Origin of the sequence: Lysinibacillus sp. CNPSo 3705 (genome assembly GCF_028674935.1) — a bacterium.
Lineage (GTDB): Bacteria > Bacillota > Bacilli > Bacillales_A > Planococcaceae > Lysinibacillus.
On sequence record NZ_JAQZSD010000007.1, the window covers coordinates 1 to 101085 of the forward strand.

At 37.3% G+C, this 101085-nt stretch carries 105 protein-coding genes, 1 pseudogene and 2 riboswitches; of the genes and pseudogenes, 29 read left to right on the forward strand and 77 right to left on the reverse strand.

The genetic code is table 11. The features are described from left to right. A partial coding sequence (locus PVA17_RS04070; protein WP_274066974.1) for an IclR family transcriptional regulator occupies positions 1 to 1021 on the forward strand: 1021 nt, incomplete at its 5' end. Between the two features lie 366 nt (positions 1022 to 1387). Here PVA17_RS04070 and PVA17_RS04075 read toward each other — a convergent pair. From PVA17_RS04075 to PVA17_RS04090, 4 genes are read right to left on the reverse strand one after another with little or no spacing between them, the layout of a single operon-like run. Continuing rightward, a complete protein-coding gene (locus PVA17_RS04075) occupies positions 1388 to 1951 on the reverse strand; it encodes a 5' nucleotidase, NT5C type (protein ID WP_248718348.1) in 564 nt (187 codons plus the stop codon). Between the two features lie 16 nt (positions 1952 to 1967). Further along, positions 1968 to 3053 carry an FAD-dependent monooxygenase gene (locus tag PVA17_RS04080; protein ID WP_274066975.1) on the reverse strand — a complete coding sequence of 362 codons (1086 nt, stop codon included), beginning with the start codon at positions 3051 to 3053 and terminating at the stop codon, positions 1968 to 1970. Continuing rightward, positions 3050 to 4159 (reverse strand): bifunctional diaminohydroxyphosphoribosylaminopyrimidine deaminase/5-amino-6-(5-phosphoribosylamino)uracil reductase RibD, encoded by a 1110-nt coding sequence (gene ribD / locus PVA17_RS04085; protein ID WP_274066976.1) that lies wholly within the window; start codon positions 4157 to 4159, stop codon positions 3050 to 3052. Before ribD ends, PVA17_RS04080 begins: the two co-directional genes overlap by 4 nt. Positions 4160 to 4173: 14 nt before the next feature. After that, positions 4174 to 4905 carry a GTP cyclohydrolase II gene (locus PVA17_RS04090; RefSeq protein WP_132363079.1) on the reverse strand — a complete coding sequence of 244 codons (732 nt, stop codon included), beginning with the start codon at positions 4903 to 4905 and terminating at the stop codon, positions 4174 to 4176. Between the two features lie 259 nt (positions 4906 to 5164). Here PVA17_RS04090 and PVA17_RS04095 point away from each other — a divergent pair, with 259 nt between their 5' ends. The 4 genes from PVA17_RS04095 to PVA17_RS04110 all read left to right on the forward strand — a co-directional run bounded on the left by PVA17_RS04095 (position 5165) and on the right by PVA17_RS04110 (position 9113). Beyond that, on the forward strand, positions 5165 to 5800 hold the full coding sequence (locus tag PVA17_RS04095) for a GntR family transcriptional regulator (RefSeq protein WP_132363081.1): 636 nt from the start codon (positions 5165 to 5167) through the stop codon (positions 5798 to 5800). Between the two features lie 281 nt (positions 5801 to 6081). Then, positions 6082 to 7281, forward strand: a complete 1200-nt coding sequence (locus PVA17_RS04100) for a quaternary amine ABC transporter ATP-binding protein (RefSeq protein ID WP_132363083.1) — start codon at positions 6082 to 6084, stop codon at positions 7279 to 7281. Further along, positions 7274 to 8128 carry an ABC transporter permease gene (locus PVA17_RS04105; protein WP_132363085.1) on the forward strand — a complete coding sequence of 285 codons (855 nt, stop codon included), beginning with the start codon at positions 7274 to 7276 and terminating at the stop codon, positions 8126 to 8128. The genes PVA17_RS04100 and PVA17_RS04105 overlap by 8 nt, the downstream gene beginning before the upstream one ends. 109 nt (positions 8129 to 8237) lie before the next feature. Further along, on the forward strand, positions 8238 to 9113 hold the full coding sequence (locus tag PVA17_RS04110) for a glycine betaine ABC transporter substrate-binding protein (RefSeq protein ID WP_132363087.1): 876 nt from the start codon (positions 8238 to 8240) through the stop codon (positions 9111 to 9113). Positions 9114 to 9313: 200 nt separating this feature from the next. Here the strand turns inward: PVA17_RS04110 and PVA17_RS04115 are convergent, their stop codons facing one another. The 3 genes from PVA17_RS04115 to PVA17_RS04125 form a co-directional block, all read right to left on the reverse strand. Beyond that, positions 9314 to 9628, reverse strand: coding sequence for a DMT family transporter (locus tag PVA17_RS04115; protein ID WP_132363089.1), 315 nt, complete (start codon positions 9626 to 9628; stop codon positions 9314 to 9316). After that, positions 9628 to 9969, reverse strand: a complete 342-nt coding sequence (locus PVA17_RS04120) for a DMT family transporter (protein ID WP_132363091.1) — start codon at positions 9967 to 9969, stop codon at positions 9628 to 9630. Before PVA17_RS04120 ends, PVA17_RS04115 begins: the two co-directional genes overlap by 1 nt. Positions 9970 to 10131: 162 nt before the next feature. Further along, positions 10132 to 10227: riboswitch (guanidine-I (ykkC/yxkD leader) on the reverse strand. Positions 10228 to 10258: 31 nt separating this feature from the next. Beyond that, positions 10259 to 11404: a PstS family phosphate ABC transporter substrate-binding protein gene (locus PVA17_RS04125; protein ID WP_274067026.1), complete on the reverse strand. Its 1146-nt coding sequence runs from the start codon at positions 11402 to 11404 to the stop codon at positions 10259 to 10261. A 134-nt stretch (positions 11405 to 11538) separates the two neighbouring features. On the opposite strand from PVA17_RS04125, the gene PVA17_RS04130 reads away from it, so the two are divergent. After that, on the forward strand, positions 11539 to 12012 hold the full coding sequence (locus PVA17_RS04130) for a YbaK/EbsC family protein (protein WP_132363093.1): 474 nt from the start codon (positions 11539 to 11541) through the stop codon (positions 12010 to 12012). A 50-nt stretch (positions 12013 to 12062) separates the two neighbouring features. Here PVA17_RS04130 and PVA17_RS04135 read toward each other — a convergent pair whose 3' ends face one another. The 3 genes from PVA17_RS04135 to PVA17_RS04145 all read right to left on the reverse strand — a co-directional run bounded on the left by PVA17_RS04135 (position 12063) and on the right by PVA17_RS04145 (position 15237). After that, complete coding sequence (locus PVA17_RS04135; RefSeq protein WP_274066977.1) at positions 12063 to 13322, reverse strand: glutathionylspermidine synthase family protein; 1260 nt, start codon at positions 13320 to 13322, stop codon at positions 12063 to 12065. 14 nt (positions 13323 to 13336) lie between these two features. Continuing rightward, on the reverse strand, positions 13337 to 14044 hold the full coding sequence (locus PVA17_RS04140; protein ID WP_274066978.1) for a hypothetical protein: 708 nt from the start codon (positions 14042 to 14044) through the stop codon (positions 13337 to 13339). A gap of 146 nt (positions 14045 to 14190) precedes the next feature. Continuing rightward, entirely contained in the window at positions 14191 to 15237 is a 1047-nt protein-coding gene (locus tag PVA17_RS04145; protein WP_274066979.1) for a DUF418 domain-containing protein, read from the reverse strand. 218 nt (positions 15238 to 15455) lie between these two features. On the opposite strand from PVA17_RS04145, the gene PVA17_RS04150 reads away from it, so the two are divergent. Further along, positions 15456 to 15719, forward strand: a complete 264-nt coding sequence (locus PVA17_RS04150; RefSeq protein WP_132363267.1) for a Parvovirus coat protein VP1-like protein — start codon at positions 15456 to 15458, stop codon at positions 15717 to 15719. A 209-nt stretch (positions 15720 to 15928) separates the two neighbouring features. Here PVA17_RS04150 and PVA17_RS04155 read toward each other — a convergent pair whose 3' ends face one another. After that, positions 15929 to 18283 (reverse strand): M13-type metalloendopeptidase, encoded by a 2355-nt coding sequence (locus PVA17_RS04155; RefSeq protein WP_274066980.1) that lies wholly within the window; start codon positions 18281 to 18283, stop codon positions 15929 to 15931. Between the two features lie 271 nt (positions 18284 to 18554). Next, on the reverse strand, positions 18555 to 19325 hold the full coding sequence (locus tag PVA17_RS04160; RefSeq protein ID WP_274066981.1) for a GNAT family N-acetyltransferase: 771 nt from the start codon (positions 19323 to 19325) through the stop codon (positions 18555 to 18557). Between the two features lie 175 nt (positions 19326 to 19500). Between PVA17_RS04160 and PVA17_RS04165 the strand changes: the two genes are divergently transcribed. After that, positions 19501 to 20025 (forward strand): GNAT family N-acetyltransferase, encoded by a 525-nt coding sequence (locus PVA17_RS04165; RefSeq protein WP_274066982.1) that lies wholly within the window; start codon positions 19501 to 19503, stop codon positions 20023 to 20025. A gap of 73 nt (positions 20026 to 20098) precedes the next feature. Here the strand turns inward: PVA17_RS04165 and PVA17_RS04170 are convergent, their stop codons facing one another. Together PVA17_RS04170 and PVA17_RS04175 are read right to left on the reverse strand one after the other, a co-directional pair. After that, complete coding sequence (locus PVA17_RS04170) at positions 20099 to 20722, reverse strand: HAD family hydrolase (protein ID WP_337993593.1); 624 nt, start codon at positions 20720 to 20722, stop codon at positions 20099 to 20101. Positions 20723 to 20848: 126 nt separating this feature from the next. Beyond that, complete coding sequence (locus PVA17_RS04175) at positions 20849 to 21712, reverse strand: AraC family transcriptional regulator (protein WP_274066983.1); 864 nt, start codon at positions 21710 to 21712, stop codon at positions 20849 to 20851. Positions 21713 to 22419: 707 nt separating this feature from the next. Here PVA17_RS04175 and PVA17_RS04180 point away from each other — a divergent pair. Then, positions 22420 to 22749 carry an NUDIX hydrolase gene (locus PVA17_RS04180; protein ID WP_483308002.1) on the forward strand — a complete coding sequence of 110 codons (330 nt, stop codon included), beginning with the start codon at positions 22420 to 22422 and terminating at the stop codon, positions 22747 to 22749. Between the two features lie 131 nt (positions 22750 to 22880). On the opposite strand, the gene PVA17_RS04185 is transcribed toward PVA17_RS04180, so the two are convergent. Together PVA17_RS04185 and PVA17_RS04190 are read right to left on the reverse strand one after the other, a co-directional pair. Beyond that, on the reverse strand, positions 22881 to 23093 hold the full coding sequence (locus PVA17_RS04185) for a hypothetical protein (RefSeq protein ID WP_132363111.1): 213 nt from the start codon (positions 23091 to 23093) through the stop codon (positions 22881 to 22883). Between the two features lie 21 nt (positions 23094 to 23114). Further along, positions 23115 to 23291: a sporulation protein Cse60 gene (locus tag PVA17_RS04190; RefSeq protein WP_132363113.1), complete on the reverse strand. Its 177-nt coding sequence runs from the start codon at positions 23289 to 23291 to the stop codon at positions 23115 to 23117. Positions 23292 to 24140: 849 nt separating this feature from the next. Here PVA17_RS04190 and PVA17_RS04195 point away from each other — a divergent pair. After that, entirely contained in the window at positions 24141 to 25232 is a 1092-nt protein-coding gene (locus tag PVA17_RS04195; RefSeq protein WP_132363115.1) for a TolB-like translocation protein, read from the forward strand. A 108-nt stretch (positions 25233 to 25340) separates the two neighbouring features. Here PVA17_RS04195 and glnA read toward each other — a convergent pair whose 3' ends face one another. From glnA to PVA17_RS04275, 16 genes are all read right to left on the reverse strand, one after another. Next, positions 25341 to 26675 (reverse strand): type I glutamate--ammonia ligase, encoded by a 1335-nt coding sequence (glnA, locus tag PVA17_RS04200; protein WP_274066985.1) that lies wholly within the window; start codon positions 26673 to 26675, stop codon positions 25341 to 25343. 299 nt (positions 26676 to 26974) lie between these two features. Further along, complete coding sequence (locus PVA17_RS04205) at positions 26975 to 28321, reverse strand: sodium-dependent transporter (protein ID WP_274066986.1); 1347 nt, start codon at positions 28319 to 28321, stop codon at positions 26975 to 26977. A gap of 491 nt (positions 28322 to 28812) precedes the next feature. Beyond that, positions 28813 to 30336, reverse strand: a complete 1524-nt coding sequence (locus PVA17_RS04210; RefSeq protein WP_274066987.1) for an SH3 domain-containing protein — start codon at positions 30334 to 30336, stop codon at positions 28813 to 28815. Between the two features lie 951 nt (positions 30337 to 31287). Beyond that, the gene (locus tag PVA17_RS04215; RefSeq protein WP_132363123.1) at positions 31288 to 31872 is read right to left on the reverse strand and encodes an ECF transporter S component; all 585 of its coding nucleotides are present in this window, start codon (positions 31870 to 31872) and stop codon (positions 31288 to 31290) included. A 221-nt stretch (positions 31873 to 32093) separates the two neighbouring features. Beyond that, a riboswitch (FMN riboswitch) is annotated at positions 32094 to 32290 on the reverse strand. A gap of 271 nt (positions 32291 to 32561) precedes the next feature. Continuing rightward, a complete protein-coding gene (locus tag PVA17_RS04220; protein WP_274066988.1) occupies positions 32562 to 33866 on the reverse strand; it encodes an RNA polymerase subunit sigma in 1305 nt (434 codons plus the stop codon). Then, complete coding sequence (gene sigX / locus PVA17_RS04225) at positions 33863 to 34396, reverse strand: RNA polymerase sigma factor SigX (RefSeq protein ID WP_132363127.1); 534 nt, start codon at positions 34394 to 34396, stop codon at positions 33863 to 33865. The genes PVA17_RS04220 and sigX overlap by 4 nt, the downstream gene beginning before the upstream one ends. Positions 34397 to 34473: 77 nt before the next feature. After that, positions 34474 to 36255: an ATP-binding protein gene (locus tag PVA17_RS04230; protein WP_132363129.1), complete on the reverse strand. Its 1782-nt coding sequence runs from the start codon at positions 36253 to 36255 to the stop codon at positions 34474 to 34476. Further along, positions 36248 to 36964 (reverse strand): response regulator transcription factor, encoded by a 717-nt coding sequence (locus tag PVA17_RS04235; RefSeq protein ID WP_049668637.1) that lies wholly within the window; start codon positions 36962 to 36964, stop codon positions 36248 to 36250. The genes PVA17_RS04230 and PVA17_RS04235 overlap by 8 nt, the downstream gene beginning before the upstream one ends. A gap of 454 nt (positions 36965 to 37418) precedes the next feature. Beyond that, on the reverse strand, positions 37419 to 38606 hold the full coding sequence (gene ccsB, locus PVA17_RS04240; RefSeq protein ID WP_132363131.1) for a c-type cytochrome biogenesis protein CcsB: 1188 nt from the start codon (positions 38604 to 38606) through the stop codon (positions 37419 to 37421). Continuing rightward, complete coding sequence (resB, locus tag PVA17_RS04245) at positions 38603 to 40267, reverse strand: cytochrome c biogenesis protein ResB (protein ID WP_132363133.1); 1665 nt, start codon at positions 40265 to 40267, stop codon at positions 38603 to 38605. Before resB ends, ccsB begins: the two co-directional genes overlap by 4 nt. Positions 40268 to 40280: 13 nt before the next feature. Continuing rightward, complete coding sequence (resA, locus tag PVA17_RS04250; protein WP_274066989.1) at positions 40281 to 40814, reverse strand: thiol-disulfide oxidoreductase ResA; 534 nt, start codon at positions 40812 to 40814, stop codon at positions 40281 to 40283. A 326-nt stretch (positions 40815 to 41140) separates the two neighbouring features. Then, positions 41141 to 41872, reverse strand: a complete 732-nt coding sequence (locus PVA17_RS04255; RefSeq protein ID WP_132363137.1) for a pseudouridine synthase — start codon at positions 41870 to 41872, stop codon at positions 41141 to 41143. A 500-nt stretch (positions 41873 to 42372) separates the two neighbouring features. After that, positions 42373 to 42960: an Asp23/Gls24 family envelope stress response protein gene (locus PVA17_RS04260; protein WP_274066990.1), complete on the reverse strand. Its 588-nt coding sequence runs from the start codon at positions 42958 to 42960 to the stop codon at positions 42373 to 42375. A gap of 338 nt (positions 42961 to 43298) precedes the next feature. Continuing rightward, on the reverse strand, positions 43299 to 44369 hold the full coding sequence (locus PVA17_RS04265; RefSeq protein ID WP_274066991.1) for a D-alanyl-D-alanine carboxypeptidase family protein: 1071 nt from the start codon (positions 44367 to 44369) through the stop codon (positions 43299 to 43301). Between the two features lie 333 nt (positions 44370 to 44702). Further along, positions 44703 to 45296: an SMC-Scp complex subunit ScpB gene (gene scpB, locus PVA17_RS04270; RefSeq protein ID WP_132363269.1), complete on the reverse strand. Its 594-nt coding sequence runs from the start codon at positions 45294 to 45296 to the stop codon at positions 44703 to 44705. Then, positions 45268 to 46047: a segregation/condensation protein A gene (locus tag PVA17_RS04275; protein WP_274066992.1), complete on the reverse strand. Its 780-nt coding sequence runs from the start codon at positions 46045 to 46047 to the stop codon at positions 45268 to 45270. Before PVA17_RS04275 ends, scpB begins: the two co-directional genes overlap by 29 nt. Positions 46048 to 46102: 55 nt before the next feature. Here PVA17_RS04275 and PVA17_RS04280 point away from each other — a divergent pair, with 55 nt between their 5' ends. After that, complete coding sequence (locus PVA17_RS04280) at positions 46103 to 46609, forward strand: DUF309 domain-containing protein (protein WP_248718322.1); 507 nt, start codon at positions 46103 to 46105, stop codon at positions 46607 to 46609. Here PVA17_RS04280 and PVA17_RS04285 read toward each other — a convergent pair. The 12 genes from PVA17_RS04285 to PVA17_RS04340 form a co-directional block, all read right to left on the reverse strand. Next, positions 46603 to 46977, reverse strand: a complete 375-nt coding sequence (locus PVA17_RS04285; protein ID WP_132363147.1) for a GNAT family N-acetyltransferase — start codon at positions 46975 to 46977, stop codon at positions 46603 to 46605. The two genes, PVA17_RS04280 and PVA17_RS04285, sit on opposite strands and share 7 nt — an antisense overlap. Before the next feature lie 199 nt (positions 46978 to 47176). Further along, positions 47177 to 48496 carry a diaminopimelate decarboxylase gene (gene lysA, locus PVA17_RS04290; RefSeq protein ID WP_132363149.1) on the reverse strand — a complete coding sequence of 440 codons (1320 nt, stop codon included), beginning with the start codon at positions 48494 to 48496 and terminating at the stop codon, positions 47177 to 47179. Between the two features lie 245 nt (positions 48497 to 48741). Then, entirely contained in the window at positions 48742 to 50190 is a 1449-nt protein-coding gene (locus PVA17_RS04295) for a spore germination protein (protein ID WP_274066993.1), read from the reverse strand. A 15-nt stretch (positions 50191 to 50205) separates the two neighbouring features. Then, positions 50206 to 50997, reverse strand: coding sequence for an RNA polymerase sporulation sigma factor SigF (gene sigF, locus PVA17_RS04300; protein WP_053483127.1), 792 nt, complete (start codon positions 50995 to 50997; stop codon positions 50206 to 50208). 10 nt (positions 50998 to 51007) lie between these two features. Continuing rightward, the gene (gene spoIIAB / locus PVA17_RS04305; protein ID WP_132363153.1) at positions 51008 to 51448 is read right to left on the reverse strand and encodes an anti-sigma F factor; all 441 of its coding nucleotides are present in this window, start codon (positions 51446 to 51448) and stop codon (positions 51008 to 51010) included. Continuing rightward, positions 51441 to 51794, reverse strand: a complete 354-nt coding sequence (spoIIAA, locus tag PVA17_RS04310) for an anti-sigma F factor antagonist (RefSeq protein ID WP_132363155.1) — start codon at positions 51792 to 51794, stop codon at positions 51441 to 51443. Before spoIIAA ends, spoIIAB begins: the two co-directional genes overlap by 8 nt. Positions 51795 to 53213: 1419 nt before the next feature. Further along, positions 53214 to 54464: a thymidine phosphorylase gene (locus PVA17_RS04315; RefSeq protein WP_132363157.1), complete on the reverse strand. Its 1251-nt coding sequence runs from the start codon at positions 54462 to 54464 to the stop codon at positions 53214 to 53216. 14 nt (positions 54465 to 54478) lie between these two features. Further along, a complete protein-coding gene (gene deoB, locus PVA17_RS04320; RefSeq protein ID WP_274066994.1) occupies positions 54479 to 55660 on the reverse strand; it encodes a phosphopentomutase in 1182 nt (393 codons plus the stop codon). Between the two features lie 84 nt (positions 55661 to 55744). Further along, positions 55745 to 56647, reverse strand: coding sequence for a site-specific tyrosine recombinase XerD (gene xerD / locus PVA17_RS04325; protein WP_248718317.1), 903 nt, complete (start codon positions 56645 to 56647; stop codon positions 55745 to 55747). Between the two features lie 263 nt (positions 56648 to 56910). Beyond that, complete coding sequence (gene fur, locus PVA17_RS04330) at positions 56911 to 57375, reverse strand: ferric iron uptake transcriptional regulator (RefSeq protein WP_132363163.1); 465 nt, start codon at positions 57373 to 57375, stop codon at positions 56911 to 56913. Positions 57376 to 57626: 251 nt separating this feature from the next. Then, entirely contained in the window at positions 57627 to 58139 is a 513-nt protein-coding gene (locus tag PVA17_RS04335) for a hypothetical protein (RefSeq protein ID WP_132363165.1), read from the reverse strand. Positions 58140 to 58211: 72 nt separating this feature from the next. Beyond that, positions 58212 to 58748 (reverse strand): NUDIX domain-containing protein, encoded by a 537-nt coding sequence (locus PVA17_RS04340; protein ID WP_132363167.1) that lies wholly within the window; start codon positions 58746 to 58748, stop codon positions 58212 to 58214. 75 nt (positions 58749 to 58823) lie between these two features. Between PVA17_RS04340 and PVA17_RS04345 the strand changes: the two genes are divergently transcribed. Then, positions 58824 to 59723 carry an aldo/keto reductase gene (locus tag PVA17_RS04345; RefSeq protein WP_274066995.1) on the forward strand — a complete coding sequence of 300 codons (900 nt, stop codon included), beginning with the start codon at positions 58824 to 58826 and terminating at the stop codon, positions 59721 to 59723. After that, positions 59720 to 60190, forward strand: coding sequence for a VanZ family protein (locus PVA17_RS04350; RefSeq protein WP_274066996.1), 471 nt, complete (start codon positions 59720 to 59722; stop codon positions 60188 to 60190). Before PVA17_RS04345 ends, PVA17_RS04350 begins: the two co-directional genes overlap by 4 nt. A 328-nt stretch (positions 60191 to 60518) precedes the next feature. Here the strand turns inward: PVA17_RS04350 and PVA17_RS04355 are convergent, their stop codons facing one another. The 4 genes from PVA17_RS04355 to PVA17_RS04370 all read right to left on the reverse strand — a co-directional run bounded on the left by PVA17_RS04355 (position 60519) and on the right by PVA17_RS04370 (position 63062). Next, positions 60519 to 60749, reverse strand: a complete 231-nt coding sequence (locus PVA17_RS04355; RefSeq protein WP_483308000.1) for a hypothetical protein — start codon at positions 60747 to 60749, stop codon at positions 60519 to 60521. Between the two features lie 158 nt (positions 60750 to 60907). Then, a complete protein-coding gene (arr, locus tag PVA17_RS04360; protein WP_132363175.1) occupies positions 60908 to 61324 on the reverse strand; it encodes an NAD(+)--rifampin ADP-ribosyltransferase in 417 nt (138 codons plus the stop codon). 263 nt (positions 61325 to 61587) lie between these two features. Beyond that, positions 61588 to 61854 (reverse strand): YqkE family protein, encoded by a 267-nt coding sequence (locus PVA17_RS04365; protein WP_132363177.1) that lies wholly within the window; start codon positions 61852 to 61854, stop codon positions 61588 to 61590. Between the two features lie 23 nt (positions 61855 to 61877). Continuing rightward, complete coding sequence (locus tag PVA17_RS04370; RefSeq protein WP_337993594.1) at positions 61878 to 63062, reverse strand: acetyl-CoA C-acetyltransferase; 1185 nt, start codon at positions 63060 to 63062, stop codon at positions 61878 to 61880. A 256-nt stretch (positions 63063 to 63318) separates the two neighbouring features. Between PVA17_RS04370 and PVA17_RS04375 the strand changes: the two genes are divergently transcribed. After that, complete coding sequence (locus PVA17_RS04375) at positions 63319 to 64290, forward strand: alpha/beta hydrolase (protein WP_274066999.1); 972 nt, start codon at positions 63319 to 63321, stop codon at positions 64288 to 64290. 482 nt (positions 64291 to 64772) lie between these two features. Here the strand turns inward: PVA17_RS04375 and PVA17_RS04380 are convergent, their stop codons facing one another. From PVA17_RS04380 to sirA, 3 genes are all read right to left on the reverse strand, one after another. Next, positions 64773 to 65243 carry an S-ribosylhomocysteine lyase gene (locus tag PVA17_RS04380; protein WP_483308001.1) on the reverse strand — a complete coding sequence of 157 codons (471 nt, stop codon included), beginning with the start codon at positions 65241 to 65243 and terminating at the stop codon, positions 64773 to 64775. Positions 65244 to 65433: 190 nt separating this feature from the next. Beyond that, positions 65434 to 65652, reverse strand: a complete 219-nt coding sequence (locus tag PVA17_RS04385) for a YneF family protein (protein WP_132363185.1) — start codon at positions 65650 to 65652, stop codon at positions 65434 to 65436. Between the two features lie 102 nt (positions 65653 to 65754). Continuing rightward, a complete protein-coding gene (gene sirA, locus PVA17_RS04390) occupies positions 65755 to 66180 on the reverse strand; it encodes a sporulation inhibitor of replication protein SirA (protein WP_049668606.1) in 426 nt (141 codons plus the stop codon). Between the two features lie 275 nt (positions 66181 to 66455). Between sirA and PVA17_RS04395 the strand changes: the two genes are divergently transcribed. The 5 genes from PVA17_RS04395 to PVA17_RS04415 all read left to right on the forward strand — a co-directional run bounded on the left by PVA17_RS04395 (position 66456) and on the right by PVA17_RS04415 (position 70374). Continuing rightward, positions 66456 to 66809, forward strand: coding sequence for a lmo0954 family membrane protein (locus PVA17_RS04395; protein WP_274067001.1), 354 nt, complete (start codon positions 66456 to 66458; stop codon positions 66807 to 66809). A gap of 15 nt (positions 66810 to 66824) precedes the next feature. Then, positions 66825 to 67463 carry a PspA/IM30 family protein gene (locus tag PVA17_RS04400; RefSeq protein ID WP_132363189.1) on the forward strand — a complete coding sequence of 213 codons (639 nt, stop codon included), beginning with the start codon at positions 66825 to 66827 and terminating at the stop codon, positions 67461 to 67463. 586 nt (positions 67464 to 68049) lie between these two features. Then, positions 68050 to 68733 (forward strand): cell wall-active antibiotics response protein LiaF, encoded by a 684-nt coding sequence (gene liaF / locus PVA17_RS04405; RefSeq protein WP_274067002.1) that lies wholly within the window; start codon positions 68050 to 68052, stop codon positions 68731 to 68733. After that, positions 68730 to 69767 carry a sensor histidine kinase gene (locus tag PVA17_RS04410; RefSeq protein WP_274067003.1) on the forward strand — a complete coding sequence of 346 codons (1038 nt, stop codon included), beginning with the start codon at positions 68730 to 68732 and terminating at the stop codon, positions 69765 to 69767. Before liaF ends, PVA17_RS04410 begins: the two co-directional genes overlap by 4 nt. After that, the gene (locus tag PVA17_RS04415) at positions 69742 to 70374 is read left to right on the forward strand and encodes a response regulator (RefSeq protein ID WP_274067004.1); all 633 of its coding nucleotides are present in this window, start codon (positions 69742 to 69744) and stop codon (positions 70372 to 70374) included. The genes PVA17_RS04410 and PVA17_RS04415 overlap by 26 nt, the downstream gene beginning before the upstream one ends. A 455-nt stretch (positions 70375 to 70829) precedes the next feature. Here the strand turns inward: PVA17_RS04415 and PVA17_RS04420 are convergent, their stop codons facing one another. The 3 genes from PVA17_RS04420 to PVA17_RS04435 all read right to left on the reverse strand — a co-directional run bounded on the left by PVA17_RS04420 (position 70830) and on the right by PVA17_RS04435 (position 72491). Beyond that, positions 70830 to 71489 carry an HAD family hydrolase gene (locus tag PVA17_RS04420; protein WP_274067005.1) on the reverse strand — a complete coding sequence of 220 codons (660 nt, stop codon included), beginning with the start codon at positions 71487 to 71489 and terminating at the stop codon, positions 70830 to 70832. 20 nt (positions 71490 to 71509) lie between these two features. After that, complete coding sequence (locus PVA17_RS04425) at positions 71510 to 72049, reverse strand: serine hydrolase (RefSeq protein ID WP_337993595.1); 540 nt, start codon at positions 72047 to 72049, stop codon at positions 71510 to 71512. Positions 72050 to 72140: 91 nt separating this feature from the next. Then, on the reverse strand, positions 72141 to 72491 hold the full coding sequence (locus tag PVA17_RS04435) for a serine hydrolase (RefSeq protein ID WP_274067007.1): 351 nt from the start codon (positions 72489 to 72491) through the stop codon (positions 72141 to 72143). A 138-nt stretch (positions 72492 to 72629) separates the two neighbouring features. Between PVA17_RS04435 and PVA17_RS04440 the strand changes: the two genes are divergently transcribed. Beyond that, a complete protein-coding gene (locus tag PVA17_RS04440) occupies positions 72630 to 72977 on the forward strand; it encodes a hypothetical protein (protein ID WP_132363203.1) in 348 nt (115 codons plus the stop codon). Between the two features lie 29 nt (positions 72978 to 73006). On the opposite strand, the gene tkt is transcribed toward PVA17_RS04440, so the two are convergent. The 3 genes from tkt to PVA17_RS04455 all read right to left on the reverse strand — a co-directional run bounded on the left by tkt (position 73007) and on the right by PVA17_RS04455 (position 76353). Then, entirely contained in the window at positions 73007 to 75001 is a 1995-nt protein-coding gene (gene tkt / locus PVA17_RS04445) for a transketolase (RefSeq protein ID WP_132363205.1), read from the reverse strand. 316 nt (positions 75002 to 75317) lie between these two features. Next, positions 75318 to 75551: a DUF896 domain-containing protein gene (locus tag PVA17_RS04450; RefSeq protein WP_132363207.1), complete on the reverse strand. Its 234-nt coding sequence runs from the start codon at positions 75549 to 75551 to the stop codon at positions 75318 to 75320. A 184-nt stretch (positions 75552 to 75735) separates the two neighbouring features. After that, positions 75736 to 76353: a CPBP family intramembrane glutamic endopeptidase gene (locus PVA17_RS04455; protein ID WP_132363209.1), complete on the reverse strand. Its 618-nt coding sequence runs from the start codon at positions 76351 to 76353 to the stop codon at positions 75736 to 75738. 276 nt (positions 76354 to 76629) lie between these two features. On the opposite strand from PVA17_RS04455, the gene PVA17_RS04460 reads away from it, so the two are divergent. Genes PVA17_RS04460 through PVA17_RS04480 form a run of 5 tightly spaced genes read left to right on the forward strand, consistent with a single transcriptional unit; the run spans position 76630 to position 78600 of the window. Continuing rightward, entirely contained in the window at positions 76630 to 77061 is a 432-nt protein-coding gene (locus tag PVA17_RS04460; RefSeq protein ID WP_274067008.1) for a LytTR family DNA-binding domain-containing protein, read from the forward strand. A 5-nt stretch (positions 77062 to 77066) separates the two neighbouring features. Then, positions 77067 to 77492 carry a DUF3021 domain-containing protein gene (locus tag PVA17_RS04465; protein ID WP_248718298.1) on the forward strand — a complete coding sequence of 142 codons (426 nt, stop codon included), beginning with the start codon at positions 77067 to 77069 and terminating at the stop codon, positions 77490 to 77492. 34 nt (positions 77493 to 77526) lie between these two features. Beyond that, positions 77527 to 78039, forward strand: a complete 513-nt coding sequence (locus PVA17_RS04470; RefSeq protein ID WP_132363211.1) for a GNAT family N-acetyltransferase — start codon at positions 77527 to 77529, stop codon at positions 78037 to 78039. A gap of 41 nt (positions 78040 to 78080) precedes the next feature. Beyond that, a complete protein-coding gene (locus tag PVA17_RS04475) occupies positions 78081 to 78446 on the forward strand; it encodes a DJ-1/PfpI family protein (RefSeq protein WP_274067009.1) in 366 nt (121 codons plus the stop codon). Further along, positions 78439 to 78600 carry a type 1 glutamine amidotransferase family protein gene (locus PVA17_RS04480; protein ID WP_274067010.1) on the forward strand — a complete coding sequence of 54 codons (162 nt, stop codon included), beginning with the start codon at positions 78439 to 78441 and terminating at the stop codon, positions 78598 to 78600. The genes PVA17_RS04475 and PVA17_RS04480 overlap by 8 nt, the downstream gene beginning before the upstream one ends. A 145-nt stretch (positions 78601 to 78745) precedes the next feature. Here the strand turns inward: PVA17_RS04480 and PVA17_RS04485 are convergent, their stop codons facing one another. Then, complete coding sequence (locus PVA17_RS04485) at positions 78746 to 79423, reverse strand: YneB family resolvase-like protein (protein ID WP_274067011.1); 678 nt, start codon at positions 79421 to 79423, stop codon at positions 78746 to 78748. Continuing rightward, positions 79420 to 79731 carry a cell division suppressor protein YneA gene (yneA, locus tag PVA17_RS04490; protein ID WP_142507342.1) on the reverse strand — a complete coding sequence of 104 codons (312 nt, stop codon included), beginning with the start codon at positions 79729 to 79731 and terminating at the stop codon, positions 79420 to 79422. The genes PVA17_RS04485 and yneA overlap by 4 nt, the downstream gene beginning before the upstream one ends. Positions 79732 to 79893: 162 nt before the next feature. Between yneA and lexA the strand changes: the two genes are divergently transcribed. Beyond that, positions 79894 to 80511 (forward strand): transcriptional repressor LexA, encoded by a 618-nt coding sequence (lexA, locus tag PVA17_RS04495; protein WP_132363219.1) that lies wholly within the window; start codon positions 79894 to 79896, stop codon positions 80509 to 80511. Positions 80512 to 80687: 176 nt separating this feature from the next. Here lexA and PVA17_RS04500 read toward each other — a convergent pair whose 3' ends face one another. The 10 genes from PVA17_RS04500 to PVA17_RS04545 form a co-directional block, all read right to left on the reverse strand. After that, positions 80688 to 81410, reverse strand: a complete 723-nt coding sequence (locus PVA17_RS04500; protein ID WP_274067012.1) for a gamma-glutamyl-gamma-aminobutyrate hydrolase family protein — start codon at positions 81408 to 81410, stop codon at positions 80688 to 80690. Positions 81411 to 81473: 63 nt separating this feature from the next. Beyond that, on the reverse strand, positions 81474 to 82226 hold the full coding sequence (locus PVA17_RS04505) for a prepilin peptidase (RefSeq protein ID WP_274067013.1): 753 nt from the start codon (positions 82224 to 82226) through the stop codon (positions 81474 to 81476). Positions 82227 to 82284: 58 nt separating this feature from the next. Continuing rightward, positions 82285 to 83010 (reverse strand): potassium transporter, encoded by a 726-nt coding sequence (locus PVA17_RS04510; protein WP_274067014.1) that lies wholly within the window; start codon positions 83008 to 83010, stop codon positions 82285 to 82287. Further along, a complete protein-coding gene (locus PVA17_RS04515) occupies positions 83007 to 83600 on the reverse strand; it encodes a PilN domain-containing protein (RefSeq protein WP_132363227.1) in 594 nt (197 codons plus the stop codon). The genes PVA17_RS04510 and PVA17_RS04515 overlap by 4 nt, the downstream gene beginning before the upstream one ends. Further along, on the reverse strand, positions 83601 to 84572 hold the full coding sequence (gene pilM / locus PVA17_RS04520; RefSeq protein ID WP_132363229.1) for a type IV pilus biogenesis protein PilM: 972 nt from the start codon (positions 84570 to 84572) through the stop codon (positions 83601 to 83603). Positions 84573 to 84672: 100 nt separating this feature from the next. Further along, entirely contained in the window at positions 84673 to 85116 is a 444-nt protein-coding gene (locus tag PVA17_RS04525) for a prepilin-type N-terminal cleavage/methylation domain-containing protein (RefSeq protein WP_274067015.1), read from the reverse strand. A 105-nt stretch (positions 85117 to 85221) separates the two neighbouring features. After that, positions 85222 to 86427: a type II secretion system F family protein gene (locus PVA17_RS04530; protein ID WP_274067016.1), complete on the reverse strand. Its 1206-nt coding sequence runs from the start codon at positions 86425 to 86427 to the stop codon at positions 85222 to 85224. Further along, entirely contained in the window at positions 86424 to 87473 is a 1050-nt protein-coding gene (locus PVA17_RS04535; protein ID WP_274067017.1) for a type IV pilus twitching motility protein PilT, read from the reverse strand. The genes PVA17_RS04530 and PVA17_RS04535 overlap by 4 nt, the downstream gene beginning before the upstream one ends. Before the next feature lie 13 nt (positions 87474 to 87486). After that, on the reverse strand, positions 87487 to 89157 hold the full coding sequence (locus tag PVA17_RS04540) for a GspE/PulE family protein (protein WP_274067018.1): 1671 nt from the start codon (positions 89155 to 89157) through the stop codon (positions 87487 to 87489). Between the two features lie 18 nt (positions 89158 to 89175). Then, complete coding sequence (locus PVA17_RS04545) at positions 89176 to 90549, reverse strand: VanW family protein (RefSeq protein WP_274067019.1); 1374 nt, start codon at positions 90547 to 90549, stop codon at positions 89176 to 89178. 310 nt (positions 90550 to 90859) lie between these two features. Between PVA17_RS04545 and PVA17_RS04550 the strand changes: the two genes are divergently transcribed. Genes PVA17_RS04550 through PVA17_RS04560 form a run of 3 tightly spaced genes read left to right on the forward strand, consistent with a single transcriptional unit; the run spans position 90860 to position 93546 of the window. Then, entirely contained in the window at positions 90860 to 91312 is a 453-nt protein-coding gene (locus tag PVA17_RS04550) for a type IV pilus modification PilV family protein (protein WP_274067020.1), read from the forward strand. Further along, positions 91305 to 91874 carry a PulJ/GspJ family protein gene (locus tag PVA17_RS04555; protein ID WP_274067021.1) on the forward strand — a complete coding sequence of 190 codons (570 nt, stop codon included), beginning with the start codon at positions 91305 to 91307 and terminating at the stop codon, positions 91872 to 91874. Before PVA17_RS04550 ends, PVA17_RS04555 begins: the two co-directional genes overlap by 8 nt. A gap of 22 nt (positions 91875 to 91896) precedes the next feature. Further along, the gene (locus PVA17_RS04560) at positions 91897 to 93546 is read left to right on the forward strand and encodes a hypothetical protein (RefSeq protein WP_274067022.1); all 1650 of its coding nucleotides are present in this window, start codon (positions 91897 to 91899) and stop codon (positions 93544 to 93546) included. Positions 93547 to 93668: 122 nt separating this feature from the next. On the opposite strand, the gene PVA17_RS04565 is transcribed toward PVA17_RS04560, so the two are convergent. From PVA17_RS04565 to PVA17_RS04600, 8 genes and pseudogenes are all read right to left on the reverse strand, one after another. Continuing rightward, positions 93669 to 95204: a DUF7305 domain-containing protein gene (locus PVA17_RS04565; protein WP_274067023.1), complete on the reverse strand. Its 1536-nt coding sequence runs from the start codon at positions 95202 to 95204 to the stop codon at positions 93669 to 93671. Further along, positions 95205 to 95651 (reverse strand): type II secretion system protein, encoded by a 447-nt coding sequence (locus PVA17_RS04570; RefSeq protein ID WP_132363249.1) that lies wholly within the window; start codon positions 95649 to 95651, stop codon positions 95205 to 95207. Between the two features lie 17 nt (positions 95652 to 95668). Continuing rightward, the gene (locus tag PVA17_RS04575) at positions 95669 to 96118 is read right to left on the reverse strand and encodes a type IV pilus modification PilV family protein (RefSeq protein ID WP_132363251.1); all 450 of its coding nucleotides are present in this window, start codon (positions 96116 to 96118) and stop codon (positions 95669 to 95671) included. Positions 96119 to 96444: 326 nt separating this feature from the next. Then, positions 96445 to 98550 carry a DUF2339 domain-containing protein gene (locus tag PVA17_RS04580; protein WP_274067024.1) on the reverse strand — a complete coding sequence of 702 codons (2106 nt, stop codon included), beginning with the start codon at positions 98548 to 98550 and terminating at the stop codon, positions 96445 to 96447. 93 nt (positions 98551 to 98643) lie between these two features. Beyond that, positions 98644 to 98895, reverse strand: coding sequence for a phage holin (locus PVA17_RS04585; RefSeq protein ID WP_132363255.1), 252 nt, complete (start codon positions 98893 to 98895; stop codon positions 98644 to 98646). Positions 98896 to 99344: 449 nt separating this feature from the next. Continuing rightward, positions 99345 to 99980 carry a queuosine precursor transporter gene (locus tag PVA17_RS04590; protein ID WP_274067029.1) on the reverse strand — a complete coding sequence of 212 codons (636 nt, stop codon included), beginning with the start codon at positions 99978 to 99980 and terminating at the stop codon, positions 99345 to 99347. Further along, positions 99980 to 100480 carry a preQ(1) synthase gene (queF, locus tag PVA17_RS04595; RefSeq protein WP_274067025.1) on the reverse strand — a complete coding sequence of 167 codons (501 nt, stop codon included), beginning with the start codon at positions 100478 to 100480 and terminating at the stop codon, positions 99980 to 99982. Before queF ends, PVA17_RS04590 begins: the two co-directional genes overlap by 1 nt. Positions 100481 to 100918: 438 nt before the next feature. Further along, positions 100919 to 101085: pseudogene (locus tag PVA17_RS04600) on the reverse strand (IS5/IS1182 family transposase); the annotation flags it as partial.

The window sequence follows — 101085 nt, forward strand, 5'->3', positions numbered from 1 at the left end:
GTCGCTACGTTGCACTCACGCTTTCGCGCAAAAAACATCTGTTGGCCCGAGACCCTGCAGCGAAGCGAAGCGGCTCATCGGACGCCCCCAGGAAAGCGCCCAGTCGAAACGGAAATCAACCCCACGTTATGGTGATGGGCCAGTTTTATCTTCATTAATAAATGTTTTTATGGGCAAAAGCATAGCTGCATGTATATCTGAAGATAAATCCTCCGGCGGATGTCGAAGAAAATTTTATTACGTAGGTGACGGGATGAATCAGGAGATTTTCGAAAAAAACTATACAATGTCATCACTGCACAAAGCTATTAAAGTGTTAAAAGCTTTCTCAAAAGATGAACCAAGCCTTTCCCTAACTGAGCTAAGTAAAAAAACAGGGATCAGCATTTCGAGTTTACAGCGCTTCGTTTCTACCTTTGTGTACGAAGGCTTTCTTCACAAAGATGAACGTACAAAGCGCTATCAATTAGGTCATTCACTTCTGTATTTAGGCAATTTAGTAAAAGAAGAATCAAGTCTTATTATTGTCGCAGAACCCATTTTAAAAAAGCTAAACGAAGAAATCGGCGAAAGTGTTTCCATGAATATTATTGATGGATTGGAAAGACGATGTATTTTAAACTTTGATTCAACATATCCGCTTTCAACGAAAATGTTTGTAGGTGACACCTCTCCCCTTTATGCAGGTGCATCATCTAAAATATTGCTCGCATTTATGCCGAATGTTGAAGAATATATAGAGAATATAAGTCTTGAATGTATCACTGATAATACTATACTTTCAAAAGAGCAGCTGTTCACGGAATTAAAGCAGATCCGTTTACAACGGTTTGCGAAAAGTAATAGCGAACGTGTGCGCGGGGCATGCTCTGTATCTGCACCGATTTTAAATGCTTCCAACCAAATCATTGCATCCGTGTCACTTGTTATACCAGAAGTACGCTATAGTGACTATGATGAAAATTTATTAATTGACACTATTCAAAGCATTGCATTAGAAATCGAAAAACAATTGTATTGATCGAAACAAAGAATAAACCCGAATAGGTTCACTTTTTAAGTGTCCTCTATTCGGGTTTAGTGCTTTATTTGACTTTTCACAAAAATCGCGGACGACATTTGTAAAAATATGCCTTAAATATAAGTAGTGGAGACTGGGCGACCCCCGGTGAATAGCCATAGAGGAACGCAGGCTAAAAACATCACATCTGTGATAACGCCTTCGACCAACATCGGCCCGAGACCTTGCAGCGGAGCAAGTGTTTTCTGTGCGAAAGCGTAGCGACAGCAACAAGTGTTTTCTGTGCGAAAGCGCAGTGTAACGTAGCGGCATCAACATCTAAGCGCCCAGTCAGAACGGAAGTCATCCCTACATTATGGTGAAGAACTAATTATTTACTAATCTTAAGAAATCATCCCAATAATTTAAGCGTGGTAGTTCAACATGCTTGTTATAGGATTGATTTTTTAAAATTACTTTTGTCTTCACATCTTGCAGTGTTTCTAATACAGCTGGTTTATCATCTACATAAACATCTAAAGCTAGCTCTTTGATGATCGCCACTTTCTCAGTATCTTGCATTCCGCAGAAAAAATGACCTTCTGTCATTGGAAATCCTTGTGCTTCCATCCATGCTTGTGTTTGCTCACAATATTGCTTAGGACGGGAAGTAATATAATAAATGTCATGCCCCTGCTGTGCCAAAGCTTGAAGCGTTTCTAGTGCCCCCTCAAAAGAAGGACAATCCGTAAAATAAATTTCCTCTAATGAGCTATTCCACATCGCCGCTCCTTCAGCATCTGTTAATCCAAAAGGTTCGTGAATTTCAACTCTTTGCAAAGCTTGAAATACTTCTAGCGCAACATTTTTATCAAGTTTTTTATTATAGAGCTTAAAGGCATGTGCTCGTAAATCTATGAGTGTGTCATCTATATCAAAGCCAAATTTCATGTTGTTTTTCTTCCCTTCAAGAAGCCTTATTGATGAAGTTAGTTGCGAATGTTTGCTCTTTTTCAATTTGCATCGCTAATACTTCTTCAATGGCTCGCTCGCGCATTTGTTGAAAATCGTGTACGTTAAAATGAACAAGCGTATTTTTATTTAATAATGACGCAAGACAATCTGCATCCTTGAGTGCACTATTGAGCCCGAATGCTCCAGTTGGTGTCATCGTGTGAACAGCATCGCCTAATAGTGCAAGCCCCTCTGTCCCCCAGCAGTCACAATGACTACTGAATACATCAAGCAAGACAAAATCTTGCCAAGATCTAATATGTTCGTTTACAGTATCAGATAGTTCTGGGAATTGTTCTAAAAGCTGTTGGATAAATGGAGTAAATGCTTTTTTTCTGAGCTGAGGAAAACTCCCTTGTTCAATATTCCAGCCAATTTGAATGAACCCACCTACCTGCGTAAATAAGGATAGCTGTTTCCCACCTATTAATGCCATTTTAATCGATGGTTCCCATCCATGAGGGGCAGGAATTTTCGCCCACAATAAATCAAAGCCATGCTTATGCTTTTGAATCTCAATGTGCGCTTGCTTGCGAATAGTAGAGTAACGGCCGTCAGCACCGATAATTAACTGACTACTAATTTCAATCTTTTCCCCATTTCTTGATGCAACGACACCCGTATATCTGCCCAAAGAATCAACTAAGAGCTTCATTACCTTCGTATTCAAGAAACAAGAAAAATGAGGAAAATGCTGTGTTTCTTGTAAAATTCCCTTTAATAGATTTGCTTGCGGTACATGAATTCCTAAATGTCCAACAGCTTCAACAGGGAAAATAGTTTTGATTGCTCTACCGTCTGCGTAATATTCAAGTTTTTCCATACGTAATAAACCGAGCGCTTCGACTGCTTCAAAAAGCTGATGACTTTTTAAAACAGCCTCACCCTCCTCATTTAAATGCTCGCCGCGAAATGCCTGCCCAAGTGCTGCGTTTTGTTCCAGTAGAATTACGGAAAGACCTTTTTTCGCTAGTAAGTGCGAAAGAAGTGCTCCACCTGGCCCAGCCCCTACGATACAAACATCTGCTTGATAATTCACTTTCCTTCACCTATCTTTGGATAAGCAATAATACGTAGATCTTGCCCGACCTGCTCAAACGAAGCAAATTCTACATCCCATGCTTCATCCATAGTAGATGGATTTGAACCGGCAATCGGTGTTAATGATAAGCGACCACCGAGAATTTTTGGCGCTATATAAATCACATATTTATTAATAGCACCTTGCTGTAAAAAGGAAGAGTTGATCGTACTTCCACCCTCTACTAAAATATCCGTAATGCCATATTGATATAGTTTTTCAAGCATATCGTCAACAACAAGTCCCTCAGAGTCATGTCGAACTGGCAATACAGTTACGCCTTTGTCCTCAAATACTGTTATTTTTTCTTGGTCGACATTCTCACTACATACAATAATTGTTTTCGCTTCTTCTACATTCAAAACATTGGCATGAGCTGGTGTACGAAGGGAGCTATCCATAATAATGCGTACTGGATTTTTTCCGTAAGCTTCTTTTAATCTTGTTGTTAAGGATGGATTGTCAGCTAAAACAGTCCCAACACCAACTAAAATACCATCCACCTCATGTCGAATACGGTGAACATCCTCACGCGCTGCCTCACCAGTTACCCACTTGGAATGTCCTGTATGAGCAGCTATTTTTCCATCTAAAGTCATCGCATATTTTGAAATAATAAATGGTCGTTTTGTTAGCATATTGTGAATAAAACGTTCATTTAAACGGCGAGCTTGATCTTCTAAAACCCCCACCTCTACCTCAATACCCGCATCTCGTAACAGCTGAATACCACGTCCAGCAACAGCAGGATTTGGATCTTGCATAGCTACAACCACTCGACTAACTGCGGATTCCTTCACTAAATTTGCACAAGGAGGTGTTTTTCCGTAATGCGAGCATGGCTCAAGTGTTACATAAAGTGTCGCACCTTTAGCATGTTCTCCAGCCATACGGAATGCATGCACCTCTGCATGTGGTTCCCCTGCTTTTCTGTGTAAACCTGTTCCAACAATTACACCGTCTTTGACGATTACAGCTCCTACTAGTGGATTAGGGTTTGTATTTCCTTTTGCACTAGCGGCTAAATCAAGTGCTAACTGCATATATTTTTCATCTATTGTCATCTTCGTTCCTCCACTCACTTCTCTTCGCGCAAATGTCCAGATTTCTCTACTTTCGTGTCTAAATAAAAACGATTTGTCTCCGTTAATCCTCCCCATAATGGGACATGTCCTTCTGCTGCTAAACCATGTGCCTGTAATGCGGCAAGCTTCTTCGGATTATTGGTAATGAGTGTAACTGGTTTCGAACGAAGTGCAGCTAACACAGTAATGGCATCTTCGTAAGAACGAGTATCATCTGGGAAGCCAAGAGCATGGTTTGCTTCAACCGTATCTAACCCCTCTTCTTGTAATAAATAAGCAAGCGATTTCGAGAACAATCCGATGCCACGACCTTCATGATCAGCTAAGTAGAAAATAGCCCCACAACCATGCTCCACAATCATTTTCATCGATTCATGTAATTGATAACCACAGTCACAGCGTTGGCTTCCAAAAATATCACCTGTATGACAAATGCTATGCATGCGAATTAAAGCATCTTCAGCATGTGTAAAATCTCCATAAACAAGCACTGATGACTGTTGTAAAAAAGCTAAATTTGCAGATGCTAACCCATCAATAATTTCCTCTTTCGACTGATTAGCTCCCACTTTTAACCAGTTATACCATTGAAATGTCGCTGAAAATTCACCCTGTTTTACCGGTAATTTTACTGGACCAACTAGGCAAATACTTTCAGTTTCTGATTGCTTTACGATCGTCATTTTGTCTTTCACTATATCTAAAACTCTAGTAGTAATTGTCATATTTTCTCCAACCTTCTAATGTTAACAGCTAGCAAAACAAACTAACTGAGCACTTGTATTTTTATATAGCTTACATAACGTAACTTAGTTTATAATAATAACTAATAGCTGTCAAACTCCAGCTCTTACTCTATTAAAAACAAAAAACTGCTATATTACGTTTTTATCATATACTACTAGCTTATGGAGATGCTATTTTTTCTGTGCAGGCTAGTCTATAATAAGCTGAGGGAACTGTAATGACGAAAGGAAGTTAAGAATGCAATTAGAAAAAAATGTGCAAGTGAAGCAGCCAAAATATCAACAAATAGCTGTCGACCTAGCCTCAAAAATCGTGGAAAGAAAGTATCGAATTGGCGATAAAATTTACGCAAGATCATCCCTAGCTAGTCAATACAATGTCTCTGCGGAAACTGCTAGAAGAGCAATTGCTGTTTTGCAAGACTTGGAAATTGTGGAGGCCACCAAAGGTAGTGGAGTTATCATCATCTCATATGAAAAGGCTGCACAGTTTGTTCGCCAATTCCATGATGTTCAATCAGTCCATGAGCTACAACATGAGCTTATGTCTAGCATTCAGAAGCAGCACCAAGAATTAATAAATCTACAGGAAAAGACCAAACAACTGATTAGTCGAACTGAACATTTCCGTTCCGTCAATCCGTTTATTCCTTACCAATTAGAGATGACAGCTGAAAGCCCTTGTATCCACCAAACAGTACAGGAATTAAATTTTTGGCAAAATACATCTAGCACAATTGTCGGAATTCGTCGTAAAAATGAATTATTATTATCACCTGGCCCATATGTATCCTTAGAAGAAGAAGATATTATTTACTTTATCGGGAATGATGAAAGTTTCGCTCGAGTTCAGAGCTTTTTATACCCAAATTAAAATCCGCTTAAACGCTGATATAGCAGCGTTTAAGCGGATTTTTTCTATTTTGTCGATTTGACAGAAGTAACAACTTTTTGTTAGGGTTAAGTTGTTACTTGTTTATATTTGGGTATCATTATCCTCAAATAGTATTTATCTTTATTTAGTGAGTGTCTAAACGCCTACTAAAATAGAGGGACTCAGCCTAAAATGCCTCATCTAGTGGCAATTCATATGTGCGTAATGAAGTAACAACTATTACGCCAAGGCGAAATTGATCTACGAAAGGAGTGGTTCTAGTGGAAAAAATAAAAGTGGAACATGTTTCTAAAGTTTTCGGGAAACATATTCCCCAAGCCTTAGAACTCGTCAAGCAACAAAAAAGCAAGACTGATATCTTAAAAGAAACAGGTGCAACAGTCGGTGTATACGATGCAAGTTTTACCGTAAATGAAGGTGAAATCTTCGTTATCATGGGATTATCAGGGAGTGGAAAGTCGACACTGATTCGACTTTTAAACCGTCTCATAGAACCTACAAGTGGAAATATTTACATCGATGGAGAAAATATTTCTAAAATGGGCAAAGAGAGTTTACGTAAAGTAAGAAGAAACAAAATGAGTATGGTCTTTCAAAACTTCGGTTTATTCCCCCATCGTACACTTCTTCAAAACACAGAATACGGCCTTGAAATCAGAGGCATCTCAAAGGAAGAACGGCAAGCAAAGGCAGAGCAAGCTCTCGACAATGCAGGCTTACTTGCTTATAAGGACCAATATCCTAGTCAATTATCAGGCGGTATGCAGCAGCGTGTTGGATTAGCACGGGCACTTGCAAATGACCCTGAAATATTACTAATGGATGAGGCTTTTTCTGCACTCGATCCATTAATTCGAAAAGAAATGCAAGATGAGCTACTCGATTTACAAAGCACATTGAAAAAAACTATTTTATTTATCACCCACGATTTGAATGAAGCATTACGTATTGGTGATCGTATCGCCATTATGAAAGATGGCTCAATCATCCAAATTGGTACTGGGGAAGAAATTTTAACAAATCCTGCAAATGATTATGTTAAAACATTCGTAGAAGACGTCGATCGTTCTAAAGTATTAACTGCCGAAAATGCCATGGTTCGACCTGTATCTGTCAATGTAGATGTAGATGGACCGACCGTAGCACTTAAAAGAATGCGTGAAGAAACGGTTAGTTTATTAATGGCCGTTGACAAAAATCGACATTTAAAAGGCTATATTACTGCTGACGACGCACGGGCTGCAGCTAAAAGACAAGAACAAACGGTACATTCGATTGTTCAATCAGATATGTTAACCGTTCCACCAGATATGCTTTTACAAGATATATTAGGTTTGATTCATAATAGTCCTACTCCTATTGCGGTTGTAAAAGATGAGCGCTTGCTTGGTGTTCTTATCCGGGGCGTTGTCATCGAAGCACTTTCAACTAGCGATGAGGAGGCAATTGCAAATGAATAATTTATTAGACAATATTCCAGCAATACCAGTGGGACCATGGGTAGAATCAGTTATGGACTGGTTGACGAGTAATTTTTCAATGTTTTTTAACTTGATTCAAAAAAATGGAAAACTACTCATGAATCAGGTCACTGATTTATTAGTGAGCATTCCCCCGATTATTCTTATTTTACTTATTGTCATTTTTGCCTTTTTCGTTACCGGTAAAAAATTTGGGCTCGCAACGTTTTCATTAATTGGTTTGTTATTTATTTACAATCAAGGCTTATGGACGCATCTTATGGAAACAACCACGCTCGTGCTCTTTTCAAGTATTATCTCAATCATATTAGGTATACCTCTTGGCATTCTTATGTCTAAGTCAACTGTAGCAGAAAATGTGATTAAGCCGATACTCGATTTCATGCAAACAATGCCTGGCTTCGTATACTTGATTCCTGCCGTTGCCTTCTTTGGTATCGGGATAGTCCCTGGTGTGTTTGCATCCGTTATTTTTGCCTTACCACCAACTGTACGTATGACGAACCTAGGAATTCGCCAAGTACCAAAAGAATTAGTAGAAGCTGCTGATTCATATGGAAGTACCTCAAAGCAAAAACTATTTAAAGTAGAAATTCCTCTTGCCAAATCAACGATAATGGCAGGGATTAACCAAACAGTTATGCTATCACTGTCAATGGTTGTAACTGCCTCAATGATTGGCGCACCTGGTCTAGGACGTGAAGTATTAACTGCGCTACAACGTACACAGGTTGGTAATGGCTTTGTTGCAGGTTTAGGTCTTGTCATTTTCGCCATTGTTATAGACCGCCTAACGCAAAGTTTTAATAAGAAGAAAGCCGTATAGCAAAAGAGGCAATTTATTGACGAAAATCTTAGTTCTTCATTTTCACCTCTGAGATTTACGATTTGTAGTAGTTTGCTACAAAACTATTAATATAGGAAAGGAAGATTTGATGAAACTAAAAACATTAACTAAATTAGGAATGGCTTTAGGGCTTGGCTTTTTGCTAGCCGCATGTAATGCTGATGATTCAAGTAAGAGTAGTGGTAACGCAAAGGACGTCAATCTAGCCTACGTTGAATGGGATACTGAAATTGCTTCAACGAATGTAGTTGGTCAGGTACTAGAGGATTTAGGCTACAATGTAACATTAACACCACTTGATAATGCAATTATGTGGGAGGCTGTTTCAAAAGGTGAAGCAGATGGGATGGTCGCTGCATGGTTACCAAATACTCATGCCCCACAGTACGAAAAATATAAGAATGACCTTGATGAGCTAGGTGAAAACCTTACTGGTGCCAAAATAGGTCTAGTAGTACCAAGCTATATGGATGTTAACTCGATTGAAGATTTAAAAAATCAAGCAGATCAAACAATTACGGGTATTGAACCTGGTGCTGGGATTACAGCTGCTACTGAAAAGGCCTTAGATGAATATGATAACCTAGCAGGTTGGCAGCTATTAACTTCTTCATCTGGAGCTATGACCACTTCTCTTGCTAAAGCAATTAAAAATAAAGAAGACATTATCGTGACAGGCTGGTCTCCTCACTGGAAATTCGCTAAATATGATCTGAAATATTTAGATGATCCAAAAGGCGTTTATGGTGGCGAAGAAACGATTAACACATTCGCTCGTAAAGGTTTAAAAGAAGATCAACCAGATGTCTATTCTGTACTAGATAACTTCCACTGGACATCAGAAGACTTAGAGAGCGTTATGCTAGAAATTATGGATGGCAAAGACCCAAAACAAGCTGCTAAAGATTGGGTGAAAGCAAATGCAGACAAAGTTGCTGAATGGACGAAGGATGTAAAAAAATAATTTTCAAAAAGTGACGGACAACCGGCGTGGTTGTCTGTCTTTTTTCTAGGCTCTTCCCGTCTTATTTGAAATTCAGTTCTATCTTGCTAACATTGCCGCAATGGTTTTTTATAAGAAATAATTAACGTTCTTTTGCGATCATAAACAAAAAGTCACCCCGCAACGATTAAACTGTGTAAGATGACTATTTATGTTATTAGTTAGGATAATAACTTCAAAAATATCGCAGCTCCTAAAACAAGAGTAATGCAAACAATACGTCTCCAATCCTTAGATTCATTGAAAAACACCATACCGAGTAATGCACCACCCGCCGCTCCAATGCCAGTCCAAATGGCATATGCTGTACCCATCGGCAATGTTTCCATGGCATATGCAAGGCCAGCAAAGCTCAAGGTAAATACAAAAATCAATAACACTAAGTTTTTTATACTTTTTGTATCATTATATTTACTAATCATATAAACACCCATCATCTCACATAGCCCCGCTACTACTAATGCAACCCATGCCATTATTCATTCACCACTTTCTCTTTAGGCTCCCCGGTCACTAGCTTTAAACCAACGACCCCTGCAAGTAAAACGACAATACATAAAATTTTGGCTAATTTCCATGGCTCTCCGAACAGTAAGCTATCAGCACACACAGTACCCGCTGTCCCCAAGCCTACGAATACTGCATAAACAGTGCCAACTGGTAAGCTTTCCCCAGCCTTAATTAGTAAATAAAAGCTAATAAAAATTGCAATCGTGGTACCAATCCATTCGAGTGCATTCTCTGCATGCTTTAAGCCAATAACCCAGCCGACTTCAAAAAAAGCAGCAATTACGACACTAAACCATTGTTTGTTCATTGTAAATTCCTCCATTTTATTGTTAAACACAAATGGATACTATTATTGGGCAGTTCTTTAAAAACGGTATTCTGACCTACCCGAGCAATTCGGCGATCAAATTACAACGTCCCTTCACAGTAGCCAAATAAAAAAAGCCTAAGGAACACTGCTGTAAACAGTATCTCCCAGGCTTTTATCCTTCCGTGTCACAAAATCAATTTGTGGTTTTCTCTCGGACCAGACTAGCTTTGCTACGGAACCCTAGAAAACTAACATATTTGATTGTGCTACTAGTATAGCAAACTATTCAATCATTTTCTACTCGTACATAACCGACTTTTTCAACTAGTGCTTGCCCCTCATCTGATACAATCCAGTCGATAAACTTCTTTACATTAGGATTAGCTGTTCCTGCTGTTACAGCATAAAATTCAGATACGAGTGGGTATGTGCCTTTACGAATATTTTCCTTTGTGGGCGCAATCCCATCAATGGACAATAATTTAATTTCGTGGTTATTTACCATTTCTGTTGAGTAAAATCTAAACGTGTAGCCAATGGCATTTTTATAATTACGATATTGTGATACCTCATGAATAATACCACCCATACCTGTTGCAACATTTTCAGCAGGTGCTTCCATGATTGGTGTATCTCCCATCATTCTTTCAAGTGCTGTTTGGCTTCCGCTATCTGCTGGGCGCTGAAAAGCACGAATCGCAGCATTTTCACCACCGACTTCATGCCAATTCATAATTTCCCCAGCGTAAATTTGTTTTAACTGCTCCAATGATAAATTTTCTACGCTGTTCTTATGATTGACGAAAAAGACAAATGCCTCTCGTCCAATGGGGGTCATGTCAAATTTAAGACCTTCCATCTCAGCTTGCCTCTTTTGTGATTCAGATGGCGCCGCTACAAAAATCAGATCAACATCTCCTGAAATCAAATTTTCATAAGCTTCAGGTGTACGACTCACCATTACTCTACTATTATCATATGCATAATAACCCTTTGGATAGGTCGCTTCTACAAAGGCAGCATACAGTGGATACATCGCCGTCGCCCCATCTAAGCGAGGTAGTGCGTCAACTAATTGCAATGAAGCCTTTGTATCTGACTTTACTACTTTATTTTGTTCTATAAATGGTTGATAGACAGACACATCAATTTCTGCATCAACGGTTGGAATACTCATTTTGTAGTAATGTTGAATGGGCTTAATCGAGGCAATTAACAACGAAATGCCCATTAGCCCCGCTAACCATATTTTCCGTTTTGTCGTTGTCAACCAATCAAAAATTAAACAAATAAATAGGACAAATAAACATATCGGAACGGTTAAGAGTAGTCCACTAAAATGTAGCCCACCACTAATAATTAAATACAGCGCAACTACTCCTGTGAAAAATAATAACCCTATTAGGACAAAAAGAGACTGTAGCACTTTCATAATCAACGGCTCCACCTCCCAAAGAGTAATTTTAAACCATATTTATATAATAGGTTATTTCTGAAAAATAACACAACTATATATTCTGAAAATTATGTTAAAATAAATTGAAGTATTGTAAGGAGGTATTACATATGGCAATTGAAAAAGTACGTGAACATTTAGCACAATGGAATGTGCAGCACAAAATACAGGAGCTAAACGAAAGCTCGGCGACCGTTGAACTAGCAGCACAGGCACTCGGCTGCGAGCCTGAACGCATTGCGAAATCCTTATCGTTTCTCGTGAACGATGGCGCAATACTAATTGTTGCAGCAGGCGATGCCAAAGTCGATAATGCAAAATTTAAAGCTGCCTTTGGTACAAAAGCAAAGATGCTTGGGAAAGATGAAGTTCTTGAAAAGATCGGGCACGATGTAGGTGGTGTTTGTCCTTTCGGTGTGAATGAGGGCGTTGCTATTTATTTAGATGAATCACTCAAACGCTTCACAACGGTATTCCCTGCATGTGGTAGTAGCAACTCCGCCATTGAGCTTACAATTTCTGAATTAGAAACCTATACACCATATCAAGAATGGATTAACGTCTGCAAAGGCTGGAATGAGTAACAGGGCAGAAAAAACGGCGAAACTTTATTAAAAGTCTCGCCGCTTTTTAGTTAAATTTCTTTCTTATACCCAACAGCTAACCAGTGAGAATCCCATTCTGTAATTTGATTACCTACTCTACAAGATAAGCCACATGCACGATTATCAGCGATAAATGAGCCGATTAACCATTTCTTTGTTTGTAATCCATCCTTTAGGTTTATCGTTATAGAGGGCATTTCCACATACTGCTGATAAATAAACAAATTATCATCATAATGGGTATACGCAGAAGCATTTGTTTTCGTACCATCCCCTGCATAGATTTCTACAGTATTCCCTTCCCGAGAATAGACAGGTTTCTTTACAAACGGTAAGTTCTCCTGTACAAATAGTTCTGCCGAAAGGTACGTTGGCAACATATATTTCTGAATAGCAGCTCGTTCTTCTGCATTAAAAAGAAGCGGATCATTTTTGCGTTCCCAAATTAACCATAATAAAATTTTCGATTGTAGTACATATGCAGCGGGTGCATTGATAATAGCAAGCTGTCCATCTTTTACGAGTTCCAGTAAATGTAGACCAATACGATCACCATCGCAAGACATATCATCTATTAAAAACTCTACTGGGTGTGCAGGACGATATAAAATATCAATTTTCTCCATGGCAGGTGTATAAAGGCCTCGAGCTATATTAGCAGTGTTACTAGAAAAAATGATTAGCTCTTGAATAGGAACATACTCCACATCAAAAGGTATACATTTCTTTAAAAACTGTACCTGACAATATTCCTCATAATCTTCCGCGGCCGTTTTCCCTGTAATGACGATTTTAGGTTTTTTCACATCATTTAAATAATGCATAGCCGCAAAGAGTGCACCAGACAAGGTTTTATGTAATGCTGAAACATCATTCGGACTATCAACTCCTAAATGCTGACAAAGCGCTTCATTGATCTCAAAGGTTTCTTGGACAAGAAATGGCGTTTCACCATTTAATTCAAGACATTTTATTTGTCCGTCCTCTGTACAAATAAAATCGAAGCGAGCCAGTATCGATTGTTGCTGTAAATAATCTAATTGAATATATGGTAGCATTTCAGAACGAATGCCTAGTGCTAAAAGTTGTTCATCCGATAAATGCTTAAATTGTTTCCCAACCTTTAAAAATATTTTCCAAAGTATGGTAGATGCATAGTTAATTTCATCGATTTTCTCTTTGGGTAAATCTAGTACATCGTACAAGGCATACTCAAGATCCTCAAAGTCAGGAAAGAAATTAGGAAATTGAGAATAAAATGCTTGGCGTTGTTGAAAATATTTGTCCATATTGATTGCTCCTTTTAAGAAGATGAAGAGCCGCCTCGAGAGGTACCACCTGAGCCAAAGCCTGATTTCCCTGTGCTAGATGATGAGTGATTTGAATAAGAATTAGAACTATTCGTCGATGAACTTGAACTATTTGAGTATGAACGCTTGCCACTCGAATAAGACTTGGAACCGCTTGTATTTGAATTTGAGCTATTTGTTGTTGAGCTATTTGTTGTTGAGTTATTTGAGCTACTAGATGTTGTACCAGACGGATTTTGAGAGCCATTCGTCGTAATTCCATTAGAATTCGCATTTTTACTTTCGCTCGTATTGCTATAATTCGTTCGTGGTACTGCTGAACCACCACCTTTATCCTCTCTGTCTGTCCCATTTCTTAAATTGCGACTTTTATAAATAGCACTTCCTATCATAGCTCCGGCAGTTGCATACATAAGTCCATTGAAGAAATGATGTGCATAATGCGGCGAATTTTCATCTAAACATTCGAACGAACCATCATCACTTTCTTTCCATTTCTTACATGAATTTGCCATGTCACTGTCATAAACACTTTGTAAACCATTCCCTGCTGTTGAAGGATTAGTTTCTTCCGTTGTATTATCTGTAGTGGCAGTAGACTCTTTGACGGTCTGAGTTTCTGTATTCCCGCACGCGGCTAATTGCATAGCCATAAATGACGCTGTTGTGACTGTTATGTATTTTTTCATTTGTTTTGCCATATCCTATTTCTCCTTTATGTCGATACCTATTTTACGGATGGCTACTGCTTTAGGTTTCATTTTTACAAATTCATACATTATCATAGCACTAAAAACTCCCTGGCGGATTAGAATCATTTACCGCAAGGGAGTTTCGCATAAATCGTTTACTTTTTCGCCACTTTTTTCCTACCATATGTCATAAAGCGCCATACCTTCTCAAATGGCCCCATTTTAAAGAATTTGAACCAGATGACACTGAAGATAATTTGAATGACAAAAATTAAGATTGCAATGATTACTACATCAGAAGGTGAAACAACTTCAAGCCCCATTAATGACATAATAGCTAAACCAATAAAGCTTTGAGCTAAATAGTTTGTAAATGCCATCTGACCTACTCGCCCAATTGGCTTAAGAAACTTCGCGATGCTTTTATTCTCCAACATAATAAATAGGCAAGTTAAATAAAAATACGTTGTCGGAATTACCCCTAAACCAATAATCAATTGTAGATTTGGATCTTCCCCTTGAGCAGCAAACCAAATCCAAAGAGAGATGCCAACAAAGAGTGGGAATGTCACAAATTGTAGCCACTTTATTTGTTTTGAGTATTCACTAATATGACTAATCCAATCAGCTTTCGCTGCTAAAAAACCAGTTAAAAACATAATAAAAATAGTAACGGCATCATTTCCTAATATCCCAAAAACAGTTGATAAGGCTCCTTGATTTGGCATAAATAGTTGTCCAAGAATGCTAAGGACATGAACGGTAACGATAGCAAATAGCCATTTACTAATTGTTGAAACCTTTGCATTATAGAAAGGAATGAGTAAAAAACCTATTACTGCATAGATAGCGAGGATTGAACCCCAAAAAATAAACATATGGACAATACCAATTAATAATAAAGCTAGTAAACGTCTGGCAAAACGCCATCTTGGCTTATCGCCACGCGCTTCTGCACGTGAAGTGAAAATGTAAAAACCTACACCAAAGAGGAATGAAAAAATGGAAAAGAATTTCTTTTCAATAAAAATATCAATGAGCGTATCAATAATGCCGTTAATTCCACTATAGTCAGGCATCGGTCCTCCCTCTACTAGCATCTGGTAGGCCGCTACATTTATAAACAGAATGCCAAATAACGCTAGCCCTCGAATAATATCTAAGGAAACGATTCTTTCTTTTTGAGTAATGGATGAATTCATGCTTAAAACTCCTTATCTTTCATACTTTACGAACTATGACTATCATAACCTCTCATCCTTACAGTAGTTTTTTGAAAAGCTTACAGGAACCTTACATTTATAGATTTATCTCATCAGTTAATGCTTTTTTCACTTACATTAGTTTTTAATCCCCTCCTACAAGCAAAAATTTCATATTTTATAGTAATCATTATTTTTTTTATAAAGGAGAATAGATGATGTACAGACACCGCACATTTGGTTTTTGCTACCCGGGTTATAAATACTGTGGACCAGGGTGTTCAGGACCAGGTAGACCTATCAATGCCGTAGATTCATGCTGCAAATTACATGACGAATGTTATGCTCGTTATGGTAGATCAAGATATTGCGATGAAATGTTCCAAAATTGCTTACGACCACAAATGAACGCCAATACTAAAATGGCTAGAGATGCTAAATTATTTTACAATATCTTCGAAGCGCGTAATCGGTTCTTTTAAACAATATAGAATGCTCATAGCTGAAACTATTTTCACACATTATATGGATTGAAATAAAAAGGAGGATAGAAGAGCTAAATAAAATCGCTCTTTCTATCCTCATTTTTATAAACATATTGACTACAACAACTAATTTGTACGTTAATTCAACTCACCAGGTTATACAGGGATGTAAAAACTATTGGAATTAGTTCTATCTACTCTAATTTTTACCAGATAGAAACTCGTTCCTCTGGAGCTACATACATGCCATCTCCAGGCTTAATTCCATAGGTATCATAGAATTGCTGGAAGTTCACAATCGTGCGGTTTACCCGAACTTTAGCGGCTGAATGTACATCGTTTTTGCTCAGATATGCTGCAAATTCTTTTGTGGTTGTGGATCTCCATATTTCTGCATTGCTTTCGAAATATGCTTTATAATCCGGATTACTCATTTTGGATACAGCTTGCAGTGAAGCCGCCATTCCACCTAAATCAGCGACATTCTCACTTAGTGTAAGCTGACCATCATTTAACACACCCGGAATAATCTCAATGTCATTATAGAACTTAATCAGTTCCTGGTTTTTCTCTTCGAATTTCTTAAAGTCCTCTTCTGTCCACCAGTTATTTGCATTGCCATTTTCGTCATATGCAGATCCGTTGTTATCAAATGCATGGCTGATTTCATGGCCAATGACCATGCCAATGGCACCATAGTTTGCTTCAGGTTTAGCGTTAATATCATAGAAAGGCGCTTGGAGAATACCGGCTGGGAACGTAATTTCGTTATTAAAAGTATTGTAGAAAGCATTTACGGTATATACGCTTGTTAACCATTCCGTTCTATCCACCGGTTTTCCTAGCTTGGCTTTCGTGTTATCACTGTATGCTTTATTTACTGTGATGGTATTAGAGAACAGCGAACCGCCTTCGTCATATGTCTTGATAGCTACTTTATCTAATGTCGTATCCCACTTATCTGGGTACCCGATTTTAACAATCATCGTATGCAGCTTTTTAATGGCTTTATCTTTAGTTGTTTCTGACATCCAATCAAGAGATTTGATTCTTTCCTCATACGTAGTAATTAACTTCTCTACCATTTGCTCAACATCTTTTTTAGCTTCTGGTGAAAAATGTTTCTCGGTAAACATTTGCTCCAAATATCCACCCATTGTGTCAGTTGTCATAGCTACTGCGATTTCCTGATCTGTTTTTTCTCCTGTAACGCCGTATAACGTTGCGGAAAACTCAATAGCAGCATCTCTGAATTCAGTTGACAACAAATTGCCCGTTTCCTTAAGCAGTTGCAATTTGGAGTAAGCTTTAAGCACGTTAAGATTAGTTTCAGTCAAGAGTTCTGCGCCTTTTTGCGCCAGCTTCACATCGAATACGATCACTTTATCAGCACGGTCGACCTTCATCGATTTCATGACTAGTTTCATATCTACTGTTTTGAACATGTCATCGAATTGTTCGATTGTATACGGATTATAGTATTTATTGACGTCGCCTTGTTCATAGGGTTCAAGTGATACGGAAGCTAAGCTTTTCTCCATTTCGTAAATTTTCTCGGCGTGGTCTTTGGCTGCAGACTCTTCCTCACCAGATGACACGAGAAGCTTGGTCATATATTGAAGATAGGCTTTTTTCACTTTCTCGTCTTCCGTTTCAAAGTTGCTCTTATCCAGACCAGTAGCTAATCCGGTATAATATAAAGCATTTTCACTGCTGTTCTTTGCATCGTTCATGATTGCAAAGCTGAATAATGAGCCTAGACCTAATTCTTTTTCCAGGGTAAGATCTACTTGAATGAGTTCATCAAGCGTGTTAGCCCCGTCAATTGCCTTTACATATTTTTGAATGGGCTCAATCCCTTGTTTGTTTCTATTTTTTGTATCCAACGCCGTCGAATAAAAGTCGGCAATTTTCTGTTCTTTTGTACCTTCTTCGAATTGATTGCCAACGAGCCCATTTATTATTTTTTCTATTTTATCGGTATTTTGCTTTTGTAGCTCAGGAAATCCACCACCCATGATTTCGCCTGTCGGAATTGTCGATTTATTTAACCATTCCTTATTGATTACTTCATAAAAATCGTCATTTAAATGGGAGCCTTTAAGCGTCCACACTCTGGCAATAATTTTTTTGAACTCATTGATCGTAATATTGTCATTTGCACCTAATGTGCCGTCAGGTTTGCCCGTCAGTACGCCTGCTTTTGCCAGTTTATCGATATCTTTCTTAGCCCAAGCGGGTACATCGGTGAACTCGACACCAAATGTTCCGCTGCGCAGATCATTGCCGACAGGTTCTGGCAATTCGCCGAATGCCTTACTCAACATGACTAAAGCTTCAACCTTCTTAACAGGCTCATTCGATTTTAAATCTTCGTTTTTAGAGCCTTGCATAATGTCTGCTTTATTAATTCCTGGTTGATAAGCGTCTGCTGCCATCAACAAGGTTTTAACGATTTCTCCTCTTGTCGCTGGTGGCGACGTTTCATCGGCAAACGCCGATACGCTAACAGATAGGACCATTATTATGGCCATGAGTAAGGATAAAGCCTTCTTTTTCATCTTCGTGCTCCTCTAGAGTAGATTTGTATAAAAAAAGATAAATGGGTTTAATTTAGAATTTCTACCATTTGTATATCATTATAGTTGATTTATTTTAGTTTGAAAATATGTTAAGAAGCTTTTTCATTTTCACACTTAAACAAACTGCTTTAGTTGAGGAAGATAACCATACTAGAAGTAACAATCAATACATATAATGAATTCACTATTTAAAATAGCTTTAGCCTTGGCTTTTATAAAATATTTTTTCACTGTAAGCATTTTTTATGTATTAAGACTTTATATAAATTACATATTTTTGCGGATTACTAAAGCCAAGCTTAGTTCCTAAATGATAAGAAGCTTGGTTATGACTATCGCAATCCCAACAAGGCTGTATATCATTGAAAATACAATAATCAATAAATTTCTCTGCAATGACGCTTGCTAATCCATTACCTCTATAATTCGAATCAGTAACTATATCAATCTCTGCAAATTGCTGGGATTTAAAAATAGAGACCGCTTCACTAATAATCTTATCCCCATGCTGCAGACAAAAACCAAAGCCGTTTTCAAGAAAATTATTAGTAGAATCCCAGTATTCCTCATAATATTGATTGTCGAATTCTAAACAATACTCAATTTGAGGTTGCTTGATTTTCATAAATTCGTAGTCAGGCAGCTCTCGTTTTTCTCTATCATTATAAGCATTTCTAGCAAAGGTAAACGTGTATCTTTCTAGCTTTTTCACATGACCATTTAAACGTTGTTCAATTTTCGTGTTCCAATCGTCTGCGTAAGAAAATAATGTGAAACGTTTACTTTGTTCAATAGATTTTTCTAGTAAACATTCAAGTTTATTGACGATTTGCTCGCTGGACGAATCGCCATAAACACAGCATATTCCTGATTTGGTTTGAAATAGTAGTGAACGGAAGCTATCATTGTCGGTATAGACAGAGCCTTCTATTACCTGATCTAGTATGCTATAGACAAACGTTGGTGCATTTTTTATTGTTTCTTTAATAATCGAATAATTCTCGGCTGTAACCTTGATCATTATCATTTCCCCTATTCTTTTGATAGATCTACATACATTATATCGTTTAAGGAAATTATTGGGGTAAATATTATTGTTATTGTATAATGGGTACATAAAATTTGAAGGGACTGAATTATGCGCAGATAGCAATATTTTTCATCCAGACTTCATTAATAACTTGGAGGTAAAAGTATTGATAGAACAAATTTTCACAAAAAGATTATATTTAAGAAAAATGAAAATGGCTGATGCTCATCGTTTATTTAAAATTTGGTCAGACCCGGAAGTTACAAAATTTATGAATATCACTAATTTTACGCATGAAGAACAAGCGAATGACATGATTAAGCTTTTTGATAAATTAGCTGAAGAGCGCAAAGCTATTCGCTTTACCATTATCGAGAAGGAATCAAATGAGATAATCGGCTCTTGTGGTTTCAATGCATTTGACGAAGCTAACGCCTCAGCAGAAATCGGCTATGATCTTGCTAAAGCTTATTGGGGTAAAGGCTATGCGCCAGAAAGCATTTCGGCTTTAATTGATTATGCTTTCACCACTCTAAACATAAATAGAATTGAAGCAAAAATTGAGCCTGGTAATATAAATTCTATAAAGGTAGTAGAGAAATTGAATTTTACTTTTGAAGGAACATTTCAGGAAAAAGAAGATTCAAATGAATCTTTTTATGACATTAATGTTTATTCTTTATTAAAATAAATTTCTATTATTTGTACTTCTTAGCCAAAACAGAGTATAGAGACCGTCAGAAAAGACAGACTCTATACTCTATTTAAAATATATTTAATAAATCTATTGGCTTTTCGATAATATAATCATACACCTCTGGCTTACCAAAACCATATGAAGCAAAAACAAAAGGAATCCCTGCAAGCTTTGCCGAAAGCATATCTCCCTGTGTATCTCCCACATATACAGCTTTTTTTATGTGGTTTCTTTCCATAACTAATTGAATATTTTCTCCTTTTGACAAGCCTGTACGTCCCGGATTTTCAAAGTCAAGAAAATATTTCTCTAGCTTATGAAAGGCATAAAATGTTTCTATGTAGCCTTCTTGACAATTGCTTACAATGAATAAGCGAAATTTTTTTGAAAGAGCTAGTAAAGTTTCTTCTAACTGCGGATATAAAATACCACCTTTGCGTAGTAAATCATCTTGCTCTCGCTGGCAGCATGCTAATATAAGCTCCATCTGCTTTTCTTCATCAAGATAATCAAATAATACAGCGGCTATTTCTTTAATTTGTAACCCCATCATTTTAGATAAATCTTCTTCGGTTATCTTTCCTTTACCGTAAGGAGACTCCTGAACTACTTGCGTCCACGATTGCGCTACTGTTTTGCTTGAATCCCACAGTGTCCCGTCTAAATCGAAAATAATGCTATCTATGTCCATATCCATCCTCCTTCATCAAAATATAGTTGTTTAAAAAGCGAAAGTTTCTCTTAAGGTGATTAAAGTGAACATCCTCACAACAAAAAAGGATTTGGCAACTACTTGTTTACCAAATCCATTTTATCATTATTGAATCGGAATCCAAATTTCAGAGTATGCATCAGGGCTATATGCATCTTCATCAGGGTAAACTTCAAGTTCAGCCGTACCTGCTGGTTTATATGGATTGGATGGGAACCACTCTGAATAAATTTGTTTCCAAGTATTTTGCATCGCATCTGGCATAGGACCATGCACCTCAAAGACAACCCACTTCGATGCAGGTATCTCCAACGCTAACAGATTTTCTCCCACTTCCCCTACATGATCCGTAGCAATCCAGTAATCAATGAAACCCTTTTGTCCTTGTTCTGTATTTGGTACACAAACACCTAGCGTCCCTTTGATGCTTCCGTTATTTAATTGGATAAGTTGATGATCGAAGTTTTTTGAATTCATCTCATTCCAAAAGTGAGGAATGCCTTGCAAGTTCTCACCATTTTGACAATTATACGTTCTTTTTACTCCGACCACTTGAAACTTTTCTTTTTCTACGATTTTATACTTCATTGGTTCTACTCCCTTCAGGCTTACCTGGATGACCAGGCGATTGTATGATTGTAGCTGTCCTTGCTTCTTTCTTGCTTCACTAGGCGTTAGGTTATGCTGCTTCCGAAATGCCTTTGTGAAAGCTTCAGGAGAGTCGTAGCCATATTTGTAGGCGAGATCGATTACTTTTTGCTCTGTATTTATTAACTCCTGTGCAGCTAATGTTAGCCTTCTACGTCTTATATAATCTGCAATAGACATATCGGTTAAAATTGAGAAAGTCCGTTGAAAATGAAAGACCGAAGAATTTACCTCTCGTGCAATTTGCTCTATTGTAATGTCATCTAATAAATGCTCTTCGATATAATTTATTGCTTTTTGAATCGACTCAATCCAACTCAATTGCTCTCACTCCTTGGTTATAGCTTAAAACATCAAAATTAGTTATTCCTGTCTTTTTATGCTAACTTTGGACAGGTAAAAATGAAAGCTTTAATATTTTCTTATCACCATAACGTGTGGTTGATTTCTGTTTCCACTGGGCGCTTCGTTGATGCTGCCGCTTCGTTACACTGCGCTTTCGCACAGATTAAAACATTTGTTGCTGTCGCTTCGTTACACTGCGCTTTCGCACAGAGCAAAGCTTTCTGGGGGGCGTCCATTGTGCCGCTGAAATCTGAGCCCAAGGAGTCGCCCAATCTCCACTCAGTAAGAAACTCCAAGCCGAAGGAAGAACTCGTCGAAGTGACGCAAAGAAAGTCCTTAATATTGTGTAAAATTCTATAAAGAGTTTTGCGATCCTAACTTTAGTTTTGTCAAATTGTCCAGCTTATGTGTTTGATTTCGCTGCTAAATGTGTCAGTTGCGCCGCTAACCAAGGGAAGAACGCCGCTAAATCCTGTTATTCCGCCGCTAAAAATCGTCAGAGCGATGGATGGAATCATCGAAACGACGGAAATCGACCTATATGTAAATAATTAACAAATACAATACCCATTTTTAGATATTATAGGTTAAGATATTAATAAAAAGTTAGATTGGAGGTATTACTATTGGTTAAATGGCAAGGGGCTGCAGGAATTTGCTTAAATAAAGACAATGAATTATTAATGGTTTTGCAAGGAACTAAAGAAGAAGAAAAAACATGGGCAGTACCATCAGGCGGCAAAGAAGTTACTGAAAATTTTGAGACATGTTGTATCCGCGAAGTGTATGAAGAAACCGGATTTATAGTAGACATCGTTAGAGAAGTGTTACATAAAAATAATGATGTAGTAGAAGTTCGCTATTTCGAAACAATCGTTAAGGGTGGACAAATGATGCTACATGATCCCGACGAATTGATTTATGAAATAGCATGGAAATCAAAAGATGAATTACTAGATTTAACATTAACCTTCCCTGAAGATAGACAATTTCTATTATCTTTGTTTCAATAATAGAATTATCATGACTGAGGATAGATGGTGGTAGGAAGACCCTATCGGAATCTTATTACTTGGCATTCCCTCTCGCATATCTACAACCGCGGGTATTTCCCTTTCACCTGCGGATAACTCTTATATTATGATTATTTCATTTTTACTTTTTCAACGGCCGCTTCATATATCAATTCATCATCAATTTTAATATATTGATTTTTCGCTGCCTTACAATAGCCTTCTTGTTCTAAAAAATGCTTGAGTTTAGATTTCTTCGCAAATATTTTTTCAATAACATTCTTCCCCATTCCAGATTCATCACCTGTTCTTGTAGCAATTGATACCCAATATATTTTTGACAAGTTATTTCCCCCCTCTGGATCTCATTTATAAATAATTAAAGCTGAATGTATAACTGTATGTTCCCCTATATATAACGTATTGTATTTAATATCAACTATTAAATACTCGCTTAAATCAAATAGAGCATTATTAATATCATGTTCAAATTGTACAATATCATTATTTTGGATCGTCACTACTTGAGTTGCTTGCGTCATACAGTTTCACCCTTTTCTTCTAATCATAGATTAAAAGGAAGTATTTGTCACAAACTATTTTCGGTAGTAGTCGGGAACGTAAAAGGAGTAGGTAGATTAATATATGGAATATTCGGTAATACATACTTTAAATTCCATTATAACCATGAGATGATTAGAGCATTAAGATGAATCCCTAGATTTCGTTTTAGAGGTGTTATAACCATTTATCTTACTTGGTTATTATTTGTCGATATTGTAGTAACGACAGTACAAAACAAAATATTAGTTCTTGCTTACAACTTTTGTGTTTTAAATGACAGATTTTTGAAATTTTTCGTCTGTCTAAATTTAATGTTTAGCTGGTTCTCTAAAGAAGGCGTTTTAGTATGAATATAAAAGTAACTGCGGAAGTATATAGGTTAGGGATTATGATAGGTTTTTATACTGTTCCGGATGTAATTAAATGGGCTGATCATGTTCTTCACAGGAAAAGCCCATTGATGTCTGTTCGAAATTAAAATTATTCAATGGAGGCTTAACTAATGACGACCTTGCTTCTAAGATATTACTCGGACTGCTATTTATTTCAACCAACAAATTATCAGATGTTATTTCGATTAGTGACCATTTACAGTTAGAAGACAGTAATGAGTGAATAGAGGTTAAAATGAAGTACTTATCGGATGCTTTTTATTTAGCAGACCAAAAAATATATGGTGATTTGAATGAAGTGAGTACCAATTTAAAAATTATTTATCTCAATTCGGAGATTATGTAAAATATTTATCCATATAGCGGAATTTATGAACCATTAAGTTGAAATATGATTGGGAAACCCTTTCGTAGTTCAAATGGAGGGATTCAACTTTGAAAATAATAGAGAGAACAATAATACTATCATGTGCAGCAATATTCCTATTCATTGTTTTTAAAGCCGTATATAATGGTGTACTGTCAAATAGATCTTTATTGAAACCTCAAAGTTCAAATTATTATCAAATAATCGATAAAGATTTTAATAAAACAGTAGACGTACCTTTTACTGATATCACCTCATATAGGGGGAATGATAACTATATTTATATGAGTGTAGATCAAGAGAGTCCTTCACTTGATAATAAAATTGTTCAATATAATCGCAAGACTCAAAAATACAAAACTATATTCAACACTAAATTCAAAATGCCATCAGTTCAAGGGGTTGAATTAAATGATAATTGGTTATTGTGGGTAGATGCCGATGAAAGCGGGTGGCAGCTAAATCCATATTTTATGAATTTAAACACGCAAGAAATTCACCCATTGACGAAAGAAAATGAAGAAAATGTTTTTAATGATTTCCCTGTCCTAATTGGGGACTATGCGGCTTGGATGAAAATGGACAGAAAAAATGAAAAAGCGGAAGTTATGCTTAAAAATCTCAAAACAGACGAAACAACAAGTATATTTCATTTAAATAGCTTTACATCTTTATCTGCAAAGGATGGAAAATTATTATTTACTGATAAAAAAGATCATTTTGGATATATCTATTTGTATGATCTGAAAAGTAAAGAAATAAAAGAATTTAAGAGTTCATACGAATTTATTGGTTGGGCAAGACTTCTGAATGATCAACAATGGGTTTATCTAACATTTAGCGACCCATCTGAACCTTCAACTGGTGATGGTAAGCTAATTTTTTATGATGCTGAGACCAATCATTCGCAAGAAGTTGTGTCGGATATTGATTCGGTAAGTGAACTTAACACTGATTTTAATAATAATGTATTTTTATATTTCAATAATAATGGATTCTATAAAAAATTTAAGATAAAGGATCATCAGTTAGTTGAGGATGGTTTGTTAAAAACACATTATTTTTTAAGATTTTCAGCTGAAAATGGTATTTATATCTACGACCAAGAACTCCCAAATGAAAAATACAAATTAATAATCCAAAGTGAACTCCATAACTAAAAATGGCTATCCCAATCAATGAAAAATTGGGATAGCCTTCTTCTTTGATACACAAGTCTTCGTATTTTCCAAAAAAGTGTCGGAGCCCCAAAGCCCCAACACTTCCCTTTAATACATTTTCAAATATTCTTCCCGCTCCCAATTATGAACACGCGTACGGTATTTATTCCATTCTATTTCTTTAGCAGCCGTGAATTTTTCAAAGATATGATCTCCGAGTGCTTTACGTACGGTATGATCCATTTCTAGTTCAAGGAGTGCATATTCCAATGACGATGGGAGGCTGTCGATATTATTCAATTCACGTTCTGCTCGTGACATTTTATAAATATTGCGATCTACAGCATCTGGTGGTGTAAGATCTTTGCGAATACCATCGAGCCCAGATGCTAAAATAACAGCCATTGCTAAATAAGGATTCGCTGCTGGATCGACAGAACGCAGCTCGATACGTGTTGATAGCCCTCGTGAAGCCGGAATTCGTATAAGTGGTGATCGGTTTTGTGCAGACCATGCTACATAGCAAGGAGCCTCATAGCCCGGCACTAATCGTTTATAGGAATTTACAAGTGGGTTTGTTATAGCTGTAAAGCCGTGTACATGTTTTAGTATCCCTGCCATAAAGCTACGCGCAGTTTGGCTTAATTGCAATTGTGCACGTTCATCATAAAACGCATTTTTATCCCCTTCAAATAATGATAAGTTGAAATGCATGCCAGAACCGTTAACACCGAATAGTGGCTTTGGCATAAAGGTTGCATGCAGTCCATGCTGTGCAGCTATCGTTTTTACAACAAGTTTAAACGTTTGAATATTGTCACATGCTTCGATTGCACTTGCATATTTAAAGTCAATTTCATGTTGACCAGGTGCAACCTCATGGTGCGATGCTTCAATTTCAAAGCCCATTTCTTCTAACTCTAATACGATATCACGCCGACAGTTCTCCCCTAAGTCAGTCGGGGCTAAGTCGAAGTACCCGCCACTATCATTTAACTCAAGTGTTGGATGCCCCTTTTCATCTACCTTAAATAAGAAAAATTCTGGCTCTGGCCCTAAATTAAATGAGCTAAAACCTAATTCCTCCATCTCCTTTAAAACTCTCTTCAAATTGGAGCGTGGATCACCTTCAAATGGTGTACCATCTGGTCTAACAATATCACAAATAAAACGAGCCACCTTACCTTTTTCAGCCGTCCAAGGAAAAACTACAAAAGTATCACGGTCAGGGCTCAAGTACATATCTGATTCCTCAATGCGTACAAAGCCTTCAATTGATGAACCATCGAACATAATTTTATTATCTAATGCTTTTTCTAATTGGCTAACTGGTACTTCAACGTTTTTTATTGTTCCCAAAATATCAGTAAATTGTAGGCGAATAAATTTCACATTTTCTTCCTTGACGCGGCATTTAATATCTTCTTTTGTATAACGTTTCATTCTTCACCACTCCAATGTAATTTTAATTAACACAATTCTTTTATAACTGTTTTTAAAATACATTAAAAGGATGAAAAACACAATATTAATGTAAGGTTTTATTACATGCATTTTATCGAATATATGTATCTTTTTTTCAGATAAATAGAGCCCCTTTGACAGATTCTATCCAAAAGCAGGAGACGCCCTGCAGTATGCGTATACATCCCCACCACTTCTGTACCTATCGCTCGCTTTCGGGTCACTAAACGATATTAAAATAGGTTGCATCCCTTCAAACGGAATGCAACCTACTCACTTTAATATTGTAAAAGCATATTGACAAACACAACGATAATCACAAAAGGTACTACTATTAACATCAGTAATCGATACGTTGAATAGAACCCCTGCCCCATTTGACTTCCTATTAATAATTCCTTCTTCACAAATTCTTTATCAACTACATACGCAATAAAGATAGCAATCAATAAGTTACCTAACGGAAGCATTAAATTAGAAACTAAGAAGTCAGTTGCATCAAAAATCGTTTTTCCAAAAATTGATACATCAGCTAATGTACTTGATGAAAGCGCTGCAGGAATCGCCGCAATAAAGACTACTACACCTAGCAGCATCGTCAATGCAGAACGAGACATACGTCCCTTCTCCATAAATGCCGCTACGATAATTTCATACAAACTGAATGAAGAAGTTAACGTTGCGAATAAAAATAATAATAAAAACATCGCTAAAAATATTTCACCAAATGGCATTTGACTAAATGCTGTTGGCAGAACCATAAACAGTAAGCCGGGTCCAGATGCTGGTTCTAAATCAAAAGCAAATACAACAGGGAAAATCGCTAATCCTGCTAAAAACGATACAAGCACAGTGAGAAGAACAACGGAGCCTGCGGAATTAGGTAAGCTCACATCTTTCTTTAAATAGGAGCTGTACGTCACAAGACAAGAAAACCCTACCGCTAAGCCAAAGAAGGATTGTCCTAACGCTTCTAATATAGCCTTTCCAGTGATATTGGAAAAGTCAGGCCATAAGAAGAATTTAACCCCCTCCATTGCTCCATCTAATGTTAAAGCCCTCATAACAAGCACAATAAACATAAGGAATAATAAAGGCATCATCCACTTATTGGCTTTTTCTATACCATTTTGCACACCAAGTGAAATAACTATTACATTTACTAGCGTAAACAGCCCTAAACCTAGTAATGTAATCCAAGGTGTTCCTACAATCTTTGCAAATAGTTCACTAGGATCAACGGAAGAATCAATAACAGCCCCAGTCACACCAAGGCCACTGTATATAAAGATCCAACCCCCTACAACACTGTAAAAACTTAATAATAAAAAACAGCCGAGCACACCCATGCGCCCAACCCAAGCCCAACCTGTTTTCGTAGGTGCAATTTTTTTATAGGCAGTTACAGCCTCAGACTGTGTACCACGACCTAAAATATATTCTGATAATAACATCGGTAAACCAATCAACAATGTAAATAGAACAAAAATCAGGAAAAACGCTCCCCCGCCACTTTGTCCAGTAACATATGGAAGCTTCCAAATTGCCCCCAGTCCGATTGCAGCTCCAGCCGATGCTAAAATAAAGCCTAGTTTACTAGACCATTGACTCTTTTTTCCACTCATCTCTTCAAACTCCTCTAACTTACTCAACTCTTCCTTATTCTACAATAAAATAATACACTCGACTAGATTAATTCTATATGTTACTTTTGCGTAATATTATCCAACACCTCTACCATTCTACATAAAAAACCTCGAAATTCTGATACTAGTATTACCAACCTATGTATCTGTATATGATTACATAGTTTCTATCATGCGATATCGTGTAATGGGTGCGTTTGTAGGCTGGGGGATAGAAGAACCTCTGAGGATAAACAATGAATGAAATCACACATCAATCTGTGGGCTTGTGCGTAAAATTACACACAAGTCCTTTTGTTATACTTTCTCAATCACTCCAGTAACTTAACAAAAGACGTTGTAGCTCCCATCAAGCAATCTGTGTCAATGAATTAAGTTATGAAAGGTTCGAGGAGTGTCAAGAAAGGATTTATTAAACATAAAAAAGAAAAGATGACTTTTATAGTCACCTTTTCACTTGTAAGCAGAATTTAGTTATTGAATATTTGCTCGTAACGGTGGAAGAATGCCACTGCGTGCGCTCTTGTTAGAGAATCATTTGGTTTAAACTCTTCATTTGTTTTAGTAGTTGTTAAACCATTATCACGAAGGAATTTAATAGCTTCTGACTGAGATAAAGTCTTACCATAATGCATTGAAGCTAAGATACGAGCGAAGTTACCCCGTGTGATATCCTTACCTGCAATGGCTTGTTTGGATGCTGTGTTTGCACCTAGAACTGGTAGAGAGTATTTTGTAGCCAGTTGGTAGTTTTTGTCACCATACCATGTAGTATTAGCTTTCGTTGAAGCTAGTTCTGATGGTTTGAAGTAACGGAATAGGATAGTTAACATTTGGTTTTCCGTTAAGTTAGTGTACGGTTTAAGTAAGTTTTCGTACTTGCCTGTTGATGGGTTTTTCACGTTTAGGTATCCACTAATGATACCGATGTTGACTGCCCACTTAAAATCCTCAGCCCAGTATTGGTTTGCATTGTAATCAGCAAACTTTGATACATCAACGTTTCCCGTTGTTGGCGGTGTTACTGGAGGTGTTGGCGTTGGTGTTGGTGTTGAAGCTGAGTAGTTTAAATAACTTGATGCTACATACCCCTTTGTCCCGTCATTTCTTTTCACAGGATACCAAACAAAATGGTTTTTCTTCGTTGATACTTCTTCATATTCAAAAGGACCCGTAATGGTAACAATTTCGCCTTCACGTAAAGTACCCATAGCAGGACTATCCTTAGTAGGTCTTGTCCTTAATGTTACATTAGTTGTTGTTGCACTAACTTTCTGATTTGTTTTAAAAAAATACTTTGATTTTGTTAATGGTACATCAAATTTATAGTTCATCGCTGAAAATTTAATATTTTCCCTGCTGTTAGAATCATATTGAAAATGTTCGCGTTTAAAAGGCAGCTCTGTTAAGTCTATTAATTCCAATTTCTCAATAATTCGGAGAATTCTTTCTTGATAGGCATTTGCATTTCTTTCATTAGTTGCTTGGACAATTGGACTATTTACTGGTTTAGTACCGTTATAAGCCATGATAGCGAAGTACCAATGTTCCAATACATCTCTTTCCCCACCGTTGATGCTAGGCAAATCCTTCCGCTTAAACATATCATCTAGAGTCTTTACACCAGCTTGAATATTATAGACAATATCGCTTTTTAGTCTATCTTGATCGTAGCCAGCTTGATTTGTAATTTGCATAATGCCAATTCCATTATCTGCTGTCACAATCGCTTCACCTTTACTATCGAAATGACGCCAATTTCCACTTTCACCTTCCGCTATTGCCTTCACAATTTCAGGTGGAACATCATAACTCAGTGCTGTTTCGGTTAACAAACAGTTCATTGTGGAATAATCAGGGTTTACATTCGATGCCGAATCATACTTACATGTATTTGCAATATTATTAGCTAATACATTTTTATCTATGTTTATAGATAGAGAGAGGGTACCAATGGCAATCACACTAATCAAAGGTTTCAATATCTTTTTCATATGTGATTATTACACTTCCTTTCATATTTTTTAAAGATAAAAGATTCAGATATATATTATCATAAACCCAATATTTGAGATAGGGGTAATAGTCAACATTCCCTTTATTTAACATTTTCAAGTGATAAATGATATCTCAAACATATATTGTTTAATTTTAATTCGGTGTAAATAGCGATTGTTGGATTTTTACTTTTTTGTGAAATAAGTAAGCTTCCTAAAGTCCATTGAAACAAGCCCAAGCAAAATCTATCACGCTCTGTAAGCTTTCTACGATTGTTGTTGTAAGCTGACTCAAAGTTGAAACAATTGAGTTACTTTTGGAATCTAAAAGCAACATACCAAAATGTCACCTTCGTACTTTAGTGGTATATAAAAAGAGGGAGGAATTGCCTCCCCTTATGTATGATGTTATAGGTATTGCTCTTAGCAAAAGAACCATCTTTCTTCGAAACATTCTATCAACCTCAATCAAACCTGCTAGTTCTAAATTCTGAATCAATGCACGAATTCTTCTCTCATTTCACAAACAACGTCAATTATCTCATTGTTGAATACAGTTGCAGGAGCATAACCAAACATCTTGCCTACGATATTTCAGATACACAACGAGCAAATTCAAATACACTTATAGGTAATGTATCATCCGTTGAGAAAAATTAGACCTTCTTCTCCCTCTCGATTGTATTGTAGAAGTGGTTTCTTACATGTATATCGCCCACAATATCTTTTAAGAAATTCCTTCGATTGAGATTCGTCAATATCTAGTAATTGTGTTACCTTAATACCATCTTGTTAGGTCAGTGTATATTGCTTAAATTCTGTAACTCTTTCTCATCTAAAAAATCTGCAATTGCAAATTTAAGCAACAAAAAACACCTCCTAGACTTTAACAGTCCAATGAGGTGTCATTACTTGAACACTATCCTAAATCAAACTTTATTCTAGAAATTAACTCATATACATAGAACGCTGATGATGAATCCATTTACGCATTGTTGTGAATAGTAATGCCATGAGAATAGTAATTAAAATACCTTTCACAATGTTAAATGGCAAAATACCAGCTACGATCATTTTATATAGTGAATCACCTACAACAGGCTCCATACCTAAAAAGTAAGTGTACATAGGTAAAAATACAACATAGTTAAGAATGCTCATTCCTACTGCCATTACAATTGTTCCAGCAGCTAAACCTCCGACAAGGCCTTTAACTGTTTTGGAGCGATTAAATACAAAGCTCACTGGTAGAATAAATAAAATACCTGTTGCAAAGTTCGCGATATGTCCTACCGGTACTCCCGTTGGCGTGCCTGAGAAAACCCAGTCCAACACATTTTTAAATAATTCTACTAAAATACCGGCTACAGGTCCCATAGTAATCGCCGCTAATAATGCTGGCATATCACTGAAGTCCACTTCCAAAAACGCTGGAAACGGCGGAATCGGGAAATTAAAAAGCATTAATAAAAACGAAATACTGCTCAGCATGCCAATCGTAATATACGATTGAAGTTTAACATTTTTCTTCATTGAAAACTCTCTCCTCTTTGCTGATTCAATCTCGCAAGAAGAAAGGTTACGACCTAATCGATCATCATCATGAAAAAACCCTTATGCAAAGAGCATAAGGGAGAATAGGCAAGATTAAAAAACGCCATTAATTAACTATTTTCTGAGCATACGCTGTGTGAAATCACATCGAAAAAACGCTCGTACATAGTTAAATTCATAACAATGAATGACGATCGTACCTCCATCTTCTCCCATCCAGACTTTAACTGTCGGCCTTGGAATCGCACCAAGTCAGCCATGCAAAAAAATATTTGCACAGGTCGCGGGCTGAAGAGCCTTTCGTAAATATGCGAGCTAATATGTCTTAAAGGAAACATTAGCGATTTACAACTCTATTACCGCCGGTCGGGATTTTCACCCTGCCCCGAAGATGAATCATTATTTTTTTGTTTCATAGCCTTACTATAATGAATTATTAGAGAAAAGTAAATAGCTTTGCTTAAAAAATTCCGATTAAACTTGTATGCTTTAAGCGCATGAAAAGAGCTTAAGTCCATATCCATCTCACCACCTATTGAGGTGAGAGACATTTCTGTACAGGATGCAGGATGCTTTGCTTTCGCTGCAATAATAAGAGCATTCACGCACATATAGTGGCGAGAATGCTCCAAAAAATTTCTTTAATTCTATTTTTGTTGTTAGGCTGTTTATGGCATATATCGTTTATTGGCTCCTACAGGCTTTGGCAAGAAGTTTTTTAAATCAAATCCTTCCCAGCTTTCCTGTACAACATTGTCTAGACGTATTTGTTGTTCAAAACTTGCAGCAGTAAGCATCATAGCTTCTATCATTTGAGTTGCACGAACAGTATCCATGGTCGTTAAATCAAGCGGCTCATCAAATGTAACAATAACACCTTCTGCTACTTCTTTCACACTGTATGTTATATTTTCCGGTACAACTGGAACGTATACATCATCATTTTTATTTCGCATAACGGTAAGCGCTTCTGTAACAGTGGAAAAAGTTTTACGAGTATCGGGTGATAAATATTCAGCTCCATTTTCATCTTTATATAAATAATAATTAAAATGATTTGCGCTTGTTAAGGTCATAGACTTACTTGGCTCTTCATCCTTAGAAAATTTGTAGGCTGTACCATCAGAATTTTCAAACTCAACATCTTTATACTCTGAATCTGAGAATGTATCCTGTAAAGTATCTAAATATTCTTTCGTATCTGCTGAAGCAACATCATAATCATTTTTCTTCGGCAAAACATGAACGAGTTTATCGCCCTTCTCCTTCAATTCTCCTTTATATGGATGATAGTTAGTAAAACCATTTGCTTTTTCATCAATTTGCGGCGCATACTTTTCATACATTTGTAATGTTGTAGGCTTTTTCTTCGGAAAATCAGTAGCTACTCGTTCATTTGGAATGATATACGTCATCGGCACGCTTTTCTTATCACGATTGGCCAAACCAATATGAAATACAACTGCATCTGTTAAATCTTCCGCATAAACAGATGATCGTAGAGACATGATCCTTGAATGTTCTGCTACGATGTTGTTGGATTCCATCATCTTATCATGGTTGATAGAGCTTTTCGCTACATGATCGTCTGGCGATATTGAATATTGAGAGGTTTCAGGCGCATTAGCCTGGTCTATTTTTGTATCATTATGATTTAGCAACGTCGAGCCTGTAAATACTGTTAAAGCGAAAACTGCTGCAACACTCATAAAAATTGGCCATTTATGAACTTTCTTCTTTGTTGCTGTCTCTGTACTTTCTTGTTGTGGAGGATTACCGTGTTGTTGCTCTTGTGCTGTTATTTCATCATCTATTGGTTGTTGTATAGCTCCTTGAAGATGAGCATTATCCTGCAAGCGAGCATCTGTCAATAATCGATTTAATATTTCTTCTTTTGAACGGCGGTCAGAAAGCTTAGGGGCATTATTTAATAGATGCTCAAGTTGGTCATCATCAAATTGGTTATGTGTCATTGCCATTTCGCCTCCTGTTCTCTAACCTGTTGTAGCTGTTGTCTTAAAAATTTAATAGCACGATGCTGAGTGGTTTTTACCTTCGCTTCTGTCCAATCTAGTATTTGTGCAGTTTCTGCAATCGATAAATCTTGAAAGTAGCGCATAATAATGACCATTTTTTGGTCACCAGTACAGTGTTCAAGTGCTGATTGTACCTGCATAAATTCATCACTGGCCTGCAGCACGTCTTCCGGTGATGGTGTGGTTGAATGTAGCTGTTCCGTTTCCCAATCAAAAAAATCAAGTGAATGTTTTTGGCGTACAGCCTGCTTTCTAAAATGATCAATAGCGACATTTTTAGCAATAGCAAAAAGCCAAGTCTTTTCGCTACTATTTCCTGCGAACTGATCATATGAGCGCAAAACGCGAACATAAACCTCATGCGCTAAATCCTCAGCAAGTGTACGGTTTTTTACTAAATAAATAAGAAACTGGAACACATCTTGATGATATGCATCGTATAATCGATGGAACACGGAGTCATTCAAAGCACTCCACCCCCGTTCTCTTTATATTTGTCGTCTAAATGTCCACAGAAGTTACATCCAATTAATACCACTCTTTATTAATATGAATCAAAAGGTAAATAAAAGGTGAAGGTAGTCCCCTCTTTTAGCACACTATCTACCATAATATTGCCCGAATGTGCCTTGACAATATTTCTAGCAATAGCTAAACCTAGGCCAGTTCCGCCTTTAGAACGTGTACGCGCCTTGTCTGCTTTATAGAAACGTTCAAAGACATATGGTAAGTCCTCTTGAGGAATACCATGCCCTGTATCCTGGACAGATATTTTGGCAAAGGTTGGCTCCTGCTCAACCTTCACTGTTACTGACCCTTCATCAGTATGACGGAGAGCATTATCCACTAAATTCGTTAATACTTGTTCAATTCGATCCTCATCTATACTAATCGAAGCTTCGTCATTAAATTCACTGTCAAATATTAGGCGAACATTTTTCTCTTTTGCAACCTGTGCAAATTTTTGAGTAATACGTTCAAATGTCGAATTAATTGGAAGCTCATCCTTGTACAGCGTCATATGCCCCGATTCCATACGCGCAAGATCTAATAAATCTGTTACGAGACGTCCCATACGTTTCGATTCATCATAAATAATTTTTGTAATCTCATTACGTTCTTCTTGATCCTGTATAAAATCATCATCCATTAAAGCCTCTGAATAACCTTGGAGCATTGAAATTGGCGTCCGTAGCTCATGAGACACATTGGCAATAAAGTCTGAACGCAGTTTTTCTAAACGATGCTGCTCCGTCATATCACGAATAACCGCAACCGCTCCACGTATCGATTCCTCACTATAAAGTGGGCTAATCGTAAACGTATAGTAACTGCCATCCATTTCTATTTCTTCTTCAAGCTTATCCTCAAACATCAGTACATGATCGAGCATATGATAAAGCTCAGGCGGAATTGGCTTCGCACTTTGTGACCCCTTATTGACAAACCACTTTTGCATTAAACGGTCCGCTGGTGGATTACTTAATAATATTGTACGATCACGATTAAAGGTAATAACTGCGTCTGTCATCGATGTTAATATATTGGAAAGCTGTTCATTTTCTTGGTTGATCACTTCTAAATTGTGTTTCAATTGACGGCCCATTTGATTAAAGGCAACTGCAAGCTGGCCAATTTCATCATTTTGTGTAGTCGGCATTTTCGCTTCAAAATTCCCTTTAGAAATTTCAAACGCCAGCTCACGCATTTTACGTAATGGTGACGTAATACGTGATGAAAGGAAAAACGCAAAAAATGTCGTCAACACAAAGGCTATGAAAGCTGATAGAAAGACAATTTTCGTCGTCTCTTTCGATGTTTTATGCAGCGCATCCGGACTTTGATAAATAAAGACAGCTCCGTGTACAGCATTTTCCACATTTAGCGGGAAACCGAGCACAACATACGATTCCAATTTTTCTTCGTCCGTGGAAGATGGCATCATCATTTCCTTAATAATCGGTTTATCTGATTGAAAAACTTCTTGAAACGATTTATTGGCTAAAATCATATCCTGTATTTCTTTTTTATTGACACCTTCCTGCATAGCGAAAGAAACTCTATCATGGTTAATAGCAATAAGCGCATTTGTACTTTCAGGTAAAATATCTTTTAATAATTCCGAAGTCGACTCTGCTGTTTCATTATCATCTACTATACTTGCAACTGTTGCTGCAGTTTGACGCAAGGAGCTTTCTGCTTGTTGCATATGGTAATTCTGAAGAAACTCAAGCATTAAAACCGTGAAAACAAACAATACAAATGAAACGAGAAGCAATATGGTTACCCATAGCTTCCCGACAACACTATTCCATATTCTATTCATTGACAACCTCAAATTTGTAACCAACGCCCCATACAGTAACAATCATTTTTGCAGCGTTTTCAGATACACGGTTGAGCTTTTCGCGTAAACGTTTTACATGTGTGTCAACTGTACGTAAGTCGCCAAAGAAATCATAATGCCAAACTTCTTTTAGTAATTGTTCACGGTCAAATACTTTGTCTGGTGATTTAGCTAGGAAATAAAGCAATTCATACTCTTTAGGCGTTAAATTTACTTCTATACCTTCTGCTGTTACACGGTGAGCATCATGATCGATCATTAAATGTTGGAACACAACTAAATCTTTTGAAGAAGAAGCATTTGTCGAAGGTGAGAATGCTTGTGAACGACGTAATATAGCCTTCACACGTAACACAACCTCACGAGGACTAAATGGTTTTACAATATAATCATCTGCTCCTAGCTCAAAGCCTTGTACACGATTCGCTTCCTCGCCTTTTGCAGTTAATAAAATAATTGGTGTTGCTGCTCGTTCACGGATTTCCGCACAAACTTCAAGTCCGTCTTTTTCAGGCATCATAATATCTAATAAAATACAATGATACTCTTTTTCCAAAGATTTTTCGATCGCTTGTTCACCATTTTCTGCCTCGTCAACAAGGTACCCTTCTCGCTCTAAATACATTTTTAATAAGCGTCGAATACGATCCTCGTCATCTACTACTAATACTGAAATATTTTCTGACACTTTCACGATCCCTCTCTTCTAATCTTTCTCTACCTTCTATTGTACATGGTACAGCACATATTGAAAAGAAAAGAAAAGAAAGCCTTCTTGCCACAGCAAGAAGGCCTCTTCTTTCCAATACTAGCGACGTAAAAAATCTCATATGTGCTCAAAATCAATTATATCTCGGCATAATTGCATCCGGAATCGGTTTTACGCTTAGGCCTGCTGGCTGCATGTCAGTTAGCCGGATGCGATGATTCCGTGACATCCGCCGGAGGCTTTGGGCCGACACGAGGTTGGTCACTCAGGCGTTTTCACTGAATGTGAAGTTTTTAGCCTAAGTTCCTCTATTTCAGCAGGTTTTTTGTACCACTTAAATTCACCTTTATCTACCACCTATAAAGGTAGGAGACTTCTGTACCTGTCTCTCACTTTCGATACAAAAGACTTTTGCTGAAAGAAGTTAATTGGTTTAAGCCGAAGCGTATGAGTGTAAACCTGCAAGAATCAAGTTAACAGCAATTAAGTTAAATAATATTATTGCGAAACCAATTAATGCTAACCATGCAGATTTTTGACCTTCCCAACCTTTTGATAAACGTAAGTGTAGGAATGCTGCATAGAATAACCATGTAATAAGTGCCCACACTTCTTTCGGATCCCATCCCCAAAAACGACTCCACGAAAGTTGTGCCCAAATCATTGCAAAGATTAAAGCACCTAACGTAAATACTGGGAAACCAATTAACACGGAACGATAACCAATTTCATCAACTAATTGTAAATTTACTCGTTTGACAAAAGGTTGGAAAATCGCACTAATTCGACGTCGTGCAATTAATCGAATCAATAAATATAAAACAGATCCTACTAATAATGACCACACAACTGTTGTTAATTTCTTCGCATTAATGAGCGGAGGCATTTCTACTAACGGAGACATGCCATGTTCTTCAATTGCCTTATATTCATTCATACCAAATAGTGGCGGCATTTTGTATTCAATTTGACGTCCATTACCCTCTTTATCAACATAAGTATATGTTGAATCGTAACCCAACAAACTAAAAAAGCATGTAGCAATTACGAAACCAAGGACTACAACAAGGAAGAACATTACCGATTCTAACCAGAAACGTTGTTTAGAAGGTTTCTTTAAATCAACTACTTTCAATAAATAAATTAGTCCTGCTACCGCACTAATTGCTAAAAGTGATTGCCCTAAAGCAGCTGTAATAACATGAATGGTTAACCAGTGACTTTGTAAAGACGGCATTAAAGGAGTTACCTCTTTCGGGAACATCGCCGCATAAGCAATTATTAATAACGCCACAGGTAATGCTACTAAGCCTAGGGCCGTCACGCGATAAATAAAATAAATCAAAACGAATGCCCCAACAATGAACATGCCAAACGCAGTCGTAAATTCAAACATATTACTAACAGGTGCATGCCCTGCATAAATCCAACGAGTGATAAAATAACCAAGCTGCGAAAGTAGACCTATAATCGTGACAACAATTGCAACCTTACCCCATTTTTCAGTATTTTTGCCTGTTGCATTCGATTGTTTTATCGAACCACCAAATAAAAAAGTCGCAACTAGGTAGGCTATGAATGCTACAAATAATAGGTTTCTACTTATGTCAATCAAACTCATAAGTTGTTGTCACCTTCCTTTTCCTTTGTGGATTTCTTGACATCTTCTGACGCATCTAACTGATCTTCATATGGTGGTAGACCAGCAAATGTAGTGACTGTATCTAAATCCTTTTTCATACTGAACATATTTTTATTCACATGGGCAGCCATCAATACTCGGCCATCAGGCTCCACCTGTAACCATAAACGTCGGTGGTTCCAATACGAGCCAATTACTACACCAATCATAAAAATAATACCGCCGACAAATAACATTGGTATCGTACTATCCTTACGAATTGTAAAGTTTGATGAATTACGCGTCTCTACTCCTGTGAATTTCATTCTATATTTGTTTTCACCAAGTGGTTCAAAAGGTGGCTTCCTAATTTCTACAAAGCTTACTTCACCTTTTGGCGTTTCTGGTGTTGTCATTTTAAATATAAATGCTGGATTATTTGGTATTGATGTTTGTGTTTGTGGTTCACCATCTTTAAAACCAGAAAAATCTGGTGTATACACAAGAATCTGTACTGAAGAACCATTTCCTAAATCATATTCCTTTTTAGGATTCGTTAAATCAATTTCAATTTGTCCTAGTGACTCTTCTTCATTTGCTTTATTCACTAATTTAAAATTCATCTGTCTCAACTCATTGAGGCGATAATTCATTTGATACAGTGCAAAACTGTTTTCTTTTAACGGATGATTGACACGAATAGAGTAATCTCTCAATTTTTTAAGATTGTCTGTATCTCCAGGAAGAGCTCCGTCAGGTTGTTTGTACAATGTGATGTCTGTTTGATAGTTTTTCGCCATAGCATTGACACCTTGGTTTGATTGCTCGTCCTGTGGCTTATTGTCATGGGTTTCCAAAATAAATTTATTATTTTTAATAAAATAGCCGTCCATCCCTGGTATAGCTCGTGTCTCACCTTCACGGATCCAAATCGTCTCATCCACATAAAAACCAGGTACTAAGCGCAGCATAACACCTGCTAAAAAGATAATGAGACCGACATGATTTATGTATGGGCCATATCGAGCAAAACGGCCGCGCTCTGCTAGCAATGCACTTCCATCACGACGAACGCGATATTTTAGGTCAGTCATTTTTTGCTCAACTTTATCTAGCGTTTCTTCAGGGTTTGGCACTTGTCCTTCCGCAACGATACGTTGACGCTTCATGAAACTTTCATGACGTTTAACGCGTTGATTTTTTAGAGACTTGTGTAATGGTAAACCACGGTCTAAACTCGCAACAATAATAGAAATCGCAAGCATGCCCACTAAAATTTGGAACCACCAAGTACTATACAAATTAGAAAGTCCTAAATTATTATAGAGTTTGCCCAACAAACCATACACTTTCTCATAATACTCTGCTTTACTAGGTTCAGGGACATTAACATACATCGCTTGCGGTAGTATTGTTCCAATTGACGCTGCAACTAACGTTATAATAATAAGGGCAATCCCGACTTTTACATTCGAGAAGAAATTCCAAATTTTATCGACAATTGTTGTGTTATACGTTTTTGAGCGAATCGCCATTCCGTCGTAGCGCATATCAACAACTTTTGTTTGTTTACCTTCCTCAGTTAAAGGACGACCACATTTCTCACAAAGCTTCGTGCCATATGGGTTACTATGACCACAAGCACAAATAATGTTTTCCATAGTCATTTACTCCTTATTTTGGCTTCACTAATTCCATGTACGAAGCAATTTTTCCTTCCTCTAATTCACCAGTAATAATTTTGGCCACTTTACCATCTGGATCAATGACAAGAGTTGCAGGTAAATTACCTACATTGTAGGTAGTACTAACGCTTTTCGTTTTGTCAATAACTACTGGGAACGTTAATTCATGTCTATCGACAAAATTCTGTACTTCAAAATCTGTTTGCGCAAGATTGACCGACAATGTTTGTACACCCTGATCTTTAAAGACTTGATACTGACGATTTATTGCAGGCATTTCTCTCTCACACGGCCCACAAAAAGTTGCCCAGAAGTTTAAAAATACTCCCTGCCCTTTATAATCAGACAGCTTATGTTTTTCACCGTTTAAATCTACTAACGTGAAGTCTGGTGCTTTAGAGCCCACTGCTATTAACTCTACTTTATCCTTTGTTGCTGTTCCGTATACCGTGTAACCAATTGCTAAGACTAAGACTGCCAAAATAATGGTACGAATGACGAGACGTTTTTTCTTTTTCTCCAAGTTAATAAACCCCCTATCAATTTACGGCTTAGAGTAACTACAACTAACGCTAAGCTTTTCATACAAACATCCATATGTATAGATTTTACCATCTAATTTTCAGCATTTACATGTTCACTCGTGCGCAAACGCCACCTCACAAAAAGTGGAAACGATTTCATCAGGATGCAATTAAACTAGGTTAGCTATTCTCACCTATTATAGCAAAATGAAGCAGAAACGCTTAGCTAATAATTATGAATGATTTATGAACGATTTCACTAATAAGAAAGTGAATACATTGCTATTACACATAGATGTATCACTTTCTCATAGAAAATGCGGATTTATCCGATTTTTCCTGTCTCCGCTAACACGCGCAATTGCTTCACTTCATGCTTTGTTAATTCACGATATTCTCCCGGAGCTAGCCCGAATAAATCTAAAAAGGCAAAGCGTTCACGTTTTAGTTTAACTACTGGAGTACCGATCGCCTCGAACATGCGACGCACTTGACGATTTCGCCCTTCGTGGATCGTAATTTCACAGATTGCCTTACCTGCTTTTTCATCAAATGAAGTCATACTAACCATTGCAGGAGCTGTTTTGCCATCTTCTAACTTAATTCCTCGTTGAAGCTTTTTTAAACCTTCAATCGTTGGAACACCTTTAACACGAGCAATATATGTTTTGTCGATTTTAAATTTCGGATGTGTCAGCATATAAGAAAATTCCCCATCATTTGTCAATAACAATAAGCCAGATGTATCATAGTCGAGTCGGCCAACTGGGAAAATTCGTTGCGGAATATGCTTAAACAAATCTGTGACAGTTTTGCGTCCTTTGTCATCTGTTACAGCTGAAATTGTTCCACGTGGTTTATATAGTAAATAATAAACCTTATCCTCTTTCTCAAGCTTCACGCCCTCTACTTCTATCGTATCTGAGTTGGATACCTTTGTACCTAGCTCACGCACTACGACTCCGTTCACCTTAACTTTACCTTCTACAATCAATTGTTCTGCCTTACGTCTAGACGCCACACCAGCATATGCAATGACCTTTTGTAATCTTTCCATTCTTTCACCTCTAATTTTCTTTCACCTTGGTTTGACACCAAGCATTAAACCTCATTCGCATATTATGAATAAGGTTATTTTTCCCGCTAATCTGTGAAAATTATGTCATACTTTTATACATTATTAAAGAAAAACTAATTATGGATAAATAATTAAATGATTTGAAATAGTTTTTATCAACTAGTTTCTGGATAATTTGTACATAGCTTGAGTTGTTTTCCGTTTTGGTTTGGCGCTTTTCTGGCGGGCGTACGATGAGCCGCTTGGGCCAGCAGATGTTTCTTGCTTTCGTCACAGAAAAATTGCCACAGGACGTGGCGTTCTTAGACTGAGTCCTCTATTTCAGCCAATGACACCCGCTAAAAAGTGTCTTAAAACAGATACATCTCACCACCTAAAGAGATGGGAGAGACTTCTGTAGTTGACGCTTTGCGTTCGCTTTCAAAACACTTGCTGAAAGGAAAAACAAAAAAGCCACCATTTTAGGTAGCATGTCAAAACTATTCATTTTCACTATATTTGTTTTCGATTTTAAGTCCATAATTACTTAATTCTTTATTAATAAATTGCTTCGCGCTTGATAACTTTTCGGTTAAAGATTGTTCAATTATTGAACCATCCTGTAAGGTGAAAATCAATTTTTCTGGTATACTGACACCGTTTTTTGCCAAAATAGTCTGCTCAACCTTCACAATATCTTCCCAACTTGTATAATCTTCTTGTAAACTAAAAAAATAATTCATATGAATTCCTTTTGTATCAATATATTGATAGTTATTAATACATAAAAATATCAATGCGCTAGCAAGTACAAACGATGACCCCACGATCCCTCGTTGAATATTCTTCCCTTTTTTTGTTTTAGGCGTCACTAAAAAATTGATGAATAACATGACCGCTATCATGATTAATACTACCATTAATACAATATACGTTGTAAAAAAAGGGTCAAAAAAATAATATTCCTTAGGTCGATAGAACAACTCTTGAATAGGATATAAAAAAATAAAAGGAGCGATAAAGCTTGACAAGAATAAAATAATTATTACCCCTATTTGATATTGCTTATTGTGTGATTCACTGGTCATAAACAATTTCTCCCTTCTATTAATATCCAAAAATCTAATTAATTACTAGTCTAATTAATTTTGACTATCACCAAAACGTGTGGTTGATTTCCGTTCCGACTGGCCGCTTTGCTGCTTTCGCCACAGAGCAAAGCTTCCTGGGGCGTCCAGCCTCCAATCCAATCAACTTATTTACATAGTAGACGTTTTAACAAAAGTCATCCATAACTTTTGGTGATGAACCTTAATTTTACTAAACTGCCTACATATTGTTAAATAATTCTGAATACATTCGTACACTGTCGCCCACAAACGTTATCCTGAATGTGGGTCATAAACAAAAAAACAGCGAATCGCTTTTAACGATCCACTGATTCAACTTTTACTGGTACTGCATAGATACGCTCTTCACCTAGAAAGATGGACAGTACACCTTCCTTACGTTTTCTAGAAACATGCAAAACTTGCCTTACACTATCTTTTTCTTCTTTATTTAGCTGTAAAAGAATTGGTTCCTCTAAACGAATAGAGAGGTTTTTATTGACTTTATATTTACCTTTTTTCACCACTGTTTCAAGGCTGTAATCTTGCCAAACCTTGCTGGCTAAACCTCGATGTACATTCCAGTCATCGGATTCATTCAAAGTAACGACAATACATGTTTGCCCGTCCTTTTGGAAGGCAGTTGCAAGGGTTCGACCAGCTACCTTTGTAAAGCCTGTTTTTCCGGCAAATGCTGAACCTTTAGCTGATTTTAATGCATTAACAGGTTGTTGTGTCTCATCGCCTATTTCAACGGCAACCCCTGACCCTTCTCGTAATAAACGGTGCTTATTTTCCCATAACATCCCGTTTTCAGTATTGGCACGATATAGAACTGTGGAGGCAATCTTCTTGAACGTTTTATTTTGGAGAGCAATTCTCAACATTTCAGCAGTATCTCTAGCTGACGATAAGTGCTCATCATGGTGCAAACCAGACGGGTTCATAAATACTGTATTTGTGAGACCAGCAACAACAGCCCGCTCATTCATTAACTTTACAAATCCTTCTACCGATCCGCCGGCATGCTCTGCTAAAGCTGTTGCTGCGTCATTTCCTGAGCGAAGCATCAAACCATATAACAATGTTTCTACCGTAACCTTTTCACCTGCTTGCAAGTAAATGGACGAGCCCTCAGCCGTTGCAGCCCTCGGTGAAATAACTACTTCATCTTGAAGATTGCTATTTTCAATAGCAACAAGTGCTGTCCAAATTTTTGTTAAGCTAGCGATTGGTAACCGTGCATCACTATTTGATTCAAATAAAACACGGCCCGTATCACCATCTAAAACAGCATATCCGCTACCCCCCCGTGCTAAACTGGTTTCTGGAACCATTAACATTACCACGACTATCATGAACAATATTAAACGTACTAACCGAAGCAACGAGCCACTCCTTATTAAAAGTAATAGGAAAATATAGATTAAATTTATGTTTCAAGCTAAGTATTATACCAATCAATTATGCCCCGACATAATTGCCGCTGTCGCGCAGATTAACAATGCGTCCTGAATCGGCCTTTGTACTAAGACCAGCAAATGTTTTTTGTGCGAAAGCGAAGCAGCAGCCGTAACATAGCACGAAGTTGATCACTCAGTCGTTGCCACAGGACGTGGCGCCCTTAGACTTAGTTCTTCTGCTAATATTTGGACATATGTACCTGTCGCTACTCTTCCGGTACAAGATATTTGCTGCAAGAAGTTCAATTATGCCTTCATTTACTTTACCCCACTAAAGGTTTCTTGGAATTTCGTCATAAATAGATCTGTTTCTTGCTCTTGTTCAACTAACTCTTCTTCAGGTAAAGGCGGCATTTCATCCATACTATTTAATCCAAAGTAGTTTAAAAATTCTTTTGTAGTACCATATAAGATTGCCCGTCCTGTCCCTTCCGAGCGACCGACTTCCTTAATTAGCCCTCTAGAAACGAGCGTTTGAATTGGTCTTTCACATTTCACACCACGTAAATCTTCAATCGCTACACGTGTAATTGGTTGTTTATAGGCTACAATAGCCAATACCTCAAGTGAGGCTTGCGATAATGATTGAGCAGTTGGATTTTCTACTAATCTTTGAATGGTATCTGCTAAATCAGATTTTGTTATTAGTTGATAAACCCCAGCCATTTCTTTTATAGTAACGCCTCTTGCTAAATCTTCTTCATAGGTTGTTTTCAATACTTCCATTGTTTGTACGACTAACTCTTCCGGTTCGCCTAAAAGTTGAGACAATTGTTTGATAGTTAAGCCGTCGTCTCCAACAACAAATAATAAGGCTTCTATTCTACTCTGTAGCATCATTGTTTTCGTCATCATCCCATTCCTCCTTCTGTAATGTAACTGTTAATTCTTCAAAGTTACCGTCTTGCTCTACGATGACGACCTGACGTTTCATCAGTTCAAGAATAGATAAAAACGTCAGAATAAGCGTTGGCTTATCTTCATGGGGAAAAAGCTCGAAAAATGATGCACGTCCACCTGTAGTTCGTAATGAATCGACAACTGAACGCATTTGGTCTTTCACTGAGCGTTCTTGCCTCGCTACAGTTGTTTTTAGTGGTTTCTTTAATTTTTTTCGACGCATTAGTTTTTGAAAGGCTCCAAGCATATCATAGATGTTGACGTTCAGATCAAATAACGCCATTTGCTCATCTGATGCTAACTCTGATAAATCTGCTGGAGGCCGTGTAAATACCTGTGCACGATCTGTTTCAAGCTCTTGCAGGCTACTCGCTGCTTCTTTATATTTCTTATACTCTATTAAACGTTGCACCAGTTCTTCACGAGGGTCTGGGCCATCGACTTCTAATTCGGCATCTTCAAGCTCACCTTCATGAATTGGCAAGAGCATACGACTCTTAATAGCTAATAATGTTGCAGCCATCACTAAATATTCACTAGCCTCATTTAACTCAAGTACCTGCATAGCATGTATATGGTCGATATATTGTTGAGTAATTTCAGCCATTGGGATATCATAAATATCAATTTCCAATCTGTGAATTAAATGCAATAATAAATCAAGAGGCCCTGAAAAGGCTTCTAATTTTACTTCATAAGACATTGTTTTACCACCCTGAGATTCTATGTTCTTTTAGTATAGTAGAAAGGAGTCCAAAATGCATCCACAGCATCACACTTTATTTATCGACTATTGTGCTTTTTTCAATGGAAATCAAGATTTTTTTGAATGCCATGAAGTCCTTGAGGAATACTGGAAAGATATTGCTCCAGGTGATAAAAAGCATCCTCTCGTTGGATACGTACAACTCGCAACAGGTTTATATCATTGGCGACGAGATAATTTTATTGGTGCTGCGAGAATTTTAGAAAAAGCACTTCATAATTTTCAACATAATAAAGGCCACATCTTTTTTGACGAAATTGATTACGAAATACTATTAACACAACTAACAGATTCACTTTCTGCTACCCAAAAGGGCAAGTCCTTTCAAGCATTTCAACTTCCTCTTTCAGCCATACTAGAGGAATTAGTATTTACTCGAATACAAATTTTACCACCAAGTAATACTAACTATCTTCTTCATAAACATATGCTTCGAGATCGCTCACATATTCTTGCAGAGCGTCAAGAAAGCAAACAAAGAAAAAGCAGACGTCAATGATCGTCTGCTTCTTCATCGATACAATTTATACATTTTTGAACAATATTACGCGTTTCCTCTGTTGCACGCACACTTTCATACTGGCCAAGGTCTGCCACTTCCTGTAGCATTTCCTTTGCAACACCTTCACCTCTATAAGAAGGGACAACGGAAACATGTTGAATCATAGCTATATTATTACTGTCTGTTACAAGTCCAACAATGCCTACATACTCATCGTTCTTTTTCCATAAATATAAAACCCAATTATCATCATTTTCATAGGAGTGGATTGTCTCTTTGAGCTTTTTTATGTCTTTTTCGTTAGGCATAAACGAGAGTAGCCCCATTGCTATTTTCTCGAAAGCTTTTTTATATCGAATTAACATATTTGTCTATTCCCTCATTTTCTAGCTGTACATAATCTTTGACTATCCTACACGATTTGTACTTTTACCGCAAGTCAATTTCTGTCTTACGAACCAGGTCCGAGAATACCTTTAGACGCCAATACCCAATAGACAACGCCCCACAACAAAATAAAAGTTGAAATGGACGCTAGTAATACCCATTTGTTTTTTCTCATATTTACTCACCCTTTTTTAACGTTAGCGGGAGATCGTTTTGAACAATATCTTCATAACTTTCGCGTCGAATTGCTAATTGATGCTTGCCATTTTCTACAAATACAACTGCTGGTCGTGGCACACGATTATAGTTACTCGCCATAGAATATCCATACGCACCAGTACAGAAGATTGCTAGCACATCACCAGAAGCTGCTTCCTGAAGCTTAGCATCAATAATTAATTTATCGCCAGATTCACAAAGTTTACCAGCCACTGTATATGTTTCACTTTTCGATTCATTTGCTTTACTTGCAATGACCGCCTCGTACTTCGCATCATATAGTGCTGGACGGATATTATCACTCATACCACCATCAACAGCAATATACTTACGAACATTAGGTACTGTTTTTTGTGAACCAATTGTATAAAGTGATGTTCCTGCATCGCCTACAAGTGAACGCCCTGGTTCAATCCAAATTTCCGGCATAGTTAGACCAAGTACAGTCGCTTTGTTTTTTACAACTGTAATCATATCCTCTACATATACTTGTGGCTCAAGCGGTGCATCTTCCTCAGTATAACGAATTCCGAAGCCCCCTCCTAAGTTTAACACAGTACATGTAAAATCGTGAGTTTTCTTCCAATCAGAAATCTTATCAATTAGTTTTTCTCCTGCTAAGCCAAAGCCCGCTGTATCAAAAATTTGTGAGCCGATATGGCAGTGTAATCCTAGAAGCTCTAAGTATTCATGGTTAAAAGTTTGTTGGAAAGCTTCATCTGCTTGACCATTATTTAAGTCGAAGCCAAATTTAGAATCCGCTTGACCTGTCGTAATAAAATCATGCGTATGTGCCTCAACACCTGGTGTGACACGTAGTAAAATACGCATTTTTTGTTGACGGCGCTCTGAGATTTCTTGTAAAAGTTGAATTTCATAGAAATTATCCACGACTATACAACCGATTTTCGAGTCAAAGGCTAATTCTAATTCAGCAATGCTCTTATTATTACCATGGAAATGAATGCGCTCTGCAGGGAAACCAGCTTTTAAAGCTGTAAATAATTCTCCACCAGAGACCACATCTAAAGATAGACTTTCTTCTGCCGCTAATTGGTACACAGCTACACATGCAAATGCTTTTGAAGCATAAGCTACTTCTGCTTTTACACCTAGTTTTTTAAACGTATCAATAAAGCCGCGTGCACGCTTCCGAATAAGCGCTGTATCATACACAAATAAAGGTGTACCATACTCTTTTGCAAGCTCTAATGTATCTACCTGTCCAATCGTTAAATGACCATCTTCAGAAATCGCTTGTGTTCCATAAAAATGCATGTGCATCTCTCCCTTTTCACATCGTTCCATCTTGTGATTTTTAGTAAGGATAATCTTAGCCTACAATCCTTATTTACAGATGTATTGCTTCATTCAAGAAGGGTTCGAACAGTACACGGGAGCTAATATCACATATGCCTACACCTTATCGTGGTGAACCTTTTGATGAACGAAGACAATTTTCGCAAAAATCACAAAATACTATATTGAACTTTATCATATGAAAAAAACGAGTGCAACGGCTCCTATGATCTTTTTCGATGTTCGGAATCGACGACATAAGGCCTTAATGCATCTGCTGTCATTGGGAAACGGATAAGTACCCGAAGCATCGCTTTTGGAAAGAACGGAATAAGCGGCCACAAATATGGTGCTTGCATCGGACGTAATGAACATAAATACGTAAATAATAGAAAGATCCCGATAAATAACCCATTAACTCCCCATATTCCAGTCATTATTAACAAAACTAGTCTAAAGAGTTTAATGGAGATACCGAGCTCATACGACGGAATAATAAAGGTCAGAATAGCTGAAACGGCTGTATACAACACTACTTCTGGCGAAAATACCCCAACATCAATAGCAATTTGACCAATGATTACACCGGCAACTAACCCCATTGCAGTGGATAAAGGTGATGGGGTATGAATGGCGGCCATCCTTAAAAACTCTATCCCAATATCGCCAATAAGTACTTGTAGTAAAACGGGAATATGTGATTTTTTCTTTGCCTCTAAAAAGGATAGCTCATCCGGTAAATGTATCCCGTGCGTTGCACATAAATACCACAAAGGCAATAATAATAAACCCATAATTGCTCCAAAATAGCGCATAAAACGGACGAAGGTTCCAACTGATGGTGCCTGCCTGTACTCCTCAGCATGCTGCAGTAAATGAAAAGCCGTTGCTGGCACAATAATGACAGAAGGAGATGTATCGACAACGATGGCTATATGTCCCTCAAGTAAATGCGCTGCAGTAATATCTGGTCGTTCCGTATAACGAACAAAAGGAACTGGGTGAAACTTTTGTTTAAACAGCCATTCTTCTAGTGATTTATCAGTCATCGTCAAGCCATCATGTTTAATTTCTTTAATACGCTGCCGCAATTTATCAAGCGTTTCATCACTCGCAATACCCTTTATAAACGCTAGCGCGACATCGGTTTGACCGATTTCGGATATTTTATGTAGCTCGAAACGTAAATTACTATTGCGAATTCGCCGACGAATCAAAGCAACATTTTGTGAAATACCTTCTATAAAGCCGTCCCTAGATCCACGAATAACCTTTTCATTGTCAGGCTCCGCAGGGGTACGTCCAGGATAACTTCGAATCTCAGCAACATAGCCATAACCACTTTTCGTTATAAAGGCTACTTGTCCACTTAATATTGATAATAAAATGGCTTCACGCTCGGTTTCCTCTGAACGGCCTTGGTAATTGAAATAGGCTTCAAAATACTCCTTTTCATCCTCAATATCAATGTCCTCATCTGGCAGCATATTGGAGAGTAATTGTGTTAACACTATGCCATCCACAAGTCCGCTTATATATGCACAAAGAACCGGCAAATCTTTGACAAATACATGCTTAATACTAATGTCAAATGATTCGCCGTCACCAAATTGTTCTTTAAGAAAATTTTCGGCTTCTTCTAAGCTGTTAAAAAGTTTATCTTTTTCTGTCATGCTGTCACCATTTTCTTAGATGTCTTTTTTTACTTCTTCCTCTTCAACTGTGGCACTTGTAGCCATCCAATTTTTTAATTGGGCAAGAATTTTTTTCTCTAATCGCGATACCTGAACTTGAGATATCCCGAGCCTATTAGCAATTTCAGTTTGGGTACAATCTGAGAAATACCGTAAATAAATAATGGACTGCTCTCTAGGCTCAAGTCTTGTAAGTACCTCTTTTAGTGGTATATAGTCAAATGGCTGCTCAGATTTTTCGTCCTTCATCTGATCCATTAATGTAATAGAATCCCCTTCGCTCTCATACAATTGTTCATGCAAGGAAGCGGGATCTCTTAATGCATCGGAAGCTGTTACAATTTCCTCAGATGTGACGCCAAGAACCTGTGCTAATTCATGAATGGTTGGTGGATGCTCATTTTTTTTAATGAATTCATCAGTTGCATGACGAATTTTAAAATTAAGCTCACGAATAGATCGGCTAACCTTCACCATACCATCGTCCCTTAAAAAGCGCTGAATTTCTCCGATGATCATTGGAACAGCATATGTCGAAAATTTAACATCATACGTTAGATCGAATTTATCTACAGACTTCATGAGCCCTATGCAGCCAATTTGAAATAAATCCTCGAGCTCCACGCCCCTGCTTGTAAAACGTTGGACGATAGACCACACAAGCCTCGTATTCCCTTCAATCATTCGTTTACGAGCCTCATGATCGCCCTGCTGTGCACGTGCAATTAAATCTCGCATTTCTCCCTGTGACAATAGCTTATCGGACGACTGTTCTAGCGGCTTCACAATCGTAGCCTCACATTACCGGTGTACGAACCGAGTAAAATTTCTTCGTAAACGTGACAGTTGTACCTTGTTGCCACTTAGACATTACTGTCAACTGATCTGAAAAACTATCCATAATAGTAAAGCCCATACCTGAACGTTCCATCGCACTTTTCGTCGTAAATAACGGCTCCATCGCTTGGCTTACATCCTCAATACCAATACCTTTATCCATAACAGACACAGTTACAATATCATCCTCACGTTTTGCATGAACTGTAACAACGCCCTTACCATCCTCATCATAACCGTGAATAATAGCATTAGAAACAGCCTCTGAGACAACCGTTTTAAATTCAGATAGCTCATCAATTGTTGGATCTAATTGTGCGATAAAACCTGTCACAGCTACTCGCGCTAAGGCTTCGTTTTCACTAATTGCTAAAAAAGTTAATGTCATTTCGTTATCCATTTACAATCCCCCTAACTCGATCAATCGCTTCTTCCTCAGTTGCATCCATCATCCACTGCCCTAAACCTGAAAATTGAAACACTTTTCGCATTGTCGGCGATGGATTCAATAAAATTGTTCGTCCAGCGACTGCTTCTAACTCACGCATTCGACCAAGCACTAAACCTACTCCTGAACTATCCATAAAAGAAAGCCCCTCTAAGTTCCAAATGATAGTCGATACAGCGCCTTGAAAAATTGCTGTAGAAATTTTAGCTCGAATTTGCTCTACTGCATGGTGATCGAGCTCCCCAAATAAACGTATAACTACTGTCTCTCTTGTTACCATCTCTAATTGAAAATGCATGAACATCGCCTCCTCCTCGTGCAATTCCACATTCAATGTGGTGATTCCTTGCGGCTGACAGAACTAGTGCAAAGTCTTCCGAAATAGTGGCAAATCGACATACTTATAGCTTTTTAGGTTAAATGCAGTATGGGATAAAACAACATTTTTTAAACGTGGCAACCATTTTTCACAAGAATTATTAGGATGAGCAATTTTGCCTCGGCATAATTGCATCCCGAATCGGCTTTGTGCTATGCCTGCAAATGGTTTTTGTGCGGAAGCGGGGCGGAGTGCTAACGGAGCGATGGGTTTTGTGCGGAAGCGGAGCGACAGCGCAGCGACAGCGCAGCGAAGGCGCAGCGAAGGCGCAGCGATAGCAACTGATGTGTTTGTGCGAAAGTGCAACGACAGTGCAGTGCTAACGGAGCCGCTGCAAAAGATCTTTTTTGCGCGATAGCAGAGCGACAGCGCAGCGGCAGATGTTTTTTGTGCGACAGCGGCACTATGCAGGTCAATTAGCTGTTATCGCATGGATGCGATGATTTTAGGCTAACATCCTTTATTTAACTCCTTTAAGATTCCATGATATTCGCATGAGACTTTAACTTCTTGGATGTTTGGACACCTGCTGAAAGAAGTCAAAAGCAACAAAACTTTTTCTCTTCGTTCCGTCGCTTTGTCGGTTCTATCCACGACTTTAGCTGTTCTACCATCTCTCTGGCTTTTCTTTCCATCGCTCAGACCCTTCCTTCCGTCACTCCGACTTTTCTTTCCGGCGCCATGACCTCTTTCCGTCACTCTGTCTCCTCTTTCCGTCGCTCAGACCCTTCCTTCCGTCACTCCGACTTTTCTTTCCGGCGCCATGACCTCTTTCCGTCACTCCGACTCTTCTTTCCGTCGCCATGACCTCTTTCCGTCACTCTAACTCTTCTTTCTTTCCGTCACTCTGACTCTTCTTTCCGTCACTCCGACTCTTCTTTCCGTCACTCCGACTCTTCTTTCCGTCACTCCGACTCCTCTTTCCGTCACTCCGACTCTTCTTTCCGTACTTCGACTCCTCTTTCCGTCACTCTGTCTCCTCTTTCCGTCGCTCAGACCCTTCCTTCCGTCACTCCGACTTTTCTTTCCGTCACTCTGGCCTTTCTTTCCGTCACTCCGACTCCTCTTTCCGTCGCTCAGACCCTTCCTTCCGTCATTCCGACTTTTCTTTCCGTCGCCATGACCTCTTTCCGTCGCTCTGGCTTTTCTTTCCGTCGCTTCGGCCTTTCTTTCCGTCGCTCAAACCCTTCCTTCTGTCACTCCGACTCTTCTTTCCATCGCTCAGATCCTCCCTTCCGTCCCTCAGGCCCTTCCTTCTACCGCTTCAACTCTCTGCCTTCCATAGAACAAAAAAAGCGAGAACCCCCTTTATCAAAGGGAGTTCTCGCTTCGTATTTTTTATGCAATTGTATAAGCGTTTAGTACTTTTTCGATTGTTTCCTCATCGATTTGACTGTTCGAATATAAATAAGCAATCGTTTCGCCAGTACGAACATGGTCGCCTTTTTTGGCCATCAATTGAATACCAGCATCATAATCAAGCTCAGATTCCTTAGTTAATCGACCTGCACCAAGACCAACACTAGCTTCGCCGATTAATAATGCATTAATCGTCCCTACAGTGCCTTCAGTAGGTGCTTTGATAGCTACCTTATTTGCTGTGTCTTTTTGCACGATATCTGCTAAATCGCCACCCTGTGCTACGATAAATTCTTCAAATTTTGAAGCTGCTGAACCATCCTCTAGCACTCGTTTAACAGCAGCTGTTGCTTCAGTCTCATTTACACCTGCTGCTACTTGGTACATAAGCGAAGAAATAATAATACATTCCTCAAGCAGATCCTCATGCGTTTCGTCCATACGTCCACTTAATAAAGCAAATGCTTCTACTACTTCAAGCTTATTACCAATCATTTTACCTAGTGGATTATCCATATCACTAATATGTGCAACTACTTTACGGCCTAGCTTTTCACCGATGGCAGTCATCGTATCAGCTAAAACCTGTGCTTCTTCTTGTGTTTTCATAAATGCACCTGAGCCACATTTGACATCGAGTACAATGCCGTCTGCACCGCTTGCTATTTTCTTACTCATGATAGACGCGGCAATTAGTGGAGTGGAATCGACAGTACCCGTCACATCTCGCAATGCATATAATTTTTTGTCAGCCGGTACAAGATTACCTGTTTGACCAGCCACTGCAATTTTATGTTTATTGACATTATCGATAAATTCTTGTGATGAAAGCTCTGTTTTAACGCCACGAATTGATTCTAATTTATCGATTGTACCACCTGTAATGCCTAGACCCTTACCACTAAATTTCGCCACTGGAATATCTAATGCAGCAATTATTGGCGTAACAATTAGTGTGACTTTATCGCCTACACCGCCTGTCGAATGTTTATCAATTTTAAAACCTTCAATAGATGATAAATCAATAATGTCTCCAGATTCTATCATTGCTTTTGTTAAATAAAATGTTTCATCATATGTCATACCTAATAAACGGATTGCCATTAGAAGGGAGCTTGCTTGATAATCAGGAATTACACCCGTAGTGTAACCCTCTACAAAATATTGAATTTCAGCCTGTGATAGCTCCTTGCCTTGTTTTTTCTTTTCAAATAGTTGCGCCATATTCATATCGAAAATCCCCCTTACTTCAGATTATTTAAGAAGCTTTTACCAAATTCCGGTGCTGCTACTTTGAAGTTTTCAGCAACCGTTGCAGCAATATCTGCAAAAGTTTCACGTAGTGCTAGCTCACTACCACCATTAAAGCGTGGAGAATAGACAATTAACGGTACATATTCACGTGTATGATCTGTTCCATGGAATGTTGGATCATTACCGTGGTCCGCTGTAATGATTAGTAGATCATCTTCTGTCATTGCCTCAGTAATTTCAGGTATACGTGCATCAAATTCTTGGAGTGCATTACCATAACCTAGTGGGTCACGACGATGGCCAAAATTCGCATCGAAGTCTACTAAGTTTAAGAAGCTTATACCATGGAAATCACGACGAACTACCTCAGCAAACTTATCCATACCATCCTTATTATTTTTCGTACGTACTGCATCAGTAACACCTTCACCGTTGAAGATATCTGAAATTTTTCCGATGGCTATAACATCGAAACCTGCATCCTTTAAGACATTCATCGTTGTGCGACCAAATGGCTTTAACGCATAGTCGTGACGATTTGATGTACGCGTGAAGTTTCCTGGTGTACCAACAAATGGACGAGCAATAACACGGCCAACTAAATATTCTGGTTGTAATGTTAACTCACGAGCAATTTCACAAATTTTATATAATTCCTCTAATGGAATAATTTCTTCATGTGCAGCAATTTGCAAAACAGGGTCAGCAGATGTATAGACAATAATCGCTCCTGTCTCCATATGCTCCTTACCGAAGTCCTCGATTACTTGTGTTCCGCTTGCAGGTTTATTGCAAAGGACTTTGCGGCCTGTACGTTTTTCTAGCTCTGCAATAAGTTCAGCTGGGAATCCCTCTGGATACACTTTAAACGGTTTATCGATATTTAACCCCATGATTTCCCAATGGCCTGTCATCGTATCTTTACCAACAGATGCTTCTTGCATTTTTCCGTAATATGCTTTTGGTTTGTCGGTAGCTTGCATACCTTGTAATGGTTCAATGTTTGCTAAGCCGAAAGACTCCATATGTGGCATTGTAAGCCCATTCATTTTTTCAGCGATATGTCCTAGAGTATGTGAACCTACATCTCCAAAATTCGCTGCGTCTGGAGCTTCACCAATTCCAACTGAGTCCAATACTACTACATGGATTTTTTTAAATGGTCTATTCATAATTTTGCCTCCTAATCTCATGTCTCTATTTTACCAAAAAACAGCGAAAAATAAAGGTCAGACCTCCGACTGATAAATTTCTCACTAAGCGCGTGGATGAAATTGTTTATAAACCTCTGACAGTCGGGACTTACTAATATGTGTATAAATTTGTGTTGTGGAAATATCAGCATGTCCAAGCATCTCTTGCACTGCTCGTAAATCCGCACCATTCTCCACTAAATGTGTTGCAAAGGAGTGACGTAATGTATGTGGCGTTAATTCATGTTGAATGCCTGCTTTTAAAGCATGCTCCTTCATTAATTTCCAACAACCTTGTCTTGTTAAACGTTTTCCTCTTTGATTAATAAAAAAAGCTTCTGTTTTTGGAGATTTCCCTTGTAATTGACTTCGTGCGCCATCTAAATAAGTACTTAATGCAGAAAGAGCGCTTTTTCCAAGGGGAATGATACGCTCCTTGCCTCCCTTACCAAAAACGCGCACGAAGCCCATTGTTAAGTGAATATCTGCTAAATCCAATGCAATCAGCTCACTAATACGCATCCCTGACCCATATAATAGCTCTAGCATTGCCACATCGCGAATGCCCTGCGGTTTGCTGCGATTTGGTGCCATTAATAGTGCTTCTATTTCTTCTAGAGAGAGGACATTTGGTAGCTTTTGCTCAATAGTCGGCATTTCTAAATGGACTGTCGGATCTGTTTCTGCTCGCTTTTCCCGGAGTAAAAATTGATGGAAACTGCGAATGGAGGAAATATGGCGGGCAACAGTACGACTTGTCTTTCCTTGCATACGCAACTGCTCTAAATGACGCAAAATGGTCGTTCTTTCCACTTTACGAAAATCAGACATCCCCTCCACTTCCCGTAAAAAATTCACGTAATTTTCTAAATCTCGGCGATAGGATGCTAATGTATTATCAGATAATTGTCGTTCTACTTGGATAAAATGGATATAATCCTCTATTGCATATTGAAATTCATTCATCACAGCGCCCCCTTAACAATCTATTATCTTTCATATTAACATGTTCAATAAACTAAATGCTTTCTCTACAAAAAAAACCTCCCTTCACTTCAAAACATTAGGAGGCAGTTTATTTATTTTTCAATTGATATGGTTGCAAAAACACCAGACAGAAGATGGCACTTGTTCCTACCAGTGCAGTTATCAAATGATACATTACAGATTACAAAAAACAATAAAAAAAGATGTCCCAAAAAGTCATAAATCTTTTTGGAACATCTTTTTTACTTTTCTTCTGATACCTCGTCGTTTTTATCATGACAGCGCCAGCAAATGCCGTGGAAAGTTAGTCGGTGATCCTTTATAATAAAGTTCCAACGTTTTTCAACAACGGCTTCCACATCTTCAAGTAAATCTTCCTGAATTTCATCAACCGCACCACATTCGATACAAACTAGATGATGGTGGAAATGCGCAGCTCCCTCTTGGCGTAGATCATAGCGCGAAACGCCATCGCCAAAGTTGATTTTGTCGACAATTTTGAGCTCAGTTAGTAATTCTAACGTTCTATAGACAGTCGCAAGACCAATTTCCGGTGCCTTTTCTTTTACTAAAAGGTAAACATCTTCTGCACTTAGGTGATCTTCCTCATGCTCAAGCAGTACAGCAACTGTTGCTTCTCGCTGCGGCGTCAGCTTATAACTAGCACTATGCAACTGTTTTTTTATACGATCAATTCGGCTCTCCATGTGACGCCCCCCTAAACTCATTCCATTATACCAAAGGAGTAAATCCTATTACAAGATAATGAATAGATTTCGAATATGCTTTTGTATGTTTTTACCTAATGCTAAATTTCTATAGCTCATCACCATAACATGTGGTTGATTTCCATTTTGACTGGGCGCTTTCTTGGGGGCGTCCAGTCTTCACTCCAATCAACGTTTTAACAAATGCCATCCACAACCTTTGGTGATGAGCCATTTTCATGTTGTATTTATCAATTTAATACATAAGAAATAACAATAAACTCTGCAACTATTATGATGAAAAATGCGATAAAATTCAACAAAATTGTCCGACCATGTATCATTTTCCCGATTTTTCTCTTTGACCATGCTGGTACAAGTAAATTGCATAGGTTTAGCAACAATATACAATAGATGAGCTGAAATGGAAACCACCAAATCGTATAAACCCAGAAAGCTTCAAGCTTCTGTAATAAAAAAACAGAGCTAAAGCCAAAAAAGGTAGCACGTATCGCCACTGTTACACGTACTAATACCTTCAGGACACTATGTGTTGCAAGCAATAGTACAAACGCTATTGAAACAGCAACAGGCAACACTAAACGAAATAGAGAATGCCTGTCCCCATTTGTTAATCGAGGCTCTATAAATGAAATAAAAGGCTCTGCATTCGGCCCACCAATAATATGAAAAAAGATAACGCCACAAACAAAACTCACAGCAATAATGGAAGCGTGATAAAATATAGACACCGTACGAGACATAAACATGCTCCTTTTCTATCAAGGTTTGTACAGCTTATGCTCGTCCGCTTCTATTATGCTAAAGATATTTTCTTATTGTGCCGCGAGCCAAAGAACTGCAAACGCTGTCTTGGCGTCGTATATACGCTCATCTGCAACCATTTGCCCCGCTTCTTCCAACGAAACTTCTAATAGTTCGACAAATTCATCCTCATCTAGCTCTGCTTTGTTTTCAATTTTATATAAATCCTTTGCCACAAATAGATGGATGATCTCATCTGCGAAGCCTGGGGATGTTGCAAACGCTTGTAAATAAGTGAAGCTTTGTGCACCGTAGCCCGTTTCTTCCTCTAATTCGCGGCGCGCGGTCACAATCGGCTCCTCACCAGGTTCTAGCTTACCAGCTGGAATTTCAATAATGGAACGCTCTAAAGCTTTGCGATATTGCTCTACTAATACTAATTTACCTTCATCAGTAACAGCTATAACTGCAACTGCGCCTGGATGCTTAATAATCTCCCTTTTTGCAACATTACCATTCGGTAAAGTGACATCATCAACCTGTAGTTTCACAATTTTCCCGTCATAAATGGGTGTAGTCTTTGTCGTTTTTTCCTCAAACTTTTTCATTGATATAACCTCGCTTGTTCTTCAGATATGTTCATTGTACCATTACAAGTAGAGAAATCGAAGGAGGGCATTGGCATGAAAAAAAGACAGCTTGGCTCAAGTGAATTGTTTATTTCAGAAATTAGTTTAGGGGGCATGTCTCTTTCGACAGATAAGAAAAAGGCTGCTGAAATCGTTGCTATGGCACTAGATGCTGGCATTAATTACATCGATACAGCCGATTTATATGATTTTGGATCAAATGAAGAAATAATTGGCGCTATTTTAGAAAAACGCCGTCAGGATGTTATCGTCGCTACGAAAGTTGGGAATCGATGGACAGAAGGTGTAGAAGGCTGGCATTGGGATGCCTCTCCGTCTTATATAAAGGAAGCTCTACACGCTAGCTTAAAACGATTAGGAACTGACTATATTGATGTTTATCAATTACATGGTGGGACGATTGAGGACGATTGGGATGGCATTATCGACACGTTTGAAGAGTTGAAAAAGAATGGATTGATTCGAGAATATGGCATTTCCTCTATTCGACCAAATGTACTAAAGCGTTTTTTACCAGCGAGCTCTGCAAAAAGTGTCATGATGCAATACAGCGCTTTAGACCGTCGACCAGAAGAATGGCTAGACTTTATCGCAAGTGAAGGGGCTTCTGTTGTAACACGCGGGACTATTGCAAAAGGGTTACTAACAAATAGCTGGAAAGAACGTTTACAACGTGTCAACCGCTTTAACACATATACAGCAGACGAATTAACAGCAGTTTTAACAGGCTTATCTTCACATTATGACGATTTACATGCACTAGCAATCGCCTTTAATCTAAAGGAGCCTACAATAGCCTCGACAGTAATTGGTGCAAGCTCACAGGAACAGCTGGCGCAAACACTCGCTGCCTATGAAAAAATGGCTTCAATCACAGATTTTAAAGCGGCAAATGAGTTAACAAAAGCCGAACACTATATGGAGCACCGATGAAAAAATGGCTTATTTTATTAGCGTTTTTAGTAATACTTGCGATCTCCTCTAGTATGTCCTATGAACAACAGTCTATTATTCCTGAATTGGAGCAAGTATTAGCAAATAAACCGTTCGAAAAGCAATTATCTGTTTTAAAAATTCCTTATTGGGACACAGTTGTTTCTGTTGAAGAACGTGGTTACTTTAAGTTTGTAGAATTTTTAATTCGGAAATTAACACATTTTGTTGGATTCGGCTGCATTGCACTTGGCATTTACTTTGCATGGGGAAAACGTCGGTTCGCCGCAGGAGTCGCTATTGCTGGGACAGCTCTTATAGCAACGCTTGATGAAATGCGTCAAAGCTTTACACCAGAACGTACGATGAGCGGACAGGATGTTATGTTGGATATAGCTGGCGCGATTGTTTTTGTTGGGATTGCCGTGTTGGTGAGGAAGATTCATTGTAAAATTAAAGACAAGTAAATGTATGATAATGCAGTCCTATCAATAGAGTCATGTCCTATTAAATAATTAGTACATCACATATATAGTGGTGTACTTTTTGTTTGTAAATGACCACATTAATTAATGGAAATTTATACAAAACCAAGGGGAAAGCTGATTTTATCAGAATTAGTTTATTTAAAACAGAGAAACACTATAATAAATGTTTCTCTGTACAATTGGTGTGAACCAACTAGTGTTACATCCAGTTAAATTCACGCGGCATAGCTTCTATCCCCCGTTTGCTCAATAAGAAAAGCTCCCTTGACTTCGGTAGCTTAATGTTAAACGCTTGCACCTCGTTAGTTTAATAAGAGGATCTGTGAATTCTATCTGTGTCTATCACAAAATCAACTTCAATTTCGCTATCATAAGGAATAAGTTCAAAGTTATGAAGCCTGCAAAATAATTTAGCAAAGTTCCTTATTTCATCAGTTAATTCTTTTGCTAGCAGATACTTGTAATTTAATTGCTGTTTAGAACACTTTTTACCTATAACTAATGCTTGATGAAAGTAACCATCTATTTCAATAATCAACACTCAACACTTCTGTTTGTAAACAGAAAATATAGCTTAAATTTCAACCTAAGTATAACTGATACTCTTGTAAAACTCACCTGAGCCATTCGTTCTTCAAGCAAAGATCCTTGTTACAATTTCTTGTAATTGCCCCGGAAGTTGTAGTAATTTGAGAATCAATCGTAAATTACATTTTGTCCTTGTTCACTTAATTTTTTTAACGATGTAAGCATATGATTTATTTCTTCATCAGAATGTCTCTCCCACGAACTTAATTCAGCGATTATTTTCAAAGGTGATTTAGACCTATAAGAACGTGTTGGGTTTCCAGGAAATCGTTTGTCAGTTAAGTTCGGATCATTTTCAAAATCACCTAATGGCTCTACAAGATAAATTCTCTCTTTTGATGTAGATCTTGCTAATTCAGCACCCCATTTCGCCGCGTCTAATGTTGCAGTAAAATATATATAGTTAGATTTTTTATCCTGATAATTGGATAAGTGCAAAGGTTCAAGCAGGTCTCCGATTTTCAGTTCTGCTTTAGTACCATGAAAGAACGGACCTGGATCCAAGATATTTTTTTGGTCATTCATTTAAACGCACCCCTTATACTTTTTTGACTTGCGTATAACAGTATAAGGTAAGGAAAGGGTGAAAAAGTAGTCTATAAATAATTATCAGATGGGGTTATAATATAAGTAGAGTAAGGAACATTATTGTTCCGATAAAAACGAAAATGATGCCGATAAATCTAAGAATCTTTCCGATAAAATATAAAATTGTTCCGATAAATCTCGAAATCTTTCCGATAAAACATAAAAAACAGTGAATCCGCATTTGGATTCACTGTTTCTCTTTAGAATTTTGAGCCTTTATCGCCGTATTCGTTTAGTAGTTCTTCAAACGATTTGTTTTTTTCGCGTTGTTTGCGCTCAAAGGCTAGTTTTGCTTGGCGCTCTTCTTCTGCGGCTTGTTCTTTCGCTGTTAAATCTTGCTTTGCCGCTTTTAGTTTGGCTAGCACGTCACCGCCTAGTTGATCGGCTAATGTCACTGCCTCCTGCTTTGGTAGACTAGCTGTTACACTACTATCTACGCGTTGCTGCTGTTTTCGTTTTTTTCCCATTGCATTTCACCTTCTCATTCACTTCAAGGGCGCTTGACAACTGTTGCCACGCCTTGTCCACCACCGATACACAGTGTTGCGAGACCTGTTTTTGCATCTCGCTTTTCCATCTCATGTAAAAGCGTTACTAAAATACGTGCTCCACTTGCACCAATTGGGTGACCAAGAGCAATTGCGCCCCCGTTCACATTTAGTTTATCATGATTAAAGCCTAGTTCGCGATCTACAGCGATAGATTGAGCTGCAAAAGCTTCATTTGCCTCAATTAAATCTATATTGTCTAACGTCATATCAGCTTTTGCCAATACTTTCTTTACGGCCGTTACAGGGCCAGTTCCCATAATAGCTGGATCAACACCCGCACTTGCATTCGCTGTAATTAGTGCGATTGGTCGAATACCTAATTCGTCCGCTTTTTCTTTCGACATAATAACGACCGCAGCTGCACCATCGTTAATGCCCGATGCATTTGCTGCTGTTACAGAGCCATCCTTTTTAAAGGCAGGTCGTAGTTTTGACAGCGACTCAGCTGTAACGCCTTGACGCGGGAATTCATCTTTATCAAAAATAAGAGGTTCGCCTTTGCGCTGAGGAATTTCCACCGCTACGATTTCTTCGTTAAACTTCCCTGCTGCCATTGCTGCTTCTGCACGCTGTTGTGAACGTGCCGCGAAGGCATCTTGTTCCTCTCGAGAAATCTCATAGGCATCACATAAATTTTCAGCGGTAACGCCCATATGATAGTCATTGAAGGCACACCATAATCCGTCATGAATCATCGTATCGATTACTTTTTGATCCCCCATACGGAAGCCTTCTCGTGCATTTTTTAAGACATATGGTGCCTGGCTCATATTTTCAAAGCCACCTGCAACGACAATATCCGCGTCACCTGCTAAAATGGCTTGTGTCGCTAAATGAACCGCTTTTAGTCCTGAGCCACAAACTTTATTAATCGTTAATGCAGATACTTCATGTGGTAAGCCTGCTGCAATCGCGGCTTGACGAGCAGGATTTTGCCCGAGTCCAGCCGATAAGACATTCCCCATAATGACCTCGTCAACTTGTTCACCTGCTACACCAGCACGTGCTAATGCACCTTTAATAACAATACTCCCTAATTTTGTTGCTGGTACGTCCTTTAATGTTCCTTGGAATGCACCAATAGCTGTACGTACAGCACTTACTATGACTACCTCTTTCGTCATAAACATTCTCCCCTTTTCCCCGTTCAAAAATGAACACTGCATGCATATGCTACTAGCAGATATATCTATTTTAACAAATATTTTGACGATTTTCGATAACAGAAATAATCGCAGTTTTGCTAAAGATAATGTAAAATGTTGACGTGTTTTAAACAATCTCAGTTGGGAACATTACAATTAAGAAAAGGGCATACATACGAGTGACGTTGCTTGTATGCCAAGACAACAAAAGAAACAGGACGTGGAGGTGTTAATAATGAAAAAGAAAATGCTGTTATTTTCAGGCATAACAACGACGATTGCCGCAGCAGCAACTGGTCTATTCGGCTTCGCGCTTTCCAATAAATTAATGTACATTAAGCAAAAGGATCCCGAATTTGTTCGCGAACGTGAAACCACTGCTAAACGTTTTGATGAAGCTTGGTACAATAAAAATTTAAAATGTGAATTAAATATTGACTCGCCAAATGGCTATACAATCCGTGGCATTATGTTTCAGCCATTGGAAACAAATAATACCATCATTATTTGCCATGGGGTAACAGAAAATAAAATCAACTCCGTCAAATATGCTCGACTTTTTGAACGCCTTGGCTACAATTCCGTTATTTTTGACCATCGCAGGCATGGGGAGACAGGTGGAAAAACGACTAGCTACGGCTATTATGAAAAAAATGACCTTGATGCAGTAGTCAAAACAATAAAGGCTATGATTGGCGAAAATGCCATTCTTGGTATTCATGGTGAATCAATGGGTGCTGCAACCATGTTACTATATGCAGGAACTATAGAGGATGGTGCGGATTTCTATATTTCTGATTGTGCGTTTTCTGATTTTTCAATGCTGCTAAAACAAATTGCGAAGACAGAATTTAAATACGGCTCGATTATTCCAATTCGTTTTGCTGATTTTTTTGTCCGCTTACGAGACGGTTATTCCTTTAAAAGCGTGACACCTTCTGAGGCAGTGACAAATATCGAAAAGCCTGTGCTCTTTATCCATAGTATTCCTGACACATTTATCCTTGCTTCTATGTCACTGGATTTATACAATAAAAAAACCGGTCCTAAAAAACTGAAGCTATTTGATAAAGGAGCTCATGCACAATCCTTTAATGAAAATATGGCTGAATACGAGGATTTAATCCATGACTTTTTAGAAAATTTCATTTACCAAAAAATTAATCGTGATTCTTCTTCATCTAATGTCATTCCATTTCATTTTTAGTACAAACGAAAATATAGCTCTTTCGCATAACGAGGAGTTGATTTCCGTTCCGACTGGGCGCTTTCCTGGGGGCGTCCGATGAGCCGCTTCACTCGCGCTGCTCGCTCCAGGGTCTCACCTGTGACGCTGATCCCCAAGGAGTCGCCCAGTCTCCACTCCAATCAATCAATTCTCATAGCACGTACCTTCTGACATGTCAGCGGTATCATAAGTAAAAGAAGGAAAGCGAGTAGCCAAGGATGGAATTCACGCTCCATAAATTCAAAAAAATTCCTACTAAACCATTTTATTTTTCAATAAAATAAAGGTGTCATATTAAATAAAGTATGGCTCTTCCTCAGAATGATCTGCGGAAAAGCAAAGTGGCAGTGACTCTCATTGACACTATGAAAAACCTTGCAATACTGAACTGCACTCCATTGTTAGAAGGTGTCTAACAATTGGAGTGCAGTTCATTCATTCACGCAAGGTTTTTAAATTTTTTATTCAGCAAAAACAATATGCCATTCATCACGTTTGGCTAAAAATTCTTTGGCTAACGCTTGTGCACCTTCTAGACTATGGCTAGCTGCCCAGCCGCATTGCACTTCATTACATGCTGGGACTGCAGTGGCCTTTGTTACATCTGTAAATGTTTTTTCTAAAATATTCAATAAGTCTTCATAATCATTGTGATTTATTAGCGATACATAGAAGCCTGTTTGGCAACCCATTGGACTGAAATCAACAATATGGTCGGAGTAATTGCGGATAATGTCAGCCGATAAATGCTCTAGGGAATGTAATGCGGGCATTTCCATATGCTCTTTATTTGGCTGTTTAAGTCGAATATCATATTTGTACACTTCATCGCCATTTTTTCCTGTTTTAACACCCGCTAAACGTACATATGGCGCTTTTACTTTCGTATGATCTAAATCAAAGCTTTCAACATTTGTTTTTTCTCTCTGCAATACAAACAACTCCTTTATATAGAATATTTCCATTATAACTAGTTTTCCGATAGATTTATATGGTTTTTAATCAATTATTCAAATAATTTATAAAAATCAATAAATCTCAGCATAATTGTGTTGCCTTCGCTATAAGGGGTTAAAAAAACAACCAGCCCTGGCTTGGACTAGTTGCTCTTTAAAATTCCAATTATTTTTGGAATTTATTCATTTGTGACATCATTTGACGTACTTGCTTTTCAGACGGCGTACGACCCATTTGCGCCATCATCATACGAATCATTTGTTCGTTAATTGGTGGGTTTTCTTTTAAATATTTCATCATAGCTTGGCGAGCTAAATAGAAACCAAGTGCCGCGCCTGCTGCTAATGCGATAATTACGATAATAATCCAGCCCCATGTAGGCATACAACCAACCTCCTCCACTACAATATATACCGAGAAAAAAACTCTCCACGCTCCATTATACACCAAATATTAGCGTGTTACTATATATTGTAGTGAAATTTCCTAATGCATTGTATACTTCATTGGCTTTAACCACCCACACTCATTATCTTGTTTATTAAATGCAATAAAGCGCTCGCTCATCTTCGCAAGCATTTGGAATAGATCCAAATCAAGCATTCGTGAACCCTCACAATAAACACAAATTTTGCGTTCCACTAAATAAATAGCCATTTTTCCTTTTATAGGATGTTCTAAAAATAAAGCATTACGAGCTCTCTCTAAATGTGCATACTTGGAATCTAGTTGCGCCTCAAGCATCGTAGCAATCTCATCAAAGCGTACGCTTTCACATATATATGCAAGCTCTTTTAAGGATTTCTCGTTAGCGTCTTCACAGCCTTGCATCATTTCTAATAACTTACGCTCTCTGCCGAATATAAACGTTAAATGCTCTTCTTTTATTTTATATATGGAATAGGTTCTCACTAGAAATCCTCCTTCGCTCATTGCTTTTTCATAAGTATAGCTCATCCAAACTTTTTAATTTGTCAAACGAAGGAGGCATTCATCTTCTATTTTTGTCGAAAACTTTCTACTTTCCGTTCTATCAAATGCTTTATGGCTAATTAAGTTTTTAGCTTCTTCTATAGTACTTAGAATATTCTCAGCCTCAAGACCTAGAGTAAAATCAATTTCCAGTCCGTTTTAGCAAAGCTTTCTAATAGGTAATATAAAGGTATCAACGAAAGGAGCTAAAACATATGAGAAAATTTTTTCTACTAATAGGAGGCTTTATCGCAGGATGTGTTGCACTCGCTTTAACAGGACCACTTGCAGGTCTACTAATTTCTGGATTGTTTGTAGCACTCGGTATGCACTTTTACACTTCAAGTAAATCGACATTCGGTAAAATCTTATGGTTTACAGTAGGTTTGATTGGTGTGTTATCAGCAATATCGAATATCCCAGCAATGGTTGGTTTAGCAGCAATCGCTGTCATCTATGTTATCTATAAAAAATGGAATGGCGAAGATGTAAAAATCCCAACAATTGAAGCTAATGAAGAAGATCCATTTAAAAACTTTGAAAAAGAATGGTCTAACTTAACAAAATAAAAGGAGCGAATTTACATGAACTTATTTCAACGTTTTAAATATACAATAGAGGCTGATTTACATCAGTTATTTGATAAGAAGGAACAAAAAAATCCAATTGCGATGTTGAACCAATACATTCGTGAAGCAGAAAAACAAACAGAGCAAACTGGAAAATTATTAGAGCGTCAAGGTCAGTTAAAAGAAAAACTAGAGCAGGAATATAAACAAAATGCTGAATTACTAGCTAAACGTGAGGCACAATTAAAATTAGCTACTACTAGCGGGGAGCAAGATTTAATCGATTTTGCTTCTGATGAAGTTGCTGCATACACAGCACGTAACAATACATTACAAGCTAGTATTGAAGCAAGTACACGTGAATACTTCGAACTTGAACGCAAATTTGAAACGATGAAACACAAAATTAAAGATATGAAAGTGCGTCAATTACAGCTAATGGGGAAAGAAAACGTCACACGCGCTCACCATCAAATGGACGGTATGATCGCTAAAAACAATAAAACCAACTTTGAAGATTTAGAATCGTATATCGATAAGCTTGCTTACCAAATCGACAAAGATCATGAAGTAACATCTTTCGAGTCTCGTCTTGCGCAGCTAGAAAAAAATGTCGCAGAAGAGAACGCACCACTGCTAATTGAAAATAAATAACAATAACTGCTATTTTAAAAAAATAACATGTTATAATAAAAGAAATAAGGGATGCCTCATTTATTGAAGCATCCCATTTCTTTGAAGGTGACCAAAAAAGATAGAAATAAAGTCATTTAGTCCTATGATTAAAATATGCCTTTAAAAGGTCCTTATTTAGCAAAAGATGAGGATCCATTTAGTGATTTTATCAATCATATAGAGACATGAATTATTTTGATGCTACGATCAAGAAAGTGAGTCTCTTCGAATTGATAAAAGGAGCTTTTACTTCCCCTGATTACTCTTTACAGGATCTGTATAAAGCATTTATTTCAGGGCCACAATTTAGCTTAATTAAAAGCGAAGAGCTAAAATAAGAAATCATCCATACTATTTGAAAGTACCCGTTTATTTTATACAGGGTAAATATGATGAACAATCGAACTATGAGATGCACCAAATGGTAAGAAGTTCTATTACTTTAGAGCACTCTGCTCCAAATACACTGGATTTGATGCTTCAAATCATTAACAACACTTTTAAAAATATTTTTTAAGAGAAGTTCGTCTTCTCTCATCAATTTGTAGAAAGAAGGTTGACCCTCTTGCAAAATTTCACAACTAATAAGCTCACATTTGGGGTACTATGCTTCTTTTTACTCGTTTTTGTGGAGCTCACAATATTTAATAACGGTGGCGCCTTCTGTCTATTGATTGGGGTAGGACTTCTTTATTTAAGCTTCTCGAAAAAAAATCGTTTCTTTAAATGGACAGGAATTTTCTTTATCTCCATCGCACTCTTTACGATGTGGAGTTTACGCTTATTTATCGTCATCATTCTTTTATATATGCTCTATCAATACTTGCAAAGAGAAAATGAAGCCAAAGTTTTTGGTTTGGAGCTTTTTGAGAAGCTCCCTGCTACGAAAAATGAATTATTCGGTATATTGCCAGCACCAGTGGAAGCCTTTAAATGGCAAGATGTTCAATTACAGCGGCTTGCAGGCGACATTACGATTGACACAACACAAACAATTTTACCTACCGGCACAAGTATTATTACGATCCGACAAGGCATTGGTAAGGTACAAATTTATATCCCCTACGAAATTCCATTCCGCTTACACTATACGACATTGTTTGGTGAAATAAAATGCCTACATGTTGGGCCACAACGCCTACTGAATGAAAGTGTAAGTTTTTCAGATGGAAACCCTGAGGATGCAAAACGTACACTTGTCATACACGTTGCAACTTGGCTTGGGGACTTGGAGGTGCTACGTAAATGATTGCCTTTATCTCAAGAATTTTGACTTTACTTTTTATGTTGATGAGTGCTACATTCGGTCTCCTTGTCGCTGTTTGGGGCGAGCCAAACGAGAAAACATGGGAGCCATTATGGCAGCAGAATTATAATAATATTCCACTCGGTGGTTTTATTGTCGTCACTCTTTTCGCCATTAGTTTACTGATTGCCAGTTGGATCAGTATGACTGCCCGTGCAAGAGAGGCTCAGGCAACCCGCATCGTGAAACAATTAGTTGAACCCGACTTTGTATTACCTAAAAAACAGCCTTTACCAAAACCTTTGAAAAAGGCTTTAGTTCAAACAAGTGAGCTAATTGATACTCAACGAAAAAGCTTACAGCGTTTATCCAATGAACGTGCAGAAGCTAACGATAAAATTATTCAAGAGCGCATTATCGCTGAACGTCAACGCCTTGCTCGAGAGCTTCATGATTCTGTATCACAGCAATTATTCGCCGCTTCGATGTTACTGTCCGCATTAACCGAAACCGACGAAAATGCTACGAGCTTAAAGCAGGTCGAAAAAATTGTACAACAGGCACAGCTTGAAATGCGCGCATTATTATTACATTTACGCCCTGTAGCTCTGCATAATAAAACGCTAGCACAAGGTCTTGAGGAGCTCATTATTGAGCTGCAGCAGAAGGTATTTTTTCATATTGAATATGAGCTTGAGGAAATGTCGTTATCCAAAGCGGAGGAGGATCATTTATTCCGTATTGCACAGGAGGCGTTATCCAATACGCTTCGCCATGCCAAAGCGAGCGAAGTTGAATTACTGCTAGTTGCCCGCGATGATTTAGCCATTTTACGTATTCAGGACAATGGCCTCGGCTTTGATGTCGAAGCTGATAAATCTACTTCTTATGGACTGCAAAACATTGCCGAGCGTGCGGTAGAGATTGGCTGTACGTACAAAATTGTATCCGTACCTGGAGAAGGTACAATTGTAGAGGTTAAAATTCCACTACAAAAGGAGGTTGAAGTGAATGATTCAAGTGTTAATAGTGGATGACCACGAGATGGTGCGTATCGGTGTTTCTGCCTATTTGTCAGCTCAACCAGATATCACTGTTGTAGGTGAAGCTGAAAATGGTAAAGAGGCAGTGGAACGTGCTCTCGAGCTGCGTCCAGACATTATTTTAATGGACAATGTAATGCCAATCATGACAGGAGCTGAAGCGACAGCTGAAATTTTAACAGCATGGCCAGAGGCAAAAATTATGATGGTAACAAGTTTTTTAGATGATGATAAAGTCTACGCTGCATTAGAAGCCGGTGCAGTTAGCTATATTTTAAAAACGTCCAACGCGAAGCAAATTGCCGATGCCATTCGTAAAACAATGGGCGGCGAAACTGTTCTAGAGCCAGAAGTAACATCAAAAATGATGCATCGCATGCGCCACGGCAATAGTACCCCACTGTATGAGCAACTTACCGAGCGTGAAATGGAAGTATTATTGCTAATGGCTCAAGGTAAGGCCAATCAGGAAATTGCTGATGACTTATACATTGCATTAAAAACCGTAAAAACACATGTCAGCAATATTTTAGCAAAACTCGATGTCCAAGATCGAACACAAGCAGTTGTCTACGCTTTTCAAAACGGGCTTGCGAAGTAGTTTTTCTTAGGCGTTTGGTTTATTAGCGATTGTTTGTGCTGGGGCAATCAGCGATCTTCTCTCTTTTATCAGCGATGACAGAGCTGAAGCAGTGGGATTTTGTGTGTTAGCGGCGTTCCTTGCTTGGTTAGCGGCGGAATTTCGTGTTTTAGCGGCGTTCTTCCTTTGGTTAGCGGCGCAACTCACACTTTTAGCGACGAATTCCAACATAAGCTGGACAATTTGACAAAACTAAAGTCAGAGTTGAAAACTTTGTATAATATTTTTACACAATATTAAGGACTTGACTGATTTTTGCTTTTTTATCAGCGATTCTACCTGAGCTATCAGCGATCTTCGCTCTTTTATCAGCGATTCTACCCAGCTTATCAGCGATCTTCGCTCTTTTATCAGCGATTACAGTTGTTTTCCAAAAAATACGAAACTGCATTGATAGAAATACAGTTTCGTATTTTTTAACTCAAGCTATTAAAAAATTGTTGTAGCTCGTTTACGCTGTTCACTATGTATGTTGCTTGTGCTTCCGTCAATTCCTCAAGTGAGCCATAGCCATAAGTAACGCCGATCGAATCGATTTGATTTTCATGTGCCCCAACAATATCGTATTTACGATCTCCAATCATAATTAATTGATCGATATTCACTTCATTAAAATGTTCGCGTACATATGCAATAACTTCTCCTTTAGCTGACCGTGTGCCATCTAAATTGCTGCCTGCGACAAGGTCAAAAAAATGTTCAAGGTTAAAGTATTGTATAATTTGTTCTGCAAATACAGTTGGCTTAGAAGTGGCTATTGCCAACTGATAACCATCCTTCTGTAAATATTCTAATAAAGATGCTATGTTTTGATACAATTTATTCTCATACATGCCAGTTTGGATGAAACGTTCACGGTAATAAGCAATCGCTTGCTCAACTTCAACATCATCTAATCCATATATTTCTCGAAATGATACTTGCAGCGGCGGCCCAATAAACGTTTCAAGCTGATCAAGGTCAGCTTCTACTATACCCATTTTTCCTAAAGCATATTGAACACATTTTGTTATCCCTATTTTAGGATCAGAAATTGTACCGTCTAAATCAAATAACACTACGCTATACTTTTTCATTACTAGCCCTCCTTTTATTGTTAAAGAATGGATTGATACACGGTTGAACCAAAATCATGAATATCTTTAATGTAGTCAAACCCTGCAGGTGAGCCAAAGCTGTTAAATCCACGAACTGCCACAATATTTTCTTTAGGAATTACCAATAGAGCAACACTTGTGAAACCAAGTATTTGAAAGCTTCCTTGTGGTAATATTGGGCTTAACTCTGTAACCCCTTCTCTCTGTTGTGGCTGAACAAACCAGAAAAAGCCATTAGTTGGCAAGTTCTTTGGTTTAGCATTCGGGGATTGAATTGCCGTTAATAACTGTATGATTTCTTCAGGTATAATTTGTTTTCCATATAAACTTCCTTTATCAAGATGCACTTGTCCCCACTTAGCTAGCTCTCTTAATGTGCTATACATATTCATTTTACTACCATCACATACGTCGCTTTCATACCAAAAGGGGTTGTCATTATGTATTACTTCTATATGCTGTTCGTTTCTTTCACTAAACCAATTTGTTTCAGTAAAAGATAATGGCTGAAATACTTGCTCCTCTACAATTTCTGCAATAGTTTTCCAGTAGCTTTAAAAATGACTTTTGCAAGTAGTTCTACATTAATATCTCGGTATGCCCAGTTATAACCTGCTTTGAATTCCTTCATTACTTTTTCATTTTGGCGACGTAAACCGTGAGTATGGGTGAGTAGATGTTTGATACATCAACAAAAGCTATTTCATTGTCTAAATAATCACTTAGTTTATCATCTATTGAAGCAATATAGTTATGATAAATCGCATATGCTACAGCAAATCCTACATATGTTTTACGAACAGAAGCAAGATGAAAAAGAGTATGTGGTCCTACCCTTTTGGCGTCTTGTTGTTGTCCTTGCACACCAATATATTCTTCTAATAGTGTTTGACCATGCTTATTAATAATAACTCCGCCACCTGTACAATCTAATTGTGAGAAAGTTTTCTTTACTTGTGTGAATATAGCTTGTGAATTCATTTAAACACCTCTCAACAGTTCTAGTTCGATGCCTACACTTATCATTGTATACCAATTGGAAATTAATACTAGATGAGTTTCTTTATTTACGAAACCTTTTATTACCAAAAAACGTTATTATTTTTAAGGAGGGATTGTGTGGATACTCAATTTACTTATAAGCATTTTGTAAATGAAAATACGTTTTCACTTCTTGATCCGATTTTTGAAGCTACCCTACTTTTTGCTGTTTTGCTACTCATTATTGTCATTGTAAAAAAAGTATCTATTTGGTTTTGTTTACTTTTTGCAAGCCTCTCAGCAATTGTCACAGGTCAGCTTCTTTGGTTTAGTGGCATTATAGCTGATGAGCTAAACATTGAAGGAAGTTCCAAAGGCTTTTACTGTTTTGTTATTATGCTACTAATTCATTGTGCGGCTATTTGGATTTCTTTAGTGAAATCTTCTAAACACGAAAAAATACCGCAGTACTCAGAGGAGATTTAACCTCCTGAGTATTGCGGTATTTTATTTAATTATAGCGCTTTAACCTTCGCTACAACATTTTCTACCGTGAATCCGTATTTTTCCATCACTATTTCACCCGGTGCAGAAGCGCCGAACTTGTCAATTGCAAGAACGTCCCCTTCAAAACCAGTGTATTTATGCCAGCCGAATGATGAGCCCATTTCGATTGCAAGACGTTTTGTTACAGCTTTTGGAAGAATAGATTCTTTGTAAGCTGCGTCTTGTTTTTCGAAGCGATCCATAGATGGCATTGAAACAACTGCCACATCTACACCATCAGCTTTTAATGCTTTTTGTGCTTCGATTGCTAGTGAAACCTCTGAGCCTGTTGCAATTAAAATGGCATCTGCCACTTCTTTTGTAGCAGGAGACACTGTATAAGCACCTTTAGTAACACCTTCACGTACTGTATCAATAGATGCGTCAAGAACAGGTAAATTTTGACGAGACAATACTAAAACAGTTGGTGTTTTTTCAGATGCTACTGCTAGCTCCCATGCAACGGCTGATTCATTTGCATCAGCTGGACGGACAACAGATAAATTCGGCATTGCACGTAAAGATGCAAGGTGTTCGATTGGTTCATGCGTTGGACCATCTTCCCCTACAGCAATTGAGTCATGTGTAAATACATAAGTAACAGGAAGACCCATTAATGCAGAAAGTCGTACAGCTGGACGAACATAATCAGAGAATACGAAGAATGTACCACCAAATACGTTAAGACCACCGTGAAGTGCCATACCGTTCATAGCAGCACCCATCGCAAACTCACGTACACCGAACCAAATATTACGGCCAGCATAATCGTCTGCAGAGAAATCGCCAGCGTCTTTCATCGTCGTTTTATTTGAGCCAGCAAGGTCAGCTGAACCACCGAAGAATGATGGCGTTTTCTTTGCAATTGCATTGATTGCATCTCCAGAAGAAGAACGAGTAGCTACTGATTTACCTACTTCATAAACTGGTAATTCTGAAGCAAAATCCTCTGGTAATTGACCATTCATTGCCTTTTCAAATTGCGCTGCTAATTCTGGGAACTCTTGCTTATATGCTTCAAACTTAGCATTCCAAGCTTCCTCAGGCTGTGCCCCTTGAACATTAGCTGCTGCTGCAAATGTATCATATACTTCAGCAGGAATTTGGAATGGCTCGTGTGCCCATTCATAAGATGCTTTCGTTAAAACAACTTCATCTTGACCAAGTGGTGCACCGTGAGAAGCAGCTTTACCAGATTTGTTTGGTGAACCAAAACCGATAACAGTTTTCACTTCAATAAGTGTTGGCTTGCCAGTTGATTTTTTAGCTTCTTCGATTGCTGCGTTAATTGCTTCAACATCTGTACCATCTGCAACTTTTAAATAGTTCCAGCCATAAGATTCGAAACGTTTTTGAACATTTTCTGAGAATGATTTTTCTAAATCACCATCTAAAGAAATATCGTTTGAATCGTATAAAACGATTAACTTTTCAAGTTTTAAGTGACCTGCTAAAGAGATAGCTTCAGCCGCTACACCTTCCATTAAATCGCCATCGCCACAAAGTGCAAATGTATAGTGATCAACGATGTCATGTCCTGGTTTATTGTAAGTAGCTGCTAAATGGCGTTCAGCCATTGCCATACCAACTGTCATAGCAATACCTTGACCTAGAGGACCTGTTGTTGCCTCTACCCCAACAGTATGACCATATTCAGGATGTCCTGGAGTTAATGAATCCCATTGACGGAAGTTTTGAATTTCTTCCATTGGTAAGCCGTAGCCACCTAGATGAAGTAGACTATATAAAAGCATAGAGCCATGACCTGCTGAAAGTACAAAACGGTCACGGTTAAACCATTTTGGGTTAGCCGGATTATGGTGAAGTTGTTTTGTCCAAAGCGTATAAGCCATTGGCGCAGCCCCCATCGGTAAACCTGGGTGACCTGAGTTTGCTTTTTCAATTGCATCAATTGACAAAGTTCGGATAGCATTAATCGCTAGTTGATCCGCATGTTGAGTCATTATTTTGTGACATCCTTTCTCGTCCTATATATTGTTCTTATACAGTTTAGTCAACATTGCTTCAGAAAACAATGGTTTTGTTATACTATTAAAGATTTATAACATACTTTATCTTTATTCAGCGAAAAATCCCCCACACAATAGTGCCAACAGAATAAAGATAATACCTCCGGCGGGATGTCACGGATAAGGATTTAGCCTAAAACCTTCACATCCTATGAAAAAGGCTAACTGACCTGCATCGCGCAAGCCTAGGCTCCTTTTCAAAATCCGGACACAATTAACGCTGAGGCGTTATTGACTTAAATGTGTCATATTAATTGAGAAATTTATTCTTTTTCGCTTGTTTAACTTTTTCTGGTGTTACATCATTTCCTTCAGCATCTACTACTTTTACGTTTTCAATTGTATCTCGCATCGTTGATCTAAATGTATCTAGATATTCTTTACGAAGCGCTGATCGTTCCTTAGCTTCTGCCTCTGTTAATGTACCACTTTTAGCCTTAGCAGAAAGTTCATTGATTCGGTTAATTTTTTCTTTTGATAACATAATTACACACCTTTCAATACATATCTTAATGAATATGGTATGTAAAGTATAGCATGTATCCCCCTGAAATGCAGTTATACCAACCTTTCAAGTATCACTTTATTCTTGAATTTAGTATAAAGGAATTTCTAGCAACTTCACTCAGCTTGCAGGTTAAGGACAATTAGCAAATATAATTTGTTCTTTATTTACTAGCCCATTTTCCAGAAACAGCAGATAACATTAGCCATGGTTCAATAAACATATTAATTAAAATATGAGCTACTATTGGTGCAAAGGTACTTCGTCCAGCTACAATATAAAGCGTTGCGAGAAGACTCCCTAATATTGTGGTACTTATAATAGCAGGTAATGCAAATTTCCAATCCCCTTTTAAAAGTACCCACAAACCGTGAGCAATTCCAAAGAGTATCCCTGAAATTAATATTTGTGCTACGTCTGAAAATGCAATTGTTAATAGGTATTCCATAAGTATATGTCTGAAAACAACTTCTTCTACTATTCCTGTCACAACGGCAGCCCATATTCCAATTACTTTAAGCCAAGAAATAGTAAATAAATGAGCTCTTACAAAAGGTATTGCACTGAGTGTGTATGTAACGTATCCCGTTATGATAAATAGTGTAAAAGTCCAAATAAATATATTCGAAAATACATCCGTCCTAAATCCAATTCCATTTTCAATAAAACCTTCAGGATTATTATAAAACCAAAAAATTATACTAGCTGTTAGCATAGTTGCAATACTTACTAATATCCAACCAGTTTTAGTTCTTTCACTTGAAGTAGTTATTTCATTCATATTAGCCCTAACCTCCTAATAATGAATTCTCAAATAGTCAATTACTCGAAAAATTCATATCCCTATATTGTTTAGATCTCTATTTCATTTGCAGTATATTAAAAGCTTTTAATTTGCCTGAACTCAATATAACGAACGAAATGTACCCCAACAATACGTTCGGAGTAACATGTTGTTATGATTGTGTAAGATGCCTTTTTCGAATAATAACCTGCATTTTCCAAAACGCTGAATATGCTATAATTTTCTTGAGAGGTGATAAAGCTGAAAATAGAGGTGAAAATAGATTCAGAGTATAAAGAGCCACATGTAACAATTTGTACAGCAAAACTTACTCCTACGATACAAGCTGCTATTTCTTTATTACAAAAAGAGAAAGAAGAACAAATTTTAACAGGGCTAGCAAATAATAAAACATATATCATTGATCCAAATTCAATTATTGTTATTCGAACTGAAGGAAGAGAATTAGCTTTATATAATGAAGATAATAATCGTCTCATATTGAATAAACCTTTATATGAATTAGAGAAGCGACTAGGGAATAATTTTATACGGATTTCTAAATCTGCAATTATAAATCTAACAAAAGTTAAAAATATCGAAGCTTCATTTAACGGAACAATGGAAATTGAGCTAGTTTTAGGAATTAAAGAAGTAATTACTCGTAATTATCGAAAGCAATTTAAAAAGCGTTTGGGGGTTTAAGTTAGGTGCATTTTTTTAAAAATGTAGCGTTTGGTGTAAGTATGGGCTGTACAGTTTTTGTTTTTATTAATCTTTTCGGTTCATGGATTTTTGGAGATATTTTTTTCGAAGCTATTACGGCTGGCTTTATACAACAATCCCTTGGTTCAATTATTGTAGGACTCGCTTGTGTATTACCATCGTACATTTATCAAGTAGAACGTTTAACATTTTTACTACAAACAGCTATCCATTTTGCAATTTCTTTAGGTACTTTTATTGTTGTTGCGCTATTTTTAAATTGGCTTCCCACATCATCTATAGGAATAACTTTGTTAATGCTATTCTTTAGTGTTTTGCTATTTACTCTAATTTGGGTGTTATTTTATTTATATAACAAATCAGAAGTAAAAAAAATGAATAAAAAGATTGATGAGCTGATAAATAAATAGAAAATAAAACTAATGTGAAATGAGGAAAAATGAAATGTTTATCAAAACAAACAGACTTTTAATAAGAGAATTTGAGATTCAAGATTGGCAAGCTGTCTATGAATATACTTCGAATCCAAATGTAATGAAGTATATTCCTGAGGGAGTTTTTAATGAGGAAGAAGCTAAAAAGTTCGTATTAGAAAATAGCGGTGAACAGGCAAAATACTTCCCTGTTATTTTAAAAAGCGACAATATTGTCATTGGTCATATTGTTTTTCATCAATATTTTGGTGACCATACATATGAAATTGGCTGGGTATTGAATCCGAACTATTACAATAATGGCTACGCCTCTGAAGCAGCAAAAGCTGTGCTGAATTACGGATTTAAAGAAATGCAACTTCATAGAATTATTGCTACATGCCAACCAGAAAATATCCCATCCTATCGAGTGATGGAGAAAATCGGCATGAGACGCGAAGGTTATTTTAAAAAATGCATACCAAATGGAGATGAGTGGTGGGATGAATATTACTATGCGGTCTTAAAAGAAGAGTGGGCATAAGATGCTTTTAGGGATTATCGATTTCTAGAGGAGAAATTTAGATGAAAAAGACCGCAGTATTATTGTATCCCCAATTTAGTGAATATGAATTGAGTGTAGCATTATCTATATTAATGCAAGGAAATAAACCCGTCATAACTGTTGGATTAAACAGCGAAAAAATTAAAGGGGAATCTGGGTTATCCTGTATGGCAGATACACAAATAAGTGATATTAATCTTGACGAAATCGATAGCTTGATATTACCAGGGTGTATGGATATAGCTTTATTAATACACGAGCAAAAATTAATAGATTTTATTAGTCATGTAAATGCCAAAGGAGCTATCATTGCAAGTATTTCTAGCACGCCATCTCTTTTAGAACAAAAAATATACTGTAGGATTATCTCCAGAAGGTATGGATAAGCTGGGCTTCTTTGATCTTAGTCATCTCTCTGAAGACTTAGTTGTACAAGACGGCAACATCATAACTGCAAGAGGCAAAGGTTTTATACAATTTGGCATTACTGTGGGTAAAGCCCTGCAGCTCTCTTTTGATGAAAATTGGTACAGGGCATAACAAAAAAATCGCTAAAGAGAGGTAGAAATCACTACTTCTCTTATTTTTTTACTATTCATTCTATTTATTGATCGGGTCTAGCCGTCACTTTGGAACTTAACCTTTAAAAATTAAAAAATCAGCGGGACGATAAAAACCCCACTGATTAATACGTTACTTTATTTTGCCCGCTTCCCTCTTGATGTTCCCGATATCTCCTATGGACTGTAGCTTTGCTTACTTCAAAGCCTAAACCTCTAAGCGTCATGGCGATTTCCTCAAAGGTGAAGCCTCGATTACGTAGGTTGACAATTTCGTCTATAGGAACATCCTTACGTTCTTGACCATTTGGATTTCCACGGTTAGATAAATTGTTTTCAGGGCGATAGCCATTTTCAACGGCACGACGCATGCCACGCCGTATTTTAGCATTATGGATTCTACGCTGGTACTCCTCTACGATTGCTAAAATTTCTAAGAGCATCGTATCCATTTCATTTAATTGTATAGGTCCCTCGTCTCGCATAGAAAAAACATTAGTTTCAGTTTTCTGCAATAAATGTAATACTGCCATTCGAGCATTTCCACGTCCTAAGCGTGTTTCATCCTGTACAAATAATGCTTCTATTTCTTTTTCTTTAATGAAATCAAGCATTTCTAGTAAACCTTCACGTTCCACATCATAACCACTATGCTTGTCCTTAAAAACATGCTTAACTTCGTAGCCCTGTTCTTTAGCATAGCGCATCAACTCCTCCTGCTGACGCTCTAACGAGGAACTTTGTGTCTCTTTTTCTGTACTCACACGGCAATAGACAATGGCCGATTGTTGATTCATTTTCATTTGTCGTTTCTCGCAATTTCAATTGAATTTATAGGGGATGGGTCACCCACTACTGGAATCACTAGGGATTTACCTGCAATAATTTGTGCGTTCGATAATTCATTTTCTGTTTTCACAAGCTTAATCCATTCATCCGTTTTCATTTTACCACGGTATTGATCGGCTAACGACCATAAGCTATCACCATGTGCGATTTCAATTTCTGTGTACGTTACATCGCCTGGGTCTGTTATAAAAAGGTATGCCGCAAAAAGCAAACAAGCTCCTAATAAAGTTGTAATATGTGGATTTTTCTTTAACCAGTTCATGTTTAAAACCCCTTTTCCAGAATGTTTGTTCGGAATATATGTTCTCATATTAATACGAACAAACGTTTTTGTCAAACACTTTTCGAACCTATGTTTGCTTAAGTGTTCGCATTCTGTTATACTACTAATTAGTAAAATGATTAAAAAAAGAGGTGAGCAATTATGAAAAAAGTTTCGAAAAGACAAGAGGCCATATTAGAGTTCATTAAAGAAGAAGTACGAGCAAAGGGGTATCCACCATCTGTACGTGAGATTGGGGAGGCAGTTGGACTTGCTTCAAGCTCAACAGTTCATGGGCATTTAGCTCGTTTAGAACAAAAAGGCTTGATTCGACGCGATCCAACTAAACCACGTGCTATTGAAATTTTAGAGCCAGAGGATTCTATCCAAAAGCAACATGTTATTCATGTCCCATTAGTTGGGAAGGTTACTGCAGGTTCTCCAATAACTGCTGTTGAAAATATCGATGAATATTTCCCACTCCCAGATATTTATGGTACAAGTGAAGATCAATTATTTATGCTTGAAATTATGGGTGAATCAATGATTGAAGCTGGCATTTTAGACGGAGATTTAGTTATTGTTAAACAAAAAGCAACAGCTGATAATGGTGATATTGTCGTAGCAATGACTGAAGAGAATGAAGCAACTGTAAAGCGTTTCTTTAAGGAAAAAAGTCATTTTCGTTTACAGCCTGAAAACTCAACAATGGAGCCAATTATCGTAGATCAAGTTTCTATTTTAGGGCATGTTGTAGGTCTATATCGTCGTGTACATTAAAAGTATCTCAATATTAAAGTATAAAAGGAGGTTATTATGTTCACAAATGGGCATATACCTCTTTTTCTTATCTTTTAAGTGTTATTTTAATCACCTAAAAAAGAACCCACTTGAAAATGGATTCCTTATACCTAGCAATGTATTCATGTTCATCACCAAGGATATCTTAGTAAAGTTTATGCCTCTACCTTAAATTTCAAACTTGCCTTTACAAATGCAGCAAATAGTTTCTTTGATACTTCATCTCCTGCAATAGCTAACTCTTCAGGATGCCATTGAACTGCTAAACAAAATGGTAAATCATCATGCACTACCGCTTCAACGATACCATCACTTGATTTTGCTACCACTTTCAACTTTTCTGCTACTACATTTATTGCCTGATGATGAAATGAATTCACAGCAATTTTTTCTTCCTCAATAATCGCTTCTAATAATGTATCAGGTGATAGGTTAACATAATGTGTTGTAACACCCCTTGCTGCTTGTTGCACATGCTTTATTAATTTTTTACTATGATACTCACTTTCAATATCCTGATAGACTGTGCCTCCAAATGCAACATTTAGTATTTGAAGCCCTCGACAAATTCCGAGAATCGGCATTTTCCGAATAGAGGCTGCATGAATTAAAGCAAGCTCCACTGCATCTCGTTCAGGATGAACCTTCCCTAATTTTGGTGTAGGTTCTGCGTCAAAGAGGAATGGATGTACATCATAGCCACCCGATAGTAATAATCCGTCCGTTAACGATAAAATTTGTGCTACATCCTCTTCAACGCCAATTGGAATTATTAGTGGAACTCCCCCTGCTTCCATTATACTTTTGCTATAAGCAGCATTTAATCTTGAGGACAAATCATCCTCCGCAAAAGCCGTTATTCCGATAATTGGTTTCATCCTATCCCCTCCATGATCTTTAGCTTGCATTCACTGCCTGTGAAAGAATCCGTCAATGATTACTTACCAAAACCCAAGATACCAATTCATCAACGCATCCCCATAGAAATAGATGATAATAGCTGCGAGAGCAATAGAAGGTCCGAATGGTATAGGCGTTTTCCTTCCCTGTCCACGTATCTTCAATACAATGATGCCAACAATCATGCCAATTACTGCCGCTACAAAAAGCGTCAAAATAGTATGTATTGTCCCGAGTACGAGACCAAGTAAAAAGAATAATTTAATATCGCCACCACCCATTCCACCTCTTGATAGAACAGCTATACAATATAATATGCCAAAACCTACGACAGCACCAACTATACTATCCCACCAAGGAGACAATGGAGAGATCACGCGTCCAAAAACTAGCAATGGTAAAAAGAATAATAGCACCTTATCGGGAATAAGCATATACGCAAAATCCGATACAACAATAATGACTACTAATGAAATTAATAATAGCGCCACAAAAAATTCTGCACTAAAGCCTAATTGCCAATAAGCAAAAGCAAATAATAGGCCTGTAATAAGTTCCATCAGTGGATAAATCCAAGAAATTTTTTGCCCACAGCTACGGCATTTTCCACCTAAAAATAAATAAGACAAAACAGGCACCAAATCAAGCGCCGTCAACTGTCTCTTACAAGAAGTGCAATGCGAGGGTGGGCGCACAATGGACTCCTTCATAGGCACACGTAAGCCAACTACATTAAAAAATGAGCCAAGAACGAGCCCAAATAGTAAAACTGTAATGGTATAAGCGATTTCCATTTTTATGTCCTCCTATACTAATAGACGCCCATACACTTAAGTATGCGCGCCATCTAGATTATTGTTGTCCTTCATAATAGAACGTCGTTACTTGTATAGTTGCTTTTAAGGTTGTATCAGCGTCTTCCTTGAATTTCGCTTCTTCACCAGTTAATGTGAAATCGATCGCATCAATTTTCATCACACGATCAATTTTTTCAATTTCTTTTATAAACTCAACCATTGCTTTATTATCCAATGCGACAACTTCAATATCAAATGTTACGAGTTTTAATTCCTTCGGTAAGGAGTCTTTATTGAGAGTAGCAGTTGGTATTTTATCTTTCACTTCAGGTGTTTCATCATTCTTAGCAACAGCTTGTTCATCCGCTTCAGTTGCAGATTGCTGTGTATCAGCCTGTTCCTCAGAATTTGTCGAGTTAGGATCTGTAATAGCTGACTCCATTACGAGCGAATCATAATTATTAAAGTCCATAGCTTCTACCCGCGTGCCCGTCACCACTTCAATCTCTTCAATATTTCGAATTACTTCGTCAATCGCTCGAGTTTGAGGTACTTTTTTACGTAATGTTAAGTTACTTGTACGATTAGATTTACCGTTCTTTTCAATTAAAGCAATCTGCTCCTGAATTGTAGAAATTTCTTGTTGAACGGTGTTAATGGAGCTTTCTTTCGCATCCACTTCTTCTAATTTAGGTGTTACTATATAGTAATAAAGCGCAAATAAAATGGCTGCAATTAAAGCTGTTAAGATAAGAATCGTTGAATTTTTACTACTTGTCATGATTCTCTACCTCCAGCGAGAAATTTAAAATCAATTCCTAATGTAATAGTTGCCGAATAACGTGGTACTTCCTTAAACTTGCTCTTAGCACTTTTTTCCTCTTGGTTCCCAATAGCAACATCAAAATTAGAAATAGTATCAACCTGTATATCATTGAAATAGGGGCTTGCAGTTAGCTTTTCTAAATAAGATGATATAGCTGACATCGTTTCAAAATCAGCCGTAACTTCTACATTTTTTTCACCAAATACATAGTTCCTTAAATACGTTTGCTCTGGTAATAATACTTGCGTTTCATCCATTAAAGGTGTCACAGGATAGGATACTTTTTCCACAAATTGTACGGATTGCTCCAATGAGCCTTTATTCGCATTTTGCTTACTATCTAACTCTATTTGAAGTTGTTCGCGTTGCGATGAAAGCTCCACTTCCTGCGCATTTAATGTTGTAAGATCACTTTTTGCTTGGAAAAACAGGAAAATCATATATCCTACTATCATACCAATAAGAATAATAAATACTACATATATTAAAGTAGGCGTTGAATGCTTCTTTTCCAAATTCGGCAAGAGGTTAATGTCTGGTACCATTTAGTTAACCTCCTTTAATGCAAGTCCTAATAAGCTTGCAAATTGCTCTGAAAATTGAGGGAAGGATTTTTGAATGATTGAATCATTTAACATAATAATTGGTATTGAAAAATTATTTTCTAAAAACTCTTTAACGGTTGAAAGTAGTGGATTATCTCCTAAAATGATCATCTCATCTACACTTTTCTCACCTTTATGTAAGGAAAACTTAAAAAAATTCATAATACGATCGATTTCAAGCATTTGATCGGTAAGAATCATACGATATTCATCTTCAACTTCTGAATGATACGAAAAACGATACTCTTCAATTTCTTCAGGCTTCCATTTCGATAAATCTGTATCAAATGATTGGTATCGTAAAAACTCCAGTTGACCGAATGAAAAAATACTTATCGATAATTCATTGATTGACCAATCCGCTATTAAATAAGTTCGATCGTCCTTTATTAACTGCAAATACTCTAACAGACGAATATTACACAATGCTCGAATATCTGCTGCTTGTGGATCTAATGTAGCATCGAGTAAAAGTCCAATCATTTTCGTCACTTCTTCTGAAGGTGCTGCAAATAGCATGGCCTGTCCATCATTAGGATTTGGGTCATACACATCGATAAGAGGATCTTGAAACGGAAGATGAATGGACTGACCAAGCTCCATTTCCACATAACCTTTTAATTCATTCCACTCTATATCATCAGGATGCTCAAAGCTCTTTAACAAAACGGAAGTATCCGGTACAAAAATACGTGCATTTTGCTTTTTGCCAGCCCATTTTGCCACATCATTTTTCATGACATCAAACAATTCCATTTCATCCTGAATAACAGATCCTTCAATAATTCCTTGTGCTAATGGCATTTCATAGCCTTTCCATTGCGACGGATCAGCACCTTTTGCCACAATCGCACGCAATATATAATCCTTTATTTCAATCGACACATGCGATTTTTTCTTCTTTGTAAACATGTGAAAAGATGCCTCCTTTAATTAAATTAATCGTTCTTTTCTGAGTCTGATACCATTTTGACAGCATCAGACTCAGTTAGAGGATTAATTATTTTATTTATTATTTATCAATTTTCACTTTGTCGTTCCCTTCTTTAGAATCCGGTTCTATATCTTTTATATTTGCACCACTAAATTCTATAGTGACATTTCCTCTCTTTACTTTACCACTGAATTCTAGAGCGGACGATGCGTTATCCCCTTTTCCTCCTGGTTTAGCAACAGACCATCCTTTTTCTGCACCACCCGCAGTATCATAATAATCTTTCATCTTTTCACCAAAAACCTCAGTTCCACCATCTGTATAATACAAATGCGCCGAATTAATTAAGTTGACTGCATCAGCTTTTGCGCCTTTAATTCTACTATTATCAATAATGTTGCCAATTGCAGGAATAGCGATTACCGCTATAATGGCTAGGATAACAACTACAGCTAGTACCTCGATTAGCGTTAAACCTTTTTGATTTTTTAATAGTTTTTTGTTTAAGAGTTTTTTGAACATCGGTGTTCCTCCTTATAAATTGTTATGATTAGTCCGAAAATATGTACACCTACTACAACAACTGCTGCTGTCTTTTCTATACCACCCCCTTTAAAGTTCGTCCGCTTACATATTTTCGTATAATGCGAACATTGGTAGGAAAATTGCCGCGACAATCACACCTACAACCGCTGCTAAAATTAATATCATCAATGGTTCTACGAGCGATTTTAATGTATCGACGGAGCGATCTACCTCATCCTCATAGAAATCGGCTATCTTCTCGAGCATATAATCAAGAGAACCTGTTTTTTCTCCGATAGATGTCATTTGAGTTACTAAAGGAGGGAACAGCCAACTTTTTTCTAATGGCTCTGATAAGGTACCGCCTTTTTCTAGATTATCTCTTGCCTCCAGTACAACCTGTCCTACTACTGGATTCCCTACAACCTTTTCGACAATTGTCAGTGCCTGTAGAATTGGCACCGAACTACTGAACAATGAAGATAAAGTTCTAGTCATACGGGCAATTACATTTTTTTGCATTAAAATACCAAATACAGGAATTCTCAATAATGCATAATTCACATGATAATGAAATTGCTTATTATTTTTATAGAAAAATCTAAATAGCAGAATCGATAATAAGAAAATGCCAATCGCAAAATACCAGTATGCTATTAACCAATCCGAAATACTGACAACAACGACAGTTAAGATCGGCATTTCTATGTCCATTTCTTCAAAAGTAGCCATAAACGTTGGCACGATAAATACCATTAAAAATAAACCTACAGCGATTGTCAGTACCGATAAAATAGCCGGATATGCCAATGCCGATTGTACTTTCTTCTTAATTTTAAATTGTTTTTCCAGTGTCCCTGCTAAACGCTCTAAAGTCTCATCGATATTCCCTGTTGCCTCACCTGAGCGCATCATATTCACAAACATGACAGGAAAAACCTTTGGGTGTTTGGCCGCTGCGTCTGAAAACGCTGTCCCCCCGCGTATATCCTCTTCCACTTGTTCTAATGCTTTTTTCAAGGCTTTACTTTTCGTTTGACCACTTAAAATATGTGTTGCCTCCACAATTGAAACGCCAGCACGGATTAGTGTTGCATATTGACGACAGTAAATGACGAAATCCTGGTGCTTCACTTTACCGCCAATGTTTAAGTCTTTGTGCAAAATGCTTTTAGACTCTTCCAGCTCACGAGCATTAATACCTTGTGCTCGTAATTTTTCTAGTGCTACTTTTTTGTTAGTCGCGTCAATAATTCCTTTTTTGTGTGCACCTGTTTTTGTGCGTCCACTATATCGAAAAACGGTCAATTATAATCCCCCGCATTCATATATGGCCTTGCTTCTTCCAAAGAAATTTTCCCCATTGCTATTAGCTGCTGCATAGAAGATTCCAAAGTATGCATGCCTAAAGCTTTACTCGTCTGCATAACAGTAGGAATTTGGTGAACTTTTTCATTTCGAATTAAATTTGAAATAGATGGTGCTTGTACTAATATTTCAGTTGCAGCAATACGTCCCTTAGCGTCCTTACGTACAAATAAACGCTGTGAAACAATGCCCACTAAAACATTGGCTAGTTGTACACGAATTTGTCCTTGCTGATGTGGTGGAAAAACATCTATAATTCGATCAATCGTAGTCGGAGCACTACTTGTATGTAATGTCGCCATCACTAAATGGCCCGTTTCTGCCGCTGTAATAGCTGTTGAAATCGTTTCGTAGTCTCGCATCTCGCCTACTAAAATAATGTCAGGGTCCTGACGAAGCGCAGCACGCAAACCATTGGCAAAGCTCTGCGTATCGACGCCTACTTCACGTTGATTAATAATGGATTTTTTGTGTGTATGTAAATATTCAATCGGGTCTTCAAGCGTGATAATATGCTTTGACTTTGTTTCATTAATATGATCAATCATTGCCGCAAGTGTTGTAGATTTTCCCGAACCGGTTGGCCCAGTTACTAAAATAAGTCCCTGTGGTTTTTCTGCTAATTGATATAGTACCTGCGGCATATTTAACGATTCAATGGAAGGAATTTTCGCTTCAATTAAACGGGCTGCTATTGTCACATCATTGCGTTGATGATACGCATTTACACGAAAACGACATTTCCCGGGCAATGAATAGTTAAAATCAGTTTCCCCTTTATCATGAAATTCTTGTAATTTATGTTCTGGTAAAATAGCTTTCACCATTGTCTGTAATTCTTCAGAAGTTAGTAGTTCACTCCCATACTGTTCTAGCTGCCCATGGATACGATAAACCGGCGGAATCCCTTTTGTTAAATGGAGGTCAGACGCTTTTTCTTCAAATGCGCGTGTTAATAGCTCATCAATATTTCTAGATGTTGTCATGAACATTCACCTCCTAATCTACATTTGCTACACGCAATACTTCTGAGGTAGTTGTTTGTCCTTCTACTACTTTTAACAACCCATCTACTAGTAATGTGTAATAGCCTTCTTGTTTCATATAATCGCGGATCACACTATCGCTACTTCGACTTAAAATCATTTCTTTAATATTGCGGTCGATTGGTAAAATTTCATGAATAGCCATCCGTCCACGATACCCGGTTTGATTACACGAAGGGCAGCCTCTTCCGCGTCTACCATGTGTGAAACCTTCAATGCCGTTTTTACGCATTATTTCTAATTCATGGTTCGTAAAAGTATAGTCCTCTCCACAATCACGACAAATTCGTCGTACTAAACGTTGTGCCATAATTCCTACAAGTGAGGAGGATAATAAAAACGGCTCTACCCCCATATCTTGTAGTCGAGAAATCGATTCCACTGCACTATTTGTATGTAAAGTACTTAACACTAAATGCCCTGTTAACGAGGCACGTACTGCTATTTGCGCCGTTTCAAAATCCCTAACTTCTCCTATCATTACAATATCTGGGTCTTGGCGCAAAATTGAACGTAATCCAGTGGCAAAAGTTAAACCGACTTCTTCTTTCACTTGAATTTGGTTTATGCCATCGAGCTGATATTCAACCGGATCCTCAACTGTAATAATATTGACACCCTCTTCATTCAAGTTAGTTAAGGCAGCATATAATGTTGATGATTTCCCTGATCCCGTAGGACCGGTAATGAGCAGAATGCCATTCGGATTGGCAATCATGTTTCGGAAAAGGGCCTCGTTTTGCGCTGTAAAACCAAGCTTGTCAATAGAATTGGCAACACTGCTTAAGTCTAAAATCCGCATTACTACTTTTTCTCCATAAACTGTTGGCAATGTCGAAAGTCGAATATCTACTGGCCTAAAATTAACATTCGTTTTAATACGTCCATCTTGAGGAATTCGATTTTCGGTAATATTTAAATTCCCCATAATTTTAATACGTGCTAATACTATATTTTGCATATGTTTTGGTAACGAACGCTCTGTTCTTAAAACCCCATCCACTCGATAACGAACCCTTAACTCCGTCTCCTGTGGGTCAAAGTGGATATCGCTTGCTCGTTGGGCAACTCCGTTAGCAATAATTTGATTAACTAGCCGAACAATCGGAGAATCCTCTCGTTCAATTTCTTCCTGTGTTTCAGCAACTGTCGCGCCAATGTCGAGCAATGCGGCTTCCATAGACTCTTGTAAATCATAGTATTTCGTTAGTGTTCGATATAAATCATCCTTAGCTGCAATACTTGTTTCGATTTGGCAGCCCGTCGCCATACGTACTTCTTCAATTGCAAAATAATCCATCGGGTCAGCCATCGCGATAAACAGTTTATTTTTTTCGCGACGAATCGGAATAATATTTGTTCGTTTAGCGAGTTCGGCTGGAACAAGCTGCAGTAAATCCGGGCTAATTGAATATTGGTTCAAATGAATGTGTGGGATTCCTAGCTGAAACTCAAGTACTTCGATTAACTGTTGCTCAGTTAGAATATTTTCTTTTATAAGAAAATCGCCCAATTTCTCTTCTTTTGTTTTGTTTGTAAGAGCAAATTCTAATTGCACATTTGTAATAACACCAGATTCGACAAGTAAATCACCTAAGCGCTTTCGTCCAGTTTTTACGACCATTCGCGTTTGCTCCTCTCTTTACGGGCTGGTTTGTATAAAATTCCCACCTTTATCGTAGTAGCCGTATACAATTTCAGGGTCATTCGGGTCTGTTGAAGTGTTCGTATTTGCAGATGTATCTTTATTCGTTTTTGCAGTGTTATTACCGGATTTTTTATTTTCAGATTGTGTATCCGGTAATCCATCTCCATCTAAATCCATTTGTAAGTCAGGATCATTGGAATTTACCTTATCCGTTCCACTACTATTTTCAGAAGCAACAGGTTGTCTTGAAGATTTCACAATAATTTTATTAACTGGTGGATAATAGTCACGACTAACAAGTTCCTCTGCAGTGCTACCATTTTCTGAAATCGAGCGATACACTTCGACCCGTACGCCTTCTTGACCTTTTTGAATAACTTCTTCTCTACCTATTGGTAAATCTTTTGAATAACGAGTAATGACTCGAGGCTGAATAATCTTATCTTTACTAACACGAACTGAAATTTCTTTTTCTTTCTTTTGAGCTAGTAATTCCACTTTTAAAGAATCACCTTCTATTGTGAGTTTTAATTTATTCGGTTGATCCGTACGGTTTATAAATTGCAAATCTTTCTCTAACGCTTGATTTACCTTCGCATCCAAACCTTGTTGTAAATAATTTGGCTTCTGTCCTTGAGAATGTCTTTCTAAAATCTCATAGTCGGTTTGAAGAGCAACATGATACAGCATAGAGGCGACGAAATTAATCGCTTCACTATCTGATTCTTCATATTGTTCTTCTATCATCGTTAAAAGAGAAAACGGTTCATTCGGTAAAACAATAGCATCATTTAAAGTATTCGCTAATTTATCCACACCCATTGCATTTGCAGGGATTTCCTCAATTGATAAAGCTAAACGCTCCGCTTCTATTAAAGTAGTATCTGCAACTGTTGCAGCGACTTCGTGACTTTTTAAATTGGAAGCTTCGGTAATAATCGTATGTAATGTCTTTTCAACTTCCCATACACCAGTAGCCTCAAGCTGCTTCTTCACTTGCTCGTCAACTACCACATGTAAGGGTATATGTACTACTTGTCTTTGCTTCCAGAAAGCAAGCCAAGACTTGTCAGTTAAACTATGATATTCAGCTATCGTACGCTCTACATCAAATACAAACAATTTAGGGTCGAGTGAAATCGTAACATTAGCCCCTTCCACATCGATAGGAGCCTCTTGCCAATTATTTATGGCCTCTCGTAAAGCATTTTCAATAGCATCATCTTCTAAATCTTTAACTGATATGCCACCGATAGTAGATTCATCGCCTTTAGCTAATGCTCTATCCATCATTAAATTCGGTACCCAGACTGTTAATAAAATGATTAGAACAGCTACTATTGAGCCTAGCTTCAAATGTAATTTCATAGCCTTACCGCCTTTACAAATATATCCAAAAATAAAATGTCTAATTACTCATGTGTCTCCGTTACTTTTTATTCATATTTTTACCATACAACATACTAGATACTATTTAATGAGTCTTTTTAACTAAAAATAGTTAAAATTTTATGAACTGAAGATTATTTGTATGTAATTAAAATCATTAATAACACATTGTCAATAAGGTAAACACCCTATATAATGAGGTTATATATACCTATATATTTTCGAACCAAACTTATTAATTCAACTTTTCTAGATAGAAAAAACTATTAGATCGGAGGTAAGTTTTTTTATGTTGATAAAATCACAGAGAGGATTTTCTTTAATCGAAGTAGTTGCATCGCTTGTATTAATATCCATTATTCTCTTATCCTTTGCCCAAATATTTATATCTACGAATAAAACAGCCACAGTAAATACCGAAAAATTAGTCACTGTAAATTTAGCCGATGCTGTATTAGCTAAATTAAAATCTGATTCACTTACCAAAATAGCTACACAAGACTTAAATGATTATTTTAACGATACCGGTGAACCAGACGCCAAAAAGAAAAACCCACCTCTCGAGATAGATTTAAATGGAAAAACATATGCAATTACATATACCCCTTATCAAAATACTAATAAATATGCAAATTCGGATTTCACAGAAAAAGATTTAAATCTAATAAAAGTAGTTGTAACAGTAACTTCTCAAAATGGAAAAACAAAAGGCTCGTCGGAAGGATATGTGTCAATTGAATAAATATATGAAAAATCAAAATGGTTTGACACTAATTGAATTACTCGCAACGATTGTTATTCTAGCAATCGTCTCCACCCTTATCTTTTCAATTCTTGTGAAAACTTTAGAAACTAATCAAAATATTCAACAAGAAACGATGCTTAGAGATGAAGCAGATCTAATCATAAGTAAATTTATTAAAACCCTCTATACAACAAACCAAAGTCATATTGTTAGGAATATTAGTAATCAATATATTGAAGTAACCAATGATCTGTCTAAATGTAAAAAAAACGATGATGGGAAATGGATTATTACTAACGAATGCGAAAAGACTCTTGAGCCGATAGGATTTAAAACTGAAGATAACACTACATATATCTATTTTAAAAAGGAGAAATACAAAGTTCAAAATAGCAATATCAAAATTTCTGAAAATTCTAAAATAAATGGAAACCCTATAGCCGAATCCATCTACACAATCAATTTAAAGCTTGAGATTATAAAAAAGCGTTCAGGTAATAACCAAACAAAAACTATGGAATTTAAAAATCAAATTCAACCTATTGTCAGCTCAAAATAGTTTTAATAAAGGAGATTGTCATATGAAAATTTTCCGGCAAAATGAAAATGGCTATTCATTGTTACTAACATTTGCAGTCATCATCATTTTCACTATACTCGGTTTGAGTCTTATCACTTTAACGTCAAGCGGTATTACAAAAAACAACACCCGAGAGGAGCTAGTACAAGCACAAGATTTATCAGATAAAGGGATCGACTATGCCGTTAAAGACATTCAAGCTATTCTAAAAAAAGAGATTAAAGATAAACCAATGGGAAAGACTGCATTTGAAACTTTCCTCAATAACACCTTAAATGCTTCAAAGCTAAGTTGCTCGCAAGGCATTAATATCCCTGCTGAGAAAACGAATCAAACAAACGTCTGCATCGAGAAAGTAGAACTAATGTCAAATGAAGAGAAGGATCGTTATAAACGCCTAGTAACATTTAAAAGTACTGGAAAAGTAAATAGTAAAGAGCACATTACATATGCACAGATTATCATCGGCACAGATGCAATTCCAGATCAATTACGCTATGCTGTTTCAACGAATGACGAGGGGAATCTTTATTTACACGGTGGTGTTGAAATTCAGGGAGATATTAAAACAGATGGTCATTTAATTATTTCTGAAAAAGCCCATTGGCTAAAAAATAATATGGCACAATGGCCAGATAGCGTTTTTCCTAGAATAATTCCAGACTCTAAAAGTGTTACCCCCAAAATTATTATGAGGGAATCAGAAAAAAATATATATTATGTAAATAATACTGTTGATTACGCCTCACATATATCTGGCAATACAAACTATTTAAACAGTTCGAGATATACAAAATTCATCCCTTCAAATCCTGCTTCAAAAAGTGAATTACAGAAACGTTTGTTTTTAACAAAAAATGTATCCCTAGTCACAAAAAGCTTACCAGGAGATAATCTTGAAATAACAGAGAAAGTTATACCTTTGTATACAAATAAAAATTATAATAAAAATTATCCCGCTGGATTAAGTGTCTCGTACACAAATCACGAAACATCTAAATTTAATAGAGACAATATCATTTTCATACATGGAGAAAAAGAAGACTGTAATATTTGGGGTTTATTTGGATGCAAGAAAACCCTCGATAGAGGAAACTTTAATATTAATGGAGGTGGAAAAACTTTAAATTTGTCGGGCACCTATTTTATTAATGGAGATTTCAATGTCAACAATACTAATTTACGTAGTGATGCCATGCTATATGTAAACGGAAACGTTGATATTAAAGATAGTACTTTAAATGGAATAAATTCAAACAGCACCCTCTTTATTTTCGCTACAGGAGATATTTCCATTAGTAATATTTCTGTTGATAATGCTACGCCAAGTATGATTAAAGGCTTTTTCTATTCAAAACAAAACATGATTATGTATGGAGTTGGCTCGAATATTAACTTGTATGGAGGCATTTCTGCAAAACGAACGATTCTAACTGCAGTACGTGGTAATAGTCATAACTATACTTATGAAAGTACTAAAAACCAAAAAGAAACCGTTATTACAAACGGTGTTGAAGTACCTAAAAGAACTTCTAGATTGAAAATAACCTATGACGAAAATTTAATATCCCAATACACGTCCTTTAAACGTGATGAAGAAGAAGAATTTATTACAGAATTGAACGAACCCGAAACCATTAATCGTTATTAAAATAAGGGTTGTTTAGAAAGACTGATTTCACACAGTCATTGTAAACAACCCTTTTCTATTATTTCCTCAAGAACCATCCCGACAAATCGAAGAATATATGTTTTTCAACAGCTTATTGCTATTTAGTCAACTTCAAGCATACCTTTAGAAATCGTTAAATTGTTATTTTCTTCAAAAATCAAGCCACCATTTGATATTGTATCTTCAATCGTTTTCGGTTTGTACGTAACAGCTGGAGCTCCACTAGTATTGACTGTATGAGCCATTATTCCGCCTATAACTGTTCCTGATCCCCCCAATATGACTCTTGCATTAGGGGCATATATATATAAGTTATGATTATAAGATCCTCCTTCAATAGTGATATTTGATCCACCTGCATAGATATTTCCTTGTACGCTACCCGAACCATCAATGTTTATATTGGTTGATTTAGCATAAATAGAGGCTTTTGTGCGTGTATTACCAGTAAAATCCATCGGCGAAGTGCCTGCATAATAGACACTTAATCGACCTATGTCCCCTGTATTATTCATACTTGAATCCCCCTTTAAATCAAAAGCATTCTTGATATACAAAGTTAATTTACCACTTCCTATAACCTTTAAATGACCTTGAGAGAAGTGAAAGTTATCTATAAATAAATTTTTGTCTGAATTACCAACATCAATCGTTAATATATTATTCGAAGCAACCATAAGCGTCTTGACGTACATATCCTGAGAAATCGGAAGAATACCACTGAAATTCGGTTCACCATTTATCTTTTGATCCCCTTCAATTTCAATTGAATTATTTTTTAAAAAATGTTGAACTCGCTCCCCACCAATCGTAACTTGTATTGATTTCGTATATGGCCTTGTGCTTAAATTAGTAAATTGATTATCCGGGAAAGATGGCAATATATCTTCAGGAAACGCAACATTCCCTATAATCTCATTTGTAATAGTCATCCAGTCTGGTTTTGAAAATTTATCCAATGTCGTTCCAATTTTCCCACTAATTTTTGTATCATCTTGTTTAATAGCAATATTTCCACTTTCCGATACAACATCCCCATTAAACTTACCGCCCCCAAGTACGATGTTGTCAATAGCGTGGATAGCAGCAGCATTTGAAAAAGCAGGGCCAGTTTCCGTTCCACTCCCTAAATTAACTGTAATTGTTTGCGCTACGGCTCTCGTTTTCTTACCAATAGATCCAACAGACGTTATTTTATATTGCAAAGGTTCCGTATTTTCTTGAACAATCGTTACATTCGCAATAGGTTTTTCTTTAAATTGTTCATCAAAAGTGACTGTAGTAGTATATGTTGATTGGGTATTCTCTTCAAAGGTTTTTTGTAAGCTACGTTCAAATGCATCAATAAAATCTACCTTAAATTTTTCCGGCTTTCTTTTATCAAGAGGTAGCTTATTGAAATCCTTTCTATTTTGATCGTATGTAATTTTAGCTAATTTTTCGACTTTGCTTTTTGTACTGTTTAAACCACCTTCTGCAATGTAAAATACAGATTGGTCATCTCGCTCACTAGTAGAAATCTTTAATGAATTTGCTGTCAGTGTTAAAAGCATAATTCCAAGAACTGATAGTAAAGCAATTGCCAAAATTACTAAAAGTAACGAATACCCTTTTTCTTGTTTTAAATACTTAAACATCTAGCTACCTCCTCTAAAATATATAGTTGATGAAAAGGGCTTGTTATTTGGCATTGTAATATCAATTATTATATGACTCCGTTTATCTTTAATTTTAAAATCAAGTACATTCACTGCAATTATTTCATCATCCCTTTCAATTGTCTGATTATTACGACAAAAAATATAGTTGTATTTTTGATTATTTTGATTATTAGATAATATATATTCTGTACAATCATCTAAGTCTTTCGTAATAATTTTTGTAGATTTACGAGTATCTTTAGTGACAACTTTCAAAATATAAGTTGCATCAGACAATTGGACACTTGATTTCATTTGTTTATCGCTAGAAGTCTTGCCATTCGTTAAAATCGACATTAGAATAATAGAAACTAGCGTAACTATTACGGTTACAGCCAAAACTTCTAGTAAGGTCATGCCTCTCTCATTATGAAATTTAGACATATGCACCACCTCTTTCCTTATAAGCTAAAGATATTTTGCACTTTTGCTTTTAATATCTTCCCTCTTGAATCATAGACTTCGATAGTAATCCTAACTGTATTATCAGGCGACATATCTTCAGCTTTCACTATTATAATTTCCTTATGTTTAGCATTCATGGGTGTCACTTTATACTGAGTGGTATTACCGCTCGATTTCTCTTCATCCTTTTCGTTTACGTATGGAAAGTCAGATGCCCAAGATTCGATTTTGGTGGATTTGAAGTAGTTATACATTTTCTCCATTTCCTTTTGCGCTAAATAGGTTGCATCAATAATTTGTTCAGAGCTTTTTCCTGTTTTGTTCGATTGAATGAGTAAGCCAAAAAAGGATACTAAGATGATAGTTATGATAACTAAAGAAGCAATAACCTCAATTAAAGAGAATCCCCCTTGACTGTTAAATAATTCTCTATTTTTTCGCTTCATTTTCTCCCTCCTTCTGCCGATAATACTTTTATCAATATAAGATATTAAAAAAGTCTATTATTCCTTAAAACACTATAAAAACAGTGTTTATAGCAACTAATATTTACCGACCATCCAATTTAATACTATTTTATGATAATTACACTATTCCATATATAAACAATTTTTACAAGACCACTTCTTCATATGAATATATATATTTTCAAAAACTTTCCATACCTAATAAGAGAACTTCGTTTAAATTACAATACAATGTAAAAAAACGTTTACCCAAAATTAGGTAAACGTTTTTTTGTGAAAACATACGTAGTGTCTAAATAATTTATTCATTTCCGCAACAACCTACCCGACAACAGCAACCCAATCCCACCAATCGTCATAAACAGGACTGCTCGTATTAGTAAGTCTAGTGCTGACAAATCAAAGAATATAAGCTTAATAAACGCAATAACTAAGATGATAAAACCTGTTATGCGTAATGTTCGTAAGTTTCGCACGTTGCTAAGCCAAAGGGAGATACTTGCTGTCAGGAATAATGTAATCGTTGAGAAGGCAATGCTTAGCTTCCAATCAAGCAAACTGTTGAAGGAAAGCTGAGCGATGAGCCCCCAAACAGATATCATCGTCAGCACCATACCTGCACTAACAATTGGATCAAGAAGTTTCTCTATTTGCTCTTTATAGCTTTGATAAATGCGCCCCTTCATCAGTAAATCGATCATAATCGCTACGATTACAGCTATATACACAATTCTTGTTACTATATTTAACCACTCGACACCTTGCATATTGTATGGAATTATTTCAAGCATTATCGTGAAGAGAATAAAAAATACAGTAAGGACCGGCGTTAATGCACGACCTTTGTATTTGGTTGGCACTAAAAGTGATCCCGCGAAAAGTACAGCGAGGATCATATACATTAGATGCGGAATATTACCAGCACCTGCAAAGTACGTACCATCCAGCTTTCCGATATAAGCTAAGAAATAACCAGTCGTTATTACCGCTAAAAAGTCAATGACATATAGTTCCTTCATTACTTTTTCAAATACAGTCTGTGTCTCTTTCGGACGTCTTGCATATACATAAATAATTAGGAGATATATTCCTGGCATGATTAAGCTAGCATGGTCTATGCTGAAGAATGGTGCTGGCTCATGAATTATAAAGCTTAAAGCGAGTGTAATCATAAATGAAAATGAGCTGACAACCTTCATCATACTAACTCGTAAACGTAAACTCATCATTACGCCCGCAAAGGTGATGAACGGGATGAGCAAATGATCCACTTTCTCCGGGAAATTCATAACTAGTAGTGTATTACATAGTGTAATAAATGCGAGTGTTACGGCACTATCAAATGCCTCCTGCCATTTTTGCTTATAGCCATAACCCGCTAAAGCTGCAAACAAGCAAACTAATATGAATAATAGTGCTTCGCTATATTCAATAGGACTAATGATAAAGTCCAAGAGCAATAAACTAAAGGCTCCTAGGCTAAATTGAAGCCCAACATGAATATATTTCAATTTAGATTCTGCATTATATAAACGGCACCAACTCGTGTAAAAAATCGATAAAACAACAAGGAAACCTATTGCAAAAACAGCTCGATTGTCTTGATTCATAAACGCTATAATGCTGATAGCTAGCACTGAGAAAAAGGTTGCTATATAGAGAGCCAATTTCTGCTTGTGTTGATGAATAACAAATTGCAGCATCGTAAATAGGACAACTACATAGATTAAAATAATGATAGGACTAAAATCCATATATTCTAGTAAATAAGGTAATAATAATGAGGTAAACGCTACGAATATCGTTAGTACTTCGTTTTTCTTTAAATAGCTAATAGCCATACCATAGCCGATATAAACGACTGCAATAACAAGTGCCATCGTTAAACCGATGATTTCATACAATATCGCACTAGCCGCGGTTGTTAATATTCCAACAATAAACGCCCCACCGTATAAAGATATCGTGATAGCTGAAGACCCTATTTTTTTATGTTCCAACACATAAGCTGTTGCGGCTAAGGCAAGCGATAATGCATAGGCGAGAATAATTTTAACCTCATTTGATAAATAGCCATAATCACTCACAAGCTTAAGCCCCCAAAGCACCCCCATCACTAAAATGACCATAAATACTTTTGGCAGTGCCCACATAAAACGTTCTTCCAACGTTCGCTGTGGCTCCATCTTTTTTTCTGGGGCTGGCATTGTTTTTGGCTTTTGTTCCAAGCTTGAATTTGGCTTTGGGCTTTGCGCTAGTTTTGGCGTAGATTGCTCAATAATGGATTTTCTGGCGTTCAATGTGCTTGTTTTCTCAACAGCTTGCTGACGCTTTAAGCCCTCTAATTCCTGCCGTAAATCCATCATTTCTTGCTCAAGCGTGGCAATCCTCCGCTCCATTTCAAGCGACATTCAATCATCCTCCCTGCACTATCAATTTTTTACATTATAACATATTTATCCTTGTTGTAAAATTACACTTTTAATTTATTTTTACCTCATTATTTATCTCGGTCTTCGATACATTAAAGCACGTTCACTATCACTGGTTCCCCGTGTAGTTGGATCTACTACAACTCCTATTAAAACAAAAATTGATAATACGGTATTTAAGATGTGCGTTGCCTGCTCACTCATTGCACTCGTTAAGTCATAGCCAAAAATAGTTGCTACTTGCTGCGCGAGTAACAAAATCAACGAAAATAACGCCAATAAAAATGGTTTATGCTGCAAACGGATCATCCAGTTAATTCTCATCAATACTCACCTCCCTCCTTCTTATAGACAGTATATGCTCCTCCGTAATATGGCATATATGCAAAAATGGAGCTATAAATAGACTAAGAGGGATTTTTATACTACAAATATTATTAAGTACAAATAAGCAACGCAGTTTCCGCAAAACGCACATTAAAAAACCATCTCAGCAATGAGATGGCTTCGAGTTGTTGATAATCTATTTTGTTCATGAAATTAAGTAAAGCTTTTCGGCAAAAAGAGAGGTTGATTAGATTTCCGTTCCGACCTAGGGGCAATAAAAACTGAAATGGTTCCGATAATACGAGAAAATATTCCGATAAAAGCTAAAATTGTTCCGATAAAATGAGATTTTGTTCCGATAAATCTTCAAAGTTGCAACAAACAAAGTGAAGTAAACGCCCAACATTAAATATAATCCATTCTTGTTTTTCATACTTTGAACCATCTCAGTAATGAGATACTTCAAAGCCCTTACGTTTATCAAATTTTCGCGCAACGAAAACTAGCCCATAAACAAGTGGTGTTGCTACAATGGACGCAAAAAATTTAAACAAATACTGTGTTATAAATAATGTCAGTAGCACTTTAATTGGCATTATTCCATAAAAGGCTATTGTAATAAACAATGCAGTATCAATCAGTTGACTTAACATCGTAGACGCATTGTTTCGAAGCCAAAGTTTACCGCTTCCATGCTTTTCTTTTAATTTATTAAATATCACTACATCCAAATTAACACTAACCGTATAGGCTACAAGACTTGCAATAATGACACGCATACTACCGCCGAGAATTGTCTCAAACTCCTGTTGATGAACAAAGGCTTCTGCAGGTGGTAATGCAATGGCAATCGCGATAAAGCACGCTGCAAACACCTGTGCCATAAGCCCTGTTCTTACCGTGCGAGCGCCCGCTTCCTTGCCATATACTTCACAAATTACATCAATAAGAGGATACGTGAAAATAATTAAAATCGCTGCTGCCGGAAGCATCATCCATTCGCCAATACTAAACACTTTAACAGCTAAAACATTTGCTAAAATTAAGAAACCTACAAACAACCCATTTAAATAGTATAGCATCAACGATTATCTACCTTTTCAGGATATAGATCGTGGTTCATCAAACGGTGCTCCGCCATTTTTTCATATTTTGTGCCAGGGCGACCATAGTTACACCATGGATCAATGGACAGACCACCACGTGGCGTAAACTTACCCCACACTTCAATATAGCGCGGCTCAATCAGTTTAATTAAATCATTCATGATGATATTAACACAATCCTCATGGAAGTCCCCGTGATTACGGAAGCTAAATAAATAGAGCTTTAAAGATTTACTCTCCACTAGCTTTTTATCTGGAATAAAAGATATATACATAGTCGCAAAGTCAGGCTGCCCTGTCATTGGACAGAGGCTCGTGAATTCCGGGCAATTAAATTTCACAAAAAAATCGTTTTTCGTATGTAAATTTTCAACTGCCTCAAGTATCTCCGGAGAATATTCAAATAAATACTTTGTGTTTTGGTTACCGAGTAGGGTTAAATTTTGTAATCCTTGTTCTTCATTTCTTCCAGCCATAAAAATGCCTCCTCAAGTTGTGAGAAGTTCATTACGCATTAAATCTAATAAAAAAAAATCGCCATATCCGCATTTTTGGGATATGGCGTAAATGACGTCATCCATAGTTTTTTATAGAGGGTATGCGCTATGAACCTCTTTCTTATTCGCTAGTAATAGTAACTTAATGAATGCATTCAGTCAACTAATTTTTTCATAATTTAGTATTGACAAAAATATACTATCGTCCTTTACTCTATCCTATCTATGGCCATTCGAATAATGCCCCTGTATTCTAGATGCTATTAAGTGCAGAATAGATCCATGCTTTTTCGATGTATTTAATGTTATAAAGTAAATCACATCTTAGCCAAAAGAGGAGGATGCCAAGCCTAGGGAGGGGACTGAAAAACTTACGGTTTTATAATAGCGAACCTTATTTCTGTCTCTGTTCCTTATTCAATTTCGTTTAGTAGCAGTTGTAGCACCTTGAATTCCCATGCCAAATAGACCCGCAGTCGATGCCCTATCATACCCGTGTCCGTTTTTTAATTCACTATTCTTCGCTTCTATTTTGTAGCGATTTGCGGCTAATTGCTTAAATGCTTCCGTATTTTGAAATGCCT

Coding starts and splice junctions, on each gene's coding strand:
- PVA17_RS04295 (WP_274066993.1), bottom strand. CDS start 50,190: ATGACAGAAAAAGATAAACTTTTTAACAGCTTAGAAGAAGCCGAAAAT.
- fur (WP_132363163.1), bottom strand. CDS start 57,375: ATGGAGAGCCGAATTGATCGTATAAAAAAACAGTTGCATAGTGCTAGT.
- PVA17_RS04350 (WP_274066996.1), top strand. CDS start 59,720: ATGAAAAAATGGCTTATTTTATTAGCGTTTTTAGTAATACTTGCGATC.
- PVA17_RS04280 (WP_248718322.1), top strand. CDS start 46,103: ATGCATCCACAGCATCACACTTTATTTATCGACTATTGTGCTTTTTTC.
- PVA17_RS04455 (WP_132363209.1), bottom strand. CDS start 76,353: ATGAATGAAATAACTACTTCAAGTGAAAGAACTAAAACTGGTTGGATA.
- PVA17_RS04585 (WP_132363255.1), bottom strand. CDS start 98,895: ATGAGAATTAACTGGATGATCCGTTTGCAGCATAAACCATTTTTATTG.
- PVA17_RS04410 (WP_274067003.1), top strand. CDS start 68,730: ATGATTGCCTTTATCTCAAGAATTTTGACTTTACTTTTTATGTTGATG.
- PVA17_RS04115 (WP_132363089.1), bottom strand. CDS start 9,628: ATGGCATGGGTTGCATTAGTAGTAGCGGGGCTATGTGAGATGATGGGT.
- PVA17_RS04450 (WP_132363207.1), bottom strand. CDS start 75,551: ATGTTATCAAAAGAAAAAATTAACCGAATCAATGAACTTTCTGCTAAG.
- PVA17_RS04135 (WP_274066977.1), bottom strand. CDS start 13,322: ATGGACAAATATTTTCAACAACGCCAAGCATTTTATTCTCAATTTCCT.
- PVA17_RS04075 (WP_248718348.1), bottom strand. CDS start 1,951: ATGAAATTTGGCTTTGATATAGATGACACACTCATAGATTTACGAGCA.
- ccsB (WP_132363131.1), bottom strand. CDS start 38,606: ATGAGTTTGATTGACATAAGTAGAAACCTATTATTTGTAGCATTCATA.
- spoIIAA (WP_132363155.1), bottom strand. CDS start 51,794: ATGCATTTTCAATTAGAGATGGTAACAAGAGAGACAGTAGTTATACGT.
- tkt (WP_132363205.1), bottom strand. CDS start 75,001: ATGACTCAACATGCGGATCAACTAGCGATTAATGCTATCCGAACTTTG.
- PVA17_RS04095 (WP_132363081.1), top strand. CDS start 5,165: ATGCAATTAGAAAAAAATGTGCAAGTGAAGCAGCCAAAATATCAACAA.
- PVA17_RS04590 (WP_274067029.1), bottom strand. CDS start 99,980: ATGCTATACTATTTAAATGGGTTGTTTGTAGGTTTCTTAATTTTAGCA.
- PVA17_RS04550 (WP_274067020.1), top strand. CDS start 90,860: ATGTTGATAAAATCACAGAGAGGATTTTCTTTAATCGAAGTAGTTGCA.
- PVA17_RS04125 (WP_274067026.1), bottom strand. CDS start 11,404: ATGAAAGTGCTACAGTCTCTTTTTGTCCTAATAGGGTTATTATTTTTC.
- PVA17_RS04515 (WP_132363227.1), bottom strand. CDS start 83,600: ATGGTACCAGACATTAACCTCTTGCCGAATTTGGAAAAGAAGCATTCA.
- PVA17_RS04580 (WP_274067024.1), bottom strand. CDS start 98,550: ATGTCGCTTGAAATGGAGCGGAGGATTGCCACGCTTGAGCAAGAAATG.
- PVA17_RS04190 (WP_132363113.1), bottom strand. CDS start 23,291: ATGACGCAAGCAACTCAAGTAGTGACGATCCAAAATAATGATATTGTA.
- PVA17_RS04540 (WP_274067018.1), bottom strand. CDS start 89,157: ATGGTCGTAAAAACTGGACGAAAGCGCTTAGGTGATTTACTTGTCGAA.
- PVA17_RS04385 (WP_132363185.1), bottom strand. CDS start 65,652: ATGCCTACATGGGGCTGGATTATTATCGTAATTATCGCATTAGCAGCA.
- PVA17_RS04395 (WP_274067001.1), top strand. CDS start 66,456: ATGAGAAAATTTTTTCTACTAATAGGAGGCTTTATCGCAGGATGTGTT.
- PVA17_RS04365 (WP_132363177.1), bottom strand. CDS start 61,854: ATGGGAAAAAAACGAAAACAGCAGCAACGCGTAGATAGTAGTGTAACA.
- lexA (WP_132363219.1), top strand. CDS start 79,894: ATGAAAAAAGTTTCGAAAAGACAAGAGGCCATATTAGAGTTCATTAAA.
- PVA17_RS04090 (WP_132363079.1), bottom strand. CDS start 4,905: ATGACAATTACTACTAGAGTTTTAGATATAGTGAAAGACAAAATGACG.
- PVA17_RS04105 (WP_132363085.1), top strand. CDS start 7,274: ATGAATAATTTATTAGACAATATTCCAGCAATACCAGTGGGACCATGG.
- PVA17_RS04260 (WP_274066990.1), bottom strand. CDS start 42,960: ATGACCAGTGAATCACACAATAAGCAATATCAAATAGGGGTAATAATT.
- PVA17_RS04500 (WP_274067012.1), bottom strand. CDS start 81,410: ATGAAACCAATTATCGGAATAACGGCTTTTGCGGAGGATGATTTGTCC.
- PVA17_RS04205 (WP_274066986.1), bottom strand. CDS start 28,321: ATGAGTGGAAAAAAGAGTCAATGGTCTAGTAAACTAGGCTTTATTTTA.
- xerD (WP_248718317.1), bottom strand. CDS start 56,647: ATGAATGAATTTCAATATGCAATAGAGGATTATATCCATTTTATCCAA.
- scpB (WP_132363269.1), bottom strand. CDS start 45,296: ATGACGAAAACAATGATGCTACAGAGTAGAATAGAAGCCTTATTATTT.
- PVA17_RS04400 (WP_132363189.1), top strand. CDS start 66,825: ATGAACTTATTTCAACGTTTTAAATATACAATAGAGGCTGATTTACAT.
- PVA17_RS04375 (WP_274066999.1), top strand. CDS start 63,319: ATGAAAAAGAAAATGCTGTTATTTTCAGGCATAACAACGACGATTGCC.
- PVA17_RS04415 (WP_274067004.1), top strand. CDS start 69,742: ATGATTCAAGTGTTAATAGTGGATGACCACGAGATGGTGCGTATCGGT.
- PVA17_RS04215 (WP_132363123.1), bottom strand. CDS start 31,872: ATGAAGAAAAATGTTAAACTTCAATCGTATATTACGATTGGCATGCTG.
- PVA17_RS04435 (WP_274067007.1), bottom strand. CDS start 72,491: ATGAATTCACAAGCTATATTCACACAAGTAAAGAAAACTTTCTCACAA.
- PVA17_RS04285 (WP_132363147.1), bottom strand. CDS start 46,977: ATGTTAATTCGATATAAAAAAGCTTTCGAGAAAATAGCAATGGGGCTA.
- PVA17_RS04230 (WP_132363129.1), bottom strand. CDS start 36,255: ATGAATAGAATATGGAATAGTGTTGTCGGGAAGCTATGGGTAACCATA.
- PVA17_RS04470 (WP_132363211.1), top strand. CDS start 77,527: ATGTTTATCAAAACAAACAGACTTTTAATAAGAGAATTTGAGATTCAA.
- ribD (WP_274066976.1), bottom strand. CDS start 4,159: ATGACAATAGATGAAAAATATATGCAGTTAGCACTTGATTTAGCCGCT.
- PVA17_RS04160 (WP_274066981.1), bottom strand. CDS start 19,325: ATGATCAAGGTTACAGCCGAGAATTATTCGATTATTAAAGAAACAATA.
- PVA17_RS04170 (WP_337993593.1), bottom strand. CDS start 20,722: ATGGACATAGATAGCATTATTTTCGATTTAGACGGGACACTGTGGGAT.
- PVA17_RS04145 (WP_274066979.1), bottom strand. CDS start 15,237: ATGAATTCATCCATTACTCAAAAAGAAAGAATCGTTTCCTTAGATATT.
- PVA17_RS04560 (WP_274067022.1), top strand. CDS start 91,897: ATGAAAATTTTCCGGCAAAATGAAAATGGCTATTCATTGTTACTAACA.
- PVA17_RS04545 (WP_274067019.1), bottom strand. CDS start 90,549: ATGAAATTACATTTGAAGCTAGGCTCAATAGTAGCTGTTCTAATCATT.
- spoIIAB (WP_132363153.1), bottom strand. CDS start 51,448: ATGGATAACGAAATGACATTAACTTTTTTAGCAATTAGTGAAAACGAA.
- queF (WP_274067025.1), bottom strand. CDS start 100,480: ATGGCTGGAAGAAATGAAGAACAAGGATTACAAAATTTAACCCTACTC.
- PVA17_RS04335 (WP_132363165.1), bottom strand. CDS start 58,139: ATGTCTCGTACGGTGTCTATATTTTATCACGCTTCCATTATTGCTGTG.
- PVA17_RS04120 (WP_132363091.1), bottom strand. CDS start 9,969: ATGAACAAACAATGGTTTAGTGTCGTAATTGCTGCTTTTTTTGAAGTC.
- PVA17_RS04535 (WP_274067017.1), bottom strand. CDS start 87,473: ATGACAACATCTAGAAATATTGATGAGCTATTAACACGCGCATTTGAA.
- PVA17_RS04510 (WP_274067014.1), bottom strand. CDS start 83,010: ATGACAAGTAGTAAAAATTCAACGATTCTTATCTTAACAGCTTTAATT.
- PVA17_RS04565 (WP_274067023.1), bottom strand. CDS start 95,204: ATGTTTAAGTATTTAAAACAAGAAAAAGGGTATTCGTTACTTTTAGTA.
- PVA17_RS04180 (WP_483308002.1), top strand. CDS start 22,420: ATGGTTTTGCAAGGAACTAAAGAAGAAGAAAAAACATGGGCAGTACCA.
- PVA17_RS04140 (WP_274066978.1), bottom strand. CDS start 14,044: ATGGCAAAACAAATGAAAAAATACATAACAGTCACAACAGCGTCATTT.
- PVA17_RS04525 (WP_274067015.1), bottom strand. CDS start 85,116: ATGTTCAAAAAACTCTTAAACAAAAAACTATTAAAAAATCAAAAAGGT.
- PVA17_RS04420 (WP_274067005.1), bottom strand. CDS start 71,489: ATGAAAAAGTATAGCGTAGTGTTATTTGATTTAGACGGTACAATTTCT.
- PVA17_RS04485 (WP_274067011.1), bottom strand. CDS start 79,423: ATGAAAATGAATCAACAATCGGCCATTGTCTATTGCCGTGTGAGTACA.
- PVA17_RS04315 (WP_132363157.1), bottom strand. CDS start 54,464: ATGAATATGGCGCAACTATTTGAAAAGAAAAAACAAGGCAAGGAGCTA.
- glnA (WP_274066985.1), bottom strand. CDS start 26,675: ATGAAACGTTATACAAAAGAAGATATTAAATGCCGCGTCAAGGAAGAA.
- lysA (WP_132363149.1), bottom strand. CDS start 48,496: ATGCATTTTTATGGAACACAAGCGATTTCTGAAGATGGTCATTTAACG.
- PVA17_RS04340 (WP_132363167.1), bottom strand. CDS start 58,748: ATGAAAAAGTTTGAGGAAAAAACGACAAAGACTACACCCATTTATGAC.
- PVA17_RS04110 (WP_132363087.1), top strand. CDS start 8,238: ATGAAACTAAAAACATTAACTAAATTAGGAATGGCTTTAGGGCTTGGC.
- PVA17_RS04275 (WP_274066992.1), bottom strand. CDS start 46,047: ATGTCTTATGAAGTAAAATTAGAAGCCTTTTCAGGGCCTCTTGATTTA.
- PVA17_RS04505 (WP_274067013.1), bottom strand. CDS start 82,226: ATGGAAATCGCTTATACCATTACAGTTTTACTATTTGGGCTCGTTCTT.
- PVA17_RS04345 (WP_274066995.1), top strand. CDS start 58,824: ATGAAAAAAAGACAGCTTGGCTCAAGTGAATTGTTTATTTCAGAAATT.
- pilM (WP_132363229.1), bottom strand. CDS start 84,572: ATGTTTACAAAGAAGAAAAAATCGCATGTGTCGATTGAAATAAAGGAT.
- deoB (WP_274066994.1), bottom strand. CDS start 55,660: ATGAATAGACCATTTAAAAAAATCCATGTAGTAGTATTGGACTCAGTT.
- PVA17_RS04575 (WP_132363251.1), bottom strand. CDS start 96,118: ATGAAGCGAAAAAATAGAGAATTATTTAACAGTCAAGGGGGATTCTCT.
- PVA17_RS04150 (WP_132363267.1), top strand. CDS start 15,456: ATGTACAGACACCGCACATTTGGTTTTTGCTACCCGGGTTATAAATAC.
- yneA (WP_142507342.1), bottom strand. CDS start 79,731: ATGAACTGGTTAAAGAAAAATCCACATATTACAACTTTATTAGGAGCT.
- PVA17_RS04220 (WP_274066988.1), bottom strand. CDS start 33,866: ATGACACATAACCAATTTGATGATGACCAACTTGAGCATCTATTAAAT.
- PVA17_RS04570 (WP_132363249.1), bottom strand. CDS start 95,651: ATGTCTAAATTTCATAATGAGAGAGGCATGACCTTACTAGAAGTTTTG.
- PVA17_RS04155 (WP_274066980.1), bottom strand. CDS start 18,283: ATGAAAAAGAAGGCTTTATCCTTACTCATGGCCATAATAATGGTCCTA.
- resB (WP_132363133.1), bottom strand. CDS start 40,267: ATGGAAAACATTATTTGTGCTTGTGGTCATAGTAACCCATATGGCACG.
- PVA17_RS04210 (WP_274066987.1), bottom strand. CDS start 30,336: ATGAAAAAGATATTGAAACCTTTGATTAGTGTGATTGCCATTGGTACC.
- PVA17_RS04255 (WP_132363137.1), bottom strand. CDS start 41,872: ATGGAAAGATTACAAAAGGTCATTGCATATGCTGGTGTGGCGTCTAGA.
- PVA17_RS04480 (WP_274067010.1), top strand. CDS start 78,439: ATGGATAAGCTGGGCTTCTTTGATCTTAGTCATCTCTCTGAAGACTTA.
- PVA17_RS04130 (WP_132363093.1), top strand. CDS start 11,539: ATGGCAATTGAAAAAGTACGTGAACATTTAGCACAATGGAATGTGCAG.
- arr (WP_132363175.1), bottom strand. CDS start 61,324: ATGAATGACCAAAAAAATATCTTGGATCCAGGTCCGTTCTTTCATGGT.
- PVA17_RS04370 (WP_337993594.1), bottom strand. CDS start 63,062: ATGACGAAAGAGGTAGTCATAGTAAGTGCTGTACGTACAGCTATTGGT.
- PVA17_RS04475 (WP_274067009.1), top strand. CDS start 78,081: ATGAAAAAGACCGCAGTATTATTGTATCCCCAATTTAGTGAATATGAA.